Annotated in this window: 113 protein-coding genes and 1 tRNA gene (1 of these 114 running past the window's edge); 50 read left to right on the top strand and 64 right to left on the bottom strand. The window is 62.5% G+C overall.

Features of this window, described 5'->3' with window-relative positions; translation table 11 throughout:
- The 5 genes in view from EDD52_RS10745 to hisD are tightly spaced (at most 14 nt apart) and all read left to right on the top strand, a layout consistent with a single transcriptional unit that may run on beyond the window.
- Positions 1-181 carry the final stretch of a GlxA family transcriptional regulator gene (locus EDD52_RS10745; protein ID WP_165907515.1) on the top strand. 905 nt of this gene lie to the left of the window's left edge, so 181 of the gene's 1,086 nt are visible here — the last part of the coding sequence; its start codon lies off the left edge, out of view; it ends in the stop codon at positions 179-181.
- On the top strand, positions 90-1,103 hold the full coding sequence (gene cuyA, locus EDD52_RS10740) for a D-cysteate sulfo-lyase (RefSeq protein WP_132244735.1): 1,014 nt from the start codon (positions 90-92) through the stop codon (positions 1,101-1,103). The genes EDD52_RS10745 and cuyA overlap by 92 nt, the downstream gene beginning before the upstream one ends.
- A 14-nt stretch (positions 1,104-1,117) precedes the next feature.
- Positions 1,118-2,311 carry a DegT/DnrJ/EryC1/StrS family aminotransferase gene (locus tag EDD52_RS10735; RefSeq protein WP_132244733.1) on the top strand — a complete coding sequence of 398 codons (1,194 nt, stop codon included), beginning with the start codon at positions 1,118-1,120 and terminating at the stop codon, positions 2,309-2,311.
- Positions 2,308-3,009: a cysteate racemase gene (gene cuyB, locus EDD52_RS10730; RefSeq protein WP_132244731.1), complete on the top strand. Its 702-nt coding sequence runs from the start codon at positions 2,308-2,310 to the stop codon at positions 3,007-3,009. The genes EDD52_RS10735 and cuyB overlap by 4 nt, the downstream gene beginning before the upstream one ends.
- 4 nt (positions 3,010-3,013) lie before the next feature.
- A complete protein-coding gene (hisD, locus tag EDD52_RS10725; RefSeq protein WP_132244729.1) occupies positions 3,014-4,291 on the top strand; it encodes a histidinol dehydrogenase in 1,278 nt (425 codons plus the stop codon).
- A gap of 251 nt (positions 4,292-4,542) precedes the next feature.
- Here hisD and EDD52_RS10720 read toward each other — a convergent pair whose 3' ends face one another.
- On the bottom strand, positions 4,543-5,817 hold the full coding sequence (locus EDD52_RS10720) for a DEAD/DEAH box helicase (protein WP_424449911.1): 1,275 nt from the start codon (positions 5,815-5,817) through the stop codon (positions 4,543-4,545).
- 412 nt (positions 5,818-6,229) lie between these two features.
- Between EDD52_RS10720 and EDD52_RS10715 the strand changes: the two genes are divergently transcribed.
- The 3 genes from EDD52_RS10715 to eno all read left to right on the top strand — a co-directional run bounded on the left by EDD52_RS10715 (position 6,230) and on the right by eno (position 9,060).
- Positions 6,230-6,652: a Fur family transcriptional regulator gene (locus tag EDD52_RS10715; RefSeq protein ID WP_132244727.1), complete on the top strand. Its 423-nt coding sequence runs from the start codon at positions 6,230-6,232 to the stop codon at positions 6,650-6,652.
- Between the two features lie 114 nt (positions 6,653-6,766).
- The gene (locus tag EDD52_RS10710; RefSeq protein WP_132244725.1) at positions 6,767-7,663 is read left to right on the top strand and encodes a DMT family transporter; all 897 of its coding nucleotides are present in this window, start codon (positions 6,767-6,769) and stop codon (positions 7,661-7,663) included.
- A gap of 122 nt (positions 7,664-7,785) precedes the next feature.
- Positions 7,786-9,060 (top strand): phosphopyruvate hydratase, encoded by a 1,275-nt coding sequence (eno, locus tag EDD52_RS10705; RefSeq protein ID WP_132244723.1) that lies wholly within the window; start codon positions 7,786-7,788, stop codon positions 9,058-9,060.
- Between the two features lie 106 nt (positions 9,061-9,166).
- On the opposite strand, the gene EDD52_RS10700 is transcribed toward eno, so the two are convergent.
- The 5 genes from EDD52_RS10700 to EDD52_RS10680 form a co-directional block, all read right to left on the bottom strand.
- Positions 9,167-9,409: a hypothetical protein gene (locus EDD52_RS10700; RefSeq protein WP_132244721.1), complete on the bottom strand. Its 243-nt coding sequence runs from the start codon at positions 9,407-9,409 to the stop codon at positions 9,167-9,169.
- A gap of 299 nt (positions 9,410-9,708) precedes the next feature.
- A complete protein-coding gene (gene pgi, locus EDD52_RS10695; RefSeq protein ID WP_132244719.1) occupies positions 9,709-11,316 on the bottom strand; it encodes a glucose-6-phosphate isomerase in 1,608 nt (535 codons plus the stop codon).
- 6 nt (positions 11,317-11,322) lie between these two features.
- Positions 11,323-11,994, bottom strand: coding sequence for a 6-phosphogluconolactonase (gene pgl, locus EDD52_RS10690; RefSeq protein ID WP_165907514.1), 672 nt, complete (start codon positions 11,992-11,994; stop codon positions 11,323-11,325).
- Positions 11,991-13,445: a glucose-6-phosphate dehydrogenase gene (gene zwf / locus EDD52_RS10685; RefSeq protein ID WP_132244717.1), complete on the bottom strand. Its 1,455-nt coding sequence runs from the start codon at positions 13,443-13,445 to the stop codon at positions 11,991-11,993. Before zwf ends, pgl begins: the two co-directional genes overlap by 4 nt.
- Before the next feature lie 282 nt (positions 13,446-13,727).
- Positions 13,728-14,819, bottom strand: coding sequence for an anhydro-N-acetylmuramic acid kinase (locus EDD52_RS10680; protein ID WP_132244714.1), 1,092 nt, complete (start codon positions 14,817-14,819; stop codon positions 13,728-13,730).
- Between the two features lie 545 nt (positions 14,820-15,364).
- Here EDD52_RS10680 and EDD52_RS10675 point away from each other — a divergent pair.
- From EDD52_RS10675 to EDD52_RS10665, 3 genes are all read left to right on the top strand, one after another.
- Positions 15,365-15,883, top strand: coding sequence for a VPLPA-CTERM sorting domain-containing protein (locus EDD52_RS10675; RefSeq protein WP_132244712.1), 519 nt, complete (start codon positions 15,365-15,367; stop codon positions 15,881-15,883).
- 134 nt (positions 15,884-16,017) lie between these two features.
- On the top strand, positions 16,018-17,271 hold the full coding sequence (gene tyrS, locus EDD52_RS10670; RefSeq protein ID WP_132244710.1) for a tyrosine--tRNA ligase: 1,254 nt from the start codon (positions 16,018-16,020) through the stop codon (positions 17,269-17,271).
- 231 nt (positions 17,272-17,502) lie between these two features.
- On the top strand, positions 17,503-18,411 hold the full coding sequence (locus tag EDD52_RS10665) for a GNAT family N-acetyltransferase (RefSeq protein WP_243651897.1): 909 nt from the start codon (positions 17,503-17,505) through the stop codon (positions 18,409-18,411).
- Between the two features lie 12 nt (positions 18,412-18,423).
- On the opposite strand, the gene EDD52_RS10660 is transcribed toward EDD52_RS10665, so the two are convergent.
- Together EDD52_RS10660 and EDD52_RS10655 are read right to left on the bottom strand one after the other, a co-directional pair.
- On the bottom strand, positions 18,424-19,383 hold the full coding sequence (locus EDD52_RS10660) for a DUF3179 domain-containing protein (RefSeq protein ID WP_132244905.1): 960 nt from the start codon (positions 19,381-19,383) through the stop codon (positions 18,424-18,426).
- Positions 19,384-19,498: 115 nt separating this feature from the next.
- Positions 19,499-20,209, bottom strand: a complete 711-nt coding sequence (locus EDD52_RS10655) for a GntR family transcriptional regulator (RefSeq protein ID WP_132244708.1) — start codon at positions 20,207-20,209, stop codon at positions 19,499-19,501.
- Positions 20,210-20,445: 236 nt separating this feature from the next.
- Here EDD52_RS10655 and EDD52_RS10650 point away from each other — a divergent pair, with 236 nt between their 5' ends.
- The 5 genes from EDD52_RS10650 to EDD52_RS10630 are packed head-to-tail and all read left to right on the top strand — an operon-like array spanning position 20,446 to position 25,132.
- Complete coding sequence (locus tag EDD52_RS10650; RefSeq protein ID WP_132244706.1) at positions 20,446-21,429, top strand: ABC transporter ATP-binding protein; 984 nt, start codon at positions 20,446-20,448, stop codon at positions 21,427-21,429.
- A gap of 48 nt (positions 21,430-21,477) precedes the next feature.
- Entirely contained in the window at positions 21,478-22,743 is a 1,266-nt protein-coding gene (locus EDD52_RS10645; RefSeq protein ID WP_132244902.1) for an ABC transporter substrate-binding protein, read from the top strand.
- Between the two features lie 58 nt (positions 22,744-22,801).
- Positions 22,802-23,650, top strand: coding sequence for an ABC transporter permease (locus EDD52_RS10640; RefSeq protein WP_132244704.1), 849 nt, complete (start codon positions 22,802-22,804; stop codon positions 23,648-23,650).
- 3 nt (positions 23,651-23,653) lie between these two features.
- Positions 23,654-24,490 (top strand): ABC transporter permease, encoded by an 837-nt coding sequence (locus EDD52_RS10635; RefSeq protein WP_132244702.1) that lies wholly within the window; start codon positions 23,654-23,656, stop codon positions 24,488-24,490.
- A gap of 3 nt (positions 24,491-24,493) precedes the next feature.
- Positions 24,494-25,132, top strand: a complete 639-nt coding sequence (locus EDD52_RS10630; RefSeq protein WP_132244700.1) for an aspartate/glutamate racemase family protein — start codon at positions 24,494-24,496, stop codon at positions 25,130-25,132.
- Between the two features lie 117 nt (positions 25,133-25,249).
- Here EDD52_RS10630 and EDD52_RS10625 read toward each other — a convergent pair whose 3' ends face one another.
- Complete coding sequence (locus EDD52_RS10625; RefSeq protein ID WP_132244698.1) at positions 25,250-25,795, bottom strand: peptidylprolyl isomerase; 546 nt, start codon at positions 25,793-25,795, stop codon at positions 25,250-25,252.
- Positions 25,788-26,294 carry a peptidylprolyl isomerase gene (locus tag EDD52_RS10620; RefSeq protein WP_132244696.1) on the bottom strand — a complete coding sequence of 169 codons (507 nt, stop codon included), beginning with the start codon at positions 26,292-26,294 and terminating at the stop codon, positions 25,788-25,790. Before EDD52_RS10620 ends, EDD52_RS10625 begins: the two co-directional genes overlap by 8 nt.
- 129 nt (positions 26,295-26,423) lie before the next feature.
- Between EDD52_RS10620 and EDD52_RS10615 the strand changes: the two genes are divergently transcribed.
- From EDD52_RS10615 to EDD52_RS10580, 8 genes are all read left to right on the top strand, one after another.
- Positions 26,424-27,611 carry a phosphoglycerate kinase gene (locus tag EDD52_RS10615; RefSeq protein ID WP_132244694.1) on the top strand — a complete coding sequence of 396 codons (1,188 nt, stop codon included), beginning with the start codon at positions 26,424-26,426 and terminating at the stop codon, positions 27,609-27,611.
- A 215-nt stretch (positions 27,612-27,826) separates the two neighbouring features.
- Positions 27,827-28,756: a class I fructose-bisphosphate aldolase gene (locus EDD52_RS10610; RefSeq protein WP_132244692.1), complete on the top strand. Its 930-nt coding sequence runs from the start codon at positions 27,827-27,829 to the stop codon at positions 28,754-28,756.
- Positions 28,757-28,934: 178 nt separating this feature from the next.
- Complete coding sequence (locus tag EDD52_RS10605) at positions 28,935-29,237, top strand: septum formation initiator family protein (RefSeq protein ID WP_132244690.1); 303 nt, start codon at positions 28,935-28,937, stop codon at positions 29,235-29,237.
- Between the two features lie 201 nt (positions 29,238-29,438).
- Positions 29,439-30,437 carry a pyruvate dehydrogenase (acetyl-transferring) E1 component subunit alpha gene (gene pdhA, locus EDD52_RS10600; protein ID WP_132244688.1) on the top strand — a complete coding sequence of 333 codons (999 nt, stop codon included), beginning with the start codon at positions 29,439-29,441 and terminating at the stop codon, positions 30,435-30,437.
- The gene (locus tag EDD52_RS10595; protein ID WP_132244686.1) at positions 30,437-30,820 is read left to right on the top strand and encodes a VOC family protein; all 384 of its coding nucleotides are present in this window, start codon (positions 30,437-30,439) and stop codon (positions 30,818-30,820) included. Before pdhA ends, EDD52_RS10595 begins: the two co-directional genes overlap by 1 nt.
- Before the next feature lie 2 nt (positions 30,821-30,822).
- Positions 30,823-32,193, top strand: a complete 1,371-nt coding sequence (locus tag EDD52_RS10590) for a pyruvate dehydrogenase complex E1 component subunit beta (RefSeq protein ID WP_132244684.1) — start codon at positions 30,823-30,825, stop codon at positions 32,191-32,193.
- Positions 32,194-32,230: 37 nt separating this feature from the next.
- Positions 32,231-32,584, top strand: a complete 354-nt coding sequence (locus EDD52_RS10585; protein WP_207906009.1) for a hypothetical protein — start codon at positions 32,231-32,233, stop codon at positions 32,582-32,584.
- A 3-nt stretch (positions 32,585-32,587) separates the two neighbouring features.
- Positions 32,588-33,892: a pyruvate dehydrogenase complex dihydrolipoamide acetyltransferase gene (locus EDD52_RS10580; RefSeq protein WP_132244683.1), complete on the top strand. Its 1,305-nt coding sequence runs from the start codon at positions 32,588-32,590 to the stop codon at positions 33,890-33,892.
- Between the two features lie 148 nt (positions 33,893-34,040).
- Here the strand turns inward: EDD52_RS10580 and cysE are convergent, their stop codons facing one another.
- The gene (gene cysE, locus EDD52_RS10575; protein WP_132244681.1) at positions 34,041-34,850 is read right to left on the bottom strand and encodes a serine O-acetyltransferase; all 810 of its coding nucleotides are present in this window, start codon (positions 34,848-34,850) and stop codon (positions 34,041-34,043) included.
- Positions 34,851-34,929: 79 nt separating this feature from the next.
- On the opposite strand from cysE, the gene EDD52_RS10570 reads away from it, so the two are divergent.
- Complete coding sequence (locus EDD52_RS10570; RefSeq protein ID WP_243651896.1) at positions 34,930-35,262, top strand: TraR/DksA family transcriptional regulator; 333 nt, start codon at positions 34,930-34,932, stop codon at positions 35,260-35,262.
- A 31-nt stretch (positions 35,263-35,293) separates the two neighbouring features.
- Here the strand turns inward: EDD52_RS10570 and EDD52_RS10565 are convergent, their stop codons facing one another.
- From EDD52_RS10565 to fabD, 22 genes are all read right to left on the bottom strand, one after another.
- Positions 35,294-39,205: a baseplate multidomain protein megatron gene (locus tag EDD52_RS10565; RefSeq protein WP_132244677.1), complete on the bottom strand. Its 3,912-nt coding sequence runs from the start codon at positions 39,203-39,205 to the stop codon at positions 35,294-35,296.
- Between the two features lie 2 nt (positions 39,206-39,207).
- Positions 39,208-39,648 (bottom strand): NlpC/P60 family protein, encoded by a 441-nt coding sequence (locus tag EDD52_RS10560; protein ID WP_132244675.1) that lies wholly within the window; start codon positions 39,646-39,648, stop codon positions 39,208-39,210.
- On the bottom strand, positions 39,645-40,529 hold the full coding sequence (locus tag EDD52_RS10555) for a DUF2163 domain-containing protein (protein ID WP_132244673.1): 885 nt from the start codon (positions 40,527-40,529) through the stop codon (positions 39,645-39,647). Before EDD52_RS10555 ends, EDD52_RS10560 begins: the two co-directional genes overlap by 4 nt.
- Complete coding sequence (locus EDD52_RS10550; protein WP_132244671.1) at positions 40,529-41,161, bottom strand: DUF2460 domain-containing protein; 633 nt, start codon at positions 41,159-41,161, stop codon at positions 40,529-40,531. The genes EDD52_RS10555 and EDD52_RS10550 overlap by 1 nt, the downstream gene beginning before the upstream one ends.
- Positions 41,162-41,171: 10 nt before the next feature.
- The gene (locus tag EDD52_RS10545; RefSeq protein ID WP_132244669.1) at positions 41,172-41,834 is read right to left on the bottom strand and encodes a phage tail tape measure protein; all 663 of its coding nucleotides are present in this window, start codon (positions 41,832-41,834) and stop codon (positions 41,172-41,174) included.
- Positions 41,821-42,030 (bottom strand): rcc01693 family protein, encoded by a 210-nt coding sequence (locus EDD52_RS10540; protein WP_132244667.1) that lies wholly within the window; start codon positions 42,028-42,030, stop codon positions 41,821-41,823. The genes EDD52_RS10545 and EDD52_RS10540 overlap by 14 nt, the downstream gene beginning before the upstream one ends.
- Positions 42,027-42,353, bottom strand: a complete 327-nt coding sequence (locus EDD52_RS10535; protein WP_132244665.1) for a gene transfer agent family protein — start codon at positions 42,351-42,353, stop codon at positions 42,027-42,029. Before EDD52_RS10535 ends, EDD52_RS10540 begins: the two co-directional genes overlap by 4 nt.
- Positions 42,354-42,357: 4 nt before the next feature.
- Complete coding sequence (locus tag EDD52_RS10530; protein WP_132244663.1) at positions 42,358-42,771, bottom strand: phage major tail protein, TP901-1 family; 414 nt, start codon at positions 42,769-42,771, stop codon at positions 42,358-42,360.
- A gap of 23 nt (positions 42,772-42,794) precedes the next feature.
- Positions 42,795-43,205 (bottom strand): DUF3168 domain-containing protein, encoded by a 411-nt coding sequence (locus EDD52_RS10525; protein ID WP_132244661.1) that lies wholly within the window; start codon positions 43,203-43,205, stop codon positions 42,795-42,797.
- Positions 43,202-43,540, bottom strand: coding sequence for a head-tail adaptor protein (locus EDD52_RS10520; protein WP_132244659.1), 339 nt, complete (start codon positions 43,538-43,540; stop codon positions 43,202-43,204). The genes EDD52_RS10525 and EDD52_RS10520 overlap by 4 nt, the downstream gene beginning before the upstream one ends.
- Positions 43,537-44,133 (bottom strand): head-tail connector protein, encoded by a 597-nt coding sequence (locus tag EDD52_RS10515; protein ID WP_132244657.1) that lies wholly within the window; start codon positions 44,131-44,133, stop codon positions 43,537-43,539. Before EDD52_RS10515 ends, EDD52_RS10520 begins: the two co-directional genes overlap by 4 nt.
- 159 nt (positions 44,134-44,292) lie before the next feature.
- On the bottom strand, positions 44,293-45,474 hold the full coding sequence (locus EDD52_RS10510) for a phage major capsid protein (RefSeq protein ID WP_132244656.1): 1,182 nt from the start codon (positions 45,472-45,474) through the stop codon (positions 44,293-44,295).
- 28 nt (positions 45,475-45,502) lie between these two features.
- The gene (locus EDD52_RS10505) at positions 45,503-46,057 is read right to left on the bottom strand and encodes an HK97 family phage prohead protease (RefSeq protein ID WP_132244900.1); all 555 of its coding nucleotides are present in this window, start codon (positions 46,055-46,057) and stop codon (positions 45,503-45,505) included.
- 32 nt (positions 46,058-46,089) lie between these two features.
- The gene (locus tag EDD52_RS10500; protein WP_132244654.1) at positions 46,090-46,311 is read right to left on the bottom strand and encodes a GTA head formation protein, RCAP_rcc01685 family; all 222 of its coding nucleotides are present in this window, start codon (positions 46,309-46,311) and stop codon (positions 46,090-46,092) included.
- On the bottom strand, positions 46,304-47,512 hold the full coding sequence (locus tag EDD52_RS10495) for a phage portal protein (protein ID WP_132244652.1): 1,209 nt from the start codon (positions 47,510-47,512) through the stop codon (positions 46,304-46,306). Before EDD52_RS10495 ends, EDD52_RS10500 begins: the two co-directional genes overlap by 8 nt.
- A gap of 186 nt (positions 47,513-47,698) precedes the next feature.
- Complete coding sequence (locus EDD52_RS10490) at positions 47,699-49,042, bottom strand: DNA-packaging protein (protein ID WP_132244898.1); 1,344 nt, start codon at positions 49,040-49,042, stop codon at positions 47,699-47,701.
- On the bottom strand, positions 48,990-49,319 hold the full coding sequence (locus tag EDD52_RS23670; protein ID WP_165907508.1) for a hypothetical protein: 330 nt from the start codon (positions 49,317-49,319) through the stop codon (positions 48,990-48,992). The genes EDD52_RS10490 and EDD52_RS23670 overlap by 53 nt, the downstream gene beginning before the upstream one ends.
- Positions 49,320-49,658: 339 nt before the next feature.
- The gene (gene mltG / locus EDD52_RS10485) at positions 49,659-50,813 is read right to left on the bottom strand and encodes an endolytic transglycosylase MltG (protein ID WP_132244650.1); all 1,155 of its coding nucleotides are present in this window, start codon (positions 50,811-50,813) and stop codon (positions 49,659-49,661) included.
- On the bottom strand, positions 50,813-52,072 hold the full coding sequence (fabF, locus tag EDD52_RS10480; protein WP_132244648.1) for a beta-ketoacyl-ACP synthase II: 1,260 nt from the start codon (positions 52,070-52,072) through the stop codon (positions 50,813-50,815). The genes mltG and fabF overlap by 1 nt, the downstream gene beginning before the upstream one ends.
- Positions 52,073-52,340: 268 nt before the next feature.
- Positions 52,341-52,571, bottom strand: a complete 231-nt coding sequence (locus EDD52_RS10475; RefSeq protein ID WP_132244646.1) for an acyl carrier protein — start codon at positions 52,569-52,571, stop codon at positions 52,341-52,343.
- Positions 52,572-52,778: 207 nt separating this feature from the next.
- On the bottom strand, positions 52,779-53,516 hold the full coding sequence (gene fabG / locus EDD52_RS10470; protein WP_132244644.1) for a 3-oxoacyl-ACP reductase FabG: 738 nt from the start codon (positions 53,514-53,516) through the stop codon (positions 52,779-52,781).
- A 214-nt stretch (positions 53,517-53,730) separates the two neighbouring features.
- Positions 53,731-54,669, bottom strand: coding sequence for an ACP S-malonyltransferase (gene fabD / locus EDD52_RS10465; protein ID WP_132244642.1), 939 nt, complete (start codon positions 54,667-54,669; stop codon positions 53,731-53,733).
- Positions 54,670-54,913: 244 nt separating this feature from the next.
- Between fabD and rpsF the strand changes: the two genes are divergently transcribed.
- Genes rpsF through rplI form a run of 3 tightly spaced genes read left to right on the top strand, consistent with a single transcriptional unit; the run spans position 54,914 to position 56,151 of the window.
- Positions 54,914-55,267: a 30S ribosomal protein S6 gene (gene rpsF, locus EDD52_RS10460; RefSeq protein ID WP_132244640.1), complete on the top strand. Its 354-nt coding sequence runs from the start codon at positions 54,914-54,916 to the stop codon at positions 55,265-55,267.
- 26 nt (positions 55,268-55,293) lie between these two features.
- A complete protein-coding gene (rpsR, locus tag EDD52_RS10455; protein ID WP_025061827.1) occupies positions 55,294-55,521 on the top strand; it encodes a 30S ribosomal protein S18 in 228 nt (75 codons plus the stop codon).
- A gap of 12 nt (positions 55,522-55,533) precedes the next feature.
- Complete coding sequence (gene rplI, locus EDD52_RS10450; RefSeq protein WP_132244638.1) at positions 55,534-56,151, top strand: 50S ribosomal protein L9; 618 nt, start codon at positions 55,534-55,536, stop codon at positions 56,149-56,151.
- A gap of 172 nt (positions 56,152-56,323) precedes the next feature.
- Here rplI and EDD52_RS10445 read toward each other — a convergent pair whose 3' ends face one another.
- Positions 56,324-56,719, bottom strand: a complete 396-nt coding sequence (locus tag EDD52_RS10445) for a cupin domain-containing protein (RefSeq protein WP_132244636.1) — start codon at positions 56,717-56,719, stop codon at positions 56,324-56,326.
- Positions 56,720-56,887: 168 nt separating this feature from the next.
- Between EDD52_RS10445 and EDD52_RS10440 the strand changes: the two genes are divergently transcribed.
- Entirely contained in the window at positions 56,888-57,466 is a 579-nt protein-coding gene (locus EDD52_RS10440; RefSeq protein WP_132244634.1) for a hypothetical protein, read from the top strand.
- A gap of 99 nt (positions 57,467-57,565) precedes the next feature.
- On the opposite strand, the gene tig is transcribed toward EDD52_RS10440, so the two are convergent.
- The 3 genes from tig to EDD52_RS10425 form a co-directional block, all read right to left on the bottom strand.
- Positions 57,566-58,900, bottom strand: a complete 1,335-nt coding sequence (gene tig / locus EDD52_RS10435) for a trigger factor (RefSeq protein WP_132244632.1) — start codon at positions 58,898-58,900, stop codon at positions 57,566-57,568.
- A 24-nt stretch (positions 58,901-58,924) separates the two neighbouring features.
- A tRNA-Leu gene (locus EDD52_RS10430) sits at positions 58,925-59,009 on the bottom strand.
- Positions 59,010-59,159: 150 nt separating this feature from the next.
- Complete coding sequence (locus tag EDD52_RS10425; RefSeq protein WP_132244630.1) at positions 59,160-60,962, bottom strand: NAD(P)H-hydrate epimerase; 1,803 nt, start codon at positions 60,960-60,962, stop codon at positions 59,160-59,162.
- A gap of 269 nt (positions 60,963-61,231) precedes the next feature.
- Here EDD52_RS10425 and EDD52_RS10420 point away from each other — a divergent pair, with 269 nt between their 5' ends.
- The 8 genes from EDD52_RS10420 (at position 61,232) to EDD52_RS10385 (ending at position 69,568) form a co-directional block, all read left to right on the top strand.
- Positions 61,232-61,570 carry a P-II family nitrogen regulator gene (locus EDD52_RS10420; RefSeq protein ID WP_132244628.1) on the top strand — a complete coding sequence of 113 codons (339 nt, stop codon included), beginning with the start codon at positions 61,232-61,234 and terminating at the stop codon, positions 61,568-61,570.
- A 107-nt stretch (positions 61,571-61,677) separates the two neighbouring features.
- On the top strand, positions 61,678-63,084 hold the full coding sequence (gene glnA / locus EDD52_RS10415; RefSeq protein WP_132244626.1) for a type I glutamate--ammonia ligase: 1,407 nt from the start codon (positions 61,678-61,680) through the stop codon (positions 63,082-63,084).
- A 191-nt stretch (positions 63,085-63,275) separates the two neighbouring features.
- A complete protein-coding gene (locus EDD52_RS10410) occupies positions 63,276-64,091 on the top strand; it encodes a lytic murein transglycosylase (RefSeq protein WP_132244624.1) in 816 nt (271 codons plus the stop codon).
- 271 nt (positions 64,092-64,362) lie between these two features.
- The gene (locus EDD52_RS10405) at positions 64,363-65,574 is read left to right on the top strand and encodes a bifunctional alpha/beta hydrolase/OsmC family protein (protein ID WP_132244622.1); all 1,212 of its coding nucleotides are present in this window, start codon (positions 64,363-64,365) and stop codon (positions 65,572-65,574) included.
- 132 nt (positions 65,575-65,706) lie between these two features.
- On the top strand, positions 65,707-67,008 hold the full coding sequence (gene purB, locus EDD52_RS10400) for an adenylosuccinate lyase (RefSeq protein ID WP_132244620.1): 1,302 nt from the start codon (positions 65,707-65,709) through the stop codon (positions 67,006-67,008).
- A gap of 215 nt (positions 67,009-67,223) precedes the next feature.
- Positions 67,224-67,382: an adenylosuccinate lyase gene (locus tag EDD52_RS10395; protein ID WP_132244618.1), complete on the top strand. Its 159-nt coding sequence runs from the start codon at positions 67,224-67,226 to the stop codon at positions 67,380-67,382.
- A gap of 92 nt (positions 67,383-67,474) precedes the next feature.
- A complete protein-coding gene (locus tag EDD52_RS10390) occupies positions 67,475-68,542 on the top strand; it encodes a flagellar motor switch protein FliG (RefSeq protein ID WP_132244616.1) in 1,068 nt (355 codons plus the stop codon).
- A 99-nt stretch (positions 68,543-68,641) separates the two neighbouring features.
- Positions 68,642-69,568: a lysophospholipid acyltransferase family protein gene (locus tag EDD52_RS10385; protein ID WP_165907512.1), complete on the top strand. Its 927-nt coding sequence runs from the start codon at positions 68,642-68,644 to the stop codon at positions 69,566-69,568.
- On the opposite strand, the gene EDD52_RS10380 is transcribed toward EDD52_RS10385, so the two are convergent.
- Entirely contained in the window at positions 69,532-70,227 is a 696-nt protein-coding gene (locus EDD52_RS10380; protein WP_132244612.1) for a DUF1223 domain-containing protein, read from the bottom strand. The genes EDD52_RS10385 and EDD52_RS10380 overlap by 37 nt on opposite strands.
- 299 nt (positions 70,228-70,526) lie before the next feature.
- On the opposite strand from EDD52_RS10380, the gene acnA reads away from it, so the two are divergent.
- Complete coding sequence (acnA, locus tag EDD52_RS10375; RefSeq protein ID WP_132244610.1) at positions 70,527-73,298, top strand: aconitate hydratase AcnA; 2,772 nt, start codon at positions 70,527-70,529, stop codon at positions 73,296-73,298.
- Positions 73,299-73,522: 224 nt separating this feature from the next.
- Positions 73,523-73,657, top strand: a complete 135-nt coding sequence (locus tag EDD52_RS24270; protein WP_279389264.1) for a hypothetical protein — start codon at positions 73,523-73,525, stop codon at positions 73,655-73,657.
- A gap of 55 nt (positions 73,658-73,712) precedes the next feature.
- Here EDD52_RS24270 and EDD52_RS10370 read toward each other — a convergent pair whose 3' ends face one another.
- The 10 genes from EDD52_RS10370 to yajC form a co-directional block, all read right to left on the bottom strand.
- Positions 73,713-74,252, bottom strand: coding sequence for a DsbE family thiol:disulfide interchange protein (locus tag EDD52_RS10370; RefSeq protein WP_243651895.1), 540 nt, complete (start codon positions 74,250-74,252; stop codon positions 73,713-73,715).
- Positions 74,245-74,403, bottom strand: a complete 159-nt coding sequence (gene ccmD / locus EDD52_RS10365; RefSeq protein ID WP_207906011.1) for a heme exporter protein CcmD — start codon at positions 74,401-74,403, stop codon at positions 74,245-74,247. The genes EDD52_RS10370 and ccmD overlap by 8 nt, the downstream gene beginning before the upstream one ends.
- A complete protein-coding gene (locus EDD52_RS10360; RefSeq protein ID WP_132244606.1) occupies positions 74,400-75,149 on the bottom strand; it encodes a heme ABC transporter permease in 750 nt (249 codons plus the stop codon). The genes ccmD and EDD52_RS10360 overlap by 4 nt, the downstream gene beginning before the upstream one ends.
- Before the next feature lie 42 nt (positions 75,150-75,191).
- Positions 75,192-75,848: a heme exporter protein CcmB gene (gene ccmB / locus EDD52_RS10355; protein WP_132244604.1), complete on the bottom strand. Its 657-nt coding sequence runs from the start codon at positions 75,846-75,848 to the stop codon at positions 75,192-75,194.
- The gene (ccmA, locus tag EDD52_RS10350) at positions 75,845-76,456 is read right to left on the bottom strand and encodes a heme ABC exporter ATP-binding protein CcmA (protein WP_132244602.1); all 612 of its coding nucleotides are present in this window, start codon (positions 76,454-76,456) and stop codon (positions 75,845-75,847) included. Before ccmA ends, ccmB begins: the two co-directional genes overlap by 4 nt.
- Positions 76,457-76,562: 106 nt before the next feature.
- Positions 76,563-76,916 (bottom strand): Mth938-like domain-containing protein, encoded by a 354-nt coding sequence (locus tag EDD52_RS10345; protein WP_132244600.1) that lies wholly within the window; start codon positions 76,914-76,916, stop codon positions 76,563-76,565.
- Between the two features lie 11 nt (positions 76,917-76,927).
- Positions 76,928-77,680 carry a TSUP family transporter gene (locus EDD52_RS10340; protein ID WP_132244598.1) on the bottom strand — a complete coding sequence of 251 codons (753 nt, stop codon included), beginning with the start codon at positions 77,678-77,680 and terminating at the stop codon, positions 76,928-76,930.
- Positions 77,673-78,641, bottom strand: a complete 969-nt coding sequence (gene secF / locus EDD52_RS10335; RefSeq protein WP_132244596.1) for a protein translocase subunit SecF — start codon at positions 78,639-78,641, stop codon at positions 77,673-77,675. Before secF ends, EDD52_RS10340 begins: the two co-directional genes overlap by 8 nt.
- Before the next feature lie 3 nt (positions 78,642-78,644).
- A complete protein-coding gene (gene secD / locus EDD52_RS10330; RefSeq protein ID WP_132244594.1) occupies positions 78,645-80,306 on the bottom strand; it encodes a protein translocase subunit SecD in 1,662 nt (553 codons plus the stop codon).
- Positions 80,307-80,340: 34 nt separating this feature from the next.
- On the bottom strand, positions 80,341-80,622 hold the full coding sequence (gene yajC / locus EDD52_RS10325) for a preprotein translocase subunit YajC (RefSeq protein WP_132244592.1): 282 nt from the start codon (positions 80,620-80,622) through the stop codon (positions 80,341-80,343).
- Between the two features lie 235 nt (positions 80,623-80,857).
- Here yajC and EDD52_RS10320 point away from each other — a divergent pair, with 235 nt between their 5' ends.
- From EDD52_RS10320 to EDD52_RS10305, 4 genes are all read left to right on the top strand, one after another.
- Positions 80,858-82,408: a pentapeptide repeat-containing protein gene (locus tag EDD52_RS10320; RefSeq protein ID WP_132244590.1), complete on the top strand. Its 1,551-nt coding sequence runs from the start codon at positions 80,858-80,860 to the stop codon at positions 82,406-82,408.
- Between the two features lie 83 nt (positions 82,409-82,491).
- Complete coding sequence (locus tag EDD52_RS10315; RefSeq protein WP_165907511.1) at positions 82,492-83,100, top strand: trypsin-like serine peptidase; 609 nt, start codon at positions 82,492-82,494, stop codon at positions 83,098-83,100.
- 169 nt (positions 83,101-83,269) lie between these two features.
- Positions 83,270-84,562 (top strand): serine--tRNA ligase, encoded by a 1,293-nt coding sequence (gene serS / locus EDD52_RS10310; RefSeq protein ID WP_132244586.1) that lies wholly within the window; start codon positions 83,270-83,272, stop codon positions 84,560-84,562.
- Between the two features lie 11 nt (positions 84,563-84,573).
- On the top strand, positions 84,574-85,275 hold the full coding sequence (locus EDD52_RS10305) for a tryptophan-rich sensory protein (RefSeq protein ID WP_132244584.1): 702 nt from the start codon (positions 84,574-84,576) through the stop codon (positions 85,273-85,275).
- Positions 85,276-85,377: 102 nt separating this feature from the next.
- On the opposite strand, the gene EDD52_RS10300 is transcribed toward EDD52_RS10305, so the two are convergent.
- The 4 genes from EDD52_RS10300 to EDD52_RS10285 all read right to left on the bottom strand — a co-directional run bounded on the left by EDD52_RS10300 (position 85,378) and on the right by EDD52_RS10285 (position 89,726).
- On the bottom strand, positions 85,378-85,614 hold the full coding sequence (locus EDD52_RS10300) for an EF-hand domain-containing protein (RefSeq protein WP_132244582.1): 237 nt from the start codon (positions 85,612-85,614) through the stop codon (positions 85,378-85,380).
- A 520-nt stretch (positions 85,615-86,134) separates the two neighbouring features.
- Complete coding sequence (der, locus tag EDD52_RS10295) at positions 86,135-87,604, bottom strand: ribosome biogenesis GTPase Der (protein WP_132244580.1); 1,470 nt, start codon at positions 87,602-87,604, stop codon at positions 86,135-86,137.
- 48 nt (positions 87,605-87,652) lie between these two features.
- Positions 87,653-88,975: a PQQ-like beta-propeller repeat protein gene (locus EDD52_RS10290; RefSeq protein ID WP_132244578.1), complete on the bottom strand. Its 1,323-nt coding sequence runs from the start codon at positions 88,973-88,975 to the stop codon at positions 87,653-87,655.
- 85 nt (positions 88,976-89,060) lie between these two features.
- Entirely contained in the window at positions 89,061-89,726 is a 666-nt protein-coding gene (locus EDD52_RS10285; protein ID WP_132244576.1) for a tetratricopeptide repeat protein, read from the bottom strand.
- A 251-nt stretch (positions 89,727-89,977) separates the two neighbouring features.
- Here EDD52_RS10285 and EDD52_RS10280 point away from each other — a divergent pair, with 251 nt between their 5' ends.
- Both EDD52_RS10280 and EDD52_RS10275 read left to right on the top strand, forming a co-directional pair.
- Complete coding sequence (locus tag EDD52_RS10280) at positions 89,978-91,258, top strand: efflux RND transporter periplasmic adaptor subunit (protein ID WP_132244574.1); 1,281 nt, start codon at positions 89,978-89,980, stop codon at positions 91,256-91,258.
- Positions 91,255-94,995, top strand: a complete 3,741-nt coding sequence (locus EDD52_RS10275; RefSeq protein WP_132244572.1) for an efflux RND transporter permease subunit — start codon at positions 91,255-91,257, stop codon at positions 94,993-94,995. Before EDD52_RS10280 ends, EDD52_RS10275 begins: the two co-directional genes overlap by 4 nt.
- A gap of 45 nt (positions 94,996-95,040) precedes the next feature.
- On the opposite strand, the gene EDD52_RS10270 is transcribed toward EDD52_RS10275, so the two are convergent.
- The 3 genes from EDD52_RS10270 to EDD52_RS10260 form a co-directional block, all read right to left on the bottom strand.
- Positions 95,041-95,661, bottom strand: coding sequence for a VPLPA-CTERM sorting domain-containing protein (locus tag EDD52_RS10270; RefSeq protein ID WP_165907510.1), 621 nt, complete (start codon positions 95,659-95,661; stop codon positions 95,041-95,043).
- A 97-nt stretch (positions 95,662-95,758) separates the two neighbouring features.
- Positions 95,759-97,585, bottom strand: a complete 1,827-nt coding sequence (locus tag EDD52_RS10265) for an ABCB family ABC transporter ATP-binding protein/permease (RefSeq protein WP_132244568.1) — start codon at positions 97,583-97,585, stop codon at positions 95,759-95,761.
- Between the two features lie 99 nt (positions 97,586-97,684).
- The gene (locus tag EDD52_RS10260; protein ID WP_165907509.1) at positions 97,685-99,529 is read right to left on the bottom strand and encodes a LysM peptidoglycan-binding domain-containing protein; all 1,845 of its coding nucleotides are present in this window, start codon (positions 99,527-99,529) and stop codon (positions 97,685-97,687) included.
- A gap of 141 nt (positions 99,530-99,670) precedes the next feature.
- Between EDD52_RS10260 and EDD52_RS10255 the strand changes: the two genes are divergently transcribed.
- Positions 99,671-100,240, top strand: a complete 570-nt coding sequence (locus EDD52_RS10255; protein ID WP_132244564.1) for an LOG family protein — start codon at positions 99,671-99,673, stop codon at positions 100,238-100,240.
- Between the two features lie 77 nt (positions 100,241-100,317).
- Here EDD52_RS10255 and EDD52_RS10250 read toward each other — a convergent pair whose 3' ends face one another.
- The 8 genes from EDD52_RS10250 to EDD52_RS10215 all read right to left on the bottom strand — a co-directional run bounded on the left by EDD52_RS10250 (position 100,318) and on the right by EDD52_RS10215 (position 107,507).
- Positions 100,318-100,773 carry a host attachment family protein gene (locus EDD52_RS10250; protein WP_132244562.1) on the bottom strand — a complete coding sequence of 152 codons (456 nt, stop codon included), beginning with the start codon at positions 100,771-100,773 and terminating at the stop codon, positions 100,318-100,320.
- The gene (locus EDD52_RS10245; protein ID WP_132244560.1) at positions 100,773-101,003 is read right to left on the bottom strand and encodes a hypothetical protein; all 231 of its coding nucleotides are present in this window, start codon (positions 101,001-101,003) and stop codon (positions 100,773-100,775) included. Before EDD52_RS10245 ends, EDD52_RS10250 begins: the two co-directional genes overlap by 1 nt.
- Positions 101,004-101,193: 190 nt before the next feature.
- Complete coding sequence (locus EDD52_RS10240; RefSeq protein ID WP_132244558.1) at positions 101,194-101,802, bottom strand: superoxide dismutase; 609 nt, start codon at positions 101,800-101,802, stop codon at positions 101,194-101,196.
- 170 nt (positions 101,803-101,972) lie between these two features.
- Complete coding sequence (locus EDD52_RS10235; protein WP_132244556.1) at positions 101,973-102,545, bottom strand: sarcosine oxidase subunit gamma; 573 nt, start codon at positions 102,543-102,545, stop codon at positions 101,973-101,975.
- Positions 102,538-105,555, bottom strand: coding sequence for a sarcosine oxidase subunit alpha family protein (locus tag EDD52_RS10230; protein WP_132244554.1), 3,018 nt, complete (start codon positions 105,553-105,555; stop codon positions 102,538-102,540). The genes EDD52_RS10235 and EDD52_RS10230 overlap by 8 nt, the downstream gene beginning before the upstream one ends.
- Positions 105,556-105,625: 70 nt before the next feature.
- Positions 105,626-105,955 carry a sarcosine oxidase subunit delta gene (locus tag EDD52_RS10225; RefSeq protein ID WP_132244552.1) on the bottom strand — a complete coding sequence of 110 codons (330 nt, stop codon included), beginning with the start codon at positions 105,953-105,955 and terminating at the stop codon, positions 105,626-105,628.
- Positions 105,949-106,263 (bottom strand): hypothetical protein, encoded by a 315-nt coding sequence (locus EDD52_RS10220; protein ID WP_132244550.1) that lies wholly within the window; start codon positions 106,261-106,263, stop codon positions 105,949-105,951. Before EDD52_RS10220 ends, EDD52_RS10225 begins: the two co-directional genes overlap by 7 nt.
- Positions 106,263-107,507 (bottom strand): sarcosine oxidase subunit beta family protein, encoded by a 1,245-nt coding sequence (locus EDD52_RS10215; protein WP_132244548.1) that lies wholly within the window; start codon positions 107,505-107,507, stop codon positions 106,263-106,265. The genes EDD52_RS10220 and EDD52_RS10215 overlap by 1 nt, the downstream gene beginning before the upstream one ends.
- A 181-nt stretch (positions 107,508-107,688) precedes the next feature.
- Here EDD52_RS10215 and ccmI point away from each other — a divergent pair, with 181 nt between their 5' ends.
- From ccmI to EDD52_RS10200, 3 genes are all read left to right on the top strand, one after another.
- Positions 107,689-108,927, top strand: a complete 1,239-nt coding sequence (ccmI, locus tag EDD52_RS10210; protein ID WP_132244546.1) for a c-type cytochrome biogenesis protein CcmI — start codon at positions 107,689-107,691, stop codon at positions 108,925-108,927.
- Between the two features lie 117 nt (positions 108,928-109,044).
- Positions 109,045-109,518, top strand: coding sequence for a Holliday junction resolvase RuvX (ruvX, locus tag EDD52_RS10205; RefSeq protein ID WP_132244544.1), 474 nt, complete (start codon positions 109,045-109,047; stop codon positions 109,516-109,518).
- Positions 109,519-109,529: 11 nt separating this feature from the next.
- Positions 109,530-109,787: a DUF1289 domain-containing protein gene (locus EDD52_RS10200; protein ID WP_132244542.1), complete on the top strand. Its 258-nt coding sequence runs from the start codon at positions 109,530-109,532 to the stop codon at positions 109,785-109,787.
- Between the two features lie 159 nt (positions 109,788-109,946).
- On the opposite strand, the gene dusA is transcribed toward EDD52_RS10200, so the two are convergent.
- Positions 109,947-110,972: a tRNA dihydrouridine(20/20a) synthase DusA gene (gene dusA / locus EDD52_RS10195; RefSeq protein WP_132244540.1), complete on the bottom strand. Its 1,026-nt coding sequence runs from the start codon at positions 110,970-110,972 to the stop codon at positions 109,947-109,949.
- Positions 110,973-111,243: 271 nt separating this feature from the next.
- Between dusA and EDD52_RS10190 the strand changes: the two genes are divergently transcribed.
- Complete coding sequence (locus EDD52_RS10190) at positions 111,244-112,380, top strand: tyrosine-type recombinase/integrase (protein ID WP_132244538.1); 1,137 nt, start codon at positions 111,244-111,246, stop codon at positions 112,378-112,380.
- Positions 112,381-112,472 lie beyond the last annotated feature (92 nt).

Below are 112,472 nucleotides of genomic sequence, written 5' to 3'. Positions count from 1 at the left end.
ATTCGGCATCACGCCCTCGCGGCAGCGGGCGCAGCTTTCCGGCAAGGAAATGCCCTCCCACTCCCACTCACAACCACAAGGATCCACCCATGCACCTGTCCCGCTTTCCGCGCGTTCACCTCGCACATCTGCCCACCCCGCTGGAGCCTATGAAACGCCTGTCCAAGGAGCTTGGCGTTGAAGTCTGGATAAAACGGGACGATTGCACCGGCATGTCGACGGGGGGCAACAAGACCCGCAAGCTGGAATTCCTGATGGCCGAGGCGATCGAACAGGGCGCCGACATGGTCATGACACAGGGCGCGACCCAAACCAATCACGGCCGCCAGACCGCCGCCTATGCTGCCAAGCTTGGGCTGGACTGCCACATCCTTCTTGAGGATCGCACCGGCTATAACGATGCCAATTACAACTCCAACGGCAATGTCCTGCTGGACCATCTGCACGGCGCCACGACCCAGAAATTCGCCAATGGCCACGACATGCCCGGCGAAATGGAACGCGCGGCCGAAAAGAAGCGCGCCGAGGGGCGCAATGTCTATGTCATCCCCGGGGGCGGGTCCAACCCGACCGGCGCTTTGGGCTACGTGAACTGCGCCTTTGAACTGCTTGCGCAGGTTAACAATTCCGGGATGCGGATTGACCGTGTCGTGCATGCTACCGGGTCTTCGGGCACGCAGGCGGGGCTGGTGACCGGCATGTGCGCCATGAACGCGCAGATCCCCATCCTTGGCATCGGCACACGCGCACCGCAGCCCAAACAGGAACAGATGGTCTATGACCTTGCCTGCAAGACGGCCGAGAAACTGGGCTGCGCCGGTGTGGTGAAACGCGAGGATGTCGTGGCAAATACCGATTATGTCGGCGACGGCTACGGCCTGCCCACCGAAAGCGGGATCGAGGCGATCCGCATGTTCGCAGAGCTGGAAGGCATACTTCTGGATCCCTGCTATTCCGCCAAGGGCGCGGCCGGTCTGATCGATCTGGCGCGCAAGGGCGCATTCAAGGATGAACGGATCGTCTTTCTGCACACGGGCGGTGCCGCGGCACTTGGCGGGTATGATTTCGCCTTCGACAATTCCGACCGCTGGGTCACCATCTAGGAAAGGGCGCAGCCGTGGCACGCAGGTTTTCCGGTTCGTTCACCCAGCAAGAGCCGATCCCCGCAGAGGCAATAGACGCCGCTGTTGCCGTCCTGCAGTCGGGCCGTTTGCATCGCTACAACCTCACCCCCGGCGAGGCGGGTGAGGTTGCGCTGCTGGAGGCGGAATACCGCGATTGGCAAGGCAGTGACTATTGCCTTGCGCTCACCTCCGGTGGTCAGGCGATCCAGATCGCATTGCGGGCCTGCGGGGTTGAACCCGGCGACGCGATCCTGACCAATGGCTTTACATTGGCGCCGGTCCCCGGGGCCATCAACGCCGTGGGTGGCAAGGCCGTTCTGGTGGAGATCGACGAAAACTTGCGGCTCGATCTGGACGATCTGACCACCAGAGTCAAAGCCTCCGGCGCGCGGTTTCTGCTGCTCTCCCATATGCGTGGCCATCTGTGCGACATGAACAGGCTGATGCAGATCTGTGACGCAGCACAGGTCACCGTGATCGAGGATTGCGCCCATACGATGGGTGCGCGCTGGCACGGCACGCGGTCTGGAAACTTCGGGAAAGTTGCGTGTTTTTCCACCCAGACCTACAAGCACATGAATTCCGGCGAAGGCGGGTTCCTGACCACCAATGATCCACAGTTGGCGGCGCGGGCGACGATCCTTTCGGGCAGCTACATGCTGTACGGGCGGCACGGTGCCGGGCCTGCGCCCGAAGATTTTGACGCCGCGCGCTACGAGATGCCCAATTGCTCGGCCCGGATGGACGCGTTGCGCGCCGCCATCCTGCGCCCGCAGCTTGGCGCCCTCGACAGCAATATCACCCGCTGGAATGCGCGTTACGAGGTCGTCGAACGTGCCCTGAAAGGCCATAACCGCATCGCCACGATCGCGCTGCCCGAGGCAGAGCAGCATGTCGGCTCTTCCATCCAGTTCCGGCTGCCGGATTTTACTGCCGATCAATGCCGCGCGACGCTCGACGCCGCCGCGACCCGCGGGGTGGAGCTGAAATGGTTCGGCGCGCAAGAGCCGAAGGGGTTCACCTCGTCCCACCATTCATGGCGCTACGTGGCGGCGCAGGACCTGCCGCAGACCGACCGCATCATGGGCACGCTGTTCGACATGCGCCTGCCTCTCAGCTTCTCCGAAGCGGATTGCGCGCTGATTGGCGAGCTGATCTGCGAATCCGTCAGCGAGGTGGCGGCATGAGCCGCAATGTCACCGGCATTTTGGGCGGCATGGGGCCAGAGGCGACCATCCTGCTGCAACAGCGCGTAATGGCGACGGTTTGTGCTGCGGATGATGCGGACCACCTGCCGCTTCTCATCGACATGAACCCGCAGGTGCCCTCTCGCATCGCGCATCTGATCGAAGGTACAGGCCCGGACCCTTCGCCCGTCATGGCCGAAATGGCCAAACGGCTGGAGGCTGCCGGGGCCACCGCGCTTGGCATGCCCTGCAACACCGCGCATCACTACGCGCCACAGATCCAGGCCGCCGTAGATATCCCGCTGCTGAACATGGTGGAGCTGTCGGTGGCCCGCGCGGCGCAACGCGTCAGCAAGGGCGCTGGCATCGGAATCCTCGCCTCGCCCGCCGTTCTGCGCACCGGGGTGTTTGATCCCTATCTTGACCGCGCGGGCCTGCACGCGCTCTGGCCACAGGATACCGACTGGATGCTCGTCGCGATCCGCGATATCAAGGCCAACGGTGTCACGCCAGACGCGCAACGCATCCTGTCAGAGGCTGCGGATGAACTGGCGGGCAACGGCGCGGCAATGCTCTTTGTCGCATGTTCGGAATTTTCGCTGCTCTCCCCCACCCTCACTGCCCCGGTGCCGATCATCGACACGATCGATGTGCTGGCAGATGCAATCCACGACCATTCCCTGACGAGAACGAGTTGACCCCATGGCCATCACCTATTTGAAAACCGCGCCCCCCCGGCCCGCTGTCGAAAACAAGGATATCCGGGATATCGTCGCCATTATGCTGGCCAATATCGAAAGCGGTGGCGAGGCGGCCGTGCGCGACTATGCCGAAAAGCTGGACGGCTGGACCGGAGAGATCGTGCTGTCGGACGCGGCCCGCGAGGCTGCCTGCGACCGTGTGCCCGAGAGCCTGAAAGATGACATCCGTTTTGCGCAGGCCAATATTCAGCGCTTTGCAGAGGCGCAGAAGGCAACCATGGGCGAATGCGAGGTCGAGGTGATCCCCGGCCTGATCGCGGGGCAGAAACAGATCCCCGTTTCCAGCGCCGGATGCTATGTGCCGGGGGGGCGTTACAGCCACATCGCAAGCGCCCTGATGACGATCACGACCGCCAAGGTCGCAGGCGTGCCGCATATCACCGCCGTGTCGCCCACGCGGCCCAATATCGGGATACCGGATCCAATCGTGTTTGCGATGGATCTGTGTGGCGCGGACCTGATCCTGAACCTCGGCGGTGTGCAGGGGATTGCCGCCATGTCCAAGGGGCTTTTCGGTGGCAAACCAGCCGATATCCTTGTCGGCCCCGGCAACAGCTATGTGGCAGAGGCCAAGCGGATGCTGTTTGGCGAGGTGGGCATCGACATGTTTGCGGGGCCGACGGATTCGCTGATCATTGCGGATCACACCGCCTCTGCTGAAACCGTGGCATGGGACCTTGTGAGCCAAGCCGAGCATGGCACTGACAGCCCGGTCTGGCTGGTCGCCACCGACGAGCCATTGGCCAAGGCCGTTCTGGCCCGCGTCTCATCCCTGATCGACAGCTTGCCAGAGCCAAACGCCTCTGCCGCGCGGATTGCGTGGAATGAACGCGCCGAGGTGATCCTGTGCGACAGCCGGGAAGAGGCCGCAGAGGTTTCAGACCGCTACGCACCCGAACATCTTCAGGTGCAGGCCGGGGATCTGGAGTGGTGGCTGGGGCGTTTATCCGCCTATGGCTCGCTGTTTCTGGGAGCGGAAACGACCGTGGCTTTCGGGGACAAGACGTCGGGTCCGAACCATGTTCTGCCAACCAGTGGCGCCGCGCGCTATACGGGCGGTCTGTCCGTGCACAAGTTCACCAAGACCGTGACGTGGCAACGCTGTGACGCGGCCGCCTCGCACGAATTGGCGCTTCGAACCGCGCGGATCAGTCGGATGGAGGGGATGGAGGGTCACGCCCGTTCGGCAGAGCTGCGTCTGCGGCCGCGAGTGGCCTGAACCGTATTTTTGGATGAACTGGCGTTTCTTACCGGGTGGCTGTTGGCTCTGGCGCGAAATGTAAAACAAGGCGCGCGCGACAGCCGCACCCGGGCCGTCTGACCGCTGTACCTGCCGCGATCTGCGTCTGGTGGGGCTTGAACCCTGAGACCCTGCAAACCGAAGGTTTGCCAAAACGTCCCCAAACAGATCCCGGGCAGCAAAATGTTGAGGGCACCGCCGGAGATATACCGGCGATGCCCCCAGATTTATCAGGCAGCGCGACGGCGCTGGCGTCCGCCGCCATTGCCGCTTTTGGCGCGGTTGCCGCCATTGCCACCGGCACCACCGCCACCGCCGGACCGACGACGACGCTGACCGGATTTCGGCTTGGCCTTCTCTGCACCGGGAATAGGTTCCCATGGGCGACCGGACGCCACCGGAATGGTGACTTTCATCACCTTCTGGATGGCCTTCAATTCGCCCATCTCGTCAGGCGCGCAGAAGGCGACAGCCTTGCCGGATGCCCCGGCGCGCGCCGTGCGTCCGATGCGGTGCACATAGTTGTCAGGCACGTTCGGCAGGTCGAAGTTATAGACATGACGTACGGCAGGGATGTCCAGACCACGGGCCGCGACATCCGTCGCCACCAGAACCTTGATCTTGCCATCGCGGAACGCCTGCAATGCGCGATCACGCTGGCCCTGGCTCTTGTTGCCGTGAATGGCCGCCGCGGAATAACCCGCCTTGTCCAGCGTCTTGAGCAGACGGTCAGCGCCGTGCTTGGTGCGAGTGAAGACCAGCGCCAGTTCGTCGCGGTGGGCATCAAGCTGTTCGACAAGGAACGCGGGCTTTTCCGCCTTGGCGACAAAGTGGATGCATTGGTCGATCTTGTCTGCAGCCTTGCCCGGAGGCGAAACCTGCACCTTGACCGGGTTGGTCAGGTAACCTGCGGAAAGCTCTTCCATCTGCTTGGGCATGGTGGCCGAGAACAGCATGGACTGGCGGTCCTTGGACAGGTGCGGCGTGATCCGGCGCAGCGCATGGATGAAGCCCATGTCGAGCATCTGGTCAGCTTCGTCCAACACCAGAAAGCGTGCCTTGGACAGATCCAGGGCACGACGGTCCAGCAGGTCGATCAGGCGGCCCGGCGTGGCAACCAAAAGGTCAGTGCCGCGCGCCAGACGGTTGATCTGGGCATTGATCGAGGCGCCGCCCACAACGATGTTCACCTTGATCGGTGTGCCATCGGTCAGGCCTTTCAAAGTGGCCGCGATCTGGTTGACCAGCTCGCGGGTCGGGGCCAGTACAAGGCCGCGCACGGTCTTGGGCGCAGGCTTGCCCGGCTCTGCCAGCATCGCGGTGACAAGCGGCAGGCCAAAAGCTGCGGTCTTGCCGGTGCCGGTCTGGGCAAGGCCCATCACGTCGCGGCCGCTCAGCGCCTCGGGGATGGCTTTTTCCTGAATGGGGGTGGGTGTTTCCAGCCCAAGGTCAGCAAGTCGTTTCAGCAACTGGGCCGGAAGGCCCATGGATTCAAAAGTCGTCAAGGAAAATCCTTCTCTGGCCACGCGACATGCGCAGCCGTGGTCGGGCACGCAGAGGCACCCTCATGGTGGTCGGAGATAAAACCGGCGGCCGAGCCGATTGCCCGCCTGCCCTTCAACTCCGCTGCCCCATGCGTGATCGTGGAAGCATTCCCGGCACTCCGATCAGGGGCGCCACATTGGGCGCGGCCCGTCCTGCTCACGCGGCAGGGAGTACCGTTAGCAGGCATATGAGGGCACGGCCCCGCAAAGTCAACCCGGCGTGGGACCGCCGCGCGAGGCCCGGCCATGTCGTGCCCTGGGGGCCACGTCCCAATGTCATCCGGCAGGAAGTCGCATGGGGGCGGAAATTTAGGCTTGGCCCCCAGCATGGGTATTCGTTAAACGTCGAGGCCACGAAACCGGGGAAGTTCTGATGACCGACACGATCATCGCACGCTGCGAGGCCAATGGCCTGCGCATGACCGACCAGCGCCGGACAATCGCGCAGGTGCTGGAAGAGGCCACCGACCACCCGGATGTGGAAGAGCTTTATGCGCGGGCCAGTGCGCGTGACGCGGCCATTTCGATCGCGACCGTTTACCGGACGGTCAAGCTGTTTGAAGAGGCAGGCATTCTGGAGCGGCTGGAATTTGGCGATGGCCGCGCGCGATACGAGGATGCGGAACGCGACCACCACGACCACCTGATCGACATGCAATCCGGCGAAGTGATCGAATTCGTCGACCCGGATATCGAGGCGCTGCAGGAAAAGATCGCCGAAAAGCTTGGCTATCGCCTGAAGGGCCACCGGATGGAGCTTTACGGCGTGCCGATCACGCCGCGCAAACGCGGCTGAGCCCTGTGCCCTGACGCAGGTCAGGTTGTGCGCCCGGCGCACTGGCCATTCCGGCTGCGCTGGTCTAGGGCGAGGCATTGACTGCCCTGCCCTCTGACCGACAAAGGCCGTTTCATGATATTGCGCGCGATCCTGCTGATGATCCTGGGCATGGCCCTGCTTGCGATGACCGACATGTTCATCAAGCTGTCCTCGGCGCGAATCCCCGTGGGCCAGGTCATGCTGATGCTCAGCATCGGGGGGACATTGGTCTTTCTGGTCGTGGCACGCCTTAAAAGAGCCGCCATTTTCCACCCCTCCGCGCTGACGCCACTGGTTCTGGTCCGCAATGCGATGGAGATGGTCGGCGGCCTTGGCATGGTGCTGGGCGTCGCCCTCGTGCCGCTGTCTCTGGTTGCGGTCATCATGCAGGCAACGCCGCTGGTGGTGACGATAGGTGCTGCGCTTATCCTGAAAGAACCGGTCGGCTGGCGTCGCTGGGCGGCCATCATCGTCGGCGTCTTCGGCATGTTGCTGGTGGTACGCCCGGGTTTCGACGGCTTCGTGCCCGCCTCGCTTTTCGTGGTGATGGGCGTGGTCGGTCTGGCCATGCGCGACCTCGTCACCCGGATGATGCCGTCCGAAATCAGCTCTGTCTCGCTGTCGACCTGGGGGTTCGCGGCAACCATCCCGGTGGGGGCCGCCCTTTTGCTGATCCGTGGCGACGCACCCATGGCCGATGGCATGGCGGCGCTGCAAGTTGCCGGGGCGGTGGTGGTCACGACTTCGGGCTATTATGCGGTCACGGCAGCGATGCGACTGGCCCCGGCCTCTATCGTGGCGCCTTTCCGCTATACGCGGCTCGTCTTTACCATGGGGGTGGGCATCCTCGTCTTCGGGGACCGGCCTGACACGCTGACCCTTACGGGGGCTGCGATCATCATCGCCACGGGCCTGTATTCGTTTATCCGCGAACGCAAACTCGCCCGCGAAGCGCTGATAGAGGCGCGCATCACCTCGCAGATGCACTAAGCCTGCCCCCGCTTTGGGGCGCCCCCGAAATCAGGATCAGGTTAGCGCTAACGGGGGCAGTTTACTTTCCTCACCCAAATGTTATGACTGCTTCGAGTTCAATTCAGGCCGAGGACGCCCCAATGAGCACCATCATCGACATTCACGCCCGCGAAATCCTGGACAGCCGGGGCAATCCCACCGTCGAGGTCGACGTCACCCTTGAGGACGGCACGCTTGGCCGCGCCGCTGTGCCTTCGGGCGCTTCGACCGGTGTGCACGAGGCCGTGGAACGGCGCGACGGCGACAAGAGCCGTTATATGGGCAAGGGTGTGCTGGAAGCCGTGGCCGCCGTGAACGGCGAGATCGCCGAAGCGCTGGTGGGCATTGATGCAACCGAGCAGGTTGCCATCGACACCGCCATGATCGAGTTGGACGGCACCGACAACAAGGGCCGCCTTGGCGCCAACGCCATTCTGGGCGTCAGCCTTGCCGCAGCCCATGCCGCGGCGGATTTCTCTGGCCAGCCGCTTTACCGCTATATCGGCGGCACATCGGCCCGCGTCCTGCCCGTCCCGATGATGAACATCATCAATGGCGGCGAACATGCCGACAACCCGATCGACATTCAGGAATTCATGATCATGCCGGTTTCGGCCAGCAATATCCGCGAAGCGGTGCGCATGGGATCGGAGGTCTTCCACACCCTGAAAAAAGAACTGTCTGCCGCAGGCCACAACACCGGTATCGGCGACGAAGGCGGCTTTGCGCCCGGTCTAAACTCCACCCGTGATGCGCTTGATTTCATTCTCAAAGCCATCGAAAAAGCCGGGTACAAGGCGGGCGAGGATATGTACCTCGCGCTGGATTGTGCGGCGACCGAGTATTTCAAGGACGGCGCCTATCACATGAAGGGCGAGAACGCGGTTCTCAGCTCGGACGAGAATGTCGCCTACCTTCAGGCGCTGGTCAACGACTACCCGATCATCTCGATCGAGGACGGCATGGCCGAAGATGACTGGGACGGCTGGCGCGCCCTGACAGAAGTTCTGGGCGACAAGGTTCAATTGGTTGGCGACGACTTGTTCGTGACCAACCCCGCCCGTCTTGCCATGGGCATCGAGCAAGGCTGCGCCAACTCCATGCTGGTCAAGGTCAACCAGATCGGCACGCTGACAGAAACGCTGAAAGCCGTCGAAATGGCTCACCGCGCAGGGTTCACCAACGTGATGAGCCACCGTTCGGGCGAGACCGAAGACGCAACCATCGCGGACCTCGCCGTGGCAACCAATTGCGGCCAGATCAAGACCGGCTCGCTGTCACGCTCTGACCGTCTGGCGAAATACAACCAGCTGATCCGTATCGAGGAAATGCTGGGCGAGACCGCCGAATTTGCAGGCCGTTCGATCCTGAAATAGGTCCGGACCCTTTGCTGAGATCAGAAGGGCCCCGCCATTACGGCAGGGCCCTTTCTATATTTTAACTTGTTAGAGGTTTTATCTAACACGTTAATTGACATCCTATTCAGTCCGACATTACAAACTTTGGTGCGACATCCGCATTCACGGCCGACGTAAATTGTGCCAATTGTTGGACATTCATGGTGATTTCATCCAGCTTGCTGACCCGATGAATTCGCCTGTCATAGGCCCGCGCGATGGATGCCAGATCTTCGCAAAGCGTATAATTTCCGCTTTTCATCGACGCTTTCACAAGATCGTACAGCACATCGAAAATCCAGGTTTCCTGTGAATTCTTCATATCCATCCCCACTCGTTCATCTACTGGCGTACATATGGGTAATACCCATCCAGCTATATTTTGGATCAAAGGTTATTCTTTATTATTCTTTCCCCCTTGATATTTTGACCTCCGCAACCGGATAGCCATCCTGCATTCAGGGTATGCACGCTATTCAATTGGGTAGGTTTGAGTCCGGTCTGTCGGCATTCGACCGTCATCATCCCCCCAATAGAGCCGTGAAAATAAAGCGCAAATAAAGAAAAAGGGGCATCAGCGTGCCCCTTCTTTAACGTTGACGATGATCTGGCTGTCTGCCGATCCGGTCAGCCGCGATGTCTGAGAACAAATTCCACGAGCGTCCGGGTGGAGGCATCCTTGCCCTCTGCGCCGGTCTCGCCCGCGACAACCGGACCAAGCGACGTGGCCAGTTCCTTGCCCAGTTCCACGCCCCATTGGTCAAACGAGTTGATGCCAAGGATCACGCCTTCGACGAACACCCGATGTTCGTACAGCGCCACGATCTGGCCCAGCATTTCTGGCGTCAACTGCGGGTAGACAAGCGTGGTTGAGGGGCGGTTGCCGGGGAAGACGCGGTGGCGGGCCTGACGCTCCAGCTCGTCGCCGGTAAATCCCTTGTCCGCCATCATCTTGCGTGCTTCGTCCAGCGAACGACCGCGCAGAAGCGCCTCTGACTGGGCAAGGCAGTTGGCAATCAGCAGCGTATGGTGATGCGCAAGCTCCGGCTCGTGCCCTTCGGCGGCGACCATGAATTCACACGGGATTACCCGCGTGCCCTGATGGATCAACTGGTAGAAGGCGTGCTGGCCGTTCGTGCCGGGTTCGCCCCAGACAACGGGGCCGGAATCGACATCGAGCGTAAAGCCATCCATCGCGACACGCTTGCCGTTGCTCTCCATCTCCAGCTGTTGCAGATAGGCGGGCAGCCGCGACAGCCGCTGATCATAGGGCAACACGGCGCGGGTGGCATAGCCGCAGCCCTGATTGTGCCAGATCCCCACCAGCGCGAGCAGCACCGGCATATTCTCTTCCAGCTTGGTTGCCCGGAAATGCGTATCCATCGCCTGCGCGCCCCGCAGGAAGGCGCGGAAAGCGTCGCCACCAATTGCAATCATCAGCGCAAGACCGATCGGCCCCCACATCGAATAGCGCCCGCCGACCCAATCCTCGAAGCCAAAGACACGTTCCGACGCGATGCCGAAATCGCCGGTTTTCTCAAGCGAGGTGGAGACGGCCGCAAATTGCGCCGCCGGGTCCGTGACTTTCTCGGACATCCACGCTTTGGCGGTGCGCGCGTTGGTCATCGTCTCGATCGTGGTGAATGTCTTTGAGGCCACGATCACCAGCGTCGTGGTCGGGTCCAGCCCGCGCAGCGTGTCGGCGATATGCGCGCCATCAACGTTCGAGACGAAGTGGCAGCGCGGCCCGTCATGATAAGGTGCCAGCGCCAGTGTCGCCATTGCGGGGCCAAGGTCAGACCCGCCGATGCCGATATTGACCACATCCGTGATCTTGCCGCCCTGCCCCGTAAAGCTGCCGTCGCGGACCGCCTCGGCAAAGGCCACTGTCTTGTCCAGCCCGTCCAGCACGCCGGGCATCACGTCGGCCCCGTCAACAATGACCGGGTCACCGTCAAGATTGCGCAGCGCGGTGTGCAGCACGGCGCGGCCCTCGGTGTCGTTGATCTTGGCACCGGCGAACATTTCGTCACGCTTGGCCTCGACCCGCGCTTCACGCGCGATCTCGATCAGCATGGCCCGTGCGGCGGCATCAATATTGGTCTTGGAATAGTCGAACCGCATCCCCAGCGCATCCAGGCTGAACCCGTCCGCGCGGGTGTCGTCCTCGAACAGGGTCAGCATGTGCCGGGTGCGGACCGCTTCGGCCGCGTCTTTCAGATCGTCCCAAGTCATCGAAGTCTACTCCGCCCAGTGAACTGTCATCCCGTCAAGCACGGCCGCAATCGGGGCCTCGGACGGTGAAAGGTGACGGGCCCTTTCCAGCGCTTCGCGCTTTTCGGTCCCGAATATCAGCAGATGTTTGGCCAGCGCGCCGTTGAGCACATGCGCGGTGATCGTGATGCGCGGCTCCGGCGCGCCGGGCGCGCGCATCGGCAGCAGAACCGGCGCATCCGGTGCCAGCGCCTCTTCCAGAAGGTCCGCACCCGGAAAGATCGAGGCCGTGTGCATATCCGCGCCCATGCCAAGCAGAACGATGTTCAGCGGCAGGCGCGGCACGATGTCATGCTCGATCTCGACCAGAACATCCTCTGGCGCGCGGGATTCGGCGTAAAGCGGCACGAGGCGCGCCTCTGACGCGTGTCCGGTCAGAAGGCGCTCGCGCAGCAACCGGGTGTTGGAGCGTTCGTGAACCTCTGGCACCCAGCGTTCATCGGTCAGCATCACGTCGACGCGGCCCCAATCCAGCCGGACGCCGCACAGCGCGTCAAAGACCGGGCCGGGCGAGGTTCCACCCGGCACAGCCAGGGTGACGCGGTCGTGGCTTTCCAGCGCGGCGCGCAGTTCCGACGCCAGCTTGTCCGCCAGGTCGATCGCCAGCATTTCGCGGTCCGGATATTCGATCAGCTTCACTTTTTCAGCTCCCTCCAGCGGCGCCCGTCGCGATGCATCAGCATCATCGAATCGTCGGGGCCGGATGTGCCGGGGTCATAAGGTTTGGGCACGTCACCACGGTTCTGCCAGCCTTCGATCAGCGGATCGGTCCAGGCCCAGGCGGCCTCGACCTCGTCGCCGCGCATGAACAGCGTCTGGTTGCCACGGATCACATCCATGATGAGGCGTTCATAGGCATCTGTCACCTCTTCCGCCTCTTCACCAAGCGCGTCGGCAAAGCTCATGTCCAGCGGCACATCGATCAGGCGCATGCCGCCCGGGCCCGGCTCCTTGATGGTGACGTCCAGCGTCATGCCTTCATTCGGTTGCAACCGGATCGCCAGCACATTGCGGTGCCGGCCGGCATCTACGCCGAAAATCGAATGGGGCGCGTCCTTGAACACAACCGCGATCTCAGAGGTCCGGGCCTTCAGCCGCTTGCCGGTGCGCAGGTAGAAGGGCGTTCCCGCCCATCGCCAGTTAGAGATATGGGCCTTCAGCGCAATAAAGCTTTCCGTCGTCGAACGCGGATCTTCGGCATGTTCGCGGTAGCTGGCCTCGTCGCCGCCTGCCGCATATTGCCCGCGCACGATATGATGCGGGTCCACCGGTTCCAGCGCGCGGATCACCTTGAGCTTTTCGTCGCGCACCTCGTCCGGTTCAAACTTCGAGGGCGGCTCCATCGCGATGAGGCACAAAAGCTGCATCAGGTGGTTTTGCACCATGTCCCGCATGGCGCCGGATTTGTCGTAATACCCCCCGCGCCCGCCAACACCGACGGTTTCGGCCACGGTGATCTGGATGTGGTCCACGTATTGCGCGTTCCACAGCGGTTCGAACAGCACGTTGCCAAAGCGCACAGCCATCAGGTTCTGGACCGTTTCCTTGCCCAGATAGTGATCGATCCGGTAAATCTGATCTTCGCGGAAATGCTCTGCCAGCGTGGCATTCAGCGCGCGGGCCGATTGCAGGTCGCGGCCAAAGGGTTTTTCCACGACGATGCGCGCGTCTTCCCTGGCCAGACCGTGGGAATGCAGCCGCTCCGCGATGTCACCAAACAACGACGGCCCGACCGAGAAATAGAAGGCATGCACAACGCCATCGCGGATGCGACTGGTCAGCTCGTCCCAGCCTCCGGTGCCGGTCGCGTCCACAGCGACATAGCCGATGCGTTCAAGAAACGCGTCCAGGGTCTTGGCTTCGCAGGTAAAGCCATTGCCGAATTCGGTGATCGCCTCGGCGACCATCTTGCGATAGCCATCATCGTCGATATCGGAACGGGCCGCGCCGATGATGCGGGCCTCGTCGGGCATCTGGCCTGCGCAGAATCTGCGGAACAGGCCGGGCAAGATCTTGCGGCGGGCCAGGTCGCCGGTGCCGCCGAATATGACAAGATCGAATGGCTCAACAGGGATGACGCGGGATACCATCTGGTCTCGGGCTCCGATTATAGGACGCGATTGCGGGTCTACGCATCGCGCACGTTAGCGCTAACGAGGGTTCTCTACCGCATCCTCGATCAAGAGTCTAACACCGGTTTAGCCTGTCTTGCGGCCTTCATGCAACAAACCGCTTGATGGTGACATTCTTACTATACCTTGACGCTCGTAAAGAACAAAAAGATGACCTTTCGGGATCAACCGGCAGGCACAAGGGCAATCAGGCGAATCGCGACGGCACGCAAGGGCGCGTCAAGCGATGATATCCCTTGATCAGGGCATGCTGACCGTGCCGCCGACCACGGGCACGCCGACCCCTGTCGTCGAAGGGGCAGAGGTCGGCAGACCCCGCAGGACACGGACGGCCAGGTAGGCAAAGGCCTGCGCCTCAAGCATATCTCCGTCCAGCCCGACCGTTTCAACAGGCATGACGGGGCATCCCAGCATCTCCTGCAACATCTGCATCATGACGGGGTTTAGCCGCCCACCCCCTGTCACAAGCACGCGGTCCGGCGGGCTTGGGCAGAATGACATGCCCTGCTTGACCGCCGCGGCCGACATCGCCGTCAGCGTCGCCGCCGCGTCGGCATCCTCCAGCGTCTCTGTCAGGCTCAGCGCTTCGTTAAAGTCGTCCCTGTCGAGAGATTTTGGCGGGCGTTTGGCAAAGAATGCGTTTTTGAGAAATGCCCCCAAGGCCCGTTCAGACACTTTGCCAGAGGCTGCCAAGGCCCCGTCCCGATCACAATTAAGCCCCCGGCGCCGCATCATGAGATCATTGAGAGGCGCGTTCGCGGGCCCGGTATCGAAGGCGAGCAAGGCGCCCTCTTCCTCGGGCGCGGATTTCGTCGGGTCGATCCATGTCAGATTGCCGACCCCTCCGAGGTTGAGAAAGCACATCGGCGCATCCGCCCCGATCCACCGCGCGCAGGCGAAGTGAAAAAACGGCGCAAGCGGCGCGCCTTCGCCGCCCGATGCCACATCCTTGCTGCGAAAATCCCACACGACCGGCACGCCCAGCGACCGTGACAGCGACGCCCCGTCGCCCATCTGATGGGTGCCCCGCCCCTGCGGATCATGCGCGAGCGTCTGGCCGTGAAACCCAACCACCTCTGCCCCCTCAAAACGTGACAGAAGATCCAGATGGGCTGAATGTGTCACCTCTGGCGCCTGTCCCAGATCGTCCTCCGGCCACTTTCCAAGCGCCGCCCGCAAAGCGGTGACTTCCTCTGCCGAATAGGGCCGGTAATCGGTGGTGCCAAAGCTCTGGATCTCGACACCGTCGGTCAGAAGCATGGCCGCATCGACGCCATCCAAAGAGGTTCCGGACATGGCCCCCAAAGCCATGATGCTGCCGCTTTTCTTCATCCTGTCGCCGCCTCTGTCCGATCCCACATCCTGGTTCGATCTGAAACGAAGACCGCAGTTATGCAAGTCCCGACACATGATTCGTCCTTATTTTCCGCCGCCAAGCCCGGCGATTCCAAAGAAACCTCACGAGCATTTACGCCGCCAACACACGCATGGCGCGAATACATAGGTAACTTTACGGACGCAAACTCTGCAAATCGGCCACAGTCGGCCCGTGAGCCCGTTCTGACGCAGCGGAAAGCTAAAGTTTTAAGGGATTTCCCCCTATAAGAGCGAGGTAGGTTAAATGTATCTACGTGAGCGTATCGCGACGGTCTTAACCCGCAAGACACTAGCGGAAAAACTCGCGAATGGTGCGATTGGTAACAAGTGAGAAAATTGAAATGAAAACTAACAAGTTCAGAAGATCTTTTGCCTTGGCGGCTTCCGCTTGTGTGCTGACAGGCGTCCTGGCAACCGGTGCGTCTGCTTCGACAGTTACGGCAGACTATTCTGTGGGCGCAAATGCCTACACAAGAATTGACGCTTCCTCGCAGGGACGCATGAGCGTTCTGGCGGCACAGTTCAAGATGGAAACCACCGCAGGCGAAAGCTTCTTGGCCTATTGTCTTGACCTCGCCCACCACATCGCGGACGGCGTTGCCTACAAGGTGACGACCCTTGCGGATGGCTGGTTCAGCGACACGGCTGTCAAGGACATCGACCGCCTGTTCACCAGCCACTACGCCTCGCTTGGCAGCGACAACACGCGCAACGCGGGCTTCCAGCTGGCGCTGTGGGAAATCGTCGAAGAGTCGTCGGGCAACAGCTACGACCTGTCCTCCGGTGCCTTTTCCGTCACCAGCAGAGCAGCAGCGCAGGGCCAAAGCTTCCTTGACAACCTCGGTTCCGCGACCGGCGGCTACAAGCTGACCTTCCTTGACAGCGACACCAACCAGTCGCTCGTCAGCGCAGACTTCTCCACCAATGTTGCGCCCGTTCCGGTGCCCGCAGGGCTTCCCCTCCTGCTGACCGGTCTGGGTGGCATCGCCCTGATACGCCGCAAGCGCAGCAAGGCCTGATCTCTCCGACAGGGATCCAGCATAATTGACGAAAGGCCCGGGCAGTCCCCGGGCCTTTTCTTTGCGCCTTGAAGCCCGGCCCGACGGTGGGATACACGAAGCCACCGGAAACTCTGGCAAGAATTGGACAAACCATGACCTACCACCCCAAATCGGACTTCATGCACGTCATGATGACGCGCGGCTACCTTGCCGACTGCACCGATTATCAGGGCCTTGACGAGGCGCTGATGTCGGGGGTGGTGACCGCTTATATCGGCTATGATGCGACCGCGCAGTCGCTGCATGTCGGGCATCTTCTGAACATCATGATGCTGCGCTGGCTTCAAAAGACCGGCCACAGACCGATCACGCTGATGGGCGGTGGGACCACGAAAGTGGGCGACCCGTCCTTCCGGTCGGACGAACGCCCGCTTCTGGGGCCAGAGCAGATCGATGCGAATATCGACGGGATGAAGCAGGTTTTTGCCAAGTACCTCACCTATGGTGACGGCAAGAGCGATGCCTTGATGCTCAACAATGCCGAATGGCTGGACGGGCTCAACTACCTCGATTTCCTGCGCGATATCGGCAAGCATTTCAGCGTCAACCGGATGCTCGCCTTCGAATCCGTGAAATCACGGCTCGATCGCGAACAGTCGCTGTCATTCCTCGAATTCAACTACATGATCCTTCAGGCCTATGACTTCCTGGAGCTGAACCGCCGCTACGGCTGCGTCCTGCAGATGGGCGGGTCGGATCAGTGGGGCAACATCATCAACGGGATCGACCTGACACGCCGCGTGCTGGATCAAGAGATCTTTGGCCTGACATCGCCCCTGCTGACCACGTCGGACGGGCGCAAGATGGGCAAGAGCCAGGGCGGTGCCATGTGGTTGAACGCGGACATGCTGGCGCCCTACGAGTTCTGGCAGTTCTGGCGCAATTCCACCGATGCCGATGTGGGCCGGTTCCTGAAGCTTTATACAGAGATGCCGCTGGACGAATGCAACCGGCTTGGCGCGCTCGCCGGGGCAGAGATCAACGAGGCCAAGATTATTCTGGCCAACGAGGTCACAACGCTTTGCCACGGCGCCGATGCTGCTGCGGCGGCGGAAGCGACCGCGCGCGAGGTCTTCGAAAAAGGCGGCGTCGGAGATGATCTGCCCACGCTGGAGCTTTCGTCCGAGGAAGTCGCAGATGGCATTTCTATCGTGCAGCTTATCGTCCGGGCTGGCCTTGCGAAATCCGGCAAGGAGGCCAAGCGCCTGATCGCAGAGAATGGCGCGCGGATCGACGATGCGCCGCTGACGGATGCCGGGCTGATGCTGGACCGGGCCGCGCTGTCCTCTCCGGTCAAGCTCTCGGCCGGGCGCAAGCGCCATGCGCTGGTGCGCGTCGCAGGCTGACGCCAAGCCAGTATACACAAGGTGTGCGCCGATCAGTGGCGCATGCCTGCCTCTGGCCCCTAAAAAAATTCTAGCACGGCGCAGATCGCCGCCGGGATCGACAGGACCATAGCCAGCAAGAGCGCCGCAGCGCGGGTTGGTCTTGGGCGCGGCGCGGCGACGCCCCTTACAGTCTTTATGGCCATGCACGCATTAACCTCGATTTAGGTTTCCATGCCGTTAACTGCGGCAATGACACCCGGTTTTCCCGAAACGCTGCCCCTGCCCCTGCAACAATCGCCGCAATATGCGCGCGCGCTAGGGATGATGGGCGCGTCGGTTCAGAGCATGACACTCGGGCGCAACACGGGATGGTGCCAGATACAGACCCGCAAACTGCGCGCGCTTGGCGAGGTCAGGATGATCTCGCGCGGGCCCGTCTGGGCAGAGGATGCACCATCCCTGACAGCCGACTGGTTGCGCAATTGGCTGCGCGCTGAACCGGCGCGCCCATTTTTGCTGAACGCCGGACCAATCGCGCCGGGCGGGCTGCAGAAGGCCGGGTTCTGGCCTCTCATGTCCGGTGCCAGCGTGGCGGTCCTGCCGCTTGCAGAGCGCGGGGCTATGCGCGTCGGCCTTTCCCAGAAATGGCGCAATCGTCTGAGCCGCGCGGAGGCGGGCAAGCTGACTGTGCAGGCAACGGTCTTCAACGGCGATCCTGCACATTGGCTGCTGGCCGCGGAAGAGGATCAAAGGCGCCGCCGGCGCTATGGCGGGCTGCCACGCGCCTTCACCGTAGCCTATGCCCGCGCCAATCCCGGCGATGCGCGACTATTCTGTGCGCGATTGGATGGCAGGCCGGTGGCCGCGATGCTGTTCTTACGGCACGGGCAGATGGCAACGTATCACTTGGGCCACGCCAAGCCCGACGCACGTGCGCTCAACGCGCATAACCTGCTGATGTGGCGCGCCATGTGCTGGCTGGCAGAGCGTGGGCACCGCTCGCTGGATCTGGGCACGATCAACACGCAGGACGCGGCGGGTCTGGCGCGGTTCAAGCTTGGGACCGGGGCGCGCGCCCTGCCCCTTGGCGGGACATGGCTGCACCTGTCGGCTCTGGCGCCGATTGCGCGCCGCCTGCCATCCGCTCTGGCCGCCTGAAGCACGGTGACGTCAGCGCCCCAGCATCCATTCGCCATCCGGCCAGAAGGCATGAAAGGCAAAGGCGAACATGACATCATGCGCAACATTCTCGCCGCCCTCGTCCAGCACCCGTACGCTGCCAACATCGCGCCCGGCTGCAATCTGGCCGGTGTCCAGCGCAGAGGCCTGCCCTGCCCGCCATGTCAGCACCAGCCCCGTTTCGCTGATTTCCTGCATCTCGGCCAGACGATCCAGTGGCCAGGCGCGCGACCCCACCCGCACGACCCGCGCCAAAGGCGCTATCCCGTGCGGGGGCATCTCGCCATTATACAGGAACGGCCGACGAGAGCTGTCATAATTCCGGTAGGGGTTCGTCCCATAGGCGCGGTTATGCGGCGGCTCTGCCATCACCAGCGCCCCGGGGTTGCGGGTGCGATACTCTGCCCAGCTTTCCATCCATGTCGGCACCTGTCGCAGCTGTGTGCCGGTCAGGTCACCCACGACGGCCTCGCCAATAGCCTGCTGCCACCAGCTTTGCGTTTCGCGGTCATACATCACCATGTCTGAATTGCGCAGTTTGCCCGATACGCCAAAGCTCAGCACCCGCCCGGCCACGCGCCGATCAAAGGTTATGCCGGAATTGCACAAGGGGCAAAAGGTGACTGCGACCGGCACGCCTCCCACGGTATCATTCACGATCTCATGCCACATCAGGTAGCGGACCGGATACGCGCGCGGGGTCTGGCCGCCGAGCTCAACCGTGATGACGGGCTCTTCGTCCTCGATGCGGGTTTCTTCTGCTACGGGGATGAAGAGCGGCGCGTCGATGGCGGGGATACTGTCCTTGGGCGGGCCACCCGACATGATCTCTGCCCAGTCCGGAACGGCGCTTTGCGAGAAATCCGTATCCGGCCATTCCTGGCGCCAGACAGACGGGTCGGCCCAAAGGAGCCTTGGCAACAACAGCAGGACAAGAGCAAGACGTATCATCCCCGCAGCTTGCCCCATCGCATCGCGGTTTGAGAAGTCACCCAACGCGATCGTGATCCCGCGTCACCGGGGATCCGCTGTGCGTGAAAGGCCGCTCTTGCCTAATGTTGCGGGGTCAGGGCGATAGAATGTCCTTGAGGTTGACACTGGGCTGAGGCGTATCGCTCAGATCCAGCGCCGCCACGATATCTGCCAGGTGACGGGCCATCAAAGCCTGCGCCTGCTGCCCGTCCCCCCGGCGGAAGGCCTCGACCAGTGCGTGATGCGCGTGCTCCTCGCAAAGCGCGCTCTGACGTTTCCAGTAAAGCGCTATGATCAGCGACGACCGCGCGACCAGCCGTTCGATGATGCCGGCAATGATGGTCTGATCGGCGATCCGCGAAATCTCGATATGGAACTGCCCGGAAAGGCGCAGCGCCCGGCCCGCCTCGCCCGCGGCCATCGCGGCGTGTTCGGCTTCGATATGTTCGTCCAGACGGGCCAGCGCCTCCGGGGTCATGCGCTCTGCCGCCGAACGGGCAGAGCCCGGCTCCAGCAGGGATCGCGCCTCAAAGACCTCCCGGGCCTCGCGCATCGTGGGCTGAGACACGAAGGCGCCGCGATTGCGCCGATGCTCGACCAGTTGCACATGTGACAGCGCCTGAAGGGCCGATCTGACCACGGTGCGCGACACTTTGTAGATCTCGCTCAGCTCATCCTCGCCCAACTTGGTGCCGGGAAGCAGGCGGTGTTCGTGGATGGCACGGCTCAGAGAGGCCACAAGCCCGGCAGTGGGGCCGGTCACGGTGGGTTGGATGAAATCGGGCGTATCGGGGAACTGTGTCATGCGGCCTCCTCTCCCCCAGATGGACGCTGCGCGAATCCGCGGCAAGGGACTGCACCGCAAAACCGTGTCGTATCCAAAATTGCATACAATATTGTGAACAATTCAAAGTCACCCAAGCACCAACCTGCCTGTTTTTCAGGCAGACAGCGGTCTGGCACGGGCGCAAACCGATTTGTGTTTTGTTCCCGCCCCGGAGTTCGCGCCTTGTTTGCAACGACAACAAAAGCGAGCGCCGCATGACGAAGAACGCAGATCTTGAGTTGGTCGCCCTGACCAAGCGCTATTCAGGGACCGTGGCCGTCGATGCCATCGCGCATCATTTCAAGGCGGGCGTCTATGCCTGCCTCCTTGGCCCTTCGGGATGCGGAAAATCCTCGACCCTGCGGATGATCGCAGGCCATGAAACTGTCAGCGACGGGTCGATCCTGCTGGGCGGGAAAGACGTCTCGCACCTGCCACCGGCCAAGCGCGGAACGGCGATGATGTTCCAAAGCTACGCGCTGTTTCCCCATCTCAGCGTGCGCGACAATGTGGGCTTCAGCCTGCGCATGGCCGGGACGGACAAGGTAACACGCGACCGGCGCGCGGATGAGATGCTCGAACTGGTCGAGATGACGGCACTGGCCGACCGAAAGCCCGATCAGCTTTCCGGCGGGCAGCAACAGCGGGTGGCGCTGGCCCGCGCGCTGATCACGCGGCCACAGGTTTTGCTGCTGGACGAACCGCTTTCGGCGCTCGACCCGTTCCTGCGCATCCGCATGCGGGCAGAGCTCAAGCGGCTGCAACGCGAGCTTGGCATCAGCTTCATCCATGTCACCCATGGGCAGGACGAGGCGCTGGCGCTGGCCGACGAGATCATCGTGATGAACGACGCCCGGATTGAGCAGGCCGGACCTGCGCGCGACGTGTTCAACGCCCCCAAAACGGCCTTCGTGGCGCGTTTCATGGGCGGGCATAACGTGCTGGACCTGCCGCAGGGCAAGGTCGCGCTCAGATCCGACCAGATGATCGTCATGCCTGCAAAGGCCGGCCGGGTCGACGGGCGCATCACCGGTGTGGAGTACCAGGGCACCCATGTCGCGCTGACCGCCCAGATCGCGGGTAGCCAGGATGTGACGGCGCTTATTCCCGAAGCACAGTTCTTTGAGACACCCAAGGCCCCGGGCGAGGTCATCGGGTTGGGTTGGGACGACATCGCGGCACATCCGCTGGCGTCCTGATCACCACAACGAAAAACGCTCCAACAGAGAGGACTTTACATGACAACCATCTCCAAAGTTCGTTACAGCCGCCGGTCTTTGCTGAAATCCGGTGCCGCCGCCGTGGCAGCCTCAGCGCTGCCCGCCCCGATGGTCTGGGGTCAGGAAACCAAGAATATCACCCTGCGCCAGTTCGGCACCGGCGTGTCCAACCTCAACGAAGTGGCGACCAAGGTGAAGGAAGACCTTGGCATCACGCTGGAAATGACCGCGCTGGACACCGACAGCGTGACACAGCGCGCCGCCACCCAGCCCGACAGTTTCGACATTGCCGATATCGAGTATTTCGTCTGCAAGAAGGTCTGGCCCACAGGCAATCTTCAGGCAATGGATGCCAGCCGGATCGCGAATTACGACAAGATCGTCGGCATCTTCCGCAATGGCAAGCTGACACCGGACAGCACGATTGCACAAGGTACGGCGCCCCACACGGTGGGTTTTGTCGAGGGCCCGGCAGGCAAGGAATTCGTGGACAATGAAAGCGGATGGATGACGCTGATCCCCACGATCTACAATGCCGACACGCTGGGCATCCGCCCTGACCTGATCGGCCGTCCGATCGAAAGCTGGGCAGAGCTTCTGAACCCGGAATTCAAGGGCAAGGCCTCGATCCTCGACATTTCTTCGATCGGCATCATGGACATGGCCATGGTCTGCGAAGCGATGGGCGAGATCCAGTATGGCGACAAGGGCAACATGACCCGCGAGGAGATCGACAAGACCTTCGCGATCTTCACTGCGGCCAAACAGAACGGCCAGTTCCGCGCCTTCTGGAAAACCTTCGATGAAAGCGTGAACCTGATGGCCTCGGGTGAGGTGGTGATCCAGTCAATGTGGTCACCCGCCATCACCGCCGTACGCTCGCGCGGCATTCCTTGCGTCTACCAACCCCTCAAGGAAGGCTATCGCAGCTGGGGCGGCGGCATCGGCCTGTCGACCTCGCTTTCAGGGATGGAACTGGACGCAGCCTATGAATACATCAACTGGTATCTTTCGGGCTGGGTCGGCGGCTTCCTGATGCGTCAGGGCTATTATTCGGCCGTGCCGGAAACCTCCAAGGAATTCATGTCCGAAAACGAATGGGGCTACTGGTTCGAGGGCAAAGAGGCGACAGGCGACATCACCTCGCCCTTCGGAGACAAGCTGGCCGGTGCGGGCGAGACCCGCGATGGCGGCTCCTTCGAGGACCGCATGGGCGCTGTCGCGTGCTGGAACTCCGTCATGGAGGAAAATCAGTACATGGTCCGCAAGTGGAACGAATTCCTCGCCGCTTGATCGCGCATCTGCAGGGGCGGATCGCCCCTGCTTTCCCAGACAGACCGGACACCGGAATATGAGCAGACAGATCACCGCCTGGCTTCAGGCCGCCCCGATGGCGCTTGTCATGGTGGGGTTCCTCGTGGCCCCGATTGTCATGATCGTCATCGTCAGTTTCTGGGGGGCAACCGAATATTCGATCTACCCTGCCTTCCAGTTCGACAATTACCAGTTCCTGTTCGGCTCACCCGTCACCTATGCCGTGTTCCTGAACACGTTCAAATATGCCGCCATCACCTGGGCGCTGACCCTGCTGATCGGGTTCACGGTGGCCTATTTCCTTGCCTTCGAAGTACGCACGCTGAAATGGCAGATAGCCCTTTTCCTTCTGTGCACGATCCCGTTCTGGACCTCAAACATCATCCGCATGATCAGCTGGATTCCCTTCCTGGGGCGCAACGGTCTGGCCAATTCCACGCTGATCAGCTGGGGTGTCATCGACGAGCCGCTTGAATGGCTGTTATTCAGCGATTTCAGCGTGATACTGGCCTTCGTGCATCTTTACACGCTGTTCATGGTGGTGCCGATCTTCAATTCCATGATGCGGATCGACCGCGCGCTGATCGAGGCTGCGCGCGACAACGGGGCCAGTGCCGCGCAGACCCTGCGCCATGTCATCATCCCGCTATGCAAGCCGGGGATCATGATTGGTACCATCTTCGTCACCACGCTGGTCATGGGTGATTTCATCACCGTCCGCTTCATGTCCGGATCGCAACGCGCCAATGTCGGGCGCCTGATTTCGAATGACATCAGCCTGCTGCAATACCCTTCGGCCTCCGCCACCGCGGTAGTTCTTCTCTGCACCGTCCTGATCGTGATCGCACTGCTGTTGCGGCTGGTCGACATCCGAAAGGAGCTTTGAGCCATGGGGTCGCGCAGCCGCAGCTTTTATATCCTTGCCGCCTTTTTCGGTCTGTTCGTCCTGTTTCTTTACGGTCCCATCATCACGATAGGCATTCTCAGCTTTCAGGGGCCGCAGGGCGGGCTGACATTCCCGATGAACGGCGTCTCCCTGCATTGGTTCCGCAACCTGTTCGAGGAACAGGCGGTCGGTGACATCTGGGGCAGTTTCCGCCGGTCCTTCGCGCTTGGGCTGATGGTGATGGTGACGACCGTGGTGGTCTCCGTGCTGGGGGGGCTGGCGTTCCGCAAACGGTTCCGGGGGGCGACGATGCTCTTTTACCTGACCATTGCATCACTGGTGATCCCGTCGATCCTGATCTCCCTCGGGGTCGGGCTGATCTTCAACCAGCTTGGGTTTCCCGTGCATTGGTCCAGCTCCGGTTTTGGCAGCCAGTTGACCTGGACCATCCCGTTTGGCCTGTTGATCATGTTCGCCGTCTTCAACCGCTTCGACAAAAGCTATGAGGAGGCCGCCCGCGATCTTGGCGCAACGCCCTGGCAAACCTTTGCGCATGTCGTTCTGCCCATCATCGCGCCCTCCCTGCTCGGTGTCGCGCTGTTCGGCTTCACGCTCAGCTATGATGAATTTGCGCGCACGCTTCTGACAGCGGGCAGCTACAACACGCTCCCGCTGGAGATTTTCGGCATGACCACCAATGTGACCACACCCGTGATCTTTGCGCTGGGGACGCTCACGACCCTCTTCTCGCTCGTCGTGATCGGGATCTTCTTTCTGACCGTCTGGCTTGCCTCCCGCCGGAAGGATCGCAGCTCTGACGCGGGCAAGGGGATGGTCTGAGCCATGACCGTGTTCGTGATCAACCCCAACAGCACGAAGGCGATGACGCAAAGCGCGCTGGCCGCCGCGCGCAAGGCCGCGCCGGAAATTGAATTCGAGGGCTGGACCTCTGACTACGGGCCGGCCGCCATTGAAGGGGCCGAAGATGGCGCGCTGGCCGTGCCGCCGCTGCTCGATCTCGTGCGGCAAGCCTCGGACGGCGGGGCATCGGCCATCATCCTTGCCTGTTTCGACGATACCGGGCTGGAGCAGGCCCAGAAGATCGCAGAATGTCCGGTGATCGGGATCGGTCAGGCAAGCTATATTCTGGCGAGCCTCCTGTCGGGCCCGACAGCGGTGGTCACCACCGTGAAGGCTGCCGTCCCGGTGATCAAGGCCAATATCCGCGCGCAGGGCCAGACTGCGACCGTCCGGCAGGTTCTGGCGGCGGATGTTCCGGTCCTGATGTTGGATCACGACCCGCACCAGGCAGCTCAAGCATTCGAGGCCGCAGCCCGCACCCTGCCCGAGGGGATTGAAAACATCATCCTGGGCTGTTCCGGCGCGGTGACAATCGTGGAGGAGATGCGCCGCAAGCTCTCTGTCAACGTGATTGACGGCGTGACCGCCGCCGCGCGTCTGTGCCGGGCATTCATAGACTGATCGCCGCGACGGCTGTCATTGTAAGACGCTCCGCCCAATGGGCGCGAGGCCATTTGACAGAAAAAAGCCGCACCCGGACGACCCGGACGCGGCCTTTCGTTTCCAGATTGGCAAACCCTAGCGGGAGACGGTGACTTTCGCCATGCGGTCAGGCTCTCCGATCACCGCGCCATTTGGGCCTTCGCCGCGCTTGATCGCGTCAACCACATCCATGCCAGAGGTGACCTTTCCGACGACCGTGTACTGACCGTTCAGGAAATCACCCGGCGCGAACATGATGAAGAACTGCGAATTGGCACTGTCGGGCGATTGCGACCGCGCCATGCCAATGACACCGCGTTCGAATGGCCGGTCAGAGAATTCCGCAGGCAGGTTTGGCATATCCGATCCGCCGCGCCCGGCCATGCGCATATCGCCGCCCAGCTTGCCGAATTCGACATCACCGGTCTGGGCCATGAACCCATCGATCACGCGGTGGAACACCACGCCGTCATAGGCGCCCTGCTCTGCCAGTGTCGCGATACGCTCCACATGTTTGGGGGCCACATCCTCGAAAAGGTCGATCGTCACGGTGCCGCTGGTGCCGCCCGCAACCTCGATCGTCATTTCCGTGGCCAATACCGGCGAGCCTGCCAGCATCAGGGCCAATGCGAGTTTACGCATCTGCGGCCACCTTGACAGAGATCATACGGTCGGGATTCGCCGGCGGCTCGCCCTTGGTGATATCGTCGACATGTTCCATGCCTTCGATCACGCGGCCGTAAACCGTGTACTGACCATTCAGGAAATGGTTGTCCTTGAAGTTGATGAAGAACTGCGAATTGGCCGAATTCGGGTTCTGGCTGCGTGCGGCGCCAAGAGTGCCCCGGTCATGCGGCAGCTTGGAGAATTCGGCAGGCAGGTCCGGCAGGTCCGATCCGCCGGTGCCCGCGCGGCCCGGATTGTAATCCTTTTCCATGTTGGCGTGCTGCACGTCACCGGTCTGTGCCATGAAACCGTCGATCACGCGGTGGAAGGCCACGTTGTCATAGGCGCCCGCGCGCGCCAGCTCTTTCATGCGCTCGGCATGTTTCGGCGCCACGTCGGCCAGCAGCTCGATGGTGACGGTGCCACCCTTCAGCTCGATCAGGATGGTGTTTTCGGGGTCTTTGATGTCTGCCATTGTCTGGCTCCTCTCATGCATTTGGCGTGTTACCTAAGCCTGCTGCGCGCAATTGCCAAGCGTGTGCATTGACCTGCCCGCCCGTGTTGGTCAGAACAAGGGCAACCCAAGGCAGAAAAGGAACGCCCCATGGCCTGGAAAACGCTCGATCAAATGGACATCAATGGCAAGCGCGTGCTGGTGCGTGTGGATATCAACGTGCCGGTCGAGGATGGCCGCGTCACCGACGCCACCCGGATCGAACGGATCGTCCCCACCGTGCGCGACATTCTGGATGCGGGCGGCAAGCCGATCCTGCTGGCGCATTTCGGGCGCCCCAAGGGCAAGCGCGTGCCGGAGATGAGCCTGCAACCGCTTGTGCCCGCGCTTGAAGCTGCGTTTGGCGCGGATGTCGTCTTTGTCGCCGATTGCGTGGGCGCCGCGGCAGAGGCGGCCGTTGATGCGCTGCAGGCCGGACAGGTCCTTCTGTGCGAGAATACCCGGTTCCACGCCGGCGAGGAAAAGAACGACGCGGAGCTTGCCGCCCAGATGGCGAGGCTTGGCGACGTCTACTGCAACGACGCCTTTTCCGCCGCTCACCGCGCGCATGCCTCGACCGAGGCGCTGGCCCGGCTGCTGCCCTCCTGCGCCGGTCGCCTGATGCAGGCTGAACTCAGCGCGTTGGAGGCGGCACTAGGCCAGCCGCAACGCCCTGTCGTGGCGGTGGTCGGCGGCGCCAAAGTCTCGACGAAGCTTGATCTGCTGGGCAATCTGGTGGCCAAGGTCGACCATCTGGTCATCGGCGGCGGCATGGCCAACACTTTCCTCGCCGCCCAAGGCGTGGATGTTGGCAAATCGCTTTGCGAACATGAAATGGCACCGACCGCACTGGAGATCGTCGAAAAGGCCAAGGCTGCGGGCTGCGAGATCATCCTGCCCTCTGACGTCGTCGTGGCGCGCGAATTCAAGGCCGGGGCGGAGAATGAGACCGTGGCTGCAGGCGACTGCCCTGCAGATGCCATGATCCTTGACGCAGGCCCCGACACGGTGGCCCGCATCGCAACGGCTCTGGAAAGCGCCAAGACGCTGATCTGGAACGGGCCGCTCGGCGCCTTCGAAATCGAACCCTTTGATACCGCGACCAATGCCGCTGCTGCCAAGGCCGCAGAGCTTAGCCGCGCAGGTCAGCTGACCTCTGTCGCGGGCGGTGGCGATACGGTAGCCGCGCTGAACAAGGCCGGGGCGGCAGAGGATTTCACCTATATCTCCACCGCGGGCGGTGCGTTTCTGGAATGGATGGAAGGCAAGACCCTGCCCGGCGTCGCGGCGTTGGGCTGACCTAACAAATCTTGCAAAATGCAGCACCAAAAAGGGCCGGGTCATACCGGCCTTTTCCTTGGGTAAACCCGCCCGCTCACCGGTCTCTTGCCACAGATTAACACTGTTGGCGCAAACACTTGCACTGTTAGCGCCACCATCGTTGCAAGCCGCGCAGCCTCCGCCTATGCGAAAGGTATTGAATTCACTGCTGCTGCGAAAAGGGCACGAAAGTCATGAAATCCACGCGTACCGTTCAAAAGATCCTGGCCAATTATGAAGGCGAGACACCCGGTGTGAAGGCCAACCTCAACCGGATGCTTATGACCGGCAAGCTGGGCGGCACCGGCAAGATGATCATCCTGCCCGTCGATCAGGGTTTCGAACACGGGCCTGCGCGCAGCTTTGCCCCGAACGCGCCGGCCTATGACCCGCATTACCATTACAAGCTGGCCATCGATGCCGGGCTGAACGCATTTGCTGCCCCCCTGGGCATGCTGGAGGCAGGCGCGGACACGTTTGCAGGCCAGATCCCCACCATCCTGAAGGTCAACAGCGCCAATTCGCTGATGCCGTCCGAGCAGCCCAAATCCCAGGCCATCACCGCCAGCGTGGATGACGCCCTGCGGATCGGTGCGGGCTGCATCGGCTTTACCATCTATCCCGGCTCTTCCGCGGGCCTTGGCATGTTCGAGGAAATCGCCGAGATGCGCCGCGAAGCCGCCGCCAAAGGCATCGCCACGGTGATCTGGTCCTACCCGCGCGGCGAAGCGCTGGACAAGGACGGCGAAACCGCCATCGACATCGCCGCCTATGCTGCACAGATCGCGGCATTGCTGGGCGCCCATGTCATCAAGATCAAGCTTTCGACCGACCACCTGTCCCTGCCCGAAGCCAAGAAGGTCTACGAATCCGAAGGCATCGACATCGCGACCCAGGCCGCACGGGTCCGTCACTGCATGGATTCCGCCTTTGCCGGACGCCGGATCATGGTGTTCTCGGGCGGGGCCAAGAAAGGCGCCGACAGCGTGTATGACGATGCGCGCGCCATCCGCGACGGCGGCGGCAACGGGTCGATCATCGGGCGCAACAGCTTCCAGCGCTCGCGTGAAGACGCGCTCGACATGCTTGGAAAGCTGATCGAAATCTACAAGGGACGCGGCTGATCCCCCGGCCCGGCGCACGCATTGTGTAATGACCAGCGCCTGCGCCGGGCCCTTCCATAGTTGCCACAAAAACACGGGGAATTTTTTTCGGGATTCTGCATCCGAGAAAGATTCACAAGCATGATTCGCCCGTGCAATAGTGCCTGAAAGCGCTCAGAGAAGCGCAGTGAGGCAGAGCATGAGCATCCTTAGAAACCGTCCCGCCTTTGGCGTCCTGATCTTTTTTGCCGTGGCCTTCAGCCTTGGCATCTACTTCACGTTTGCGGCGGTTCAGGGGGACTATGGTCTTTTCCGCCGTGCAGAGATCAATGTCGAAGCGCAGCACCTTGCCGAAGAGCTTGCAGAGCTTGAAGCAGAGGTCGCGCGGATGCAGAACCTGACCCGCAGGCTGTCGGATGATTTCCTTGACCTCGATCTGCTGGATGAACAGGCCCGCGATGTGCTGGGCCTGATCCGCGCCGACGAAATCGTGGTGCGCTGACCGCCCAACGCCGTTCCCCGCGCCCGTGTTCCGGGTGGGGGCCCCTCGTCGCCCCGACACATATCTGGCGGCCGCAAAGCGCTCATCCCCCATGCTTGCAACCGAATTCCCGCGCATCGGACTTGTCAGTTCTGCCACGCCCCACTACGCTGATGAAAAACGCTTAAGGTTAAACCATTCAGCCGATGGAGGGGCTCGCACATGGCTGCCCGGAAAACCACCCCCAAGCCCAATGTCTCGTCCGAAGAGCTGACGCAATTCTATCGCGACATGCTCTTGATCCGCAGGTTCGAAGAAAAGGCCGGCCAGCTTTATGGCATGGGACTGATCGGCGGCTTTTGCCATCTCTACATCGGACAGGAGGCCGTCGTGGTCGGGCTGGAGGCCGCGGCAGAGGATGGCGACAAACGCATCACCTCCTACCGAGACCACGGCCACATGCTGGCCTGCGGCATGGATCCCAACGGCGTCATGGCAGAGCTGACGGGCCGTGAAGGCGGCTATTCCAAGGGCAAGGGCGGCTCCATGCACATGTTCTCCAAGGAGAAACATTTCTACGGCGGCCACGGCATCGTCGGTGCGCAGGTTCCGCTTGGCGCAGGGCTCGCATTCTCGGACAAGTACCGCGACAATGGCCGCGTGACCTTCACCTATTTCGGCGATGGTGCGGCCAATCAGGGCCAAGTTTACGAGACGTTCAACATGGCCGCACTGTGGAAGCTGCCGGTGGTTTTTGTCATTGAAAACAACCAGTACGCGATGGGGACTGCACAGCAACGCTCCACCTCCACCCCCGATCTGCACACCCGCGGCGAGGCGTTCGGCATCCCCGGAGAGGTCGTGGACGGCATGGATGTTCTGGCTGTCAAGGTCGCGGGCAAGACGGCTGTCGGCCACTGCCGGGCGGGCAAAGGCCCCTATATCCTTGAGATCAAAACCTATCGCTATCGCGGGCATTCCATGTCCGACCCCGCAAAGTACCGCACCCGCGAAGAGGTGCAGAAGATGCGCGAAGAACGCGACCCGATCGAGCATGTGCGCATCATGCTGATCGAGGGCAAGCATGCGAGCGAGGACGATCTCAAGGCGATCGACAAGGAGATCAAGGCCGTCGTCAATGCCAGCGCCGAATTTGCGAAGGAAAGCCCGGAACCCGCGCTCGAGGAGCTTTGGACCGATATTTACGCGGAGGCCACCTGATGCCGCATTTCGAAATTCACGCCACGGACACGGCCCGCGCCAAGGCGTTCTATACCGGGCTCTTCGGCTGGAAATTCGACCCGATGCGCGGCGCGGAAGAGGTAGAGTATTCCTTGATCTCTGGCCCCGGCATAGCGGCACCTCTGTCGGGCGGTCTGATGAAGCGTATGGGCCCCGCCCCCGAACCGGGCATGCCGGTGCGCGGGTGTACCCTGACGTTCGAGGTGGCGGATTGCGATGACCGCTATACCTGGGCACTGGCGCATGGCGGGGCCGAGGCGCTGCCGCCCACCGACTATCCCGGCATCGGTCGTGCAGCCTATGTCGAAGATGGCGAAGGCAATATCGTGGGCTTCATCACGCCCGCCGAGGGAGAAGAGTAATCATGGCCACCGAAATCCTCATGCCCGCCCTGTCGCCCACGATGGAGGAAGGCACGCTCGCCAAATGGCTGGTAAAGGAAGGCGATACCGTCAGCAGCGGCGACATTATCGCGGAGATCGAGACCGACAAGGCCACGATGGAATTCGAAGCCGTCGATGAGGGCATTCTGGGCCGCATCCTGATTGCCGAAGGAACCGAGGGTGTGAAGGTCAACACCCCGATCGCCATGCTGGTGGAGGAAGGCGAAGATGCCGCCTCTGCCACGGTCGACAGCGCGCAAAGCCAGCAACCCGCCCCCGCCGACAAGACCCTTACTTCGGAAAGCGCGCCGGCCGCTGCGAAGACCCATCCAGAGCCCGACCTGATCCCCGATTGGCCCGAAGGCACGGAGCTGCGGCAACAGACCGTGCGCGAAGCCCTGCGCGACGCCATGGCCGAAGAGATGCGCCGCGACGGCGAGGTGTTCCTGATGGGCGAAGAAGTTGCCGAGTATCAGGGCGCCTACAAGATCAGCCAGGGATTGCTTGACGAGTTCGGCTCCAAACGGGTGATCGACACGCCGATTACGGAACATGGCTTTACCGGCATCGCCGTGGGTTCGGCTTTTGGCGGGCTGCGGCCCATTGTCGAGTTCATGACCTTCAACTTCGCCATGCAGGCGATTGACCAGATCATCAACTCTGCCGCCAAGACGCTGTATATGTCCGGCGGCCAGATGGGATGTCCCATCGTCTTTCGTGGCCCGAACGGTGCGGCCGCCCGTGTCGGCGCCCAGCACAGTCAGGATTACGCGGCATGGTACGCGCATATCCCCGGGCTGAAAGTCGTCATGCCCTATTCCGCATCCGATGCGAAGGGCCTGCTGAAAAGCGCGATCCGCGACCCGAACCCGGTGATCTTCCTTGAGAATGAAATCCTCTACGGGCGCAGTTTCGATGTGCCGAAACTTGATGATTTCACCGTTCCTTTCGGTAAGGCCCGGATCTGGCGCGAAGGGTCCGACGTGACCATTGTCAGCTTTGGTATCGGGATGAGCTACGCGCTGGAAGCCGCTGAAAAACTTGCCGAAGACGGGATTGATGCAGAAGTGATTGATCTGCGGACCCTGCGCCCGATGGACACTGCCACTGTTATCGCCTCGGTCCAGAAGACAAACCGTTGCGTGACCGTCGAGGAAGGCTTCCCCGTAGGCGCCATTGGCAACCACATCTCTGCCGTTCTGATGCAAGAGGCGTTCGACTGGCTTGATGCGCCGGTCATCAACTGCACCGGCAAGGATGTCCCGATGCCCTATGCCGCCAACCTCGAAAGGCATGCGCTTCTGACGACCGAGGAGGTTATCGACGCCGTGCGCAAGGTTACCTACCGATGAGACTGGCGCGCGCCCCTCAAACCGCTGGATCGCGACCATGACAGGGGTCGAGGTTCAGGGCCGCGATCCCGCCCGCGAAGCCTACCGCCTGTGCATCCGCGTGCAGGACGCGACTGTGCGCGCCTGGTTGCCGGAATGCCTGATCCCGAGCCTGCGCCCCGGCAGCCGCCCGTCCCATCAGGAAGCCTATGAGTGGATCGCGGCTCACCGCCAGGCCCTACGCCGCGCCATCAAAGAGCTTGCGCAAGGCGGCACCCCGCGCCGACCTTACGACATCCTGACCCTGATCGAAGATGCCCCTGCCTCTTGCTGGCAAACAAATTCCGGGGCTGTGGGGGCTGGCCCCCATGTCCTGCCGTCCACCCACGGCGCACCGTCAAAGAGGACCTGACCGATGCCGACAGAAATCCTGATGCCCGCCCTCAGCCCGACGATGGAGGAAGGCACGCTTGCCAAATGGTTGGTCAAGGAAGGCGACACGGTGGCCTCTGGCGATATCCTTGCGGAGATCGAAACCGACAAGGCCACGATGGAATTCGAAGCCGTTGACGAAGGCGTTCTGGGGCGCATCCTGATCACAGAGGGCACCGAAGGGGTGAAGGTCAACACCCCGATCGCGGTGCTTCTGGAAGAGGGCGAAAGCGCTGCTGACATCGGCGCCGCTGCCAGCGCGCCGGAACCAATGGCCGCGCCCGGTACGGCGCCCGCGCCTGCGACCGCGCCTGCGACCGCGCCGCAGGCTGATGTCGCTCCCGCACCAAAGGCAGCCGATGGCCGCCGGATCTTCGCCTCGCCGCTGGCCCGTCGCATCGCGGCACAAAAGGGCATCGATCTGGCGCAGATCACCGGCTCTGGCCCGCATGGGCGGATCATCCGCGCGGATGTCGAAAACGCGCAGCCCAGCTCCACGACCGCAACACCCGCTGCGGAGCCACAAACATCTGAACCTGCCGCCGCGCCCGCCCCATCAATCTCCTCTTCGCAGGTCGCGAAAATCTATGCCGACCGTCCCCATACCGAAGTCGCGCTGGACGGCATGCGAAAAACGATCGCCGCGCGCCTGACCGAAGCCAAACAGCAGATCCCGCATTTCTACCTGCGCCGGGACATCCACCTTGATGCCCTGATGACATTCCGCGCCCAGCTGAACGAACAGCTCAGCGCGCGCGGCATCAAGCTCAGCATCAACGACTTCATCATCAAGGCCTGCGCCGTGGCCCTGCAACAAGTGCCTGCGGCAAACGCCGTCTGGGCGGGGGACCGCATCCTGCAACTCACCCCTTCGGACGTCGCCGTGGCCGTGGCGATCGAGGGCGGGCTGTTCACGCCAGTGCTGAAAGATGCCGATCAAAAGACCCTGTCGGCCCTTTCGGCCGAGATGAAAGACCTCGCAAGCCGTGCCCGCGACCGCAAGCTCGCCCCGCATGAATATCAGGGCGGCAGCTTTGCGATTTCCAACCTTGGAATGTTCGGGATCGAGAATTTCGACGCGGTGATCAACCCGCCTCACGGGGCGATCCTCGCGGTCGGCGCCGGGATCCGCAAACCCGTCGTCGGCAAGGATGGGGAGTTAACCACCGCCACGGTCATGTCCGTCACGCTCAGCGTCGATCACCGGGTCATCGACGGCGCGCTTGGTGCGGAACTGCTGGCCGCAATCAAGGACAATCTGGAAAACCCGCTAACTATGCTGGCGTGACGCGACCGGCGCCACGATCCGCAGGACGTCCTGCGACCTGAACAGACATCGAGGGCGTAAAGCAGCTTCGAAACCGCCTTACGCCCTTGCGTGCAAACAAAAATCATGTGTCTGGTGCCCCGCGATGGGGACATGCCGGTTGCCCGGTTCAGGCGCCGGATCGCAGGATCTGATCCATGGACATGGAGGGCTGGTCGCAGCCCGCCTCGCCCACGATCCGCGCAGGAACACCCGCCACGGTCTTGCAAGCGGGCACCTCGTCCAGCACCACAGATCCCGCCGCGATGCGCGAGCAGTTGCCGACATGGATATTGCCCAGAACCTTGGCCCCTGCCCCGATCAGCACGCCGTCGCCGATCTTGGGATGCCGGTCCTCTTCTTCCTTGCCGGTCCCGCCCAGCGTCACCGAATGCAGCATCGACACGTTGTCGCCCACGACTGCCGTCTCGCCGATGACGATGGAATGCGCGTGGTCGATCATGATGCCCCGGCCAATCCGTGCGGCGGGGTGGATATCGACCCCGAACGCTTCGGAGCAGCGCATCTGGAAGAAATAGGCAAGATCCTTGCGCCCCTGACGCCACAGCCAGTTGGCGACCCGGTAGCTTTGCACCGCCTGGAAGCCCTTGAAGAACATCAGCGGTTGCAGGAACCGGTGGCAGGCCGGGTCACGGTCGTAAACGGCCACGATATCGGCCCGCGCCGCTGCGGCCAATTCAGGGTCTTCGGAATAGGCCTGATCGCAAATCTCGCGCAGGATCTGCTCGGACATCTCGCCCGAGGCCAGCTTCAAAGACGTGCGATAGGCCAGCGCCGCCTCGATCGTGCCGTGGTGCAGCACGCTGGAATGGATCAGACCGCCCAGAAGCGGTTCGTCACGGATGGCGACATGGCCTTCCTCGATAATCTGGCTCCAGACCGGGTCAAGCTCGGCCAGTTTGGCGCGGGTGGTTGGCATGGCGTTTCCTCCTTGGGCCGTGCTTGACTATACCAGATAGGCGCGCGACGCCAATTGCAAAGCCGTGATGGAGGAGATCATGAACAGGAATGACCGTTTCCGCAGGTTGATAATGGCGCGGCTGGCCGAACTGTCGGCAGAAGATTCGCGCGGCCTGGAAGGACAGGCGGTGGTCGAGCTTGACCAGCAAGCGGTTGGCCGCCTCAGCCGCATGGACGCCCTGCAGTCGCAGGCGATGGCGCGGGCCACGCAGGCAAGACGCGATGCCGAAACGCAGCGGCTGCACAGGGCCCTGGCACGGATGGAGCAGGACGAGTTCGGCTGGTGCGAGGATTGCGGCGAGGAAATCGCCGACAAGCGGCTGGAGGTCGATCTGACCGCCACCCGCTGTATCAGTTGCGCCTCTGGATGAAAGCGGCCCCGCGCCTTGCACGGGGCGCGTTTCATAGCAGCGTCGAGACCGTCGCGAAGGGGCCGGGCCCGAACCGCGCTGACACCTGCGCCACCGCGATTGTCACATCCGGCCCATCGGCGGCCCGTTCTGCGGCGCTGTAGTGCCATGCCGGACTGTTCAGCGACACTTCCCTCAGCACGTTCTGGCCCTGCATCACGCGCAATATATAGGCTTCCTGTTCTTCGCCAATCGGCACTTCCGGCGTTTCCCAGATGTCGCCTTCGGTCCGCGTACGGCGAATCCAGCTGACATCATAGCCGCCCCCCGAAGGTGTCAGCCGCAGATGCGCGGGCCGGTATGGCCTCAGCCCTATCCCGCTGAAGGCATGGACCTCATGGACATAGCTGGGATCGTCATATCCGCGCTTCGCCGGTCCGATCCGGTAATGCCGTGCCAGCCCGCGCGACGCGGTTTTCAGTTCGATCTGCTGCGGCGTGCCATCCAGCATCACCACCCACGACCCGGCAGGCCAGACATCCGGCAGGATGCCGTCGCTTCCCGCCTGTCCCCTCAGCCTGTGCGACAGAAGCCACGTGTCTTCGTCCAACAGCTCGGCATCACGGAACTGGAACACTTCCCAACCACCGGGCGTACCGTCACCGATTGCAGCCGTGTTCGCGCCAGAAAGCAACGCCGCATCGCTGACGCTTTGCAGCGCGCCAGAGGTAAGCTTGACCTGCAGGGCATTGCCACGATCGAAACGGCCTGCGGGGGCGGCAAATAGCGGCGTCTGCGTGACCCCGACCGTCGATCTTGCCGCAATGACCTGATTGAGCGCGAAATCCTCGTCGCTGACGGCATCATAAACCGCCACGCTGCCCGGCCATGGATCAGCTGTCAGCGCAAGATGCGGCGCATGCACCACCTCATCCCCCGTAAGAAGCGGCAGATCAAGGAACAGGGGCAAGACCGGCACGGGCGCGATGAACGGGCGCATGCTGGCGGAATCGTCAGGGAATTCGGAAGGCTGGTAGACATCAGGGTCCACACGCACGGCCTCGATCATCTGACCATTGCCATGCTCGATCCGGTCGACGCGGTATAGCGCGCCCTCCTCTTCCAGCGACACGACATCCCCCGCGCCAAGCTCCATCCGCGACGGCGGAAGGACAAAGCGCACGGCGTCGCGCGACAGGCGGGCCTCCGACAGCCAGCGTTCGGCGGTCTGGCGACCCTCTGCCCGGGTCAGCGACAGCGCCAGTTCGGTCTCTGCAACCGAATGGGTCGTGTCATCGGGAAGAACTGTTTCCTCGGCCACGGTATCGTAATCGCCATCGGCCTGCACAAAGCGCACGCGCACCCGGCCAGATATCTCGACCTCGGCCGCGCGGGTCTGTTCGACGGTGCCATTAAACTCGTCGCTTTCAGCGAATGCCTCACCTTCCAGCAACAGCGGCTTGCCCTGCGCCCGCATGACAAAGCAGATAGCTCCATCGCGTTCCACGGCGTCAAAGCCGTAGGCCAGCATCAGGGGTTGCAAGGCGTTTCGCGCCGCAGCGACATCCGGCATGGAATAGCCACGCACGAGGCCATGCAGGCCCGACACGTCATAATCGCGCAGTCCCGCACGTTCGCAGATCTCTGCAACAACGCTGGACAGGCGCCGTCCCGAAGCACGCCCGCTCAACCAATGACCGCGCAGGTAGTTGGCACCATCCGACCACAGCGCCCGGTTCGCAGGGAACCAGGGATAGGGCCGCGCGTCCCAAGCCCAAACAAAGGCCCGGTCCATATCGATCATCGGCCCGCCATAGATCTCGGAAACCGGGTTATGCTCCGGGTTTCGCCAGTAGCCATGCATGGCCCGAAGATATTGATGCTGGATCAGCTCGTCACGGCGGGCGTCGGAATATCGCGGCAGAGCGGATTCGGAGCTTTTGGGATCAAGGAATTTGTTGGGTTGGTTGGTCCCCTTGTCGATGGCTGCACAGCCATATTCGGTAAACCAGACCGGCTTTGATCCAGGCACCCAGGCCGTCGGCTGCGCCTGTCGTTCGCCGCCGATGCGCTCGTGATGCGTGTTTGACCACCAGTTGCGAATATCCTTGTAGCGCCAGACCCAGGGCTCGTGATGGGCCTCGTCCGTGATGGGCACGCGCCGCTGTGCGTCCCGCGCCTCCTGCGTGGGGTAATACCAGTCATAGCCCTCTCCGCCCTCGATATTGGATTCAAGGTAGGTCTGGTCGTGAATGGCCCCCCAATGCGCATCGGCATGCTCATGCCCGTCGCGCCAATCCGACAGCGGCATGTAGTTGTCGATACCGATGAAATCGATATTCTCATCGCCCCAAAGCGGATCGAGGTGGAAACGCAGATCGCCCGAACCGTCCTGCGGGTGGTGGCCGAAATACTCCGACCAATCCGCCGCGTAGCCGATCTTGCAATCGTTGCCCAGAAGGGTGCGCACCTCGGCGGCGAGCAGCTTGAGCTCTGCGACCGCCGGATATCCCGACTCACCGCGGATTGTGGTCAGCCCACGCATTTCCGACCCGATACAGAAGGACTCCACCCCTCCGGATGCCGCGCACAGGGCGGCGTAATGCAGGATGAAGCGCCGGAACCCCCACTCGGCGGGGCCGGAATAGCTCACCTTGCCGTTCGAGATACTGAAATCGTCGGCTCTCGCGGAGCCAAAAAAGGCGGCGACTTGCGCATCTGCCGCAGCGGTGCCATCGGGCGAGCCTTCCTGGCCGGGCGCCGCCGGCAATGTGATCCGTCCCCGCCACGGCAAGGGCGGCTGGCCTTCCGCGCCGGTCCAAGGATCGGGCAAAGTGTTGTCGGCCTGCTGGTCCATCAGGATGAACGGGTAGAACATCACCTTCTGCCCGCGCTCATTCATTTCGCGGATCGCCTGAACCACCGAGGTGTCGCAGGGCGTGCCACCATAGACGGGCCGGCCCTCGACCTTTGGCACAACGCCCGCCGTCGAGCGGCTCTTACCCGCGACTTTCCACGCCATGTTCGAGGCGTCATACGAAGCCTGTTCAACGCGCGGGCGCAAACTGCACCGACCACAGCGCAAGTCATTGCCGAACCAGCTGACCACCAGCGATACGGCGCGTGCGTTGGGAAGCTCTGCTTCCAGCATGTCAAGCGACTGCAGGATGTCTGGCTGCGCCGACGCCGTGTTGACATTGGCAATCGACGATTTGCCGCCGCCATATTTGAAATGCACCGGTTTCGTGGCCAGCGCATATTCCCCTGTGCCGGGCATCAGTGCGACTCCGCTGACACCGTGGGCCACGCTTGCAGGATCAGCCTTGTCATGATCGGGTCGCGTCACCTCGAAGCTGAACTGAGGGATGCGATTGCCGAACCGCTCCAGCGCCAGATCCTCGAAAACGACATAGGCCGTGCCACGATAGGCGGGCACGTTGTCGGCGCCCTCCATTGCGGCGATCTTGGGGTCGGGCAACTGATCCCGACTGCCGGGATAGACCCGCATGGTCACTTCGCTCAGAGGAATCTCAGCGCCATCGGCCCAGACCCGGTGAACGCCGGTGATCTCACCCTCGCACAGTGCGAGCGCGAGGCTGACAGAATAGCTGTAGCTTTTGACCTTGGGCTGGCTCGGCGCGCCCTTGCCGCCGCCGCCACCACCGCCGCCACTGGTCGTCACATGCTCCTGAAATTCCGTGGCCCAGATCACGTGACCGCCCACGCGCATCCGACCATAGACTTGGGCCACCGGCGCGCCTTCGCCCGCACCTGTCAGGCGGAACCGATCCACCCGCCCTGTCTCGACAGTCTCGGAACCCTGCCCCATAAGCCGCTGGTCAATCGCCCGGCCAAGCGTGGCCCCGGCGAACCGGCCCACGGCGGTCATGGACAGACCAAGCATGCTCCCGCCGACAGAGCTCCCAAGCGCCGCACCCGCGGCCGACAGCAGAATCGTCGCCATGATTACCCCTCCAAAGGAAAGCGGAAACGCGCCACGATGCGGCGTCTCCAGGGCGCGCTCAGCGGGCTTTCGACCACCCCGTGCCCCGTATATGCGTGAATGAAGGCGGGCAGTTCGCGAGCCTCCGACAGAATGCCAAGGTGCTTGGCGACCGACCCGTTCCGCATCCGGAACAGCAGCACATCGCCCGGCACAAGATCCGCGCCCGCATCCTGCAGATGGGCCAATGCGGCGTCCCACAGACGTTCTTCGCCCTGGGGTTCAGACCAGTCGTAGGAATAGGCAGGAACGGTCACCGGCTCTGGCCCGATCACTTCGCGCCAGACGCCGCGCAGCAGGCCCAGGCAATCGGTCCCCGCGCCGCGCACCGACGCCTGATGCCGATAGGGCGTCCCCAGCCAGCCACGCGCGGCAGCCACGATATCCGGCGACGCAGTTGTCATCGGCGGCTCCCCCCGGCTTTCGCGGTAGCGACCGAGGGATGAACCATCACCCAATCCTCTTCGGGTATATCCGGGAAGCCTTGAAAGTTCAGCTGGTTGGCGAATTTCAGACGGCAGGTCTCGAACCGCTTGTCGCAGCCCGCGACGATGCGGATCTCGTCCCCAGCCACGATGTCGGCCCGCATGGCTTCCCAAAGCTCGATCACCCGAGAGCCGCCTTCGGAACGATCCCGTTTGATCGCGCCGGTCAGGCCCTGCGCCCCGCCCGAAAGAACCTCCAGACGCCCGCGCTGGAACCAGCCCGGCTCGAACCCACCCGGCTCTGCAAACTGAAAGACGCGGCGGTCCTTGATCGTCTCGATCACAGCAGTATGGGCGTAGCCCGGCGTGGAGACATCGAAACCGCAGGCCCCATCGCCCAGCACCGCCGTGCAGGGTTTCTGGAAGACCCGCCCCAACGGACGGTTAAGGGCTTCGCTCAGGCCCCGCAGTTCTGCTTCGAAGGCCCCGCCCGACCGACGGATCTCTCCCAACGTTCCACGAAAAAGCAGTTGCCGCTCGTCGGGATTGGCCCAGTTCACGATCCAGGAGGCAACCTCTGCCCCGTCAAACCGGCCGGCGGCGATATCCGCTTCGCTGATGGCGGATGAGGACAATGCGCCGGTCGCCTCGCTGTTATCGACCGACAGACCGGTGCTTTGCTGCAAGGCGCGCGCCGTCAAACCGGTATCGGCGCGATGGACCATGCCGCCGAAGGTCAGATCACAGTCGTGATCGGTAAAGCCCATCTGAACTCCGTCGCGCCGCGTCACGCTCCAGGCGCGGGAAATGGTGGTGCATCCGCTCTGAAGATGCGTTTTCAACCCCTCGTGAAACGTCATCAGACCCGCACCTCCACCACCGGAACATCGGGGATCTCGCCCGCCTGAAAGCTGGAAACGCTCGTGCGGATACTGTCGGTGTCAAAGCGCACCGGCACGTCGAACTCGAACCCTGCGGTCACCTCGGCCTCCGCCAGCGGCGGTTCGGCAAAGGTGATTACACCGCTGGACAGGTCGACCTCGTAATGGACACCGTCCAGCAATTCGTCACCCTGAACGCCTGCGCGGACAGTGCCTCTCACCGGCTTCTTCAACGGACGGTCATAGAACGCATCCCCCGACCGATAGCGCTTGATCAGCTGAAACGAGACCGTTTCTCCGTCACCGCGCGCGATGACCTGATCGTCAAACCGCACCTTCCGCGACGCCCGGCAGCTCTTGTAATCGGCCCAGTCTTTCCACCGAAAGCCGAATAGCTGTCCCTGCCGCGCTTCGAAAAACGCAATCAGTTCGCCGATATCGTCAAGGGACCGCAGGCCCAGACCCGCGTCATATCGCCTGCGCGAATGCGCCCAGGGCGTGTTGCGCTCTTCGAACCCGTTGGCAAGCGTCACCACGTCAGTGCGCCGCTCGGGTCCGCCGACCGACCCAAAGCTCAGGTTGGCCGGAAATCTGACCTCGTGAAATGCCATCTGATCCTCCTTAGCGATTGCGTTGGCCGCGGCTCAACGCACGGCTCATCTGGGCAGCGACCTGCGTTTGGCTGCGGCGGAATCCGTCGACATCCGGAGTCGTGATATTCATCACGACCGTCGTGGCGGCACCGCCACCCTGCGCCTGCACACCCAGCTTCCCGTCTGCCCCGCGGGTCAATGGCATGATGGCCTCAGGCCCCGCTTCGCCCATCAGGCCAGTGCCGCCCCGCATCGGAAAATTCGTAGGGCTCGTCACGACGCCGCCCTTTGCAAAGGGCATCACGCGGCCCTGACCGAAGGCCGCGCCATCGGCAAAGGGCGATACCCCACCAAAGAGACCCGAGACACTGCCCGCCAGCAGGCTGCCGACCTGGTCGGTCACCGGTTTCACTGCCGCATTATAGGCTGTTCCGATCATCGATCGCGCAACCGTCTCCAGCGCGTCAGACAGCTTCATCCCGTCGAAGACGACGCCGTCGATCGCGTTCTTCAATCCGCGGCTCAGCGAATTCTCCAGCGCAGCGACGCCTTTTCCGGTAGCGCTGAACGTTTGGTGGATGCGGCGCAGCTCTGCGTCGAATCCGGCTGCCATCCCGGTTGCCGAAGAGAGTGAACTCTCCAAGGCATCCATCTGATTTTCCAGCGTTTCAGCCGCATCAACATCTGCCATCTTCTGCCCTTTCATGACTGTCCGGACAGGCCCGGATCAACGCCTCGAGCCCGTCGCGCCCCAGTGCCGTTGCGCTGGCCCGCTCGCCCAGCATCACCCGCAGTTCCGCCGGTGTAAGCGCCCAGAATTCCGACGGGCGCAGACCCAGCCCTTGCAGGCCGGCGCGCATCAGCGCCGGCCAGTCGAGCCCGCTCAAGGCGCTATCTCTTCCGGCGGCAGGAAGGCGCGCGTCAAAAGCTCTGCCGCTGCACGGGCGGCCGCCATCGGCCCCCCCGTGATTTCCGCTGACAAAAGATCCGATGCCCGCCCTTGCCAGCCACCGCCGCGCAGCCCGGCAACGACCAAGGCCAGTACATCCCGGCTGCTGACCTTGCCGCTTTCAAACCTGCTGACGAGATCCATCAAGGACCCGCTTTCCAACCCGGCTTCCAATTCTGCCAGCGCGCCCAAGGTCAGGCGCAGCTGGTGCTGCACCCCCTCGATTTCGAGCGCGACTTCCCCTCTCCACGGATTGGTCATCGGCTTACAGCGCCGTGAAGGTCAGCTGGCCGGCCGAGGCCAGGGACAATTCGTAAGTCGCCTCGCCGTTATGCGAGCCCGCATATTCGATTGCCGTAACCAGAAACGGCCCTTCAACCGTTCCGAAATCCGGGATGATGACCTGGAATTCCGGCGTTTCACCGTCAAAGAAGATCTGGCGCGCACGTTCGTCTGTGGAGTCATCGCGAAACACCCCCGAACCGGACAGCGAGGCGGATTTCACACCGGCCCCACCCAGCAACTCGCGCCACCCCCCCGAGCTTTCCAAAGAGGTCACGTCAACCGTTTCGGCGTTAAAGCTGACGCGCGTGGCACGCAGCCCCGCCAGCGTGCGGAACTGACCGTCCCCGGTCAGGTCCACCTTGATAAGCATGTCCTTGCCGTTCTGGGCACCCATGGCATTTACTCCGTTGATGATGTTCAGTTGTCTTCCACGCGGGCGCGGAATTTCAGATCGATGCGGCGGATTGTTCCGGTTCCGACACGTGCCGCCTGCGCCTTGAGGAACCGCATCCCCACCAGACGCCCGCGGCTTAGGGTCAAGACCGGATCGTCAAGCGCATCGCTGATCGCGGCCGCCGCTTCCTTAGCCTGCTGGAACCCGGAGGCACCCGTCACGACGCTGATCGTCAGATCGTGCTCTGCACCTGCCCCCGACGCGTCGGATTTGTCCCGCACGACCTCTGCACCCAGCGTCGCATAAAGATCCGGCACCCGGCCCGAAGGCAGCGCATCATAGAGATGCGCCCCGATGCTGGCCTGCACCCCGGCATCCGCAAGGAGGTACTGATAGACGGCCGCTTGAAGCGGTGCGGAAAGCGCATGGCTCATGCCGCCACCTCTTCTTCGGCAAAGCAAACCAGGAAACGGCCGCGCGGATCGCGCTCGCTGACCGCCTCGATGCGGTAATGTCGGGTCCCTTCGCGGAACCGCTGGCCTGCCTGCGGGCGCATTGCGCTGCCCACCGGGGCGCCGCGCACCGTGATCTTGAACCCCATGACCGAGGCAGAGGACGCGGGCCCTTTCACTTCGCGCCCGGTCCGCGGTATGACCTCGGCCCAAAGCGTGCCAAGTGCGGCCCAGCCTACGTCATAGCCGCCAGACCCGTTTGCCGTCACCAGAGGCGCCTCCAGCACCAGCGGGCGGTTCAACCCGAGGGTACTCATTGCCCTGCTCCCAGGCCGATCCGCACCGGGCGGTAGCGCTCGATCAGGCTGGTCACACCAAATGGCATGCATCCACGGCCTAAAGAGGTTTCGTCCCGGTATTCGTAATAATGCGCGGCCAGCAACATCGCCGCTTGCGCAATATCTGCGGGCAGGTTGCCCCAGTCAGGCGACATACCGGCGGTCAGGCGCAGCACTGCGCGGCCACCCTCGGGGATCGTCGGCAGGCAGCTTCCAACCGGCGCCAGGACCGGGCGCACCGCATCCTGCACCAACCGGTATCTGGCAGGGTCGATCACGGCCGGCACGCCGTCCCGTCCGGCAATGGACAGTTGCAGAACGGCGCTTACGGGCGCAATCGGCAATCCCTGCCCGGCATCGTTCCAGCGTTCAACAGTCCAGGTGTAATCACGTGCGATCAACGCTTTTCCGATGCGCGCTTCGATGGCGGCCATCGCCGCTCGCAGAAAGCCTTCGAGCAAGCCATCCTGCAGGCTCTCCTCGGCAAAGCCCGACCCCAGCCGCAGGTGGCTCCGCAGCCCCGCAACCGGTAGCACCGCCTGCGGCACCGTGGTTTCTTCGATCAACATCATGGATCGTCTCCAAACATCCTGCCCCTCCGCGGGAGCTTTTCTGGCAAAAAAGGCGCGCGCCACTCACGTTGCTCGAACGGAGGGGAGCAGTTGGACAACGCAAGTCTGATGCGGCGCGCGCCAGAGCGGCGGGTTACCCCGCCACCCATCCGCCGCGCCTTAAGAGACGGCGAAACGCAGAAGCTTGATCGCGGCAAAGTCGCTCACGTCGCCACCGACACGCTTGGTCGCGTAGAACAGGACATGCGGCTTGGCCGAGAACGGATCGCGCAGAACGCGCAGGTCGGGACGTTCGGCGACAGTATAACCGGTGCCGAAGTCGCCAAAGGCAATCGCGTCGGCGCCAGAGGCCACATCGGGCATGTCTTCGGCGATCAACACGCGGTAGCCCAGCAGACGCGCGGGCTCTGCCGCCGCCAGACCGTCGGACCACAAGAAGCGTCCGTCCGCGTCCTTCATCTTGCGCACCAGGCCGGCCGTCTTCGAGTTCATCACGAAAGTGCCGTTGGCGCGGTATTCTGCACCCAGAGCATAGACGAGGTCGATCAGCGCATCGGCACCGGCAAAGGCCCCGTCCGCACCTGTCGGCACATAGCCGATATTGCCCCAGCTCCAGACATCGTTGTCGACAGCAGGATGGGTCAGGAAACCGGTGGGCTTGTCATTGCCATCACCGCTGATGAACGCTGCGGCCTCTGCGCGGGCAAATTTGTCCGCAATGCGGCCCGCCAGCCAGCCTTCGATGTCGAACGCGGCATCGTCCAGCAAACGCTGGGACGCTTTGGGCAGCGCCGAAAGCTCGTGCAGCGGGATGGCAATACGGTCAACGATCGGCGTGCCCGTCTCGGTCGAAGAGCCGGTCTCGGATGCCCAGCCCGCGCCTATTTCAGACGTGTCGATCAGCACGTCATAGGACGTAGCTTCGACATTCACGACATTGGCGATGGCCCGGATCGACGCTGTGGTCGACAGCACCGAATTGACCGACGCAGAGGTCACCGGATCCACCAGATAGCCACCGTCTCCGTTCACCGCCGTGGACATCGCCTTGCCTTCCAGCTCCAGGCCACGAAGCCCATCGTCGTCGCCCGACCGCAAATAGGCGTTGAACGCCTTCTGATGCGGCACCTCGGCATCGGCCGTCATGGCCAGTGCGGGGCGGTAGGCAGTATGAGATTTACGATCAAGCATGGTCAGTCGCTCTTCCTGTTGTTGAAGTCGTGCGGACATGTCGTCCTGAAAGGTCTTGAAATCCCCGACGAAACCCGCAATCGCGGATTTCACTTGGGTGACCGGAGACAGATCTTCCCCGATCCGAGAGGTCGTCTCGGTCTTGCTCATGGCGTTGGTCCTGTAGTGGCTTGGCGCGTCAGTCGCGCGTCAGGTTCCGGCGTGCGCCTTCCAGCGCCTGCGCCAATTCACGCAGCATGGCCTCGGCCGGGGCATCGCCCTTGGCCGCCACCCGCGCACTGGGCAGCATCGGGAAAGTGACAAGCGACACCTCCCAAAGCTCCAGTTCCGTCAGAAGCCGCTGGCCCCTGTCGTTCTTCGTGGCCTTCACCGTGCGGTAGCCGATCGACAGCCCGTCAATCGCTCCGGCCGCGATCAGGGCCGCCGCCTCGCGGCCCTTCTGGGTGCTGTCCAGCAACCGGCCCTTGACGTATAGCCCGCGGCCGTCCTCGCGCACCTCGTCCCAGATGCCAATCGGCGTTGCCGGGTCGTGCTGCCACAGCATTTTCACCGCGCGGCGTTCCTCGGCCATGCGCTTCAGCGATGCCTTGTAGGCGCCCGCCTCGACGACATCTCCACCCTGATCGCAGGCGCCGAAAAGCGAGGCATAGCCCTCGATCCGGCTGCCATCGGTCACCGAAACCTCGGTCTCGAAACGGCAGAATTTCTGCTCCAGCCCGTAATCCGTCTGCATGTCTTGTCCTTCCATCATCTCGAATTCCGGCCTCAGGGGGCGGCGGCCATCAGGCCTTGAACAGCCTGAGCCAGGATCACGCCCACCACGCCGTAAACCGCCAGCCACAACCGCCGCTCAAGCCGCTCCATCAGCACTTCGATCTTGTCGACCCGTCTTTCGGCCGCCTCGAACTGCATCCGGGCCAGGCGCTCATGCGCCTCCAGCTTGAGCGACGGCGCACAATCAAAGGGAACGCCCCGGCCATCAGCCATCGTCCTCATCCTCCGCCAGCGCAGGCAGGCCAAGCATCGCGCGTTTCTCGGCGACGGTCAGAAATTCCGCCCCGGTCACGCGCTTCCACTGCGCGTCACGTTCGGCGCTGAGCGCAGGCACCTGATCCAGATCCGGCTTCAGCTCGAACCCTTCGCCCATATGCGCCCCCAGCCAGCCGCTCAGCGCTGCCGCCACCCGCATTGCCAGCGGCAGGACCGTCAGCCGGTAGAAGGCGCGATTGGCTTCCTGGTAATTCGCATAGGTCGCGTCGCCGGGAATACCCATCAACATGGGCGGCACCCCGAAGGCGAGCGCAATCTCCCGCGCCGCACTTTCCTTGGTCTTCTGGAACTCCATATCCGAGGGGCTGAACCCCATCGGCTTCCAGTCCAGGCCACCTTCCAGAAGCATCGGCCGCCCGGCGTTTCGCGCGCCCTGGTGATAGCTTTCCATCTCGCTCACCAGCCGGTCATACTGGTCCTGACCCAGACTGCCCTGCCCCTCGGCACCCTTGTAGACAATCGCCCCGGACGGCCGCGCGGCATTGTCCAGAAGCGCTTTTGACCAGCGGGACGCGCTGCTGTGGACATCAAGCGCCATCGCTGCGGCATGCATCGGGCTTAGCCCGTAATGGTCGTCCTGCGGATGGAAGCTCTTGATATGGCAGATCGGAGAGACCGGCCCCGTCGCATCAAACCGATGCTTGCGCCCGCCCACGGCATATTCATAGCCCACCGGCCAACCGTCCGGGCCCGGGATCACAGACAACCGGTCAGAGCGCAGGACGTGCAGCTCGGCCAAGTCGCCTAGGTCGCTGTTGACCGCCTCGACATAACCATTGCCCGACAGCAGGATCTGACCGTAAAGCGACTCCAGCAACTCGGCCCGGCGCTGCGCGGGGTTGGGCGCGGACAAAAGCGACAGAACCGGATGGCTTTCATAGCGCCGCTCCGCATCCTGAAGCACCAGCGGCAGCGCCGCTGCGGCCTCGGCGATCAGCTTCACCGCGCGAAACCCGACCGGGTTCCCGGCAAAGCCGGTGCGCGTCAGCGAAACCGTGTCACGAGGGCTCCAGGCCACACGCCCCGCGCCCTGCATGGCGATCACGCGACCCACGGCGCTGGCCTTGGCCTCAGGCGCTGCAGGCACCTGCGCCTGAGCTTCTGGAACCCTGCTCTTGCGCATGAAATCAAATACCATCCTGTGATGCTCCTCGTTCCGCCTGTGCCGTGCAGGCAAGCCGCCATCGCCCGTGTCACGCTGGTTTGCGCGGCCCGTCATGCCTGCCTGTCACTCTTGCTGTCCTGATGGCGAGGGTGCCCGCCGCCGTTGAAACCAACCTAGGGCTTATTGGTTAAGGCTGCTTAACCAATGCGAACGCACCCCCTAGAGCGCACGCAACTGCGGCTTGCGCCACCCCGCCGCCGACTGGATCATGCCCTCGGTCAAGGCCCAGACCAGCGCGTCCACGCGATCCGGCGAGCCTTTGCCCTGATAACCTTGCAGGGTCATCCGGCACATCTGATCTTCCAGATCGCCCAGACCCCGCAGGTGGCTGACACGTCCCTGCTCGTACAGCGCCGCGACAGGCTCTGCCCGCGCGACCTTGCCCTTGGCGGCATGCACCTTGGTTACAGGCACCAGCGGATCAACCTGACGGATGACCTGTTCGACCATGTCGCCACCCTGATTGACCTCGGCCACCAGCCGGTCCGCCCCCCAGTGCTCCATGCAGGTGATCGCCGCGCGCGCCCATGTCATCGGGCTGGCCGCACGCACGCTGGCATCTTCCAGCACGACCGCGCGCCAGTCCTGCACCGGCCCCTGCGTGGTGACACCAACCGCGACGATCCCGCATTCGTCAGATCCGGCATGGCCGCTTACCGGCGGATCGACCGCCACAAGCACCCGGTCAAACGCGCCCGCCTTTTCGATACGCACCTCATCCAGCAACGAATGTGTCCAGAGCGCGCCCTCCTCGTCTTCCATCAACACACCGTCCAGTTCCTGCCGCCCCAACCGCGTACCGGCATAGCGCGCCCGCACCTCGGCCAGAAAACTATCCGCAAGGTTGGCCCGGTTCGCTTCGGTCGGCGCATGTGACACCACGGTGGAGCCCAGCTTCAGCAGCTGCTTCAGAACCACTACATTGCGCGGAGTCGTCGTAACGCATTGCTGCGGACACTCCCCCAGCCGCAATCCGAATTGCAGCATGTCCCAGGTATCCTGCGCGCGTTTCCACTTCGCCAACTCATCCACCCAGGCCGCGTCAAACTGCGGACCGCGCAGCGCTTCGGGCTCATGCGCGGAAAAGGCCATCGCCTCGGCTCCATTCGGCCAGATCAGGGTCCGGCGCCCGCCATGCCAATCCGGCCTGCGGTCAGGGGGCGAGCAGGCAAGAATGCCGCTCTCGCCAAACACCATCACCTCGCGCACCTGGTCCAGCGTCTCGCCCACCAGTGCCACACGTTTCGCCCGGCCGGGATCGCGCGGACGCGACCCCTCTACCATTGACCGGACCCATTCAGACCCGGCGCGGGTCTTGCCCGCACCGCGCCCACCAAGAATGACCCAGGACCGCCAGTCGCCCTCTGGCGGCAACTGGTGATCCATGGCCCAGAACTCGAAAATGAAAGGGAGAGCAAGAAGCTCTCCCTTGGGCATACTGTTTAAAAACTCATTCCTCACGGCAACATCTGCGGAGGCGATCCAGGCGGCACCCGATCTCAGATCGTGCGGCGTCGAAATCGATCGCGTAATCCCGGACAATTCCGGCTCTGTCTCGTTGTGCTTTGGCAAGTTGCGCCTCCGTTTCGCTGGCAGCCTTCAACATGGATCGCACGTATGCGAGTATCTTCAGGCCCTCTGTTTCCGTTCCGACTTCCCCGGTGCGAACCCGTTGTCTCAGGTCCTGCAAATCTTTTCGTGCTTCCCGAAGTTCTTCGCGGACCTCGCGGGCCACGTTTTCCAGTTCGGCAAACCCTTCTTCCGGGGTAATAAGTGTCATGTGCTCGATGACCTCTCGGTTGAGTGATCCTCCGCCCGAACCGCATGAAAAAACGGCCACCGGGGTCACCCCCGGGGCCGTTCGCCCACCTGTTCCAGCATGCCACAACCTATACGGAAGACCGTTCGCAGAGTCAAGCCTGAAACCCCTTACACGGTACGTTAAGCGTCTGGAAATGCTTGCTAATTCACGACATCAATGGTTAACGAACCGACCTGAAATCCTTAACGTCTCGTTGCGTCTGACCGACATGCAAAAGGGGCGGCGCCCCATACGGATAGCGTCGCCCTCTAGATGAAGTGGTTAACCTTTGCGAAACCACAACGTTCGCAAGCGCTACTAGTTGCGCTGTGCCTCCAGCGCCCGATAGGCCGCCACGTTGCGATTATGCTCTTCCAATGTCTCGGCAAACAGGTGCCCATCCGCCGGATTGAGCGTTTTCGCCACGAAGAAGATGTAATCGGTATCAAGCGGATTGAGCGCAGCCTCGATGCTGGCACGGCCGGGATTGGCAATGGGCGTCGGCGGCAGACCCTTGATGACATAGGTGTTCCAGGGTGTCGCACGGTCCAGTTCCGACCGGCGCAACCCCCGCCCAAGCACGCCTTTGCCTTCCGTCACGCCATAGATGACCGTCGGGTCGGTTTGCAGCGGCATGTCGACCCGTAGGCGGTTGGTAAAGACCGATGCGACCACGCCACGCTCTTCCGCGTTGCCGGTTTCCTTCTCGATGATCGAGGCCAGGATCAACGCCTCTTCCGGCGTCTCCAGCGGCAGATCATCCGCGCGGTTTTCCCAGGCTGCGGTCAGGATCGCCTCCTGCGCCGTCTGCATCCGTTCAATCACCGAGGCCAGCGAATCTCCGGGCCGGATCTCGTAGCTGTCGGGCGCAAGGCTTCCCTCTGCGGGCACCTCTACCTCGCCTTCCAGCACGTCGAGCGAGGACAGTTCCTGCACAACCTGCCAGCTGGTCACGCCTTCGGCCAGCGCGATACGGAACCGGGTGTCGTCTTTGTCGCGCAGCTCTGCATAGACCGGATCAGCCGCGGCTTCCTCAGGCGCAAATTCCGCCTTCTCGACATAGCGCCCCGTGGCCGGGTCAAGCTCGCGCACGCGGATCCCGGCAGAGGTCACGCCGATGCGGTAGACCACTTCCGTGCCGCAGGTATTCGCCCCGCCGCGCGTGATGATATCGACGATATCAGCCATGGAGCTGCCCTCGGGCACCAGAAAGCTGCCCGCCTTCAGGTCACCGGTCTTGTCCGCATAATCCGCGCCCACACGCAGGAGCGCACCGCTTGTCACAGCACCCTGCTCTTCAAGCTTTTTCGAAACCGACCGCATGTTCGTGCCACGCTCGACCTGAACGCAGATCGCCTGATCAAGCGGGCCTTCGGAGACGTATTCCGACCGGCCCCAGATGATCACGCCACCGGCCAGGAACAGCAAGACTGCCAGGAATGTCAGCGCATTCGAGGCGATATGACGCCACATCAGTCGACCTTTCTGAAGATCACGCTGGCATTGGTACCGCCAAAGCCAAAGCTGTTGGACAGGGCCACGTCAATCTTGCGTTCGCGCTTGGCATTTGCGGCCAGATCCACCTTGGTATCAACGGCCGGATCGTCCAGGTTGATCGTCGGCGGGGCCACCTGATCACGGATCGCGAGGATCGAGAAGATCGCCTCGATCGCGCCCGCAGCCCCCAGCAAGTGCCCGGTCATCGACTTGGTCGACGACATCGTGACCTTGCCCGCCGCATCACCCATCAGCCGCTCGACCGCGCCAAGCTCGATCGTGTCGGCCATGGTCGAGGTGCCATGCGCGTTTATATAGTCGATATCGGCAGGCTCCAGCCCGGCTTTCTTCAGCGCCATGCGCATGCAGCGCTCGGCCCCGTCGCCATCCTCGGAAGGGGCGGTGATGTGATAGGCGTCGCCGGACAGGCCATAGCCGATCACTTCGGCATAGATCTTGGCGCCGCGCGCCTTTGCATGTTCGTATTCCTCCAGCACGACAATGCCAGCGCCCTCGCCCATGACAAACCCGTCACGGTCGGAATCGTAGGGGCGGCTGGCCACTTTGGGATCATCGCTGCGCTTGGTCGACAGCGCCTTGCAGGCGTTGAAACCCGCAATCCCGATCTCCGAGATAGAAGCCTCTGCCCCGCCCGCGATCATCACATCGGCATCATCGTCGCGGATCAGCCGCGCGGCGTCACCGATGGCATGGGCGCCGGTCGAACAGGCGGTCACAACCGAATGGTTCGGGCCGCGGAACCCGTAGCGAATGCTGACCTGACCAGAGATCAGGTTGATCAGCGCGCCGGGCACGAAGAAGGGCGACACGCGGCGCGGGCCACGGTCCCGCAGCACAATCGCGGTTTCGGCGATGGAGTTCAGCCCGCCAATCCCCGAGCCGATCAGAACGCCGGTGCGGTCCAGCTCTGCCCGGTCCTCGGGCGTCCATCCCGCATCCTCGACGGCTTGCGCGGCAGCGGCGACACCATAAAGAATGAACGTGTCGACCTTGCGCTGCTCTTTCGGCGGCATCCACGCGTCGGGATTGAACGTGCCATCAGTGCCGTCGCCATGCGGCACTTCGCACGCATAATCCGTGGCAAGGTGGCTGGCATCGAATCGCGAGATCGTGCCCGCGCCCGACTGCCCGTCCAGAATACGGGTCCAGCTTTCTTCGACCCCACTGGCCAACGGGGTGACGAGGCCAAGGCCTGTTACGACAACACGGCGCATTTTGCTGCCCTTCCTTTATTATTCGCTCCCGTTGCTCATACCCTGCCCTGAGGCAAGGGAGCAAGGCCAACGGGCCTGTCTTTGCCAAGTTCCGCCAAACCCGGCGTGATCCCGCATGCTGCGGCCATCCCGGCCAGAACACGCGTCACGCAGGAAAGCACAGGAACCGGACAATCCACTTAAGAGGAACCTTGCAGGAGCCCCGACAAATGAAAACGGCCCCCGGGTTAGGGAGGCCGTCAACGAGATCGTTCAGGAAACGCCTGTATCAGGCGTTCGAGATGAAGCCGACCGCGTCACCGAAGGTCTGGATGGTTTCGGCGGCATCGTCGGGAATCTCGATACCGAATTCCTCTTCGAACGCCATCACCAGTTCCACGGTGTCCAGGCTGTCTGCGCCCAGGTCGTCGATGAAGGATGCGTTATCGACAACTTTGCTCTCTTCAACACCAAGGTGTTCTACCACGATTTTCTTAACGCGATTTGCGACGTCGCTCATATTGTATTCCTCACGGTCTTGTCGGGACATTCGCCCGGTTTAGCCCTCGCCCCTGCGGGGTCTTCAGGTGCCCTTTTGGGCGGATCTACTCCCCGCAACGCGGGACGGATTCGAAGGAAACAACCCCTTCTGCCCGAAACTTCTGCGCCTATAGCACATGGCGCGGCGTTGGCAAACGCTTTCGCACCGCAGCGTCAAGGCGTAGTGTTACAACATGGCCATGCCGCCATTCACGTGCAAGGTGGTACCGGTAACATAGGCGGCTTCCGGTGCGGCAAGATAGAGCACAGCGGCAGCGATTTCGGCCGGATCGCCCATGCGTCCTGCCGGGATCTGTGTCATGATCGCGGCCTTCTGATCGTCGGTCAGCTTGTCGGTCATGGCAGTGGTGATAAAGCCCGGCGCGACCGCGTTCACAGTGATGCCACGGCTGGCAACCTCATAGGCCAGTGATTTCGACATGCCGACCACGCCCGCCTTGGCGGCGGCATAGTTGCCCTGTCCGGGATTGCCTGTGGCCCCCACGACGGAAGAGATGTTGATGATGCGCCCCCAACGCGCCTTCATCATGCCGCGCAGCACACCTTTGCACAGTTTGAAGGTCGAGGTCAGGTTCACGTCGATCACCGACTGCCATTCGTCATCCGACATGCGCATGAACAGGTTGTCACGGGTGATCCCGGCATTGTTGACAAGGATGTCCAGACTGCCCATCGCTTCGATCGCCTGTTTGGGCAGGGCATCGACAGCGGCAAAATCGGACAGGTTGCACGGCAGCACATGCGCGCGCTCACCCAGCTCTGCCGCCAGTGCTTCGAGGGGCTCCGTCCGTGTCCCGCTCAGCCCCACCGTGGCGCCGGCGGCGTGCAGCACCCGTGCAATCTCTCCGCCGATGCCGCCTGACGCGCCAGTGACCAGCGCGCATTTACCTGTCAGATCGAACATGCCTGTCCCCCGTTTGCGTGGGTGACGGTTTCAAACCGCGCCCGCCGCTTTGTTCCATATCAGTGGCATATCGCATTGCCCGCCCGCATAATCAAGCCGAAGGGGCGCTGCGCGGCTCCCCGGATCGCGGGGCGCAGCACCAACGCGCCGGCGCAAACGCCCGCGCCATTGCAAGGCGTACCACAGGCCGGAATACATCCCCGAATCGCCGCCCTCAGGACAGGCTTTCGGCAGCCGCCTTGACCTCTTCGGGGGCGCCGATGTTGCGGGTGGCGACGGTCTTGTCGATCCGGCGGATCATGCCGGACAGGGCCTTGCCTGCGCCAACTTCCCAAATCTCGGTGACACCTTCGCCCGCCATGAACGCAACGCTTTCACGCCAGCGTACCGATCCCGTGATCTGCTGCACCAGCAGTGACCGGATGGTTTCAGGATTGGCCACATCATGCGCCAGAACATTGGCCACCAACCGAACCTTCGGGGTGGAAATGGCAACGTCGTTCAGCGCCTCGGCCATTGCGCGGGCTGCCGGTTCCATCAACTGACAATGGAAAGGCGCGCTTACTGGCAAAAGAACGGCGCGACGCGCGCCCTTGCCCTTGGCAATCTCGACCGCGCGCTCCACCGCGGCCTTGTGCCCCGACACCACGACCTGCCCCGGATCATTGTCATTGGCAGCCTCGCAGACCTCTCCCTGCGCGGCCTCTTGTGCGACGGCACGGGCCGTTTCGAAATCCAGCCCCAGCAGGGCCGCCATCGCGCCCACACCGACGGGAACCGCATCCTGCATCGCCTTGCCCCGCACGCGAAGCAACCGCGCCGTATCCGCGATGCTGATCGCACCTGCGGCGGCCAGTGCGGAATATTCCCCCAGCGAATGCCCGGCGACAAAGGATGCCGACTCGACCGATACGCCCTCTGCCTCCAAGGCGCGCATCGCGGCAAGCGACGTGGCCATCAGGGCGGGCTGCGCATTCTGCGTCAATGTCAGCGCGTCTGCCTCGCCTTCCCAGATCAACGCGCTCAGCTTTTCGCCAAGTGCCTCGTCAACCTCGTCATAGACCGCCTGCGCCTGAGGATAGGCCTGCGCAAGCGCCTGCCCCATTCCAATGGTCTGGGCGCCCTGCCCTGGAAATACGAATGCGCGGCTCATCTGAGGCCCCCCTTTTGACGTGATACCCCCCTTGTCCCGGGGGCAGTTCAAATTCATTACCCAACCAACCCCCGGGGCGCAACGCGGTTGGCATGACCAGCCAAGCCTTGCGCCGCCGCCATATCCGTGTATATGGACCCTTCCTTTCGCAAGAACAGATGAACCGCGCAGTCTCTCGTGGGCAGGCGCGAAAGGATCACAAGCCTGTCCTTTGAAATGCGCCGCAATTATGAACGGAGATCGCATGCCGCTGTATGAGCATGTATTTATTTCGCGTCAGGATCTGTCCAACACGCAGGCCGAAGGCCTTGTTGAACATTTTGGCACCGTCCTTGCCGACAATGGCGGCAAACTCGTGGATAGCGAGTATTGGGGCGTCAAGACCATGGCGTACAAGATCAACAAGAACCGCAAGGGCCACTATGCCTTCCTGCGCACCGATGCCCCTTCCGAGGCCGTGCAGGAAATGGAACGCCTGATGCGCCTTCATGACGACGTAATGCGCGTTCTGACCATCAAGGTCGACGAGCATAACGAAGGCCCCTCGGTTCAGATGCAGAAGCGCGACGAGCGGGACACCCGCCGCGAGCGCCGTTGATCAACCTGAGAAAAGGACGCTAAACCATGGCAACAAAACCGTTTTTCCGCCGTCGTAAAGTCTGCCCCTTCTCGGGCGACAACGCACCTGCGATCGACTACAAGGACACACGTCTTCTGCAGCGCTATATCTCTGAGCGTGGCAAGATCGTGCCCAGCCGTATCACCGCCGTCTCGGCCAAGAAGCAGCGTGAACTGGCCCGTGCGATCAAGCGCGCCCGCTTCCTCGCCCTGCTGCCCTACGCCGTGAAGTAAGGAGTAAGCATCATGCAAGTCATCCTTCTCGAACGCGTGGCCAAGCTTGGCCAGATGGGCGACGTCGTCGACGTCAAGCCCGGCTATGCCCGCAACTACCTTCTGCTGCAGAAGAAAGCCCTGACGGCGTCGGAAGACAACATCAAGGCATTCGAAGCGCAGAAAGCACAGCTCGAAGCGCGCAACCTCGACACCCGCAAGGAAGCCGAGGCGCTGGCCGACAAGCTGGACGGCGAACAGTTCGTCGTGATTCGTCAGGCTTCCGATGGTGGCAACCTCTACGGCTCCGTCACCACGCGTGACGCCGCGGATACCGCAACCGAGGCAGGCTTCTCGATCGACCGCAAGCAGGTCATCATTCGCGCACCCATCAAGGAACTCGGCCTTCACGAAGTCGAGGTGCACCTGCACCCCGAAGTGATGGTCACGATTTCGCTGAACGTTGCCCGTTCGCCTGAAGAGGCCGAGCTGCAGGCATCCGGCAAATCGATCCAGGAACTGGCCGCCGAAGAAGAGGCTGCTGCAGATTTCGAAATCGCCGAACTGTTCGACGATATCGGCGCTGCCGCATCCGACGACGACGCGCCCGAGGCCGTGGTCGAAGCTGCCGAAGACTCCGACAACGCCTAAGTTGTCACGCATGCCCTCCGGGGCGTATGAACCGCGCGGGCCCACCCCGCGCGGTTTTTGCTTGTCTGGACAGGACACTCTCTCGCCCTGCCCTGCCAAGCTGACCAGATAGCGCCCAAATGCGGCGCCCTCCCCCTTTCAAATCGCCAATGGAACCGTTTCAGGCATCGCCCTATTCCGTGGTTTTGCCATCGAAATGCTCGTGCGATGCGTTGGCCTCGGCCTTGGTTTTCTGAACCGTGCCATCGATATGTTCGGGCGGGCCGTAAATCGTATAAAGCCGCAACGGCTCTGTCCCGGTATTGACGACATTGTGCTTGGCGCCTGCAGGCACGATGACGCCGTCATCGGCCTTGACCTGATTGGCCACGTCGTCGATCCAGACCTCGCCGCTGCCAGTCTCGAAGCGAAAGAACTGATCGCGGTCGTCGTGAACCTCTTCGCCAATCTCCTCTCCCGGCAGAAGCGACATCAAGACAAGCTGGATGTTCTGCCCGGTATAAAGAACCTTCCGGAAGCAGTCGTTTTCCTCGGTCAATTTCTCAATATTGTCGGCGAAGCCTTTCATATCGGCATTCCTTTGTCTGGTTATCTGGGCACGCGCGAATTGAACCGCGGTGACATCCTCCCAATACCACGCCCGCCCCTGACGCAGCCTTGATCTTCGTCAAGGCATTGCGGAAATCGAATGTGTTAACTGGTCTGAAATTGGCCATATCAGACACAGGAGGCAGCCATGGCTGCAAAGGAAAGCGAACAGGACCACACCACGGTGATCGACATCCCCGAGGCCGTCGGCGTGTTCGACAAGTTCGAGGATCTGCAACAGGCTTTCTACGATTTGCGGATGGTCGGCATTCACCATTCCGATATCAGCCTTCTGGCTGGTGAGAAGGCGTTGCAGGAAAAACTCGGCACGGCCTATTGGCGCTCGTCTGACCTCGAAGACGACCCCCGCGCGCCACGTGCGCATTTCGTTTCCGAAGAGGCGATGGGAGAGTTGGAGGGCGCGATTGCAGGCGGTTTTTTCTTCGTCGGCTCCTACATCGCCATGGCGGCCATGCTTACCCCGGCAAGTACACTGGCGGCGTCCATTGCCGCGATTGCGATCGGTGGCAGCCCGGCCGCAGTGATCGGGACGTTGCTGGCGCGCCGGGCGGGCAAAAACCACAAAGACTATTACACACGCCAGATCGAACATGGCGGCATTCTTCTTTGGGTGCGCCTGCGCGACAAGGAACACGAGAAACTGGCCGTTGAGATATTGAAAGGCCATTCCGGCCGCGACGTTCACGTCCATTCCTGGAGCACCTGACCCGCCTCACCCGGCGCGGCATGTGCCGGGAGCGGCTGGACATGAAAAAACCGCGCCTGCAAGAGGCGCGGTTCAGGAAAACTCCGATGAAATCGGGGTTTATTCGTCTTCTTCCAGCGCCTCGACGGCTTTCTGAAGCTCGTCCTTGGAGATCTCTTTCTCAGTGACCTCGGCCTGTTCGACGATGTGGTCAACGACCTTGTCTTCGAAGATCGGTGCGCGCATTTGCTGCTGCATCTGCTGGTTCTGCTGGATGAATTCAAAGAACTGACGTTCCTGACCCGGGTACTGACGCGCCTGGTTCATGATCGCCTGTGTCATCTCGGCATCGGTGACCTGCACCTCGGCCTTCTGACCCAGCTCGGCAAGCAGCAGGCCCAGACGCACGCGGCGTTCGGCCAGCTTGATATGCTCTTCGGTGGGCTCGATCTTGTCGTGGTTGTGGTCGTGGACGTCGGGGTTTTCCTCGTGCCACAGCTGATGAGCGATCTGGCCCGCCTCGGCATCCACCAGGCTCGGCGGCAGCTCGAAGCTGACGATCTCGTCCAGCTGGTCCAGCAGGCCGCGCTTCATGACCGCACGGGCGGCACCGGCATATTCTGCTTCAAGGCGCTCGGCGATCTGCTTTTTCAGCGCGTCGAGGTCTTCGGCACCGAAACGCTTGGCCAGCTCGTCGTCGATCTCGGCTTTCTTGGGCGCTTTCACGGCCTTGACGGTGCAGTCGAACACGGCTGCCTTGCCGGCAAGATGCTCGGCCTGATATTCGTCGGGGAAGGATACCTCGACGGCCTTCTCGTCGCCCACTTTCACACCGACCAGCTGCTCTTCGAAGCCGGGGATGAAGCTGTTGGAGCCCAGCGTCAGCGGGTAATCCTCGGCAGAGCCGCCTTCGAACGCTTCGCCATCAACCTTGCCGACGAAATCGATCACGATCTGATCGCCGTCCTCGGCCGCGGCACCCTCGTCGCGGTCATCGAAATCCTGCGCCGTCTCGGCCAGGTTTTCCAGCGCTTCGGTGATCGACGCCTCATCCGCCTTTGCGACCAGCTTTTCCAGCTTGATCGCGGTCAGGTCGACCTCGGGGATCGCGGGCAGAGCTTCATAGCTCATCTCGACATTGACGTCGTCGCCTTCTTTCCAGTCCTCGTTGGTCATCTTGACCTCGGGCTGGGCGGCGGGACGGTCGCCGGACTCTTCGAAATGCTGGCTCATCGCGCCGTCGATGGTTTCCTGCATGGCCTCGCCCAGCAGACGCTGGCCGAACTGCTTTTTCAGCAGCGGCATCGGGACCTTGCCCTTGCGGAAGCCCTTCATCTCGACTTCGGGCTGCGCCTCGACGAGCTTTTCGTTGACCTTCGCGTCAAGTTCGGCGGCGCTGACGGTGATCGCGTATCCGCGCTTCAGCCCTTCGTTCAGGGTCTCGGTGACCTGCATTTACGTGTCCTTTTTCTCATCCTCTGGTGCGGGTGGAGGGACTTGAACCCCCACGCCTTGCGGCGCCAGAACCTAAATCTGGTGCGTCTACCAATTTCGCCACACCCGCTAAAACCCAAGAGGCAGCCCAACGGGCCGCCCAAGTCCGGCGCTGTCTAGCAAACCCGCAAGCCGGATGCGAGTGGAAAATGCGCATAAATCAGGCGTAACGTCGGGCAATTTGTGGCACCGGCGCCTCTCTGACGGCACTGCGCGAATCTCAAGGCTGCAAGAGCGCCTTCAACACGCTTGGCAAAACCTCGGGCAAGTCCTCTGCGATAAGGCCCGGCCCAAAGCTGCGTGCGCATTCCACATGCAGCCATGCGCCCAGAATGGCGGCCTCGTGGGGCATATGCCCGCGCGCCATCACCCCGGAGATGAACCCGGCCAATACGTCGCCCGCACCCGCCGTTGCCAGCCAAGGGGCCGAACGGTCATAGACTGCGGCATGCACCCAGGCGCGACCGTCCGGCAAGGCAACCACGGTATCCGCCCCTTTCAACAGAACCACAGCGCCGGATCGCTTCGCCGCATCGCGAACGGCATCAACCTTGGAATAGGCCGGACCACGCTCGGCCGACAGAGCCTCTCGGTAGGCCATCGCGGCGGCGAGACCTTCCTGAAGCGCTTCGCCGGTAAAGTCTTTCGTCGAGAGGAGTTTGGGTCGCTGCGGCCCGGCCAGCCGCGCCGAAATGTCGGGAAACAGCCGGGCGAACTCACCAGAATGCGGTGTCAGCACCACGTGCTTGCCCAGCCCCTGAAACGGGTTTTCTCGACGCGACAAGAGCGTCAGCGCATCGGCGTCCAGAACCAGCCGACGACCGCGTCCCAGATATGTGCCTTTGCCCGGCGGCGGCGCAGCCGCAAGCACAGCGTCGAGGCGTTCCTGCGCCCTGGCGTGAAGCCCCAGACCGGGCCCCAAGCATACCACCCCTATCCGGTCATCTTCCAGCGTTTCGGCCAACTGGTCGGCATTGTCTTCGACACGCAATATCAGCGCAGTAATCTGTGCGGCCACTTCCGGGGCCGCGTCCCGTGGCGCGGACAAGGTCACCAGCCCCGCCCCCATACGCAACGCCCCGCGCGCCGCCAGACGGGCAGCACCCGTCGCCCATCGATCGCCCGTCAAGACAAGCACATGACCATGGTCGAATTTATGACCCCGGATTTTTGGGCGTAATGTTGGGCGGCTGTGAACATGGGGTTCGTCAGGCCCGTTGGGCATTGGCGGCACCAGTTGAAGCCGTGGCAACCGCAGACCTCTCCCATCCGCATTCACGCTCCTCCATTTCGTCAGGCCGATATCCCTCACCACCAATTGCCCGCACAGCTCTGGCCCATGGGCAAGAAAATGCCCGGGCTTCGGCGTCTCGAAGGTCACGGTCAACCGCGCGTAAGGTGCCAGCGAGGAAAACGGCTCTGGTTCCGGGCAACCCAGCACTTTACCACTGTCCGAACACAGGCCCGAAGGCACATCCACCGCAACCATGCGCGGTTGGAAATAACCATGATCACCCCCGCTTCCCGCCAGATAGGACAGCAGCTCTGCCAGCTCCCCTTCGGGCGGACGGGTCAGGCCAGTGCCGAAAACGGCATCGACATATAGATCCGCGTCTCTGGCACTGCGCAGGCCATCACGATTCAGGGGAAGGATATCACCGACCTCCTTCCACCGGCTTCGGTTCGTTGCAGCATCGGGCGGCATCTTTGTCGTGTTCTCTGGCGCGAGAACGTGCACCTCCCACCCGCGCTCTTTCAGCAGCCGCGCCACGACGAATCCATCGCCGCCGTTATTTCCCGGTCCGCACAGCACCACGGCCTTTGGCACCCTCCCCCCTTCTTGCTGGTGGGCTGGCCCCCGATCTGACAACGAAGCCTGCGCAAGGTCAGACCACTCCTCGAAGATCGCATCGACGACGCCCCGGCCCGCGCGTTCCATCAACTCAAGCCCCGTGACCTCCCCGCTGGCCATCGCGGCCTGTTCAATTTCGCGCATTTGCGCAGCAGTCAGCAGCTCGGTCATGGCGATAATTTCCTTTCCGCGGCATTTCCGCGACGATATGCGGCCCGCTCCTGTTATCCATTCTATATGGGATGAGAGACAAGTGGGCCGCGTGAACAGCCAGAAAGATGTCAGGTTTTCATTCTGCACTCTTATTGTGCATGGCGCACAAAATTTGTACGCTCATATGCGCCGCCCGCCTGAGAATCAGGCAGTTGCATCGAATCCGATTGAGGCCGGTTGCGCCGCGTGGTCAGACGCTTGCAACACCTGATGCGAGGGAGATCCAGATGAAGAAAATCGAGGCGATCATCAAGCCGTTCAAGCTCGATGAAGTGAAAGAGGCCCTTCAGGATGTAGGCATCCAGGGACTGAGCGTGATCGAGGTCAAAGGCTTTGGGCGCCAGAAGGGCCACACGGAACTTTATCGCGGTGCCGAATATGTCGTCGACTTCCTGCCCAAGGTGAAGATCGAGGTCGTTCTTGATGACGATCTGGTGGATGGCGCCATCGCTGCCATCGTGGACGCCGCCAAGACAGATAAGATCGGTGACGGAAAGATCTTTGTCAGCCCTGTCGAACAAGCCATCCGCATCCGTACCGGCGAGACCGGTTCCGACGCGATCTGACCCCGCGGCGGGGCCATACCCTGCCCCCGCCCTGTCCCCCAAGATATTCCAACGGTTGAGAGATCCCGGCTCAGGGCCGGGATGCGATAAGAAAAGGACAACTCAACATGAGCAACGACGCACTTCTCAAGACGATCAAGGACGAGGACATCGCCTATGTCGATATCCGCTTCACCGATCCGCGCGGCAAGCTCCAGCACGTGACGGTCGTTGCAGACCTGGTCGACGAAGACTTCCTTGAAGAAGGCTTCATGTTCGACGGATCGTCGATCGCGGGCTGGAAATCCATCGAAGCCTCCGACATGAAGCTGATGCCCGACACGGAAAGCGCCTATATCGATCCGTTCTACGCGGAAAAGACGCTCTGCATCCACTGCTCCATCGTCGAACCCGATACCGGCGAAAGCTACGAGCGTGACCCGCGCGGAACCGCCGAAAAGGCCGAGGCTTACCTGAAGTCCTCCGGCATCGGCGACGTATCCTACTGGGGTCCGGAAGCGGAATTCTTCCTGTTCGACGACGTGCGTTTCTCGAACTCGATCAACAAGGTTTCCTACGAGGTCGACGCGATCGACGCCTCCTGGAACACCGACACCGAATACGAGATGGGCAATACCGGCCACCGTCCCGGCATCAAGGGCGGCTACTTCCCGGTCAACCCGATCGATGACGGTCAGGACATCCGCGCAGAGATGCTGTCCACCATGAAGCGCCTTGGCATGAAGGTCGACAAGCACCACCACGAAGTGGCGTCCTGTCAGCACGAGCTGGGCCTGATTTTCGGCACGCTGACCCAGCAGGCCGACGAGCTGCAGAAATACAAATATGTCATTCACAACGTCGCGCAGGCTTATGGCAAGACCGCAACCTTCATGCCCAAGCCGATCTATGGCGACAACGGCACCGGCATGCACGTGAACATGTCGATCTGGAAAGACGGCAAGCCGCTCTTTGCAGGCGACAAATATGCGGACCTGTCGCAGGAAGCGCTGTATTTCATCGGCGGCATCCTGAAGCATGCCAAGACGCTGAACGCCTTCACCAACCCGTCGACCAACAGCTACAAGCGTCTGATCCCGGGTTTCGAGGCTCCTGTTCTGCGCGCCTACTCCGCGCGCAACCGTTCGGGCTGCGTTCGTATCCCGTGGACCGAATCGCCCAAGGCAAAGCGCGTCGAAGCGCGTTTCCCCGATCCCTCGGCGAACCCCTACCTGTGCTTTGCGGCCCTGCTGATGGCTGGCCTCGACGGGATCAAGAACAAGATCGATCCGGGCGAAGCCATGGACAAGAACCTCTACGATCTGCCCGCCGAAGAGCTGGAAGGCATCCCCACCGTTTGCGGCTCGCTCCGCGAAGCGATGGAGGCCCTCAAGGCCGATCACGGCTTCCTGCTGGCCGGTGACGTGTTCACCAAGGACCAGATTGACGGCTACATCGCGCTGAAGATGGAAGAGATCGAGCTGTACGAACACACGCCCCACCCGGTCGAGTTCGGCATGTATTACAGCTGCTGATCCGCAGCCACGAAAATTCCGGAAAGGGCGTCCTTTGGGGCGCCCTTTTCGCGTCATGGCGCCCGTGTCACTCCGCGCCGCCTCCGCGATGTTCCGCCCATGTGGCTGCGGGCGACGTAGCTTCCCCCTTGGCCGCTGATGGCTCTGCGGGTAGTGTCTGCGCTACCAGTTGTATAATCCGGAGGCCGTTTATGCGCCCGATCCTGTCTGCCCTGTTCCTGTCGCTTCTGACGGCTTCGCCGGCCCTCGCCGCGAATTGCATCACCAACAAAGGCAACTTTGGTGCCTACAAGCAGGCCCTGAGCCAGCAGGCGGCGTCTAACGGAGTCGGTCAGCGCGGGCTTCAGGCGCTGGGTGCCGCGTCGTTGTCGAACCTGACCTGGAAATTCGAAAGCAACCCCGCCAGTCAAAGCGGCGTGTCTTACGGTGATCCGGCCGCATTCCTGGCAAAGCGATCCGGCAGCTCGGCGCAGAATTTCATCGCCATGGCCCGGTCAAAGAAAAGCAAGAACCCCAACACCTTTGCCTCGATCGAGCGCAACTACGGCGTGCCCGGCGATATTCTGGTGACGATCTGGGGGCTTGAGACAAGCTGGGGCGGCTACCTCGGCAAGACCCCCATCGTCGATGGCGCGGTCACGCTTGCCTCTTACTGCCGCCGCCATCCGCGTTTCGAAGGCAGCGCAGTTGCGGCGCTGAAGCTGGTGGATCGCGGCGTCATCACATCCAACACACGTGGCGGTCCTTCGGGCGAGTTGGGACATATGCAGTTCCTCGCCGAAAACTGGATTCGTTACGGTGTGGACGGTAACGGCGACGGCAAGGCCGACCCCTATAATGCTGTCGACGCACTTGCGTCGGCCGCGAACATGCTGCGCCAGAACGGCTGGCAGCCCGGCCAGCCTTATGGTGAGGGCACGCGCAACTTTCAGGCCCTGTCTGCCTGGAATGACAGTGGCAACTACCAGCGCGCGATCGTCTACTCGGCGCAGCGCATCGGCGGCTGACGCCCGTCTTGAAAACTTTGATAAACCGGCTGTTTATCCATTCCAAACAGCCGGTTACCATGACTATCGAATGTTCAGAATGAAGAGCCTGATGCGCGCCTTTGCTTGCTATCGCGCCGGGCGAGATATCAAGCCGAGCCAGAGGCGAATGGCTCACCCGCGCGCACACCCGAAAACACCAGCGCTCACCTTGGCGTGACAGCCGTGACACATCTCTGGCGCGAAGGCCCGCGCCTGCCTACCCTTTCGTCAACACCAGAAAGGAGCCGTCATGGCAACTGAACGTATCACATTTGCCGGTCATTCGGGCGACTTGCTCGCGGCACGGCTCGACATGCCCGAAGGCCCACATCTTGCCACCGCGCTTTTTGCGCATTGCTTCACCTGTTCCAAGGATATCGCCGCCGCGCGCCGGATTTCCGGCCGTCTGGCGATGATGGGGATCGCGGTTCTGCGGTTTGATTTCACCGGTCTGGGCCATTCCGGTGGAGAGTTCGCGAACACGTCGTTCACAACAAACGCGCGTGATCTGGAATTCGCCGCGACTTACCTGGCGGGCCGGGACATGGCGCCATCGCTGCTGATCGGTCATTCCCTTGGCGGTGCGGCCGTCCTGCGCGCGGCTGGCAAGATCGACAGCGTGCGCGCCGTTGTTACAATCGGCGCACCTTTCGATCCGGGCCATGTCACGCATAACTTTTCCGACGCGCTGGAACAGATCGCCAGCGACGGTCAGGCAGAGGTTGACCTTGGGGGCCGCCCCTTCACGATCTCGCAGGAGTTTGTGCAGGATGTCACGTCAGAACGGCTGGAACCCGCGATTGCCGGGTTGAAACGCGCGCTTCTGGTCATGCACGCGCCGCGCGACAGCGTCGTGGATATCTCGAACGCGACCCGCATTTTCACCACCGCCAAACACCCGAAAAGCTTTGTTACGCTGGATGATGCCGATCACCTTATCAGCCGCCCGCGCGATGCGGAATACGCGGCAGAGGTCATCGCCGCCTGGGCCGGGCGCTATCTTCACCTGCGCCCGCCTGCCCCGCCGCCCGGCGCACCCGAAGGCGTGATCCGCGTGTCCGAAGCCGATCAGTCAGGCTTCCTGCAGGATGTGCAAAGCGGACCGGATCATCACATGCTGGCGGACGAACCAAAGGCTTATGGCGGCAGCAATCGTGGGATGTCGCCCTACGGTTTCCTCGCCGCGGGGCTTGGGGCCTGCACGTCCATGACGATCCGCATGTATGCGCGGCGCAAGGGCTGGCCGCTTGACCATGTCTCGGTCGATGTGCGCCATGACAAGGTACATGCGCAGGATGCATCCTCGGGTAGCACCGACAAGATCGACACGTTCCGCCGCCGGATCACGCTGGAGGGCGACCTGACTGAGGATCAGCGCGCGAAGCTCTTGCAGATTGCTGACAAATGTCCCGTTCACCGGACGCTCGAACGCGGCGCCACCGTCGTGACAGAGCTCGCCTGATCGGGCAGCCCCCCCTGACCGCAGCGCGTCATCGCGGGCTGCGGCGCGGCGTCTGCGCTCAACTGCCTTGTGGGTCGGGCCGTCAGGGGCTAAACCGCGCGCAATCCCGCCATCAGCCAGGAAGGCCCGCCGATGATCCCCCGCTATTCCCGCCCCGACATGGTCGCAATCTGGTCGCCCGAGACCAAGTTCCGCATCTGGTACGAGATCGAGGCGCATGCCTGCGACGCTCAGGCCGAGCTGGGCGTGATCCCCAAGGCGAATGCCGAGGCGGTCTGGAAAGCCAGGGATGTGGAATTCGATGTGGCCCGGATCGACGAGATCGAGGCTGTGACGAAACATGACGTCATCGCCTTCCTGACCCATCTGGCAGAGATCATCGGCAATGACGAAGCGCGCTTCGTACATCAGGGCATGACCTCTTCGGATGTTCTGGACACCACGTTCAACGTGCAATTGGTGCGCGCGGCTGATCTGTTGCTGGCAGATATGGACAAGCTGCTGGAGGCGCTGAAACGCCGCGCGTTCGAGCATAAGGATACGGTTCGCATCGGTCGCAGCCACGGCATCCATGCCGAACCCACGACGATGGGCCTGACATTCGCGCGTTTCTACGCCGAGATGGACCGCAATCGCACCCGTCTGGCCACCGCACGCGACGAAATCGCAACCGGTGCAATTTCCGGCGCGGTCGGCACGTTCGCCAATATCGACCCGGCGGTCGAAGAACATGTCTGCGAAAAGCTGGGACTGAAGCCCGAACCGATCAGCACGCAAGTCATCCCGCGCGATCGTCACGCCGCGTTCTTCGCCGCCCTTGGTGTGGTCGGCAGCTCCATCGAGAATGTCGCGACAGAGATTCGCCACATGCAGCGCACCGAGGTTCTGGAAGCCGAAGAGTTCTTCTCGGCCGGTCAGAAAGGCTCTTCCGCGATGCCGCACAAGCGCAATCCGGTTCTGACCGAAAACCTGACCGGTCTGGCGCGTCTGGTGCGCATGGCCGTTGTGCCTGCCATGGAAAACGTAGCTCTTTGGCACGAGCGCGACATCAGCCACAGCTCGGTGGAGCGCAACATCGGCCCCGACACCACAATCACGCTGGATTTCGCGCTTGGTCGTCTGACGCAGGTCATCGACAAACTGGTGATCTATCCCGACAACATGCTGGCCAACATGAACAAATTCAAAGGTCTGGTAATGTCCCAACGGGTTCTGCTGGCCTTGACACAGGCCGGTGTCAGCCGCGAGGATTCCTACCGTCTGGTTCAGCGCAACGCGATGAAGGTCTGGGAAAAGGGCGCTGATTTCAAAACCGAACTCCTTGCCGACCCCGAAGTCACCGCAGCCCTGTCGCCCGAAGAGATCGAAGAGAAATTCGACCTTGGTTATCACACCAAGCATGTCGACACGATCTTCAAGCGCGTCTTCGGCTGATCCCGCGCATTCACTGATTTAAAAGGATCCTCCATTGCCTTGGTAATGGGGGATTTTTTGTGCCCTTCTGGCATCCACCCGTGATATGTGCCGCGTCTTTCGCCCCGCAAGGTGATAACGGGTTTTCCAGCGCCTCTTCGGGCTGGATGCGATGGCATTTTGTCGAAACGCGCGGCTGTGCTATTGTCTTTGTACAGTCCAGATGGAGGGTTGGTATGAAACTCAAGACAATTCTGGCCGCAGCCGCGTTGACAGTGGTTCCGGCATTGGGCGCATGGGCGGCATGCTCTGGCCACAGCGAGGCGATGTCCTGCGCGCAGGGCACGGTCTATGACAGCGCGACAGGCACCTGCGTGAAGCAAGTCACCGGCTGACACTGGTTTTTCCTTCGCCGTTCAGCCTTTGTTCACACCAGTCGGGTTAGCTCCGGTTTATACCGGAAACACTCGGCCGAGGTCCTGAGCGGATGACGAACCAGACACAGATTGCAACATTGACCCCGCCTGCCGCCATTCCTCCGGCGGTGACGGGTCCGATCCTTACGCGCCGACAAAAGGCTGCGATTGTCGTTCAGTTCATTCTGAACGAAGGGGCAGATGTGGCCCTGACGACCCTTCCCGAAGATCTGCAGGCCTCTCTTACCCAACAGCTTGGTGCGATGCGCTACGTTCAGACGGATACGCTGAACGAGGTGCTGCGCGAATTCGCGGATGAGCTTGGCGGCGTCGGGCTGAGCTTTCCCAAAGGGATTGCAGGGGCGCTTTCTGCCCTAGATGGCAAGATCAGCGCCCAGACCGCGCAACGCCTTCGCAAGGAAGCAGGCGTGCGTCAGGCAGGCGATCCCTGGACCCGTATCGCTGCGCTCTCTGCCGACGAACTGGCCAAGATGCTGGAGGCGGAAAGCACAGAGGTTGCCGCTGTCGCTCTGTCCAAAATCGAGGTGACCCGCGCGGCAGAAGTGCTGAGCAAGCTGCCCGGCGCTCAGGCGCGACTGATCGCCTATGCCGTGTCCCAGACGGGTTCGGTCACGCCCGATGCTGTTGACCGGATCGGGCTCAGCCTCGCCAGCCAGATCGACAACAAACCGGAACGCGCCTTCGACGCCGCGCCAGAGAATCGCGTGGGCGCAATCCTGAACGTGTCTCTCTCCATGACCCGCGACGACGTGCTGAGCGGGCTTGACGAAGCCGACAGCGCGTTTGCGCAGGCCGTGCGGAAAGCCATCTTCACCTTCGCCGATATCCCGGCGAAGATTGCACCGCTGGATGTGCCCCGGATCCTGCGCGATACCGATGCAGACGCGGTGACCACGGCGCTCGCCTTTGCTGCAAGCTGTGGGATGGAGGCGGCGCGCGACCATCTGCTCGACAATCTCGGGAAACGGATGTCCGAACAGCTTCGTGAACAGATCGAAGAGCGCGGAACCCCTAAACGCAAGGATGGGGAAGAGGCGATGAATGCCGTTGTCGCCAGCGTTCTGGGCCTTGCATCAGCCGGAGATATCACATTGATCCAGTCAGAGGAGGAGGGCTGAGAGCCACCCGCCCTTTGCAACTCTGCCGCCCGGCGCTTGTGATCGCGCCTGCTCCGGCCTATGTCTCGGCATGTCTCAGCAAGGAAAGCGGCGACGGACGTGGCACAGAAAACAACATCCGATAAAGCCGGGGGCACATTGGGCGACTGGCTCGTTGACCGCGCGCTGCGGATGATGATCGGGACTGCGCTGCTCTTGCCCTTGCGGCTGCGGCTGTGGGTGATGGGGCGGTTGATCAGCCACGTGGTCGCCCCGCTTGCCGGGTACCGCGAGCGCGCGATGGCCAATCTTGCCCATGTCTGGCCAGAGATGCCAGAGGCCGAACGCAGGCGCATTGCAGACGCCGTGGCGGACAATGCCGGGCGCACCATGATCGAGAATTACGACGTGAAGGGTCTTTTGCGCCGCATGTCCGACACGCCCGTGCAAGGCCCCGGATATGCCGCGGCCCAGAAGGCGCGCGACGAGGGGCGACCGGTCGTGTTCGTCACCGGGCATTTCGGCAATTACGAAGCTCCCAGGGCCGCGCTCGTCGCCCGGGGGTTCGAGATTGGCGGGCTTTACCGTCCGATGTCCAACACCTATTTCAACGCCCACTATGCCGCCAACATGCATGCGCTGTCCGGTCCGGTTTTCGAACAAGGCCGCCGCGGCACGATGGGCCTGATGCGTCACATCAGGCAGGGTGGCATGGGCGTTTTGCTGTTCGACATTTATGACAGCTCGGGAACGGCTATTGATTTCATGGGCCGCCCTGCCCCGACTGTCACCTCCGCCGCCGATATCGCGCTGAAAACCGGCGCTTTGCTGATCCCCTTCTTCGGCACAAGGCAGCCTGACGGGCGCAGCTTTCATATAGAGTTCGACGTGCCCGTGCCACATGGCGATCCGGTAGAGATGATGCGGCAAGTGACCCGCGCATTGGAGGCCCGCGTTACGGCGCATCCAGAGCAGTGGTTCTGGATTCACCGCCGGTGGAAGCCGAAACGTCAGCGCAAGCGGGCAGCAGCCAAAATGGGGCCATGACCGGCGCTTTGCACCAGAACGACAACAGGCCGCGCATCCCCCAGTGGAAGACGGGCCTTGTAGACGCCCTTGCCATCCCAGCGTCCCAGCACGCGCCAGTCGGTGACAATATTGTGGTAGGTCAGCGTGCGCCCGGCATTCTCGCCACGTTTGATCGCCACGGACTGTTCAGGCTCATACCGCACGAGATGAATTTCTGCCGCACCGGCAGATCCGACGGCACGCGCCTGAATGACCAGCTCTCCACCGCGACGTGACAATTCCAGCGCGACCGGCAGGGTTTGCTTGCGGTGTTCAAGGATCAGGTCGGAAACATCCATCCGGCGATTGCCAACGACATCCTCGGCCCCCTGCACGATCATCTGCGGCGTATAGATGGTGCGATGGCCGGCGGCGGCCGCATATGCCTTTTGCCGTTTCGTGAAGGCCGATTTGGCAAAGATGTCCTTCCAGCCGATGTAATCCCAATAATCGACATGCAGCGCCAGCGCGATCACGTCGTCGCGTTTGGACAGTTCCCCAAGCAATACGTCCGCAGGGGGGCAGGACGAGCATCCCTGTGATGTGAACAGCTCGACCACCACAGGATGATTCTGAGCCGTAGCTGCACCTGCCAACGCGATCCAAGCCGTGACGATCCAAACCAGCAGTTGTTTCATACGGTATTCATTCCTGTTCGAAGCCTTGACCTGACTAGAACGATCTGACTGAAATAACCAATCAAGGTTTTGCGAGAGTGGGTGAGCGCTGGTTTGATATCAGGCCCCGGATGAACTGCCCGCACACGCCCCGGACGGCCCGGAAACCCAGGCAGAAGCTCTTTTCTTGATCGCTTGAGCGTTTTTTGGTGTGCAATGGTATACATAACGCCGCACCCCCCTTGATTGCATGGCCGGGTTAGGGCAGATAGCGGGCAGCAACACCCCTTATCACCCGCATTATGCAAGGGAGGCCAAACATGCCCATCACAGTCGGTCAGGACACAGCCAAGACGCGCAAGACGCTGTCTGTCGGCGACCAGTCCTTCGCCTATTACTCGATCCCCGCCGCCGAAGCGGCCGGGCTTGGCGACTTTTCGAAACTGCCTGCCGCGCTGAAGGTCGTGTTGGAAAACATGCTGCGCTTCGAGGATGGCAACACCGTCACCGTCGACGACATCAAGGCCTTCGCCGAATGGGCGCAGACGGGTGGCAAGAACCCGCGTGAGATTGCCTACCGCCCTGCCCGCGTGCTGATGCAGGATTTCACCGGCGTTCCGGCCGTGGTCGACCTTGCCGCGATGCGCGACGGCATCAAGAACCTTGGCGGCGATCCGCAGAAGATCAACCCGCTGAACCCAGTTGATCTGGTCATCGACCACTCTGTCATGATCGACGAGTTCGGCAACCCGCGCGCCTTCCAGATGAATGTGGACCGCGAATATGAGCGCAACATGGAGCGTTACACGTTCCTCAAATGGGGCCAGACCGCGTTCAACAACTTCCGCGTTGTGCCCCCGGGCACCGGCATCTGCCACCAGGTGAACCTGGAATATCTCAGCCAGACCGTCTGGACCGACAAGGACCAGAATGGCGACGAGGTGGCCTATCCCGACACGCTCGTCGGCACTGACAGCCACACCACCATGGTCAACGGCGCGGCCGTTCTGGGCTGGGGTGTTGGCGGGATCGAGGCCGAAGCCGCGATGCTGGGTCAGCCGATCTCGATGCTGATCCCCGAAGTTATCGGCTTCAAACTGACCGGCCGCATGGTCGAAGGCACCACGGGCACCGACCTTGTTCTGAAGGTCGTGGAAATGCTGCGCGAAAAGGGCGTGGTCAGCAAATTCGTCGAATTCTACGGCGAAGGTCTGGATCACCTGCCGCTGGCCGACCGTGCCACCATCGCCAACATGGCGCCGGAATATGGCGCGACCTGCGGCTTCTTCCCGATTGACGACGAGACCCTGCGTTACCTGCGCAACACCGGCCGGGCCGAGGACCGCATCGCGCTGGTCGAGGCTTATGCCAAGGAAAACGGGTTCTGGCGCGGCGCGGATTACGCTCCGGTCTATACCGACACGCTTGAACTGGACATGGGCACCATCGTACCTGCCATCTCTGGCCCCAAGCGTCCGCAGGACTACATCGCGCTCGACAAGGCGGCCCAGACCTTCGGCGAATACGTCAAGGGCATCCGTGCCGGCCAAGATGCAACCCCGAAGGAAGAAGTGCGTTGGGAAGGTGAAGGCGGCGCGCCCGAACCCGTGGACATCCCCGGCGACGAGGGCCACCACAAGCGCGGCTTCGTCAAGACGGACGAGCATGGCTACCAGCTGCATGACGGCTCGATCGTGATCGCTTCGATCACCTCCTGCACCAACACGTCGAACCCTTACGTGATGATCGGCGCGGGTCTTGTTGCACGCAAAGCCGCGGCCCTTGGCCTGACGCGCAAGCCCTGGGTCAAAACCTCTCTCGCCCCCGGCAGCCAGGTCGTTTCGGCCTATCTCGAAGCTGCTGGCCTTCAGGAAGACCTCGACAAGGTCGGGTTCAACCTCGTGGGCTATGGCTGCACCACCTGTATCGGTAACTCCGGTCCGCTGGCCGAGGAAATCTCGAAGTGCATCAATGACTATGACCTGATCGGCACCTCGGTCCTGTCGGGTAACCGCAACTTCGAAGGCCGGATCAGCCCGGACGTGCGCGCCAACTACCTGGCCTCCCCGCCGCTGGTTGTGGCCTATGCGCTGGTGGGTGACATGAATGTCGACATCACCACCGAAAGCCTTGGCAAGGACAAGGACGGCAACGACGTCTACCTCAAGGACATCTGGCCGACCTCCAAGGAAGTCGCCGACCTGGTCGAACAGACCGTGACCCGCGAGGCGTTCCAGTCCAAATATGCCGACGTGTTCAAGGGTGACGAAAAGTGGCAGGGCGTCGAGGTTCCCCAGCAGGAAACCTATGACTGGCCTGCAACCTCGACCTACATCCAGAACCCGCCCTACTTCCAGAACATGAGCAAAGACCCCGGCACGATCTCGAACATCGAAGGTGCCAAGGTTCTGGCGCTTCTGGGTGACATGGTCACGACCGACCACATCAGCCCTGCCGGTTCGTTCAAGGACACCACCCCCGCAGGCAAATACCTGCTGGAGCGTCAGGTGCCCGTGCGCGAATTCAACTCCTATGGCAGCCGTCGCGGCAACCACGAGGTGATGATGCGCGGCACCTTCGCGAACATCCGCATCAAGAACGAGATGCTGGACGGGGTCGAAGGCGGCTACACCAAGGGGCCTGACGGCGAACAGACGTCGATCTTCGATGCGGCCATGGCTTATCAGGAGGCTGGCACCCCGCTGGTCATCTTCGGTGGTGAGCAATACGGCGCGGGTTCCAGCCGTGACTGGGCGGCCAAGGGCACGGCCCTGCTGGGCGTCAAGGCGGTCATCGCTGAAAGCTTCGAGCGTATTCACCGGTCCAACCTGGTTGGCATGGGCGTCGTTCCGTTCGAATTCACTGGCGGCGACACACGCAAATCGCTGAAGCTTACCGGTGACGAGACGGTTTCCATCTCCGGTCTGGACACGATCACGCCGCTTCAGGAAGTGCCCTGCACCATCACCTATGCCGATGGTACGGTGAAGGAAATCACGCTGAAGTGCCGGATCGATACCGCGATCGAGATCGAATACATCGAACATGGTGGCGTTCTGCACTACGTGCTGCGCAACCTCGCCGCCTCCTGATCCGTCAGGGACTGCCGCGCCGCGCGGCAGGGTGACAAGACAAGAAAGGGTGCGTCACTCCGGTGGCGCACCCTTTTGCTTTCTGCCTCGATTGTCACCGCTCAAGGCCCCCAAATGCGCGATTCTCCGCTACACACAGCTTCGTGACGCGCAAGCGCGGGCATTCCCCCTTATGTCTTTTGCTGCAATGCCCCACCTGAAGGGCAGACAAAGAGGCAGAAGACATGAAAAACCTGATCACATTCGCACAGATCATCGCGCTGAGCATACTTGCCGTCTACGGCGCGCAGGCGGCCAGCAAATCGCCCCCCGCCTGCCCATCGCTGAGCGCGGCGGAACATTGCGCGATCTCGCGCTAAGCCGCGTGTTCGGGATCCCCGGATGAAGCGAAAGTGTGACCCGGCAAACAGCGGGTCAGTCGGCCAGAGCGTCTTTCAGCTTTGGCGCGAAGCGGTTCTCATAATCAGACCCCACCAGCGGCCCGGCGAAGCGGAAGAGCACCGTGCCATCGCCGTCGACGATGAACGTCTCGGGCGGCGCGGTCACGCCCCAGTCGATGGCCGTGCGCCCCTCGGGGTCGAAGGGGACGGCAATGAACGGGCTGTCAGCCTCTGACAGGTATTTCAGCGCGTCCCCCGGCTGATCCTTGAAATTCACCCCGACAATGCGCATTCCCTGTGCCTCCAGCTCCAGCAGCTTGGGATGTTCGGCGCGGCATGGCGGGCACCAGCTCGCCCAGAAGTTCACAAGCGTGACCTCTCCGGTGGCAAGCGCGCCGGGCTCCAGCGCGGGATAGCCTTCCAGAGCGGTTTGCGTGATCGCAGGCGCAGCTTGCCCGATCCGGGTGGAGGGCAACCCCTGCGGATCCTCCCGGAACATGCCAACATAGAACAGCACGGCCAGCCCGGCAAAAATTGCCGGCGGCGCGATCATCAGCGGCGAGACTTTAGCCACGGTTCTTACCTCTTGCTTCAACCCGGTCGAGCTCTGACTTGATCCTGCGGGCGCGCCAGATGCTGACGGCGACCAGCGCCACGATCAGCAAAAGCGACACCGCATAGGATGACAGAACGACATCTGCATATTTCCCGAGATCCGGCATCAGCTCATCCTTTCGCGGGCAAGCAGCGCGCGTGTCCGCCGCGCCCGGATTTCCGTTTGTGTGCGTAAAAAGACCAGCGCGATGAACAGCAGCACGAACCCGGCGATGGAGACGAAAAGAGGCACGGCAAAGACATTGCTGACACGCTCTTCGGTATCGCCCGCAAGCGCCCCGGCCCGCATGACCGACGCCCCCTGGTGCAGGCCCTGGTTCCAGAAATTCACCGCATAGCGGCTGATGATCGCAAAAACCGACCCTACAAGGCACAGGATAGAGGTCAGATCGGCGGCGGTGTCATCATCCTCGATCGCGGCCCAAAGCGCCATGTAGCCGAGATAGAACAGGAACAGGATCAGGAAAGATGTCAGCCGCGGATCCCATTCCCACCAGGTGCCCCACATCGGCTGGCCCCAAAGTGCCCCGGTGACCAGTGCGATCACGGTCATCACGGCGCCCACAGGGGCAGCGGCGCGGGCGGCCAGCGCGCTGACATGGTGGCGCCGCACGATCCAGATCAGCGAGGCCACGAGCATCATCAGCCAGGCGTTGATCGCCATCAAAGCGGCAGGCACGTGCAGGTAGATGATCTTGACGGTGGACCCCTGCCGGTAATCGTCAGGTGTGAAGAAGAACCCCCAGACCAGCCCCACGACCAATGTTACCACGGCCGCGGCTGACAGCCAGGGCAGCACCCTGTCGGTGGTCCGGATGAATTTCACCGGGTTCGCATATTCCCAGATAGAGGCCATGCCTCCTCCCACATTGGTTCCGCAGCCGTCCTAACAGATGGCTCAGCGCAGGTTAATCCGCAACACTGCCGCAGAGGCAAATGGCAATAGCGCGATCACGCCAAATGTGATCCCGGCAAGCATGGTCAGGGGCGTGGCAACGTCCAGCCCGGCTGCCCCGCGCCGCGCGACCTCTGCCCCGAAGATCAGCGTCGGCACGTAAAGTGGCAGGACCAGCAGCGACAGCAAGAGCCCGCCGCGCTTGATCCCAACCGTCAGGGCCGCGCCGAACGTCCCGATGACCGAAAGTGCAGGCGTGCCCAGTAGCAAAGAGACTGTCACCCACAGATAGCCCGGCCCCGGCAGGTTCAGCAGGACGCCAAGCGCGGGCGCCACCAGCACCAGAGGCAGGCCGGTGGTGATCCAATGCGCCAGCGCCTTGATGCTGACGATGCCTTCCATCGGCAGGGGCGCGGTGGCCAGCAGGTCGAGGCTGCCATCCTCCCAGTCGAGGGCAAGGATCCGGTCCAGCGACAACAGGCAGGCAAGCAGCGCGCCCAGCCACAGGATGCCCGGCGCGATCTGCCCCAGCAGGCCGCTTTCCGGCCCAACACTGAAGGGTACAAGCACCGTCACGATCAGAAAGAACGCAAGCCCAAGGCCAAAGCCGCCGCCCGCGCGCACGCCAAGCCGCAAATCCCGGAGAAGCAGCGCGATCACAGGAAAGCCTCGTCTGCTTCGGGTGCGCGCCAGACTGCGCGATAGGGCGAGACATCCAGCACATCCGCATCCAGCCCAAGGTCAATATGGGTGGCGATCAGCGCAGAGCCTCCCTGCCCCAGATGCGCACGCACAGCCGCCGCGAACAGCGCGACAGAGGCGGCATCCAGCGACACGGTCGGCTCGTCCAGCACCCAGATCGCCCGGCCTGTCACCATCAGCCGGGCCAGACCCAGCCGCCGCTTCTGCCCGGCTGACAGCGTTCCTGCCAACCGGTCTGTCAGCCCCTCAAGATCGAAGGCACGCAATGCGGGCGCGATATCGCCGGTGCCAAAGACAGAGGCCCAGAATAACAGGTTTTCGGTGACGCTCAGCATCGCCTTGAGCCCGTCGGCATGAGCGGCATAGGCGATGTCCTCGCCACCGCCCTCGACACGCCCGGCAAGTGGCGGCTGCAACCCGGCAACAGTGCGCAGGAGCGTCGTCTTGCCCGACCCGTTTGGCCCCCGCAAGATCAGGGCGGAGCCGGGCGCAAGCTCAAAGCTCAGCCCTTCGAGGACAGCGACACCGCCCCGCGCCACGCTCAGATTCTGTGCATGCAATGTCATGACAGCGGGCTTAGTTCATTGGGGACGCGCGCAAAAGACGCCAAATGCACGCAGATTTCAAAGCCCGTTATCCTGTACACGCCCCGCGTTTCGCCAGCGCCCCGGTTCAGACCGGCAGGGCGGCCATGGCCACGCGGCGGCCTTCGGACAACAACACGTTATATGTCCGGCAAGCGGAAGAGGCGCTCATCACCTCGACCCCAAGTCCTGCCGCTTCCAGCTCTTCCCGCATGTCGGGCGGAAGATGCCTGACCTCGGCTCCGGTGCCGACGAACAGTACATCGATTTCGCCAGCAAGCTTCAGCAATGGGGCGCGGTCGTCATACCCGCCCCAGCCCTGTACTCCCCCGCCGCTCAGAATGACCGGCCCCTCCACAACCTTGCCGCCGATCCGAAAATATCCCGGCCCATAGCCCTCGACAGGTTGGGCGTCGGTGAAAACGATTTCGTTCAGACGCATGTCTTTCTCCTTCAGTCGAACAACGGAAGACCGCTCAGCACAGCGAGGGCGATGACCCCATAGGCCACGCCTCGGTACAACCGCTCAAGTTCGGGTCGAAATAATGCCTGTCCCAGCGTGAGGGTCAAGAGAAACGGTATGCAGAGCACCCCTGACATTACGACAACCGGCCAGGTTACCTGCCCCGATACCGCCAAAGCCACGACCAAAGCGACGTCAAGCGCCGCAAGAAACAGGATCATATTGGCGCGCATCGTGGCGGCACTGCGCCCGCCGGCAAGGTTGAACAGGATCATGACCGGCCCGGTCAGCCCCGTCATGCCGCCCAGAAGGCCAGCGGCAGCCCCCACCGTGGCAAGCCCACCCTTGTTAAGCTGGCCAGAGTAGCGCCATCCGGCACACACGGCCAGAAGCGTGCCCGCCGCCACGAATGAGACGAACCAGCGCATGAGCACCTGATCAAGCCGTGTCAGGGCGTAAACGCCCACCGGCAGGGCCAGAAGTGCTGCGAAAACGACGAACCCGATCTCGGCCCGGTCGGCATCATGCCAGGCGCGGGGCACCAATGCGGCCACGGTGACCAGACCGGTCAGGACAAGCACGACCACAACCTCTGGCAAGGGCAGGAATTGCGCCGCGACCGGCACGAAGATCAGCGAGGACCCGAAACCGGCAAAGCCGTGCACAAGCCCCGCCATTGCAATTGCCAGGACAACGAAGACCAAGCCCGGCGTCGCCAGAACCTGCGTCAGCGTGTCAGGCATCAATATCCGCGAATTGCGTTCCCGCCTTGCCGTCCGTCTTGGACCAGTCGCGCTTTACCCCCAGCCGCAGCAGGATGGCGGAGGCGACGAAGATCGACGAATAGGTCCCGACGACCACGCCCCAGATCATCGCGAAAACGAAGCCACGGATCACGTCCCCACCAAGCACGAAGAGCGCGATCAGGGCGATCAGCGTGGTGATCGAGGTCATGAATGTCCGGCTGAGCGTTTCGTTGATTGAAAGATTGAGAACGTCTTTCAAATCCTTCTTCTTGTAGCGGCGCAGGTTTTCGCGCACCCGGTCGAACACCACAACAGTGTCGTTGAGCGAGTAGCCGACAATGGTCAGCAAGGCAGCGATGATGGCCAGATCAAACTTGATCCCCACTTCGGAAAAGACACCGATCGTCAGCACGACGTCATGCACCAGCGCGATCACCGCCCCAAGCGCAAACTGCCATTCGAAGCGAAGCCAGATGTAGACGAGCACCGATACGATGGCCAAAGCCACGGCGATCACGGCTGTCTGAATAAGCTCGCCCGACACTTTCGGGCCCACCGATTCCACCGAGACGAATTTGATGTCCGGGGCAACTTCGGCCAGCGCCGCCTCGGCAGCGAGAATCGTCTCGGGCGCGACGCTGTCCGTGTCATCCTGCGCCTGAATGCGGACCATGGCGACGTTCTGGTCGTCACCAAAGCTGGGGTCGAAAACTTCGGAAATGGTGACATCGCCAAGCTCCAGCCCGGCCAATGCATTGCGATACGCACCGACATCCACGCTTTGTTCGCTTTGCGTCCGGATCGTCGTACCGCCGCGGAAATCAATGCCGTAATTCAGCCCGCGCAGACCGAAGGACAGCATCGCAAGCACGATCATCACGACAGAGATGCCCAGCCACAATTTGGGGCGGCTGAAGAAATCCCAGTTCGTTGTCTCGGGTACCAGTCTCAGGCGCATGGGTCAGACCTCGATCGTCTTGGGGCGACGGCGTTCGAACCACATCACCACCAGAAGGCGGGTGACGAAGATCGCGGTGAACACGGATGTCAGGATACCGATGCCCAGCGTGATGGCAAAGCCACGCACCGGGCCAGAGCCCATGGCGAACAGGATGACGGCCGTGATGAAGGTGGTGATGTTCGCATCGGTGATCGCCGACAGCGCCTTTTCATAGCCAAGCTCGATGGCCCGCGCAGGCCCCTTGGCGGATTTGAGCTCTTCGCGGATACGTTCGAAGATCAGCACGTTGGCATCGACCGCCATCCCGATGGTCAGCACGATCCCGGCAATGCCCGGCAGGGTCAGCGTCGCCCCGATCAGGCTGAGCAGCCCGAAAAGAAGCCCGACATTCACCAGCAGTGCGATATTGGCGAAGATCCCGAACAGGCCGTAGCTGAGGAACATGAAGACCAGCACGGCGATGAAGGCGACGATACAGGCGATCTTGCCCGCGTCGATGCTGTCCTGGCCAAGCTCTGGTCCGATGGTGCGTTGCTCAAGAAAATTGAGCCCGGCAGGCAAGGCCCCTGCCCGCAGCAGCACGGCAAGGTTGGTCGATTCCTCGACGGTGAAATTGCCGGTGATGATGCCCGATCCGCCGGGAATATGGCTTTGGATCACGGGCGCGCTGATGACCTCGTCATCCAGCACGATGGCAAACGGGTTGCCGATATTCTGGGCGGTATATTCGCCGAACTTGCGCGCACCGGTCGGGTTGAAGCGGAAGTTCACGGCGGGCCGGCCGTTCTGGTCAAAGGCGGGCTGCGCGTCGGTCAGCTCTTCCCCGGTCACGACGGGGGCGGATTCGAGCGTGTAGTACAGCCCGTCCTCGTCCAGCGAAGGCAGCACTTCCTGCCCCGGCGCGACAGAGGCGTCGGGATCGGACCCGCGCCCGACAACCGGCTGGAAGGTCAGCTGCGCGGTGGTGCCGATGATCTCGATCAGCTCTTCGGCAGACCCCAGCCCCGGCACCTGGATCAGGATCCGGTCGGCGCCCTGACGTTGGATCGTGGGTTCGCGCGTGCCCACCTCGTCAATACGTCGCCGAATGATTTCAAGCGATTGCTGCATGGTCCGCTCGTCCATCGCCGTCCGTTCGGCCTCGGACAGGGTGACGATCAGCACATCCCCCTCGCCCGACACGTCAAGATCGCGCGCGCCTGCGGCGGTGATCGACGTGATCGGCTGAGACAGCTCGCGCGCCACTTCGATGGCGCGGGCCATCCCTTCGGGCCGCGAGATCTTTACCCGCAGGGCGTCATCATCCGAGGGTTGCAGACGGATCGTGCCGACCTCTTCGCGGGCATCGCGCAGGGCGTTGCGCAGCTCGGGCCATGTCGCTTCCATCCGGGCCTGGTAAACATCGGTGACCTGAACCTCGGCCAGCAGATGCACACCGCCCCGCAAATCAAGCCCCAGATTGACCAGGGACGATGGCAGGAAAGACGGCCAAGCCCCTGATTTCTGGACAAGTTCCGGGGTCTCGCCCTGAACCTCTATCGCCGTGACGGCATCGTTATGCGTCTCGACGCGGTTGTAGAAGGCGTTGGGCATGGCCAGAAGCAGGCCAACGGCACAGACTGCCCAGATCAGCACGCGCTTCCAGAGGTCGATTTGCAGCATCAGGCCGCTCCGTCAAGGGGATATGTTGGGCAGATCAGGTGTTCGCAGGTTCGGTCTTGGACAGCACCTGAGCGATGGTCGACTGCACCACGCGGACCTTCACGCCCTCGGCCAGTTCAACTTCCAACTCGTTGTTTTCCTTGACCTTCACGACCTTGCCGATCAGCCCGCCCTGGGTCACGATCTGGTCCCCGCGACGCAGCGCCTGCACCATTTTCTGGTGATCCTTCAGCTTCTTCTGCTGGGGACGGATGAGAAGGAAATACATGATCGCGAAGATCAGGATGAGAGGGAGGAACTGCGCGACGGCGTCCATGGGATGCTCCTTAATGGCAAAACGGGGGCACCCCCGCAAATTCTGGCGGAACCTATGTGCGAACGGGTGCGGATGCAAGGCGGCATGATTGATGCCTTTTGTGCTTTTTGTACGCCCGATATGTACAAAAGCCCTCTGCCCCCCGAAATCCCCCACATTGCCGCCAATGCGCGACAGGGCTAGGCTGCCGAAAAGCCGCCCGAGGCGCGAAATTTTTGGCGAAGGAAATTGATCTGTGATTGAGTTCGGAACCGGCGAAGTCTCAATTGTGTCATCGGCGTTCTGGGGGGCAGCGGCTTACGGCGGTATTGTACTGGCAATCCTCGTGGTAACGACGCTTCTGTTGCAAGTTGGCAGTCCTGAACGCAAGCCCTTTGACAGTTTGCAAACCCGTCTGGGAGTCGCGGGAATTCCACTTGGCCTGTTCTTGATCGTTTCACTGCTTTGGCTTGCAATCTTGTTGATCTTAGTCGCTGGCCTGTTCGGGCTGATTTGGCAGATTCTCTGGGAAACAGTTCCAAACAAAGGCGAAACGACTTCCGTATGGGAATGGCGCTTCTTACTGGTGCAACTCACGGCATTAACCACCGTGTTGGGCGCCGTCGTTGCCTTTCCGCTAACACTCGGTCGGCTAAAGCTAACGAGAGACCAGACCAAGACTTTGGAAGAACAGAAGGAGATTGCGGTTCAAGGCCATATCACCGACCGGATCAACAAGGCTGTTGAAGGTTTGGGTGCCAGCAAAGAGGTCAACCGGCTGGGCCGGAACATCCTCTATACGCTGGACGGAGATATGCACCGGGATTTCGAATGGAAGGATGCGCCTATAAAGTTACATCGCGGAGCGGCACTAGACGCCGAGAACACCCTGAATTGGACAAACGTCGCACTTTCGGAGCCCAACCTCGAGGTGCGTATCGGTGCGATCTATGCACTGGAACGCATCGCAAAGGACAGTCACGACGATCACATCAGCGTCATGGAAATCCTCTGCGCCTACATCCGTCACAATGCACCTAAGACAGGCGTAAAGCCGCTTGACCAATTGGTGACCCCAGAATTGGCCAAGAAGTCCTTTAGAAAAATCCGCAACGTGACAACCCATTGGCTAAACGCGCGAGGAAAACCGCGTAGTGACATTCAGACCGCGCTTACGGTCTTGGGCCGCCGAACACTTGTACAAAGGGAATTAGAGAAGAGCTTCTCTGCCAACCAAGGGCCCGTAGGTTTCAGGCTCGATCTTAGAGGCTGTGATCTAAGCAACGCACAGCTTGACCGAACTCACTTCGATTATGCCCTTTTTGAAGGGACATTGCTGGACGGGGCATCTTTTAAGGGTGCCGAACTACGCAGTGCAGGTCTGCGAGATGCATCCCTTATCGCTACCGAGTTTTCTGGAGCAGACCTTTCAGAAGCTTACCTGATCGATACGCCGCTAACGCTAGCGCGATTTGAACGCGCAACGTTGAAAAGGACCAAGCTTGTCCGTGTGCATCTTGACCAGACCAACTCGTGTAAAGGCTGCGACTTCACCGGTGCGGGATTAGCATCAGCAAGTTTGCCCGCCCAAGAGCGCAAAGCATGGAAGCACAAAGTTTTTGAAGGAAAAATTGAGAACCGAAATAGTTCGTGGGGATACAGATCATTAGTTGATGCTGAAAAAACCGGATGGAGAGCTTTCGAGGTGCGTTGGGGTATTTGGATGGACAGAAATGGGTATAAGAATGTCCACTCGCGACCACTACTCAAACATCACGATCGACGAAAAATCATCGAGGCCACATAGCCATGGTGAAATTTCGGCATGTAAATTGCATTTTCACAAACTTAATCTTTGCGGCCACGTGGTTACTTTTTGGCGGGCAGGCATTGGCCGAGTTGCCGGCCTTGCCGCTCGAGGATCATGCCGATTGGCAGGCCGTGGGGCGGGTCAATCAGGGGGGCTTTAACCGGCGGGCGTCGTGCTCTGGCACGTTGATCGAGCCGGATCTGGTGCTGACGGCGGCGCATTGCGTGATGAAAGGCGACGGCAGCGTGCCTCTGGACCGGCTGCATTTTGTCGCAGGTTGGCTGGGCGGAGAATATGCCGATCATGCCAAGGCCGCGCGGGTGCGGGTGCATCCGGGCTATGCGTTCACCCCCGGCCCTGACGATATTGCGCTGATGTGGCTGGAGCGCCCCTTGACGGTTGCGCCGCTGCCCGTCGCGTCGCCTGTCTGGGCGCAGGCGGCGATGCTGGGCTATCAGGACACGCGGCCTCACCGGCTGGGCGCGCGGTTTGATTGCGACAGGCTGAGCCGGGCGCAGCTGTGGCTGGGCTGTCCGGCGCGCAGCGGCAATTCCGGCGGGCCGATCCTGCAACAGATCGACGGGGAATGGCAGGTGGTGGGCGTTGTGAACGGCACCAACGGGCGGGCCAGCATAGGCGCGCCCGTCACCATCTGGGTACTGGTGCAGATGGAAACGGGTCTGGAGTGACGGGCCGTGCCGGGATGCAGCCTTTGCCGGCGGCAGGCTTTGCGAAACCCCGCCGAAACCAGCGCCCGGGCCGGAGCATGCCGGAAAGCGACAAAACCGACTGTACCATGCGCCGGAAATCTGGTGCATAACGCCCGCGAAGACTGATTCATCATGAAGGACCAGACAGATGCATGACATCCGTGCCATCCGCGAAAACCCCGCCGCTTTCGATGCGGCGCTGTCGCGCAGGGGGATTGCTGCCGTCTCGTCCGAGGTGCTGGCCATTGACGAGGCGCGCCGGGCCGCGATCCATGCCGCAGAGACCGCGCAGGCCGAGCAGAACAAGGCCTCCAAGGAAGTGGGCGCGGCCAAGGGTCGGGGCGACGAGGCAGAGTTCGAACGCCTGCGCGCGCTGGTGGCCGCGAAAAAGGCCGAGATGGCCGAGATGCAGGCAAAGGCCAAGGCCGAGGACGACCGGCTTGGCGCGCTGCTGATGGGCATTCCCAACCTGCCCTATGACGACGTGCCCGATGGTGCGGATGAGGACGATAATGTCGAGATCCACCGCTGGGGCACGCCGCGCGCGTTCAGTTTTGCCCCGAAGGAGCATTACGATCTGGACGGTGTGAAGCCGGGCATGGATTTCGAGACCGCGGCCAAGCTGTCGGGGGCGCGGTTCGTCGTGCTGTCGGGCGGCGTTGCACGTGTCCACCGGGCGCTGGCGCAGTTCATGCTGGACACGCATGTCGAGGAAAACGGTCTGTCCGAGACCTGGACCCCCGTTCTGGTGCGCGAAGAGATGATGCTGGGCACGGGGCAATTGCCGAAATTCGGCGAGGACAGCTATCAGACGACGAATGGCTGGTGGATGATCCCCACCTCCGAGGTGACGCTGACCAATATCGTGCACGGGCTGACGGTGGACGAAGACACGCTGCCGCGCCGCTATGTCGCCCATTCGCAATGCTTCCGGTCGGAGGCAGGCAGCGCCGGGCGTGACACTGCGGGCATGCTGCGCCAGCACCAGTTCGAGAAGGTCGAGATGGTGAGCATCACCCATCCCGATCATAGCCGTGCAGAGCTGGACCGGATGACCGGCTGTGCGCAGGGCATTCTGGAACGGCTGGGCCTGCCCTACCGCACGGTGGTGCTTTGTACCGGTGACATGGGCTTTGGCGCGCGCCGCACCCATGACATCGAGGTCTGGCTGCCCGGGCAGAACACTTACCGCGAGATCAGTTCTGTCTCGGTCTGCGGCGATTTTCAGGCGCGCCGGATGAATGCGCGGTTCAAACCCGCAGGCGGCGGCAAGCCGGAATTCCTGCACACGCTGAACGGGTCGGGCCTTGCCGTGGGGCGCTGCCTGATCGCGGTGCTGGAGAACGGGCAGCAAGAGGATGGCTCGGTCGAGCTGCCCGAGGCACTGCACCCGTGGCTGCGCGGCAAGACCCGTCTGAGCGCCGACGGAACGCTTGAGTAAAGGATGTCCGAATGAAACGCGCCTGGGCAATTCTGGTTCTCGTGGCCGCCGTGGCTTTCGCGGCGTCCCCGTTCCTGTCGCAGGGTTTCAACGGCTTTCCGCCGGACCGCTTCCCCGTGCCGCAGGTCGATCCGCCGGTGCAGCCTGCGGGTTACGCCTTTTCGATCTGGGGGCTGATCTATGCCTGGCTGATCGCCAGCAGCGGCTTTGGCCTGCTGCGGCGCGGGGATGATCCCGACTGGGCGCCGATGCGGCCGTGGCTGTTTGGCAGCCTTGCTGTGGGATCGGCCTGGATCCCGCTGGCCAATCTTTCGCCGATCCTGGCCACCCTGCTGATCTTTGCCATGCTGGGCACGGCGCTGATGGCGCTGTTCAAATCCGGCGACACGGACCGCTGGTGGCAGCAAGCCCCCATCGCGGTCTATGCCGGGTGGCTGACAGCAGCCTCTGCCGTCTCTGTCGGGCTGTTGCTGGGCGGGTATGGCTGGATGTCCGCCACCCCTGCGGCGCTGCTGGCGCTGTCGCTGGGGCTGGCCCTAGCGGTGGCCGTCCAATACGCGCTGCACCGCGCCCCCAGCTATGGCATCACCGTGATCTGGGCGCTGATCGGCATCATCGTGGGCAATTCCGATCCGCTCAATGTCGCGGTGACCGCGCTTGCGATCATCGGCATCCTCGTCATCCTTGCCCTGCGCGGCACCGATACTGAATAGCGCTATCGCACAAAGCCCGGGCCCCTGTTGGTGATCAGGGGCCCGGCGCCCTGGCTGGCACTCTGGGCCCCCGCGCCTGTGCGCGAGGACCCGATTATCACATTATTCGGCGATCACACCGGCCTCGCGGGCTGCGGCCAGCTCTTCCATGTCCACTTCGCCATCGCCAGACGCGTCGATCACGGCAAAACCATCCTCGGTCAGGCCAGGATAGGCGACCTGCAGCTCTTCCATCGAATAGGTGCCGCTGGCATCCTGATCCTCGATCATGGTCTCGGCATGGGCCTGAACTGCGCCAAAGGCCACGGCTGCGCCAAGAGTAAGTGCTGCGAGTTTCATGTGTCATCTCCTCGGTTGATGATGCGACCCGTCCCGGGCCGCGATTGCGACGGCATTGCATCCGTCATGAAGCAAGACAAAGTGCTTCACACGGCCACCTTCAAGCCCTCCCGACCGGCAAAACTGACCCTTGGTCAACATCGGCAAAACGGCGCCGGAGGCAGGCACCTATCCGCCGAGAATCCCGGCGAAAAAATGCAAACTTAATTGCCCGGAACCTGCCCTGCGCAGCCCTTCGCCACCGCTTCGTGCAGGTTCCCGCCGCCGCCCTGCAACAGGGCCCAACCGGCGGGATTTCGCCCGGGTTTCAATGCGTGTTTTCTCAGGGCGCAAGGCCCGGAATCCGCGCAGCTTCCGCGAGGAACCGCATCCGCGAATCGCAGCCGCGACCTGCCGGATCACCGCCCGGAAGGCTTACGCGTCACGCTGCCATCTGCTGAATAAAAAGCGCGCGGAAGCGCCCAATTTGGTCACGCCACCGTGGCCCGGGGCACCTGCCCCGGACGAAGCACCCTCGCGCCTATTTCGGGCGTTTGCCCAAGTGTTTGGTCAATGCGCCCGCATTGGTCTTGCGGCGGCCCTTGAAGGGGTTCTTGTCGCTTTGTCCGCGCATGAACAGCCGGATCGGCGTGCCCGGCATGTCGAAATCCTCGCGCAGCCCGTTGACGAGGTAGCGCGAATAGCTGGCGGGCAGCTTGTCGGGATGCGAGCACATCACCACAAAGCCCGGCGGCCGCGTCTTGGCCTGCGTCATGTAGCGCAGCTTGATCCGTTTGCCCTGCGGTGCGGGCGGCGGGTGCTGTTCCAGCATGCCCGTCAGCCAGCGATTGAGCTGCGCGGTGGACACGCGCCGGTTCCAGACCTCATGCGCCTTCATCACCGCGGCATACAGGCGGTCCAGCCCCCTGCCCGTCTTGGCAGACACCGTCACCAGCGGGGCGCCGCGCAGTTGCGGCAGCAACCGGTCAAAGGCTTCCTTGAGATCGCGCAGCTTGCCCTGACGGTCTTCCTCGATATCCCATTTGTTCACCGCGATCACCACGGCGCGGCCTTCGCGCTCGGCCAGATCCGCGATGCGCAGGTCCTGGCTTTCGAACGGGATCGCCGCATCCAGCAGCACGACCACGACCTCGGCGAATTTCACGGCGCGCAGGCCGTCAGAAACAGAGAGTTTCTCCAGCTTGTCCTGCACCTTGGCCTTCTTGCGCATGCCGGCGGTGTCGAAGATCCGCATCGGCGTCCCTTCCCAGCTTGTCCGGCTGGAGATGGCATCGCGCGTGATCCCGGCCTCAGGCCCGGTCAGCATCTTGTCTTCGCCAAGGATCTGGTTGATCAGCGTCGACTTGCCCGCATTGGGCCGGCCCACCACAGCGATCTGCAGCGGCTTGGCCTCGGTGATCGGGCGCAGCACGGGGCCGTCCTCGCCCGCCTCTGCCTCGTCCTCGTCCAGCGTGACGTCAACCTCTGGCGCGTCTTCGGCGGCGCGTTCGGCAAAGCCGTCGGCCAGCGGCATTAGATGCAGGTAAAGGTCGTTGAGCCCCTCGCCATGTTCGGCGGACAGGCGGATCGGCTCGCCAAGGCCCAGGCCCCATGCTTCGATCACGCCCGCATCGGCGGCAGAGCCTTCGCCCTTGTTGGCGGCAAGGATCACGTGTTTGGCGCGTTTGCGCAGGATCTCGGCAAACACCTCGTCGGTCGGGGTCACCCCCACCCGCGCGTCGATCATGAACAGGCAGATATCGGCCATATCCACCGCGCGTTCGGTCAGCTTGCGCATCCGGCCTTGCAGGGATTCGTCCGTGGCCTCTTCCAGCCCGGCGGTGTCGATCACCGTAAAGCGCAGGTCGGCAAGGCGCGCATCGCCTTCGCGCAGGTCGCGGGTCACCCCCGGCTGGTCATCGACCAAGGCCAGACGTTTGCCGACAAGGCGGTTGAACAGCGTGGATTTGCCCACATTCGGGCGGCCCACGATGGCGAGGGTGAAAGACATTATCAGGCTCCAAGGCGCGTCAGACAGCCCCGATAGCGCAATTTCGCGTCAACGGAAAGCGTGGAGTTGCCCATTGCCCGACACGACATACAGAACACCGCCCATCACGATGGGCCGCGACTTGGCCCCGCCGGGGATGGCAACCGACCCTGCCAGCGCGCCGCTGACCGGATCAAAGCTGCGGATCTGCCCGTCAGAGGAGGCGACGATCAGCCGCCCGCCCGCAAGGATGGGGCCGTAATGCGCGTGGATCGCCTTGCGCTTGCGTGGGCGGTTCTCGCGGGTATAGCCGGGCAGCGGCGTGGACCAGATCCGGCTGCCATCGCTGGCATCCAGCCGCAGCAGCTCGTTGCGGTCAGAGACGAAGAACACCGATCCACCGGTGGCCCAGAGCCCGTCCAGCGCGCCGTCGCGGGCCGTCCACAGACGTTCGCCACTATCGGCGTTCAGCGCCATGGTGCGGCCCGAATGGGTGCCCGCATAGATCACGTTGCCAACCTGCATCGGATCGCCCGTCACATCGCTGACAGTGGCCGCGACAGAGCCCTGGCGCTGACCTGCGAGAGAGGTGCTCCACAACCGGATGCCGCCCTCGCGGAAGGTCGATTGCAGCTCGTTGGACCCGAAGGAAAAGACCACCTGCTTGTCGCTGACAACCGGCGCGGGGCCGCCCGACACGTTGGTGATATCGGCGAAGCCGTCCAGCTGCCAACGGATGCGGCCGGTATCGGCTTCCAGCGCCCAGGCGGTGCTGTCGCCCGACACGACATAGACGATGCCATCATGATAGCTGGGCGTGCCGGTGCCGGTCGCCTCCAGCTTCTGCTGCCAGATCTCGGCGCCGGTGGCGGGATCAAGTGCTGTCAGCGTGCCAAAGCCCGAAGTGACGAAAAGCCTGCCACCGCCGACGGCCAGCCCGCCGCCGCCCGCATCGCCCACACCGTCGCGCGCAGGCGCCACGGATGCCTGCCACAGCGTCGCACCATCGGTGCCCGTTGCCGTCACGGTCGAGGCGCTGTCCATGGTAAAGATGCGGCCCGCATCGGCCACCGGATCGGTGGAGATGCGCACACGGCGCTTGTCGCCCTGCCCGATATTGGCGCTCCAGACGGGAGTAAGGCTGCTTGACAGCCGCGCATGATCCACGCGGAACAGGGGGCTGCCCGCGGCCTGCGGCCAGCTGCCATTGGTGGACATGGCCGGTAGCGAAATCGCCTCGGCCCGGTTGACGCCATCATTCAGCGCCTCGGACTGGTCAATGAAACCTTCTTCGGATTGCAGAACCTCGCGCACGCCCAGCCTTTCGCCGGGCAATACAACTTCACGCTCTCCGCAGGCGCCAAGCAGCACCAGCCCCGCCAAACCGGCCATCCCGCTTATTCTCAGCACCGCATTCGTCCCCTTGTTCGTCGCGTTCCGGACTTGATCCGGAACCTTTTGGCCCAGCCTGCCTGCCTTAACCGGCAGATGTCTCGACCGGCGTGCCACCAAGCGCAACAATCAACTGAGTTGCCCGCAGACGCAAGCCCGAGGTGATCTCGGCATCCTCGAGGATCGCCTGAAGCCGCGCCAGAGCCGCCTCGGTGTCGCCGGTTTCGATGTCGATCAAGGCCAGTTGTTCTTCGGCCAGCACGCGCACGGGGCTTCCCGGCGTGGCCAGCGCCTCAAAGCGCAGGCGGCGATCCTCTGCCGACATGTTGGCATTCCCCCGCGTCAGCGCCTTGAAGGCCGCGATCTGGCGATAGATTTCGGGCACGTCACTGTCGGCGCTGATCGCATCCAGACTGCCGCGCGCGCCCGCATCATCCCCGGCGCCCGCCTGTTCCGAAGCTTTCAGAAGGTTCAGCAGGGCCTTCCCGCCGGGCGTGGGCGCCTCTATCGCGTCCAGCGCTGTCACGCGCTCTTGCGAGTCGTCCTGTTCCAGCGCCGACAGAATGGCATCGCCAAGCTGTTCGGCAGAGGCCCGCGCGCTGGCCTTGCGCCATTCATTCCACGCAGCCCCGCCCACCAGCAGGATCACCACCAGAACCGCAATCCAGCCATAGCGCCGCATCAGCGCAAAGAGCCTGTCGCGGCGGACCTCTTCGGTCACCTCATCGATGAAACTGTCGGTATTGCTCACAAGCGGCCCCTGTCTGCGGATGGTGGCGGTCTATACCACTGGTTTTGCCCCCTCTTAACGGTTGCGGGGCACAGTGCCAAGTCCACATCAATTGCCGGATCGCTCCTGACAGGGCGCGCGGTGCATGCTCTCTTGCGCGGCAGTGCAGAAAAGTTTATTTTGAACCGAATAGTTCAGCGCGACGTATTGACTTCAGGTGTTCAAGCACGGGTCCACACGGCTGCGTGCGCCACAGGTCTGGAAGGAATGTCATGCGGATCATCTCGATTATCACCGCGATTTTGGTGTCCGCACTCTTGTTTGCCGTGGTGTTCCAGCGCGAGGCCTTGCTGGAATTCGCGCGCCAGATGACGCCGGCAGCCTTGCTGGGTGACGAGGCACCCGCCCCCGCCACCGAAGAGGCGGCAGAGGTCCCCGCACCCGAGGCGCAAGAGCAAGAGGCAGAGACCACCCGCCCGGGCACAGTATCGGTGATCGCCCTGCGATCGGTTGCCCGCGAAGTTGACAGCGCCGTGGTTCTGCGCGGCGAAACCACGGCCGCACGGCAGGTCGAGGTGCGGTCCGAAACCACCGCCCGCGTGATGTCAGAGCCGTTGCGCAAAGGGTCTTTCGTCAATGAAGGGCAGCTTTTGTGCCGGTTGGAGCCGGGCACGCGCGAAGCCTCGCTTGCCGAGGCCGAGGCGCGGCTGGCAGAGGCGCGCGCACGCGTGCCCGAAGCGCAGGCCCGCGTGGTCGAGGCGCAGGCCCGGCTGGAAGAGGCGCGGATCAATGACAATGCCGCCTCGTCGCTGCGACAGGACGGGTTTGCCTCGGCCACCCGTGTGGCCACGACCAAGGCGGCTGTCAGCTCTGCCGAGGCATCTGTCGAATCGGCGAAATCCGGGTTGGAAAGCGCGCAGGCCGGGATCGAAGCAGCAGAGGCCGCGGTGGCCTCGGCCAAAAAGGAAATCGAACGGCTTGAGATCATGGCCCCGTTCGAAGGCCTGCTGGAAAGCGACACGGCCGAGATTGGCAGCCTTTTGCAGGCGGGCGGCATCTGCGGCACGGTCATCCAGCTTGACCCGATCAAGCTGGTGGCTTTCGTGCCCGAAACCGAGGTCGCCCGGATCGAAATCGGCGCCCGCGCGGGCGCCCGCCTGACGGGGGGCGAGCAGACACAGGGCCGCGTCACTTTCCTGTCGCGCAGCGCCGACGAGACCACGCGCACCTTCCGCGTCGAGGTCGAGGTGCCCAACCCGGCGCTGTCCTTGCGCGCGGGCCAGACCGCCGAGATCCTGATCGAGGCCGAGGGCGCGATGGCGCATCTTTTACCGCAATCGGCGCTGACGCTGAATGACCAGGGCGCGCTGGGTGTGCGCACCGTGGCAGAGGGCGAGGTTGCGCTCTTCATGCCGGTGACATTGATGCGCGACACCCGCGAGGGCGTGCTGGTTTCCGGCCTGCCGGATGTGGTCGACATCATCACCGTGGGGCAGGAATACGTGATCGACGGCGTGCCCGTGGCCGCCACTTTCAAAGAGGTCACCCAATGACCGGTATCGTCGACTGGGCGTCAGAACGTGCCCGGATGGTCATCGCCTTCATCGTGCTGTCGCTGGCCGTCGGCGCCACGGCCTATGCCGTGCTGCCCAAGGAGGGCGAGCCGGATATCGAGATCCCGGCGCTGTTTGTCTCTGTCCCCTTCCCCGGCATTTCCGCCGAGGATAGCGAGACGCTGCTGGTCAAGCCGATGGAAACCGAACTGGCCGATCTTGACGGGCTGAAGACCATGTCCTCGACCGCGTCCGAGGGTTATGCCGGGGTCGCGCTGGAATTCGAATTCGGCTGGGACAAGACCAAGACCATGGCCGATGTGCGCGATGCGATGTCCAATGCCGAGGCCGACTTTCCCACCGGGGCCGAACAATATTCGATCAATGAGATCAACTTTTCCGAATTCCCCATTGTCATCGTCAACCTGACCGGCGCCGTGCCGGAACGCACGATGACGCGGGTTGCCAAGGAATTGCAGGACCGGATCGAGGGTCTGGACGCGGTGCTGGAGGCCGCCATCGCGGGCAATCGCGACGAGATGCTGGAAGTGGTGATCGATCCGCTGCGGCTGGAATCCTATAATGTCACAGCCGGAGAGCTGATCTCTGTCGTGCAGAACAACAACCAGCTGATCGCGGCGGGCGAGATCGAGACCGATCAGGGCGCGTTCAGCGTCAAGATCCCATCCAGCTTTGACGATGCGCGTGATGTGTATGACCTGCCGGTCAAGACCAATGGCGACCGGGTGGTCACGCTGGGCGATCTGGCGCAGATACAGCTGACATTCGAGGATCGCACCGGCACGGCGCGGTTCAACGGCGAGCAGACCGTCGCGCTGCAAGTGGTCAAGCGCAAGGGCTTCAACTTGATCGACACCGCCGCCGAGGTGACGCAAATCGTCGAGGATGCCAAGGCCGAATGGCCGCCCGAATTGCAGGCCGCCGTGCGCGTGGGCACCTCCAATGACCAGTCGCGCACCGTGGCATCAATGGTGAGCCAGCTTGAAGGGTCCGTCCTGACGGCGATTGCGCTGGTGATGATCGTGGTGCTGGCGTCCTTGGGCACGCGGCCCGCGCTGCTGGTGGGTTTTGCGATCCCGACCTCTTTCTTGCTGTGTTTCGCGATGCTGGCCGTCATGGGGATCAGTATTTCCAATATCGTCATGTTCGGGTTGATCCTGGCCGTGGGCATGCTGGTCGATGGGGCCATCGTTGTGGTGGAATATGCCGACAAGCGCATCAGCGACGGCGTGGGCCCGATGCATGCCTATGTCGAGGCGGCCAAGCGGATGTTCTGGCCGGTGGTCAGCTCTACCGCGACGACGCTATGCGCCTTTTTGCCGATGTTGTTCTGGCCGGGCGTGCCGGGGCAGTTCATGGGGATGCTGCCGGTCACGCTGATCTTCGTTCTGTCCGCCTCGCTGGTGGTGGCGCTGGTCTATCTGCCGGTCATGGGCGGCGTCACGGGGCGTTTCAGCCGCATGCTGGGCAATGCCAGCGCCGTACTGCGCCGCCGCCTGCCCTGGATTGCCCGCGCGCTGCTGGTGCCGGTTGCCCTTCTGGCGCTGTTCGCGGGGGCGATGCAGGCGCTGAACCCCGACTATATCCTGCCCTTCGGGCCGCTGGCGGCATGGGCCTTCTCGGATGAGGGGGGCATCCTTGGCATTCTCGTCGGGGTGCTGGCGCTTGGCCTGCCCTTCGCTCTGGCGGCGGTCTTTGCCTCTATCGTGATGAGCGCCGCGCGGATCGAACGTCGCGCCACGCGCGTGCGCGGGCGCTATCGCCGCAAGCCGTTCGGCTGGGTTATCTGGCTGATCGCGGGCAACCCGGTGATGCCGCTGGTGACCATCGCGGCCGTCGCGATCTTTGTCGGCAGCGTCTTCGCCTATTTCGGCGAGAACAATAACGGCGTCGATTTCTTTGTGGAGAGCGAGCCGGAACAGGCTATTGTTTATGTCCGCGCGCGCGGTAACCTGAGCCTTACGGAAAAAGACGCGCTTCTGGCCGAGGCGGAAGAGATCGTGCTGGCCCATCCCGGCGTGCAGACGGCCTTTGCCTTTGCGGGCGACGGGGGGCTGAATTCCAATACCGGCGGCGCGCAATCGCCCAAGGATACGGTGGGCCAGATCCAGCTGGAAACCGTGCCATGGGAAGATCGCCGCGACGTGCCGGAACTGGATGGCGACGTGGTGCTGGCAGAGCTGACAGAGCAACTGGAGGCGCTGCCGGGGATCGAGATCGAGATCCTGAACCTCGCCATGGGGCCTGCCAGCGGCAAGCCGGTGCATCTGCGCCTCAAAGGCGACAACTGGCAGGACCTGCTGACCGCGACCGATGTCGCACGGACGCATTTCGAGGACACGCCGGGCCTGACCCTGATCGAGGACACGCGGCCCCTGCCCGGCATCGACTGGCAGATCGACGTGGATGTCGAAAAGGCCGGGCGCTACGGCGCCGATGTGGCCACCGTGGGCGCGATGGTGCAGCTTGTGACGCGTGGCATTCTGCTGGATACGATGCGGGTTCCCAGCTCTGACGAAGAGATCGAGATCCGCGTGCGCCTGCCCGAAAAAGACCGCGTGCTGTCCACGCTGGACACGCTGAAGGTGCGCACGGCAGACGGGCTTGTGCCCTTGTCCAATTTCATCACACGGCGCCCGGTGGCCAAGCTGGCAGAGATCAACCGCGTCGACCAGAAACGCTATTTCGACGTGAAGGCGGATGTGGTGGACGGGTTGGTCGTGCTGAAAGAGGTTCAGCCCGATGAGACAGAGCGCAGCGTCGGCATCGGCAAAGCGCGGAGCGAAGACAGCACGGGCACGCCGGATATAGAAGGCGGGGAGTTCGGCTTTGACATCGTTTCGCTGACGGATCCGGCGGCAGAGGTGGACATTGCCGCGCTCAAGACCAGCCCCTTGAACGCCAATGAACGCATCGCCGTGATGACGGACTGGCTGGACAGCGCGCCCTTCCCTGCTGGCATCAGTTGGGAATGGACCGGCGATCAGGAGGATCAGGCCGAAAGCCAGGCCTTCCTCGGGCAGGCCTTCCTTGGCGCGCTGGGGCTGATGTTCATCATCCTGCTGGCGCAGTTCAACAGTTTCTACAATTCGGTGCTGGTGCTGCTGGCGGTGGTGCTGTCCACGACCGGCGTGCTGATCGGGATGCTGGTGATGGATCAGAGCTTTTCGATCATCATGACCGGTACGGGGATCGTGGCGCTGGCGGGCATCGTGGTGAACAACAATATCGTGCTGATCGACACCTATCAGGATTACGCGCGCTACATGCCCCGGATCGAGGCGATCATCCGCACCGCAGAGGACCGCATCCGCCCCGTCCTGCTGACCACGATCACGACGATGGCGGGGCTGGCACCGATGATGTTCGGGCTGAGCCTTGATTTCATCAATGGCGGTTATTCGATCGACAGCCCGACCTCGCTGTGGTGGAAACAGCTGGCAACGGCGGTGGTCTTCGGGCTGGGGATCGCCACGGTGCTGACGCTGGTGGTGACACCTTCGCTGCTGGCGCTGCGGGTCTGGTTCGTGACCTATGTCGGCTGGTTCGCGCGGCTTCTGGCGAAGCTGTCGATGGGCCGGTCGAGTGCGGCCGCGCAGGACTGGGCGCTGCGCCGCGCCGCCCGCCGGATCAAGGCACCGACAATCGTGTGGGAAGACGAGGACGAGCTGCGGCCCGAAATCCTGTCAGACGCAAAACTTCGGGCCGCTGAATAAGCGGCCCGGTCAGGTCTTTCAGAAGATGTCAGGCGGCTGCCCGTCTCAGTCGGCCTTGCGGCGCAGGCGACGTATCACGCCGAACCCACCCAGACCCGCCAGAAGCATCGGCAGGGCTGCGGGCAGCGGAACGGGCGACATTGGCTGATCCTCGACCGTGCCAAACACTTCGAGCGTGGCGCAGAGATAACCGTTCTGGCACCCGCCGTCGAAATACTTGTCATCGAAATCGACGGTGATTTCACCCGCAGCGGTCTGAACCGCAGACAAAAGCGATGTCTCGCTGAACCCGAACTCGGTATAGGAGTAAGAGGTCATCGTGAAGCCCTGCAAGCCCGACACGACGATGTCGAACTGAAATGGCGCAAAGTCCCAGTACTTCGACGGGTTGGCCTCGTAGTCCACAAACGAGAAAAGGATACCGTTGCTGGTCACATCGACCAGAACGCCGTTGTCATCCCCAGCTTCGTTGTCGTAGATCTCGCATTCGTTGCCCGCACCGACGGACACCGAGAAACAGCTGCCATGAGGCGAGCTGACATCGATCGACATTCCGTCAAGCGTTGCAGCGGATGCAGCCGTGCCGCCACCAAAGGCCAAGGCACTGCAAAGCAGCCATTTTTGCGCATTCATTTTCATCACCATCAACCAAATAAACTCGTTCACGGACATTTTTTATGATTTTTAAGAAAATGTCAAACTTTTGAGCGGCACTGCACCTTTTGCGCGCCCGCGGACAAACCAACTCGCCCTCAGGTGGTTGTTACGCAGCGTCTTCTTCGGCTTGCTGGCGCGCCCAGAGCTGGGAATAGCGCCCGCCCCGCGCAAGAAGCGCGTCATGCGTGCCTTGTTCGACGACTTCTCCGGCTTCGAGCACAACGATTCGGTCCGCATCGGCGATGGTCGACAGGCGGTGCGCGATGGTGATGACGGTCCGGCCTTCGGCGGCGCGCGACAGCGCCCCCTGGATCTCGTGTTCGGTCTCGGTATCCAGCGCGGATGTCGCCTCGTCCAGCAAAAGGATCGGCGGGTTCTTCAGCAAGGTCCGGGCGATGCCCACGCGTTGCTTTTCGCCGCCCGACAGTTTCAACCCGCGCTCGCCCACGGTGGTGTCGTAGCCGTCGGGCAGCGAGGCGATGAAATCGTGGATCTGCGCGGCACGGGCGGCTTCGATCACCTCGGCCTCTGTCGCGCCGTCGCGGCCATAGGCGATGTTGTAGCGGATCGTGTCGTTGAACAGCACCGTGTCCTGCGGCACGACCCCGATGGCATCATGCACGCTTTGCTGGGTCACGTCGCGCAGGTCCTGCCCGTCAATGCGGATTGCCCCGCCATCGACATCGTAGAACCGGAACAAGAGCCGCCCGATGGTGGATTTGCCGGACCCCGAAGGGCCGACCAGCGCCACGCTTTCGCCCGCGCCCACGTCAAGCGAGATGCCCTTGAGGATATGGCGGTCGGCGTCATAGCCAAAGGCCACATTGTCAAAGCTGACCACCCCGCCATTGACCGCCAGTTTCGGCGCGCCGGGCTTGTCGGTCACCTCGGCCGGTTGTTCCAGAAGGTCGAACATCTGCCCCATATCGACCAGCGCCTGCCGGATCTCGCGGTAGACGGTGCCAAGAAAGTTCAGCGGCATGGTGATCTGGATCATGTAGGCGTTGACCATGACGAAATCGCCCACGGTAAGATCGCCCGATTGCACGCCCATCGCCGCCAGCACCATCACGACGACAAGGCCGCCGGTGATCAGCAGCGACTGGCCGAAGTTGAGAAAGGCAAGCGAGGTCGCGGTCTTGATCGCGGCGGTTTCATACCCGGCCATAGCGGCGTCATAGCGCCGTGCCTCGCGCTCTTCGGCGCCGAAATATTTGACGGTCTCAAAGTTGAGCAGGCTGTCGATCGCCTTTTGGTTGGCGTCCGTGTCCTGATCGTTCATCTGCCGGCGCAGCTTTACCCGCCATTCGGTGACGGTGAAGGTGAACCAGACATATAGCGCAATGGTCACGACGACCGCCGCAAGGTACCAGACATCGAAGACGAAGAAGAAGATCGCGGCGACAAGCGTCAGCTCCAGGATCAGCGGGCCGATGCTGAAGAGCAGAAAGCGCAGCAGGAATTCGACGCCCTTGACCCCGCGTTCGATGATGCGGCTCAGCCCGCCGGTCTTGCGGGTGATGTGGTAGCGCATCGAAAGACGGTGGATATGGGTGAAGGTTTCCAGCGCCAGCATGCGCAGGGCGCGCTGGCCGACACGGGCAAAGATCGCGTCGCGCAGCTGTTGAAAGCCCACCGACATCAGCCGCGCCATGCCATAGGCGATGGTCAGCCCGACCGCCCCCAGCATCAGGGGCGAGACGCCCTCGCCGCTCAGCGCATCGACCGCGCCCTTGTAGAGCATCGGCGTGCCGACCGCGACAATCTTGGAGATGATGAGCATGACCATCGCCCAGACCACCCGGTGGCGAACCCAGGCGGGATCTTTCGGCCAGAGATAGGGGGCGACTTTGCGGATGGTCCGCCAGGAGGATTTGCGCTCGGCCTGGGCCGTAGGTTGCGCGGCGCTGGCAGCGGTGGTGTCTGCGGGCATGGGAAACTTTCTGCTTGATCGCGAAACAGATAGGTCCTGCGCCGCCGAAAGACCAGTGCGCGATATGCGCAGGCGCTGTGCGCAGGGATGGCGCGCAGGCTATTCGCCGGGGGGTGTTTCGGGCGTTGGGCCGGGTTCGGGCTCTGGCAGGGCGAAGACCTGACCGGGGTAGATCAGGTCGGGGTTGCGGATCCGGTCCGCATTGGCGCGGAAGACCTGCACATACTGAAAGCCGTCGCCATAGCGGTTCGTGGCAATGGCCCAGAGTGTGTCTCCGGGCTGAACGGTCAGCGCCTTGAGCGGTTGCCCGGCCTCGCCAATCGCGTCGGCCAGCGCCTCGGGTGCCTCGCGTTTGAACGGGCTTTCGACGCGGCTGGTCACGGCGCCATCGGCGCCCACCTCATCCACCCTGAGCGTGTAGACGCCCGTATCGACATTGGGCAGCTCTGCGCGCCAGTTGCCATCTTCGGAGATGCGCGAAGTGGTGATGGGCGTGTTATCAAGATACACCCGCACGAAGCCCTGCCCGCTGCCGCGCCCCGAAAGCGCCACTTCGCCTTCGTCGGAATAGGTGATCGCGTCAAGCGCCACCTGATCGGTGTCCTGCACGGTCTTTCCCGATTGCAGCACGCGCACGCCCTGCCGGTTGGCAAGCAGGACAGTCGGGGCCAGCGGTGCAGGTGCGGGGCTGCTGTCGATACGCGGCGCTGTCGCGGCATCCCCGGCGGGCGGCTGCGCCGGAATGGGGGTGGTGCCTGCCTGGTCCGGTTGTGCAGCGGGGGACAGGGCATCGGTGGCGGCAGTCTGCGCCACCGCCGTTGCGGTCGCGCTGACCGCTGCGGCAGTCAGCTGGGGGGGTGCTTCTGGCTCTATCCCGGCCTGTACTGTCTCGGCCTGCTCTGTTTCGACCTGCTCTGTCTCGGCCTGTACAGCTTCGACTTGTACTGTTTCAGCTTGTACTGTTTCGGCCTGCGCGGTCGAGCTGGCGGCACCTGAGGCGGAGGTTTCCGTGGTGCCCCCCTCGCCTGCCAGAGCCTGCGCGTCTTCGCCATCCGTGGTATCGGGCGACGCCGTGGCATCAGCCTGTGGCGCATCGGCGGGCGGAGTGTCTGAGTCTGCGGCCGCGCTCTTCTCCGGCCCTTCCGGGGCCGGTTGAGGTGCAGGCACGGCATCCGGCGTGGCGGCGCGCACCCTGTCCGGGGGTTGGCGGGCGCTTACAGCCTGATCCTGTTCGCCCGTTTCAGGTGCCGTGTCATCCGCCAGATCCGTGCGACTGACCGGTTCCTGAATTGCATCGACCAGCGCAGGTTCCGGCGTCTGGCCGGGGGTTTCGGCCTGCGGCGCGGGCGTCTGCTGCTGGGTTGCTGGCGTCTGCGTCGCAAGGGCCGCGACCTGATCTGCCGCTCCGGCCTCTGCCCCGGTATCGGGCTTGGGCTCGGGCGCGGCCTGAACAGAGCGCGGGGCGATGATCACCCGGTCTTCTGAGTCGGTGCTGCCCTGCGCGGTGATCATGCGCAGGCTCAGCACGCGCGGCTGGTCGCTGGGCGGAAGCGTCAGAAAGCTGACAAAGCGACCCTCGGCATCGGTGTCGACACTGTCATGCTCCTCGCCATCCAGCAGCAGCAGAACCTTCGATTGCGCCACGGCCATGCCGGCGATCAGCGCCTCGCCATCGGGCGCGATGCGCACAACGTCGAAACCGGGATAGTCGGCCGCACCCATCGCAGCGCCAGACCCTGCTTCCTCTGCCGCTTTGGACAGGGCTGCGGGGATCGCCGCAGGGACCGGGGCCTCGGGGCTTGCCGCAATCGCGGCCGGTTCATCGGTGGCGCGCGGCGCGGTGGGCGCGGTATCGCCATTGATGGCAACCGCAACAAGGGCGACCACCCCCGCACCGCCAACCGCAGCCACGCCCCCAAGCGTCATGCTGGCCAACTTGTTCATCGCGTTCCTTTTTCGCACCGGGCCCATCGTGATCAGGCGCATGGACGACACAATGCCGCTACCTCCCCTGCCCGGTTGAGCGTGTATACCAACAAGGGTATCAGGAATCAAAACCTGCAACACAATACGGAGCGCTCACGAATGGCCACCAACCCTACCCGGTCTGTCTGTGTCTATTGCGGCTCGCGCAGCGGCGGCGACCCGGCATATCACCAAGAGGCCGAACGGCTGGGCACCGCACTGGCGAATGAAGGCTGGCGGCTGGTTTACGGGGCGGGCGATGTCGGCCTGATGGGGGCAGTTGCGCGTGCCGCACAGGCCGCGGGTGGCGACACGTTCGGCGTGATCCCCGAACATCTGCTTCGCGCCGAGGTCGGCAAGGTGGACCTGACGCGATTTATCGTGACCGAAACGATGCACGAGCGCAAGAAGGTCATGGTGATGAACGCGGATGCCATCGTGGTCATGCCCGGCGGCGCGGGATCGCTGGACGAGTTTTTCGAAGTGCTGACATGGCGTCAGCTTGGCCTGCACGACAAGCCCATCCTGCTGATGAACGTGAATGGCTACTGGGACAAGCTGCAAGAGCTGCTGGACCACGTGGTAGGCAACGGCTTTGCCGACGCATCCCTGCTGGATTTCGTGGGGTCCGCCGGTTCGGCAGATCAGGTGATCGAGACGCTGCGCGGCAAACTGGCCATTGCCGTCTGAAAAAGCGGCCGCACTCCGCCCGGAAACTGAGCGGAAGGCGGCAGATCAGGGACAGGGCACCGCTGTCGCGGCGAAAACTAGCTGTTTTCCAGCTCTGCCTTGATCAGCTGTTCGATCTTGTCGATCGGGTGGTTGGTGAAGGTCTTGGGGATTTCCGCAATCACGCGCGAGGAGACTTCCTTGTGCATCTTGTCGCGTAATTCCCCCAGCGTGGCGGGCGGCGCCGCGATCACCAGCTTTTCGAACGCGCCCTTATGGGCCTTCTGGTAAAGGATCTCGGCCAGCTCGTCCGCGAAACGCTCCTTCGCCAATTCGTGCCAATCCGTGTCATCCATGGCAGAGCGCTGGCCCACACCCGTGTCGTGCATCCGACCGGGGCGGTTTGCCGATTGCTCCCGATCCGAGGGGTTGTCCTGCTCTTCCTGTTGCAGGACGTTCAGGTCAGGGTCCTGCGCATCCAGATCGTTGCGCAGAAACAGCGCCTTTTCACCGTCCGCCACAAGAACCCAGGTGCCATTCGAAAGACCGCTCATCAGACTTTCTCCTTGTCGCCGCTGCGGTTCTGATCCTGGCCCAGGACGCGCGTCGTGCCTGCCGATGTTTCATCGTGGCGCTTTCCTTCGTCGCGGGTTCCGACCTTGCGGGCGATCTCGCCGCCAAAGCGGCCGGCGGCGGATGGTTGGTCCTCGAGCTCTTCGGGTTTCACGCCAAGCACCTGTTCGGTTTCGCGGGTCCCGCTGGTCGACCGTTTTCTCTCTGCCATGACATCCTCCTGTTTCAGTTGCTGGAAAGGAAACGGATGACGGGGCAAGGATGTTCCACCGCGCGCGGAGATGGCGCGAGAATCTTTTGGGCCTGCCCGGTGCTGGCACAGGTGCGGCGGCGGCGCCAAAACGAAAAACGCCCCGCAGCGGCGGGCTGCGGGGCGCATGTATCAGGCGATGTGACGCCGATCAGGCTTTGGAAAGACGCTCTGCCACGTTTTCCCAGTTCACCAGATTGTCGAGGAAGTTCGACAGGTAGGCAGGGCGCTTGTTGCGGAAGTCGATGTAGTAGGAATGCTCCCACACGTCGCAACCCAGAAGCGCGGTCTGGCCGAAGCAGACGGGGTTTACGCCGTTTTCGGTCTTGGTGACCTTCAGCGAGCCATCCGTGTCGACAACGAGCCATGCCCAGCCAGAGCCGAACTGACCGGCACCGGCAGCGGCGAATTCATCCTTGAACTTGTCGACCGTGCCGAACGCATCCTTCAAACGCGATTCCAGCTCGCCCGGCATATCGCTGGCGCCGGGGCCCATCATTTCCCAGAACTGCATGTGGTTCCAGTGCTGGGACGCGTTGTTGAAGATGCCGGATTGCGCGACCGCGCCCGCATCGTAAGTGCCCTTGATGATCTCTTCCAAGGGTTTGTCAGCCCATTCGGTGCCCGCGATCAGCTTGTTGCCATTGTCCACATAGGCCTTGTGGTGGATATCATGGTGATATTCCATGGTTTCCTGGGACATGCCCTGGCTGGCAAGTGCGTCATGGGCATAGGGAAGATCGGGAAGTTCGAAAGCCATTTTGGGGTCCCCCTGATTGTTGCGGCTGTTGTATGATAACTGAGCTTTCCGTTCAGGAAGGTCAACCCTCGGGATGCGCGGCTTGTTCCTCTGTCACTACGCTTTTCTTGGCGTGCCGGAGATATTAGCAAAGGGACGGCGCGACCGGGCCCGGCGCGCCATGCGTCAGCTCAGCCGCCATGCAGGCCAACGGCGCTGCCCGGACGGGCGGCGGTTGACAGAAGCTCCATCATGTATGGCGCGACAGAGCGGAAGCAGATCACCTCTGCCTGCGTGTCCGATCGCAGCCAGAAAGCGGCGGCAACCTGCGCCAGACGCGTACGGCGCAGCATGCCGGGGCGGAAAGCATCGGGCGCCATGTCGACAGGGGCCAGTTTCGCCAGCACGTCGCGCACGCCATTGCCCTGAAGCGTGAACATCGCCCGCGCATCGGACACGTTCAACGCAAGGTGATGCGTGTCGGAGAGCGTGGCTTGCAGCCGGGCCATTGCGCGGTCAGCCTCGGGGTACGGGCAGAGCAGCATCAGCTCGTCCGGCGACATCCAGAGCAGACCGTTGCGCCCGTCGAGGCTGGCCTCGCGCAGACCGGGCATCGGCACGCCCGCGGCATCCGACACGGCGCTGGTGAACGCATCAGAGCTGAGATCGCCGCGGATCTGGACCATGCCCTGCAATCCCGCCTCTTCGACGGTGACGAAACCTGCATAGCGCGCGCGGCGCAGGGCGCTGACGGGTTCAGACATTCTGCTTCTCCCCTTCCGGATCATAGAATACCGGATCAACGATCCGGGCGGGCACGGTGAACCCCTCGATATGGGTGAACTCGATCACCTCGCCCATCCGGTCCGGCCCGTTCAGCACCAGCCCCATGGCGATGCCCCGGCCCAGCGTCGGCGAGAAATAGGTCGAGGTGACGCGCCCTTGCGTGTTGCGCTGGCCATTGGCATTGGTCCCGTCGGCAACCGCATAGGCTCCTTCGGGCAGGACAGAGCTGTCCTCGGTCAAGAGCCCCACCAGTTTCCAGCGCGCCGGATCGGTCATATGCGGCCACGCCTGCGCGCGCTTGCCAAGGTAGTCGACTTTCTTCTTTGAGATGGCCCAGTTCAGCCCCAGATCCTGCGGGATCACCGTGCCGTCAGTCTCGTCCCCGATCATGATGAAACCCTTCTCGGCCCGCAGCACATGCAGCGCCTCGGTGCCGTAGGGGGTGATGTTCCACTCTGCCCCCCTGGCGCAAAGCAGATCCCACAGCGCGCGGCCATGCCCGGCGGGGGTGGCGATTTCATAAGACAGCTCGCCCGAAAAGCTGATCCGGTAGACCCGCACTGGGAAGCCGCCCAGCGTACCATCCTTCCACGCCATGAAGGGCAGTGCCTCTTTCGAGACATTCATGCCGCCCAGCTTTTCCAGAAGCATCCGCGCCTTGGGGCCGACCACGGCGATCTGGGCGAATTGTTCGGTCACATTGGCGGTGTAGACCTGCCAGTCCCACCATTCGGTTTGCAGCCATTCCTCCATATGGGCATGGATGCTTTCAGCGCCGCCGGTGGTGGTGTGGCACAGGAAGGTGTCCTCATCGATCCGGGCCACGACGCCATCGTCGATCAGGAACCCGTTTTCGCTGCACATCAGACCGTAGCGGCATTTGCCGGGTTTCAGCGTCGACATCATGTTGGTGTAAAGCATGTCAAGGAAACGCCCCGCATCGGGCCCCTTGACGATGATCTTGCCCAGCGTGGATGCGTCAAGCAAACCAAGGCTTTGGCGCACGGCCTTCACCTCGCGGATGACGGCCTGCGCGTGGTCCTCTTCGCCCTTGGGGTAGCAATAGGGCCGCCGCCACTGGCCGACAGGCTCCCAATGCGCGCCATTCTCTTCATGCCATGCATGGATCGGCGTCTGGCGGACAGGCTGGAACAGCGCGCCATGCGCCTCGCCTGCAATCGCGCCCATCGAGATCGGCGTATAGGGTGGCCGGAAGGTCGTGGTTCCGACCTGCGGAATGCTTTCACCCAACGCATTAGAAAGCGTCGCCAAGCCATTTATGTTGCTTAGCTTTCCCTGATCCGTTGCCATGCCCAAAGTGGTATAGCGCTTGGTATGTTCCACGCTTTCATAGCCTTCGCGCGCGGCAAGCTGCACGTCGGACACCTTGACGTCATTCTGGTAATCCAGCCACGCCTTCATCCGCAGGTCATAGCGCGCGCCTTGCGGCATCAGCCAGACAGGCTCCAGCGGTTTCTCGGCAACCTCTTCGGCCTCCGGGGCCACGGTCTGGGCGGCGTCAAAGCCAGCGGCAGTCGCAGCGGCAGCCCCGGTTTCGGCGGCGTCCTGCAGCAGCCCGGCGAGCGTCATGTGACCGTCGGCAGCGCCTGCGACAGAGACAAAGGGTTTGCCATCGGCATCGGTGGGCGCGGCGCCTGCGCGCGGGCGGAAGAAGGCCCCCGCCTCGTCCCAATCCAGCTTGCCGCCGCAATGCGACCACAGGTGGACAACCGGGGACCAGCCGCCGGACATGGCGACCGCATCGCAGGCGATCTCGTCCAGCACGGCACCCTCGCCCAGCTGGTTGCAGACCGCCACGCCCGTGACGCGCTTGCCGCCCAGAACCTTCGCAACCCCGCGCCCCTGCTCGACACGGATACCCATGGCCCGCGCCTCGGCCATCAGCGCGCCGCCGCCATAGCTGCGGGCATCGATGATCGCGGGCACGTCAAGCCCCGCCTTCTTCAGGGCGATCGCGGTGCGATAGGCATCGTCATTATTGGTGACGACAACGGTGCGGTCGCCGATGCTGACACCCCAGTTCACCAGATAGTCGCGCATGGCAGAGGCCAGCATGACGCCGGGAATGTCATTGCCCGCAAAAGACAGCGGACGTTCGATGGCGCCGGTCGCGGTGACGATCTGTTTGGCGCGGATGCGCCACAGCCGGTGGCGCGGGCCGGGTGCCTCCGGCGCGTGATCGGTCAGCCGTTCATAGCCAAGCGCATAGCCGTGATCATAGACCCCTGCCCCCATCGTGCGGCTGCGCAGGGTGACATTGGGCATGGCCTGCAGCTCTGCCAGCGTGGCGTCTGTCCAGTCTTCGGGCGACTGGCCGCCGATTGTGCCGCCATCCACCGGCGCGCGACCGCCCCAATGCGCGCTCTGTTCCAGCAGCAACACCTTGGCGCCGGATTGCGCGGCGGTCTTTGCGGCCATCAGCCCGGCAACACCGCCCCCCACGACCAGCACATCGGTGAAATGGTAGAAATGTTCATAGCTGTCGGCATCGCGGCTTTCGGCGTCGGGGGCTTTGCCAAGACCCGCAGACTGGCGAATGAACGGCTCGTAGACATGTTTCCAGAAGGCGCGCGGATACATGAACATCTTGTAGTAGAACCCGGCGGGCAACACCCGCGACAGATGGGTGTTGAGCGCACCGATGTCGGCCTCGAGCGACGGCCAGTGGTTCTGGCTGGTGGCGGTCAGCCCGTTGAAAAGCTCTGTCGTGGTGGCGCGCTGGTTGGGTTCGAACCGGTCGCCCTTGCCAAGGTTGACCAGCGCGTTGGGCTCTTCCGCGCCAGAGGCAACGGGGCCGCGCGGGCGGTGATATTTGAACGACCGCCCCATCAGCAGCTGATCATTGGCCAGAAGCGCCGAGGCCAGCGTGTCCCCGGCATAGCCTGTCATGCGCTTGCCGTTGAAGGTGAATTCCATCCGGTAGCTGCGGTCGGTCAGGCGTCCGCCGGTGGGAAGGCGCATGCTCATGTCTCTGGCCCTGTCTTGGTAGAGGTGTCGGGACGCTCCGCGCGGGAGTGCTGTGTTCCGGAACGACGCATCAGGAGAACTCTCTCCACGTCCAGCCGGGGCGTTTGGCGGTGATGGCATCGCGGATGTCCTGCGGCGGCTCGGTTGTCTGGGCGGGGTATGTGCCGAAGACTTCGAGCGTCATGGTGCAACGCGCGGCGTGGAACCACTTGCCGCAGCCGTGAGAGTGCCGCCAGCGTTCGAAATGCACGCCCTTGGGGTTTTCGCGGGTGAAGAGGTAGGTCTCGAAATCATCGTCCGAGGAGTCCGGGCCAAACCGCGTCAGATGCGCCTCGCCACCGGCGTGGAGTTCCGTTTCCTCGGCCTGAACGCCGCAATAGGGGCATTTGAGGGTTAGCATTTTGTGCTCCCGGTCAGAGATGCAGCGTGGCGAAGCTCTTCTTTGGTAAAGAAACGCCGCCATTGTTCTTTTTGGACAACACATTCCAATGTGAGGTCCACTCTCCCGGCCAAATGCATATTCGTGAAACCTTCGCTGGGAGTTTTTTGGGACAACAGAAAACGAGCTGTTTCGAAGCCGCCTCGATCAGCGATCATCTGTCGAAAGCGGGGGGCGGGGTATTTAGCTTCTTGCTGTGCGCGATCGGCAGTTTGTCGGAGCGCTTCCGCAAACTTCTTTTCGTCGTCAGAGCTTGGGATATCAACCATCAATGCGCCACTCCTGCCGCGACGCTTTCGTCGATGAAACGGCCTTCGCGGAAGCGGTCGAGGCTGAAGGCGTCGGTGAGGGGGGAGTGGCCTCGGGCCATGAGTTCGGCAAAGCCCCAGCCAGAGCCGGGGATGGCCTTGAAGCCACCCGTGCCCCATCCGCAATTGATGAAGCAGCCCTCCAGCGGCGTTCTGGACAGGATGGGCGAGCGGTCGCCGGTGACGTCCACGATCCCGCCCCATTGGCGCAGCATTTTCAGCCGAGAGATCATCGGGAAGGTTTCGACCAGCGCGCGGACTGTTTCCTCGATATGATGGAAGCTGCCGCGCTGGGTGTAGTTGTTGAACGCGTCCGTGCCGCCACCGATGACCATCTCTCCCTTGTCGGACTGGCTCATGTAGCCATGCACGGTGTTGGCCATGACAACCACATCCATGCAGGGTTTGATGGGCTCTGACACCAGCGCCTGAAGGGCCACGCTTTCGATGGGGATGCGGAAACCGGCCATTTCCGCCAGCGCGCCGGAATGGCCCGCAACAACCATGCCCAGCTTGTCACAGGCAATGTCGCCCTGCGTGGTGGCAACCCCCGAGACGCGCCCGCCTTCGGACATGACGCCCGTGACCTCGCATTTCTGGATGATGTCCATCCCCATGGCAGAACAGGCCCGCGCATAGCCCCAGGCCACCGCATCATGGCGCGCCGTGCCGCCACGCGCCTGCCAGAGCGCGCCCAGAACGGGATAGCGCGGCCCGTCGATATTCATGATCGGGACCAACTGCTTGACGCGTTTGGGGCTGATGAATTCGGTCGTGACGCCCTGCAGGGAGTTGGCATGCGCGGTGCGTTTGTAGCCACGGACCTCGTGTTCGGTCTGGGCCAGCATCATCACGCCGCGGGGCGAAAACATGACGTTGTAGTTCAGGTCCTGGCTCATCGTCTCATAGAGGCTGCGGGCTTTTTCATAGATCGCAGCGGACGGATCCTGCAGGTAGTTCGACCGGATGATCGTGGTGTTGCGGCCCGTATTGCCGCCCCCCAGCCAGCCCTTTTCCAGCACGGCGACATTGGTGATGCCGAAATTCTTGCCAAGGTAATAGGCGGTTGCAAGCCCGTGCCCGCCAGCCCCGACGATCACGACGTCATAGCGTTTCTTCGGCGTGGCCCGGCGCCAGGCGCGGTCCCAGCCCGCATGGTCACGCAGGGCCTCTCGGGCGATGGCAAAGGCAGAATAACGTGTCATGGGCATCGAATCCGGCAATCATGTCTGGGCATCTTTCTGGACCTTCGCCCGATCCGTGCCACGACTGCAACCGTCACAATCGCGTGCAGTTGCGACATGGGCGCACCCCCGCGCGGTTTTGCCCCTTTTGTGAAAGCGCGGGGCGCGATACATGGGCTGAATGACTGGCGCAGGAGAGAGCATGACGGTTTTTTGGGTCCTCACACTGGCGTTGACCTGCGCCGTGGCGGCCATTCTGGGTCTGGCGCTGATACGTGGGCGGCGCGATGTCACACCTGCCGAAGCCTTTGACCTTGACGTCTATCGCGACCAGCTTGACGAGATCGAGCGGGACGCCGCCCGTGGCGTCATTGCGCCCGAGGATGCAGAGCGGCTTCGGACCGAAGTGTCGCGCCGCATTCTGGCCGCGGACAGCCGCATGCAGCGGGCCGGGGCGCAGCAGGCATCGACGGGGCGCGGATCGCTTGCCGTGGCGGGCGTTCTGGCGCTGGCGCTGCTGGGCGGCGGTTTCGGGCTTTACTGGCAGCTGGGCGCGCCGGGATATGGCGATCTTGGGCTGGAGCGGCGCAAGGAATTGGCCCGTATGGCCCGCGAAAGCCGCCCCAGCCAGGCAGAGGCCGTGGCAGAAATTGCCGCCGCCGGGCCGGACCCGATGCTGTCCGAACCGCCCGCCGAATATCTTGGCCTTGTCACGCGGCTGCGCGCCGCAGTGGCAGAGCGGCCCGATGATCTGCAGGGGCAGACGCTTCTTGCCAGCAGCGAGGCGGCGCTTGGCAATTACGATGCCGCAGCCGAAGCGCAGGCCCGGGTGATCGCGCTGAAAGGCGAAGACGCCTCGGCCCGCGATTTTGCCGACCTTGCCGACATGCGCATTCTTGCGGCGGGGGGCTATGTCTCGCCAGAGGCCGAAGAGGCGCTGAACGCCGCGATGAGCCGCGACCCGCGCAACGGTGTCGCGCGCTATTACTACGGCATGATGATGGCCCAGACCGGTCGGCCGGATGCCGCATTCCGCCTGTGGCAGGATCTTTTGCGCGACAGCACGCCCAGCGATCCATGGGTGCCGCCTGTGCGCGCACAGATCGAGGATATGGCCATGCGCGCGGGCGTCGAATACCGGCTGCCGCCGCTTGGCGACGTGCCCGGCCCCAGCGCCGCAGATATCGCCGCCGCATCCGAGATGTCCGAGGCCGACCGGCAAGAGATGATCCGCGGCATGGTCGCGCAGCTGTCCGACAGGCTTGCCACCGAAGGCGGACCGCCCGAGGACTGGGCACGCCTTATCGGCGCATATGGCGTGCTTGGCGATACCGAACAAGCCCGCGCCATCCTTCAGAACGCCGAGGAAGTCTTTGTCGGCAATGAAGATGCGCTGGGGACGATCCGTGCCACCGCCCGCAATGCGGGGCTTTTGCAATGACGCTTTTGCCTCTGCCGACTGGGCGCTGTAACAGCGGGTTGGCGCCGCTGTCGTACATCGCTTCAAATGACGTTCGGGGCGGTGGAAGCGTCGACATTCCAATCAAAGGGCGCGCGCATGATATATGAAGAGGCCACCGATTTTGCGGCGGCCCTGCGGCGGCCCTGCCCGCTGATCGGGCTGGATTTCGGCACCAAGACCATCGGGGTCGCCGTCTCTGACGGGATGATGTCCGTGGCCACGCCGCTGGAAACCATCCGGCGCAAGAAATTCACCGAAGACGCCGCCCGCATTCAGGAAATCATCGCCCATCGCGGCATTGCCGGGCTTGTCCTTGGCCTGCCGCGCAACATGGATGGGTCCGAAGGGCCGCGCTGCCAATCGACCCGCGCCTTTGCCCGCAATCTGTCGCGTCTATGGGATGGGCCGATCACCTTTTGGGATGAACGCCTGTCCACAGTTGCGGCAGAAAGGGCACTGCTTGAGGCGGATACGACACGAAAACGTCGCGCAGAGGTTATCGATCATGTCGCCGCGTCCTATATCCTGCAAGGATTGCTGGACCGGCTTCGGCATATCGAGGCGCAGTGAAAGGGCAGTATGTGAGGGACGACATCTGGAAACGCGATGAAATCGCATCGCCCTGCGTGAAGCTATGCGTCGTGCATCCCGAGGCGCGTCTTTGCACGGGCTGCCTGCGCACCATCGACGAGATCGCTGGCTGGTCGAAAATGTCTCAAGACGACCGGCTGGAGATCATGGCCACCCTGCCCGACCGCCGCCCCCAGCTTGTCAAACGCCGCGGCGGACGCGCCGCACGGCTGGCGCGGGCTGCCAGGCCCGACTTGTCCAACGACTGACCAATCAGCCTATCCGGTTTGAGGTTTCGGAGCCTTCCGCGCGGCGACGGTGTTTTGGTCGACGAAAGGTGACCCGTCGGTGATCGCCACGGCCCCCGTTCGATCATTCAGCCCCCTTCCCCAGCGCCCGCCCCATGGGACCGGGCATCTTGCGGAAGGTTAAGCAGCCTGAGCGTCAAGAATGCTCGACAACGCCTCTTCAATCAGCTCCGGCCCCGCGCCCGGCCGATGCGCCTGTTCCGACAGGACCCGCCGCCAGTTGCGCGCCCCCGGCCGTCCGGTGAACAGCCCCAGCATATGCCGCGTCACCTGCGCCAGCTTGCCACCCGACGCGATATGGCGTTCCGCATAGGGCATCATCGCAAGTGCGACCTGTACCGGATCTGAATCCTCGCCCGTGCCGAATATCCGCCGGTCCGCCTGCGCGAGGATCTCTGTCGGCGAATGGTAAGCCACCCGCCCGATCATCACCCCGTCAAAGCCTTGCTCCAGAAATGCCTCGGCCTCGTCCAGCGACCCGATCCCGCCATTGACCGACAGGTGCAGCGCCGGAAACAGCCCCTTCATCCTGAGCGCGAGATTGTAATCCAGTGGCGGCACATCCCGGTTCTGCTTCGGACTCAGCCCCTGCAGCCAGGCTTTGCGGGCATGGATGGCAAAGCGTTGCACCCCCGCCGCCGACACGCGCGCAATGAATTCTGGCAAGACCACTTCCGGGTCCTGATCGTCCACCCCGATGCGGCATTTCACCGTTACTTCTACCGGGCTTGCCTCGATCATGGCCGCACAGCACTCCGCGACCAGCCCGGGATCCTTCATCAACACAGCGCCAAACGTCCCGGACTGCACCCGGTCCGACGGGCACCCGACATTGAGGTTGATCTCGTCATACCCGGCCGCAGCCCCCATCCGCGCAGCCTCCGCCAGCTCCGCCGGATCCGAGCCACCCAGCTGCAACGCGACCGGATGTTCCTCGGCATTGAACGACAACAAATGCGTCGCCCCGCCCCGCACCAAAGCAGGCGCCGTCACCATTTCGGTGTACAGCAACGCCCTGGAACTGAGCAGCCGATGCAAGTACCTGCAATGCCTGTCGGTCCAGTCCATCATGGGTGCAACCGATAGGCGAGCGGCGCGGGAGACACCCGTTTTTCCTTGTTTTACTGGGCTTACCTGCGCAGCCATCTGTTCCGTCTTTCTCTGTCTGGGGCCTGTTTGCCCCCGTTTTTGCCCCCGGTGCAACAAAATGTTGCACCAAACCCGAAATGTTGCACCGCCGCACACGCGTTCGTCCGCGCCGTTTTCCATCATGGAAACGGTCGCAACCTCCCGCGGCGACACAACCATGTCAGCGCACCAGTCGTGAGTTATCGAACCTTGAGCATGGGTCCAACCGCCCAACGGTTCCTGAGCCGATTTCCCGGATATCGAAACACACATCTGAGGAGGAATTCCCATGGGAACCATTATGAAGCGTGCAAAAAAGGACGGATCGCAGAGCTATACCGCTACCGTTAGGAAGAAGCAAAAGGGCAAAGTTGTTCTGACATTGACCGAAACTTTCCCCAGTGAGAGATCAGCAAAGCGCTGGATCAATCAACGTGAGAGCGAATTGAAAACCAAAGGCGCAGTGGATAAAGTGGTCAAGGCAAAGAAACGCAAAACTTGGTCCGACGTGATCGACGATTATTGCGCCGCGTCCCCGAATGGGTTCGGAAAGACAAAAACCGCTAATCTCGCATATCTGCAGCGCCTTGATTTCGGTAAAATTGCAGTCGATGACACAGACGATCATACCTTCTTCCAGCTGGCTCAAGACCTACTTAGTGGCATACAAGCGCCGCCAGCGGATAAGAATTTGGAATGCCCTGAACATTATGCTTTGAACCCTCGCAAGCCGCAAACTGTCAATTCCTACATGGCGACCTTGCGGACAGTCGTTCGGTACGGCGGACCAATCAGCAGGATTGAAATGCCATTTACCGAATTTGAGACTGCCAAGCTCACTCTCATGCACCAGGGTTACGTCGCACGTTCATCAAAGAGAAACCGTCGGCCAAAACTCGATGAAATGAATCGGTTGATGGCATACTTTTACGAAAACTATACGGCCGACACGCGGCGAGTGCCCATGCACAAAATTGTTGGTGCAGCCATAGCCTTGGCGCACCGCCAGAAAGCGTTGTCCCTGATCCCATGGAGAGATTTCGACGTCAACAAAGCCCGCCTGACCATACGGAACATGAAACACCCTCGTCAAACCGCGGGCAATGATGTAGTGACATGGATCACCGAAGAAGGGATGAAAGTCATCGCGTCCATGCCGCGATCTGACGAGCGTATTTTCCCCTATCATTCAGATACGATCAGCCGTCGTTTTACTGAGGCTTGTAAGATTTTGGAGATCGACGACCTGCACTTCCATGATCTTCGGCACGACGCAATTTCGCGCTTCTTTGAAGTCGGTCTCGGCGGTGGAAGCCGGGATAAGATCCAGAAATATACAGGTCATTCGCCCGACGGAAGCCTTAGCCGCTATATACATATCGAGCAAGAAGGCGACAAATACGAGGGCTGGACATGGTGGCCTTGACGTGCTCCCCTGAAATGTCCGGCGTTTTTGGTTAGCCTGTTCTCCAACTGAGGAGACAGACGATGAAGAGAAGCCGTTTCAGCGAAGAACAG

It is taken from the genome of Primorskyibacter sedentarius (assembly GCF_004342065.1).
GTDB classification, from domain to species: domain Bacteria; phylum Pseudomonadota; class Alphaproteobacteria; order Rhodobacterales; family Rhodobacteraceae; genus Primorskyibacter; species Primorskyibacter sedentarius.
The sequence above is the reverse complement of the archived record's forward strand: the minus strand, read 5'-3'. Positions and strand labels throughout refer to the sequence as shown.

What these genes read in the sequence shown, in the direction of transcription:
- cuyA (WP_132244735.1), top strand. Translation starts at nt 90, where the DNA reads ATGCACCTGTCCCGCTTTCCGCGCGTTCACCTCGCACATCTGCCCACC.
- cuyB (WP_132244731.1), top strand. Translation starts at nt 2,308, where the DNA reads ATGAGCCGCAATGTCACCGGCATTTTGGGCGGCATGGGGCCAGAGGCG.
- hisD (WP_132244729.1), top strand. Translation starts at nt 3,014, where the DNA reads ATGGCCATCACCTATTTGAAAACCGCGCCCCCCCGGCCCGCTGTCGAA.
- EDD52_RS10715 (WP_132244727.1), top strand. Translation starts at nt 6,230, where the DNA reads ATGACCGACACGATCATCGCACGCTGCGAGGCCAATGGCCTGCGCATG.
- EDD52_RS10710 (WP_132244725.1), top strand. Translation starts at nt 6,767, where the DNA reads ATGATATTGCGCGCGATCCTGCTGATGATCCTGGGCATGGCCCTGCTT.
- eno (WP_132244723.1), top strand. Translation starts at nt 7,786, where the DNA reads ATGAGCACCATCATCGACATTCACGCCCGCGAAATCCTGGACAGCCGG.
- EDD52_RS10700 (WP_132244721.1), bottom strand. Translation starts at nt 9,409, where the DNA reads ATGGATATGAAGAATTCACAGGAAACCTGGATTTTCGATGTGCTGTAC.
- pgi (WP_132244719.1), bottom strand. Translation starts at nt 11,316, where the DNA reads ATGACTTGGGACGATCTGAAAGACGCGGCCGAAGCGGTCCGCACCCGG.
- zwf (WP_132244717.1), bottom strand. Translation starts at nt 13,445, where the DNA reads ATGGTATCCCGCGTCATCCCTGTTGAGCCATTCGATCTTGTCATATTC.
- EDD52_RS10680 (WP_132244714.1), bottom strand. Translation starts at nt 14,819, where the DNA reads ATGAAGAAAAGCGGCAGCATCATGGCTTTGGGGGCCATGTCCGGAACC.
- EDD52_RS10675 (WP_132244712.1), top strand. Translation starts at nt 15,365, where the DNA reads ATGAGCGTTCTGGCGGCACAGTTCAAGATGGAAACCACCGCAGGCGAA.
- tyrS (WP_132244710.1), top strand. Translation starts at nt 16,018, where the DNA reads ATGACCTACCACCCCAAATCGGACTTCATGCACGTCATGATGACGCGC.
- EDD52_RS10665 (WP_243651897.1), top strand. Translation starts at nt 17,503, where the DNA reads ATGACACCCGGTTTTCCCGAAACGCTGCCCCTGCCCCTGCAACAATCG.
- EDD52_RS10660 (WP_132244905.1), bottom strand. Translation starts at nt 19,383, where the DNA reads ATGATACGTCTTGCTCTTGTCCTGCTGTTGTTGCCAAGGCTCCTTTGG.
- EDD52_RS10655 (WP_132244708.1), bottom strand. Translation starts at nt 20,209, where the DNA reads ATGACACAGTTCCCCGATACGCCCGATTTCATCCAACCCACCGTGACC.
- EDD52_RS10650 (WP_132244706.1), top strand. Translation starts at nt 20,446, where the DNA reads ATGACGAAGAACGCAGATCTTGAGTTGGTCGCCCTGACCAAGCGCTAT.
- EDD52_RS10640 (WP_132244704.1), top strand. Translation starts at nt 22,802, where the DNA reads ATGAGCAGACAGATCACCGCCTGGCTTCAGGCCGCCCCGATGGCGCTT.
- EDD52_RS10635 (WP_132244702.1), top strand. Translation starts at nt 23,654, where the DNA reads ATGGGGTCGCGCAGCCGCAGCTTTTATATCCTTGCCGCCTTTTTCGGT.
- EDD52_RS10630 (WP_132244700.1), top strand. Translation starts at nt 24,494, where the DNA reads ATGACCGTGTTCGTGATCAACCCCAACAGCACGAAGGCGATGACGCAA.
- EDD52_RS10625 (WP_132244698.1), bottom strand. Translation starts at nt 25,795, where the DNA reads ATGCGTAAACTCGCATTGGCCCTGATGCTGGCAGGCTCGCCGGTATTG.
- EDD52_RS10620 (WP_132244696.1), bottom strand. Translation starts at nt 26,294, where the DNA reads ATGGCAGACATCAAAGACCCCGAAAACACCATCCTGATCGAGCTGAAG.
- EDD52_RS10615 (WP_132244694.1), top strand. Translation starts at nt 26,424, where the DNA reads ATGGCCTGGAAAACGCTCGATCAAATGGACATCAATGGCAAGCGCGTG.
- EDD52_RS10610 (WP_132244692.1), top strand. Translation starts at nt 27,827, where the DNA reads ATGAAATCCACGCGTACCGTTCAAAAGATCCTGGCCAATTATGAAGGC.
- EDD52_RS10605 (WP_132244690.1), top strand. Translation starts at nt 28,935, where the DNA reads ATGAGCATCCTTAGAAACCGTCCCGCCTTTGGCGTCCTGATCTTTTTT.
- pdhA (WP_132244688.1), top strand. Translation starts at nt 29,439, where the DNA reads ATGGCTGCCCGGAAAACCACCCCCAAGCCCAATGTCTCGTCCGAAGAG.
- EDD52_RS10595 (WP_132244686.1), top strand. Translation starts at nt 30,437, where the DNA reads ATGCCGCATTTCGAAATTCACGCCACGGACACGGCCCGCGCCAAGGCG.
- EDD52_RS10590 (WP_132244684.1), top strand. Translation starts at nt 30,823, where the DNA reads ATGGCCACCGAAATCCTCATGCCCGCCCTGTCGCCCACGATGGAGGAA.
- EDD52_RS10585 (WP_207906009.1), top strand. Translation starts at nt 32,231, where the DNA reads ATGACAGGGGTCGAGGTTCAGGGCCGCGATCCCGCCCGCGAAGCCTAC.
- EDD52_RS10580 (WP_132244683.1), top strand. Translation starts at nt 32,588, where the DNA reads ATGCCGACAGAAATCCTGATGCCCGCCCTCAGCCCGACGATGGAGGAA.
- cysE (WP_132244681.1), bottom strand. Translation starts at nt 34,850, where the DNA reads ATGCCAACCACCCGCGCCAAACTGGCCGAGCTTGACCCGGTCTGGAGC.
- EDD52_RS10570 (WP_243651896.1), top strand. Translation starts at nt 34,930, where the DNA reads ATGAACAGGAATGACCGTTTCCGCAGGTTGATAATGGCGCGGCTGGCC.
- EDD52_RS10565 (WP_132244677.1), bottom strand. Translation starts at nt 39,205, where the DNA reads ATGGCGACGATTCTGCTGTCGGCCGCGGGTGCGGCGCTTGGGAGCTCT.
- EDD52_RS10560 (WP_132244675.1), bottom strand. Translation starts at nt 39,648, where the DNA reads ATGACAACTGCGTCGCCGGATATCGTGGCTGCCGCGCGTGGCTGGCTG.
- EDD52_RS10555 (WP_132244673.1), bottom strand. Translation starts at nt 40,529, where the DNA reads ATGACGTTTCACGAGGGGTTGAAAACGCATCTTCAGAGCGGATGCACC.
- EDD52_RS10550 (WP_132244671.1), bottom strand. Translation starts at nt 41,161, where the DNA reads ATGGCATTTCACGAGGTCAGATTTCCGGCCAACCTGAGCTTTGGGTCG.
- EDD52_RS10545 (WP_132244669.1), bottom strand. Translation starts at nt 41,834, where the DNA reads ATGGCAGATGTTGATGCGGCTGAAACGCTGGAAAATCAGATGGATGCC.
- EDD52_RS10535 (WP_132244665.1), bottom strand. Translation starts at nt 42,353, where the DNA reads ATGACCAATCCGTGGAGAGGGGAAGTCGCGCTCGAAATCGAGGGGGTG.
- EDD52_RS10530 (WP_132244663.1), bottom strand. Translation starts at nt 42,771, where the DNA reads ATGGGTGCCCAGAACGGCAAGGACATGCTTATCAAGGTGGACCTGACC.
- EDD52_RS10525 (WP_132244661.1), bottom strand. Translation starts at nt 43,205, where the DNA reads ATGAGCCATGCGCTTTCCGCACCGCTTCAAGCGGCCGTCTATCAGTAC.
- EDD52_RS10520 (WP_132244659.1), bottom strand. Translation starts at nt 43,540, where the DNA reads ATGAGTACCCTCGGGTTGAACCGCCCGCTGGTGCTGGAGGCGCCTCTG.
- EDD52_RS10515 (WP_132244657.1), bottom strand. Translation starts at nt 44,133, where the DNA reads ATGATGTTGATCGAAGAAACCACGGTGCCGCAGGCGGTGCTACCGGTT.
- EDD52_RS10510 (WP_132244656.1), bottom strand. Translation starts at nt 45,474, where the DNA reads ATGAGCAAGACCGAGACGACCTCTCGGATCGGGGAAGATCTGTCTCCG.
- EDD52_RS10505 (WP_132244900.1), bottom strand. Translation starts at nt 46,057, where the DNA reads ATGCAGACGGATTACGGGCTGGAGCAGAAATTCTGCCGTTTCGAGACC.
- EDD52_RS10500 (WP_132244654.1), bottom strand. Translation starts at nt 46,311, where the DNA reads ATGGCTGATGGCCGGGGCGTTCCCTTTGATTGTGCGCCGTCGCTCAAG.
- EDD52_RS10495 (WP_132244652.1), bottom strand. Translation starts at nt 47,512, where the DNA reads ATGGTATTTGATTTCATGCGCAAGAGCAGGGTTCCAGAAGCTCAGGCG.
- EDD52_RS23670 (WP_165907508.1), bottom strand. Translation starts at nt 49,319, where the DNA reads ATGACACTTATTACCCCGGAAGAAGGGTTTGCCGAACTGGAAAACGTG.
- mltG (WP_132244650.1), bottom strand. Translation starts at nt 50,813, where the DNA reads ATGTGGCGTCATATCGCCTCGAATGCGCTGACATTCCTGGCAGTCTTG.
- fabF (WP_132244648.1), bottom strand. Translation starts at nt 52,072, where the DNA reads ATGCGCCGTGTTGTCGTAACAGGCCTTGGCCTCGTCACCCCGTTGGCC.
- EDD52_RS10475 (WP_132244646.1), bottom strand. Translation starts at nt 52,571, where the DNA reads ATGAGCGACGTCGCAAATCGCGTTAAGAAAATCGTGGTAGAACACCTT.
- fabG (WP_132244644.1), bottom strand. Translation starts at nt 53,516, where the DNA reads ATGTTCGATCTGACAGGTAAATGCGCGCTGGTCACTGGCGCGTCAGGC.
- fabD (WP_132244642.1), bottom strand. Translation starts at nt 54,669, where the DNA reads ATGAGCCGCGCATTCGTATTTCCAGGGCAGGGCGCCCAGACCATTGGA.
- rpsF (WP_132244640.1), top strand. Translation starts at nt 54,914, where the DNA reads ATGCCGCTGTATGAGCATGTATTTATTTCGCGTCAGGATCTGTCCAAC.
- rpsR (WP_025061827.1), top strand. Translation starts at nt 55,294, where the DNA reads ATGGCAACAAAACCGTTTTTCCGCCGTCGTAAAGTCTGCCCCTTCTCG.
- rplI (WP_132244638.1), top strand. Translation starts at nt 55,534, where the DNA reads ATGCAAGTCATCCTTCTCGAACGCGTGGCCAAGCTTGGCCAGATGGGC.
- EDD52_RS10445 (WP_132244636.1), bottom strand. Translation starts at nt 56,719, where the DNA reads ATGAAAGGCTTCGCCGACAATATTGAGAAATTGACCGAGGAAAACGAC.
- EDD52_RS10440 (WP_132244634.1), top strand. Translation starts at nt 56,888, where the DNA reads ATGGCTGCAAAGGAAAGCGAACAGGACCACACCACGGTGATCGACATC.
- tig (WP_132244632.1), bottom strand. Translation starts at nt 58,900, where the DNA reads ATGCAGGTCACCGAGACCCTGAACGAAGGGCTGAAGCGCGGATACGCG.
- EDD52_RS10425 (WP_132244630.1), bottom strand. Translation starts at nt 60,962, where the DNA reads ATGACCGAGCTGCTGACTGCTGCGCAAATGCGCGAAATTGAACAGGCC.
- EDD52_RS10420 (WP_132244628.1), top strand. Translation starts at nt 61,232, where the DNA reads ATGAAGAAAATCGAGGCGATCATCAAGCCGTTCAAGCTCGATGAAGTG.
- glnA (WP_132244626.1), top strand. Translation starts at nt 61,678, where the DNA reads ATGAGCAACGACGCACTTCTCAAGACGATCAAGGACGAGGACATCGCC.
- EDD52_RS10410 (WP_132244624.1), top strand. Translation starts at nt 63,276, where the DNA reads ATGCGCCCGATCCTGTCTGCCCTGTTCCTGTCGCTTCTGACGGCTTCG.
- EDD52_RS10405 (WP_132244622.1), top strand. Translation starts at nt 64,363, where the DNA reads ATGGCAACTGAACGTATCACATTTGCCGGTCATTCGGGCGACTTGCTC.
- purB (WP_132244620.1), top strand. Translation starts at nt 65,707, where the DNA reads ATGATCCCCCGCTATTCCCGCCCCGACATGGTCGCAATCTGGTCGCCC.
- EDD52_RS10395 (WP_132244618.1), top strand. Translation starts at nt 67,224, where the DNA reads ATGAAACTCAAGACAATTCTGGCCGCAGCCGCGTTGACAGTGGTTCCG.
- EDD52_RS10390 (WP_132244616.1), top strand. Translation starts at nt 67,475, where the DNA reads ATGACGAACCAGACACAGATTGCAACATTGACCCCGCCTGCCGCCATT.
- EDD52_RS10380 (WP_132244612.1), bottom strand. Translation starts at nt 70,227, where the DNA reads ATGAAACAACTGCTGGTTTGGATCGTCACGGCTTGGATCGCGTTGGCA.
- acnA (WP_132244610.1), top strand. Translation starts at nt 70,527, where the DNA reads ATGCCCATCACAGTCGGTCAGGACACAGCCAAGACGCGCAAGACGCTG.
- EDD52_RS24270 (WP_279389264.1), top strand. Translation starts at nt 73,523, where the DNA reads ATGAAAAACCTGATCACATTCGCACAGATCATCGCGCTGAGCATACTT.
- EDD52_RS10360 (WP_132244606.1), bottom strand. Translation starts at nt 75,149, where the DNA reads ATGGCCTCTATCTGGGAATATGCGAACCCGGTGAAATTCATCCGGACC.
- ccmA (WP_132244602.1), bottom strand. Translation starts at nt 76,456, where the DNA reads ATGACATTGCATGCACAGAATCTGAGCGTGGCGCGGGGCGGTGTCGCT.
- EDD52_RS10345 (WP_132244600.1), bottom strand. Translation starts at nt 76,916, where the DNA reads ATGCGTCTGAACGAAATCGTTTTCACCGACGCCCAACCTGTCGAGGGC.
- EDD52_RS10340 (WP_132244598.1), bottom strand. Translation starts at nt 77,680, where the DNA reads ATGCCTGACACGCTGACGCAGGTTCTGGCGACGCCGGGCTTGGTCTTC.
- secF (WP_132244596.1), bottom strand. Translation starts at nt 78,641, where the DNA reads ATGCGCCTGAGACTGGTACCCGAGACAACGAACTGGGATTTCTTCAGC.
- secD (WP_132244594.1), bottom strand. Translation starts at nt 80,306, where the DNA reads ATGCTGCAAATCGACCTCTGGAAGCGCGTGCTGATCTGGGCAGTCTGT.
- yajC (WP_132244592.1), bottom strand. Translation starts at nt 80,622, where the DNA reads ATGGACGCCGTCGCGCAGTTCCTCCCTCTCATCCTGATCTTCGCGATC.
- serS (WP_132244586.1), top strand. Translation starts at nt 83,270, where the DNA reads ATGCATGACATCCGTGCCATCCGCGAAAACCCCGCCGCTTTCGATGCG.
- EDD52_RS10305 (WP_132244584.1), top strand. Translation starts at nt 84,574, where the DNA reads ATGAAACGCGCCTGGGCAATTCTGGTTCTCGTGGCCGCCGTGGCTTTC.
- EDD52_RS10300 (WP_132244582.1), bottom strand. Translation starts at nt 85,614, where the DNA reads ATGAAACTCGCAGCACTTACTCTTGGCGCAGCCGTGGCCTTTGGCGCA.
- der (WP_132244580.1), bottom strand. Translation starts at nt 87,604, where the DNA reads ATGTCTTTCACCCTCGCCATCGTGGGCCGCCCGAATGTGGGCAAATCC.
- EDD52_RS10290 (WP_132244578.1), bottom strand. Translation starts at nt 88,975, where the DNA reads ATGGCCGGTTTGGCGGGGCTGGTGCTGCTTGGCGCCTGCGGAGAGCGT.
- EDD52_RS10280 (WP_132244574.1), top strand. Translation starts at nt 89,978, where the DNA reads ATGCGGATCATCTCGATTATCACCGCGATTTTGGTGTCCGCACTCTTG.
- EDD52_RS10275 (WP_132244572.1), top strand. Translation starts at nt 91,255, where the DNA reads ATGACCGGTATCGTCGACTGGGCGTCAGAACGTGCCCGGATGGTCATC.
- EDD52_RS10265 (WP_132244568.1), bottom strand. Translation starts at nt 97,585, where the DNA reads ATGCCCGCAGACACCACCGCTGCCAGCGCCGCGCAACCTACGGCCCAG.
- EDD52_RS10260 (WP_165907509.1), bottom strand. Translation starts at nt 99,529, where the DNA reads ATGAACAAGTTGGCCAGCATGACGCTTGGGGGCGTGGCTGCGGTTGGC.
- EDD52_RS10255 (WP_132244564.1), top strand. Translation starts at nt 99,671, where the DNA reads ATGGCCACCAACCCTACCCGGTCTGTCTGTGTCTATTGCGGCTCGCGC.
- EDD52_RS10250 (WP_132244562.1), bottom strand. Translation starts at nt 100,773, where the DNA reads ATGAGCGGTCTTTCGAATGGCACCTGGGTTCTTGTGGCGGACGGTGAA.
- EDD52_RS10245 (WP_132244560.1), bottom strand. Translation starts at nt 101,003, where the DNA reads ATGGCAGAGAGAAAACGGTCGACCAGCGGGACCCGCGAAACCGAACAG.
- EDD52_RS10240 (WP_132244558.1), bottom strand. Translation starts at nt 101,802, where the DNA reads ATGGCTTTCGAACTTCCCGATCTTCCCTATGCCCATGACGCACTTGCC.
- EDD52_RS10235 (WP_132244556.1), bottom strand. Translation starts at nt 102,545, where the DNA reads ATGTCTGAACCCGTCAGCGCCCTGCGCCGCGCGCGCTATGCAGGTTTC.
- EDD52_RS10230 (WP_132244554.1), bottom strand. Translation starts at nt 105,555, where the DNA reads ATGAGCATGCGCCTTCCCACCGGCGGACGCCTGACCGACCGCAGCTAC.
- EDD52_RS10225 (WP_132244552.1), bottom strand. Translation starts at nt 105,955, where the DNA reads ATGCTAACCCTCAAATGCCCCTATTGCGGCGTTCAGGCCGAGGAAACG.
- EDD52_RS10220 (WP_132244550.1), bottom strand. Translation starts at nt 106,263, where the DNA reads ATGGTTGATATCCCAAGCTCTGACGACGAAAAGAAGTTTGCGGAAGCG.
- EDD52_RS10215 (WP_132244548.1), bottom strand. Translation starts at nt 107,507, where the DNA reads ATGACACGTTATTCTGCCTTTGCCATCGCCCGAGAGGCCCTGCGTGAC.
- ccmI (WP_132244546.1), top strand. Translation starts at nt 107,689, where the DNA reads ATGACGGTTTTTTGGGTCCTCACACTGGCGTTGACCTGCGCCGTGGCG.
- ruvX (WP_132244544.1), top strand. Translation starts at nt 109,045, where the DNA reads ATGATATATGAAGAGGCCACCGATTTTGCGGCGGCCCTGCGGCGGCCC.
- dusA (WP_132244540.1), bottom strand. Translation starts at nt 110,972, where the DNA reads ATGGCTGCGCAGGTAAGCCCAGTAAAACAAGGAAAAACGGGTGTCTCC.
- EDD52_RS10190 (WP_132244538.1), top strand. Translation starts at nt 111,244, where the DNA reads ATGGGAACCATTATGAAGCGTGCAAAAAAGGACGGATCGCAGAGCTAT.